Below are 112,385 nucleotides of genomic sequence, written 5' to 3'. Positions count from 1 at the left end.
GAATATTTTGTGCCGAAATGGAAGATGTGACCGACTTCAATGCCGCGCGCCGAAACCTGATCATCAGCCTTGACCTTGGCCCAATCGGCTTCGTCATGCATTTCGTCGGTTGCCGCGTAGGGCGTTGTCCAGCGATTGACGATATCGGTCAGCTGCGCATCGTTGCGGAAATCCGTATCCGCGCCTGGCACGGCCAGATCGAGATAGGCCTTGTCGCAATAGACCTGGCTTTCGCCGGTTTCAGCCAGAATTATGAATTCGTGAGACAGATCGCCGCCGATCGGGCCGGTGTCGGCGCGCATCGGGATCGCCTGCAGACCGACGCGCGCAAACGTGCGCAGGTAGGAGACGAACATGCGGTAATAGGCCATCTTCGCGCCCTCATAATCGAGGTCGAACGAATAGGCGTCCTTCATCAGAAACTCGCGTGAGCGCATCACGCCGAAACGCGGGCGGACTTCGTCGCGGAATTTCCACTGGATATGATAGAGGTTAAGCGGCAGATCCTTGTAGGAGCGCACATAGGAACGGAAAATATCCGTGACCATCTCTTCATTGGTCGGGCCGAAGAGCATTTCGCGCTCCTGACGGTCCTGAATGCGTAGCATTTCCTTGCCGTAAGCGTCGTAGCGCCCGCTTTCACGCCACAGATCGGCGGACTGGATGGTCGGCATCAGGATTTCGTTGGCGCCAGCGCGGTTCTGCTCTTCACGGATGATATCGCAGACCTTGTTCAGCACCTTCAGCCCAATCGGAAGCCAGGAATAGATGCCTGCCGACTGCTGGCGGATCATGCCCGAACGCAGCATAAGCCTATGAGAGACGATTTCCGCCTCTTTAGGATTTTCCTTCAGAATGGGCAAAAAATACCGCGACAAACGCATCGTAACCACCGATCCAGAGAGAATGCCTGCTTGCTTCAAGAATCAGGCAAAAATTAAGCATATTTGAAGGTTTCTTATCGGGTTATGCTTGCGTTGAAAACCCGCCTGAAAAAGCTTTGCGCGGAGCGGTTTTCACCATCCACAGGCGCGACAGGCAGGTAAAACGCCCAAAGCCACAAAACACCGCCTCCGAATTCACATTCAATTTCAATATATTACAGATATATCATTAGCTTTTAGGAAAATTCACGAAAGAATTATGACGCAGAAGAAGATTTTTCGTGACAAAAGCTGTGCAGTTCGCTATTTTTTTCATCATAAGAGCAACAACGGAATAAAACCGTTGTTTTCACGCGGTCAAAGTCTTGGGAGGATGGATCCAGGCGCGAGCTACGCAGCCGCCAGTAACATGGAAACGGATCGAACGCGTATTTTATTAGCAAGGCGAAAGCCTTGCTTTTTTTTTGCATTTGCATTGATCGCGACCCTCGCCGTCAGCTTCCCGAAAAGCCGCGCAATAACCCATTGAATTTGTGTGATTTATAGACCTGCTTTTGCAGGCGACTATTTGCAATATGTTGCCAAAGTAAAACTAGTTTTATTCTTCGGCGCATATCGCGACCAGAGCGAACGAGGACCGAAGCGTGAAATTCCTTTAGTCCCTTATAATTCAGCACCTTACGATAAGATCATAAGTTTTTGATTCAGAGCGTATTTCCCAGCAGTCTGTTTTGCGCATAAAAGAAAGACTGCCTAAAAATGAGGCAGCCTTGGATTTCTCATTCTGTTTTCGTAAATGCGATTACGTCAAATCCGGGAAAAAATGCGGAATGTCGTCCAGACCAAAACCGCTGATCTGCGTCACATAATAATAGACAGCGAAGATAAGCGTGGCGACAAAAGTGGTACGCAGAAAGGCGCGACCGATGCGCGGTGTTGCCGGAGCGCTGGCCACCGTGCCAAGCGTAACATTATTTTCCTCAGCCTGTGTGCGCAGGCCGACCGGCAGCAGCGCAAAAAGCGACGTCCACCAGATAATGAAATAGATCGCAATGCCGGACATGATGGACATGATTACACTTCCTCCAGCTCAATCAGCGTGCCGTTGAAGTCTTTCGGGTGCAGAAACAGGACCGGCTTGCCATGGGCGCCGGTCTTCGGCTCTCCATCGCCGAGAATACGTGCGCCTTCCGCCTTGAGCTTATCCCGCGCTGCGATAATGTCCTCCACCTCATAGCAGAGATGGTGCACACCACCGGACGGGTTCTTTTCGAGGAAGGCTGCAATGGGTGATCCCTCACCCAAAGGCTCCAGCAGCTCGATTTTCGTGTTGCCGACGTCGATGAAAACCACGGTCACACCGTGTTCCGGCAAGGCCTGCGGTGCGCCGACATTTGCAGCCAGTTTGCCACGATAAAGCGCGGACGCAGCCTCGATATCCGGAACGGCAATCGCGACATGGTTCAAACGTTCGAGCATCAGCACCTCCCTTGCTGCATATTTATAGCGTGACGGTCAGCGTATCCTATTCACGAATACGGTCACCACAGGCTTTTTGCCCCACGTCTGATTTGCCGCAGCGCGCACCGCGCGGCGCGCGGATTCACGCACCAGCTCGACATCCTTGCGGCGGACGCGGGGAATGCTATCGACGGCCTCGACGACCGCATCGAGCAGGATGTCTTCCATCAACTCGCCCTGACCGTCTTCTTCCGGCAGACCAAATGTCACCAGATCGGGTTCGTCGAGAAGCTTGTGGTCGCGGTCCAGCAGGATGGAAACGGCGACATGGCCGACATAAGCGAGCTTGCGGCGCTCGACCATGCCGATCTCTTCCTCGTCACCGATAAGCTTGCCGTCCTTGTAGATACGGCCAATCGGCGCTTCGTCGATAATTTCGGCCTTGCCGGGGGCAAGACGCAGCACGTCGCCATTGCGGATCTGGGCGACCTGCCCGATCCCTTCCATCGCGCCAAGCGAGCCCTGCGCCACCAGATGCGCAGCTTCGCCATGCACCGGAACGAGAATTTGCGGGCGAACCCAGGAATACATACGCTTTAATTCGCTGCGACGCGGATGGCCGGAGACGTGCACCAATGCATCATCGTCGCCGATGATCTTGATGCCCCGGTCGATCAGGCAGTTCTTGATGTCGAGAATGGCTTTTTCGTTGCCCGGAATGGCGCGCGACGAATAAATGACCGTATCGCCCGGCGACAGGGCCAGACTGCGCATTTCATCGCGGGCCAGCTTGGCAAGTGCTGCACGCGGCTCGCCCTGACTGCCGGTCAGGATCATCACCACGTTTTCACGCGGAATATAGCCGTAATCCTCTTCGCTCAGATATTCCGGCAGGCCTTCCATATAGCCAAGCTCGGTCGCGACAGAAATCGCGCGCTTCATCGAGCGACCGACGACCAGAACCTGACGGCCCGCATCGCGCGCCGCCTCCGTGATGGAGCGTATGCGGCCCACATTGGAAGAAAAGGTGGTGATCGCCACGCGTCCACGCGCATTCTCGATCAGCTCGCGCAGGCTTTCACCGACCTGACGTTCCGACGGGGATTCACCCTCGCGCATGGCATTGGTGGAATCGCAGATCAGCGCCAAAACACCGGCATCGCCAATGGCGCGGAAGCGCGCTTCATCGATGACCGGGCCGAGCGAAGGTTCCGGGTCCATCTTCCAATCGCCGGTGTGAACGACAGTGCCAAGCGGCGTCGTGATCGCCAGCGACACAGGTTCCGGGATCGAGTGCGTGACAGCGACCGCTTCAACCTTAAACGGGCCAACTTCGAACTTTTCACCAGCCTTGTAGACCGTGACCGGAATTTCCGGCGCGCTGATCTCGGACTGGCGCTTGGCTTCCAGCAGACCGGCGGTGAACGGCGTCGCATAGACTGGAACCTTCAGGCGCGGCCACAGATCGAGCAGCGCACCAAAATGGTCTTCATGCGCGTGGGTGATGATGATACCGCGCACATTGTTCTTTTCCGCTTCAAGATAGCGAATATCCGGCAGGATAAGGTCGGCACCCGGCTGTTCCGGCCCGGCAAAGCTCACGCCCATGTCGACGACCAGCCATTCGCGATTATCCGCAGGTCCAAAGCCGTACATAGCGAGATTCATGCCGATTTCGCCCACGCCGCCGAGCGGCAGAAAGACGAGTTCCGGGTTATTGGATCGGGCCATGAAATTTCCTCTGTAATTATACCCTGCTTATAAAGTGGAACCGGATCAGTTTGCACTTCGGGAAGACATGCTTTCGCCGCATCCACTGAACCTAAATGGCTTTAGTTGCAACCCCGGCAAGATAAAAGAAAGCTGTTATTTACGCAGTGTTGCTGCCGTTCCGAAATAAACATCGCCCGCTGTGACCGTAATGCGCGCGCCGTCATTGTCGCGGATCACGAAACGGCAGGCTTCATCGATGGTCTCGAACCGGCCTTCGATGACCTTGCCTTCAACCTGCATCGTGACATTTCCACCAAGACCATGCGCCCGCTCCAGCCAGCGTTTGCGGATCGTATCCAGCCCGCGTCCCTCGTCCCAGACACGATAATTGACCGACCACGCATCGGAAAGAGCGGCAAACAATGTCTCGGCATCGCACTTGCTGCCAAGCGCCTGCAGCGACGTGGCGGCGTATGGCAGATCGTCGGGAAAGGCCACGATGTTGGTGCCGATGCCGATGGCAATCGCAAAGCTATCCTTGGCGAGAATTGATGATTCCAGCAGAATGCCCGACAGTTTCGCACCATCCAGCAGCACATCATTCGGCCATTTCAGGCCGATCTTCGGCGGCACGGCTGGTCCGGTTGCTGCAAAAGCCGCTTCCAGCGCATCGGCCAGCGACAGGCCCGCAACGAAACCGAGCGTTGCCGCCGTTTTCAATTCGTAGGATTCGATCAGGAGAAGTGTGGAGGCCAGATTACCTTCCGAAGTAGACCAGGCGCGACCGCGTCTTCCGCGTCCACTTTCCTGCCTCTTCGAGACAAGCCAGAGCTTGCCCGGATCACCGCCAGCTGCTCGTTCCAGAGCCACCGCGTTTGTGGAGCCTACCGTCTCGAAAACCTCGAGACGGTAGCCAGCATTTTCGGCGACAGGCGAAAGCGCAAAATGCATTCGATCACCTGTCACAGTTTACTTAGAAGAACGTCTTTGCTGCGGCTTCGGCAAATCCGCCGATTGGACCAGCGAGGAAGACGTAGAAGAGCACGAAAGCGCCCGTAACGCCGAGAACGAGGCGCAGCTCGCCCGCGACCGGCACGAAACCACCAACCGGCTCATCGAACCACATGATCTTGATCATGCGCAGATAGTAGAACGCACCCACGACCGAAGCCACGATACCGATGATCGCCAGCGGGTAAAGACCAGCCTGCACAGCAGCAAGGAAGGTGTACCACTTGCCGAAGAAGCCGGCGAGCGGCGGGATCCCGGCGAGCGAGAACAGGAAGATCGTCATGATCGTTGCCAGCACCGGATTGGTGCGCGACAGACCGGCCAGATCGCCGATGTTCTCAACATTGCCGTCTTTGGTGCGCATGGCGAGAATGAAGGCAAAGGTGCCGAGCGTCATCGCAAGATAGATCGCCATGTAGATGGCCACGCCCTTCACACCGATGGCCGTACCAGCAGCCAGACCCACAAGGGCATAGCCCATGTGGCTGATCGACGAATAAGCCATCAGACGCTTGATATTGCGCTGGCCGATAGCGGCGAAGGCACCCAGAACCATCGAAGCGATTGCGATGAAGATCACAACCTGCTGCCAGTCATGGGTGACCGGAGCGAAGGCTTCGGAGACGACGCGGATGATGAGCGCCATGGCGGCCATCTTCGGAGCGGCGGCAAAGAAGGCCGTTACCGGGGTCGGCGCACCTTCATAGACGTCCGGCGTCCACATGTGGAACGGAACGGCGGAAATCTTGAATGCCAGACCGGCCAGAATGAAGACCAGACCGAACACCAGACCAAGCTCACGCTGGCCGCCCGAAACAGCCTGGGCGATTTCGGCGAAACCGATATGGCCGGTATAGCCGTAAACAAGCGAGATACCGTAAAGCAGCATGCCCGAGGACAGCGAGCCGAGAACGAAATACTTCAGACCGGCTTCTGTGGAGCGAACGCTGTCGCGGTTGAACGCAGCCAGCACGTAAAGCGCCAGCGACTGCAGTTCGAGACCGAGATAAAGCGACAGCATGTTGGAGGCCGACACCATCAACAGCATGCCGAGCGTCGAAATGACGATCAGGACCGGGAACTCGAACTTGTCGAACTTTTCCGCCTTGGCGAAACCGACCGACATGACGAGCGTGACGATGGAGCCGATCAGCGTCAGCACCTTCATGAAGCGGCCAAAACCGTCATTGACGATGGCGCCGCCGAAAGCGGAACCATTCGCCGGGAATAGAACAACCAGTGCCAGCGCTGCAATCAGCACTGCGACGGACAGTCCGTTGACGAGCGTGGTTGCACGCTCGCCAGAGAACACGCCGATCATAAGCAGTGCCAAGGCGCCTACAGCCAGGAGAACCTCCGGCGCTGCAAGGGTCAGATGAGCTATCAGATCAGTCTGCATGACCTTACGCCTTTATTTTCTTACTGTGCCAGCATTGCATTGGCGGCTCCGCCAATTGCAGCGTCGTAATGTTGAACCAGAGCGGTCACAGCACTTGCAGTCGCATTGAAGACCGGTGCCGGATACACGCCGAAGAAGATGGTGAGTACCACGAGCGGATAGAGAATGATCTTCTCACGCGGGCTGAGATCGAGGAGCGCCTTGAGGCTTTCCTTGTCGAGCGCACCGAAGATCACCTTGCGGTAAAGCCACAGCGCATAGGCCGCCGAGAGAATGACGCCCGTGGTTGCGAACAGCGCCACCCAGGTATTGACCCGGAACACACCGAACAGCGTCAGGAATTCACCGATGAAGCCCGAAGTACCCGGCAGGCCGACATTCGCCATCGTGAAGATGAGGAAGGCCACCGCATATTTCGGCATGTTGTTCACCAGACCGCCGAACGCCGCGATCTCACGGGTATGCATACGGTCATAGATCACGCCGACGCAAAGGAAGAGAGCACCCGACACGATACCGTGCGACAGCATCTGGAAGATTGCGCCCTGAATGCCCTGCTCATTGGCCGCGAAGATACCCATGGTCACATAGGCCATGTGTGCGACGGACGAGTAAGCAATCAGTTTCTTGATGTCTTCCTGAACCAGAGCCACCAGAGACGTGTAGATGATGGCGATCACCGACAGCGTGAAGACAAGGGGCGCGAAATCAGCAGAAGCCAGCGGGAACATCGGCAACGAGAAGCGCAGGAAGCCGTAGCCACCGAGCTTCAGAAGGATACCGGCCAGAATGACCGAGCCTGCTGTCGGCGCTTCAACGTGGGCATCGGGAAGCCAGGTGTGGACCGGCCACATCGGCATCTTGACCGCAAACGACGCGAAGAAGGCGAGCCATAGCCATGTTTGCATGCCAGCCGGGAAGCTGAACTTCTGCAGTTCGACGATGTTCATCGTGCCAGCCTGCCAATACATGGCCATGATGGCGATGAGCATCAGCACCGAGCCGAGCAACGTGTAGAGGAAGAACTTCAAGCTTGCATAAACGCGACGCTTGCCGCCCCACACGCCGATGATGATGAACATCGGGATAAGGCTTGCTTCGAAGAACACGTAGAACAGGAAGAGGTCGAGCGCGCAGAACACGCCGATCATGAGCGTTTCCAGAATGAGGAACGCGATCATATATTCCTTGACGCGCTTTTCGACAGACACCCAGCTTGCAAGAATGCAGAACGGCATCAGGAAAGCGGACAGCACCACGAACAGGACGGAGATACCGTCCACGCCCATATGGTAGCTGATACCGCCGCCCATCCAGTCGACCTGCTCGACCATCTGGAAGCCAGCGTTCGAATTATCGAACCCGGCCCAGACGACGAGCGACAGGATAAAGACGAACACCGTTGTCAGCAAAGCGACGTTGCGGATGTTGCGACGCGAAGCCTCGCTGTCGTCCTTGATCAGAAGGATCAGTAACGCGCCGACGAGCGGCAGAAACGTGACCGTTGAGAGAATTGGCCAGTCGGTCATCAGAAAGAGCTCCCGAGCATCATCCAGGTGACGAGCGCGGCGACGCCGATCAGCATCGCGAATGCGTAATGATAAAGATATCCGGACTGCATCTTGACGACGCGGTTGGTGACATCAAGCACACGGGCCGAGATACCATCCGGACCGAAGCCGTCAATGAGCCAGCCGTCGCCACCCTTCCAGAAGACACGACCGAGCCACTTGGCCGGACGAACGAAGAGGAAGTCGTAGAGTTCGTCGAAATACCACTTGTTCAGCAGGAACTGGTACAGACCGCGATGGCGTTCTGCCAGTGCCTTCGGCATTTCCGGCGACCGGATGTAGAAGATCCATGCAACGATGAAGCCGATGATCATAGCCGTGAAAGGCGACAGCTTAACCCAGGTCGGAACATGATGGTACTCATCGAGGATCTCGTTGGTCGGCAGCGTGAACAGAGCGCCCTTCCAGAATTCGGCATAGTCATGACCGAAGAAGAATTCCTTGAACACCACACCGGCAAGGATTGCGCCGACAGCAAGAACGAACAACGGCACCAGCATCACGGGCGGCGATTCATGGACGTGATGCATGACTTCCGCCGAAGCGCGCGGCTTGCCGAAGAAGGTCATGAAAATCAGACGCCAGGAATAGAAGCTCGTGAACAGAGCCGAGACGACGAGCAGCGTGAAGGCGTAGCCAGCAGCCGGGCTCTGCGAAGCGAACGTCGATTCAATGATCGCATCCTTCGAGAAAAAGCCTGCCGTACCGATAATCGTGCCCGGAATGCCAAGACCCGTAATAGCAACCGTACCGATGAGCATCATCCAGTAGGTAACCGGGATCAGCTTGCGTAAGCCCCCCATGCGACGCATGTCCTGCTCTTCCGACACGGAATGGATGACCGAACCGGCGCAAAGGAACAGGAGAGCCTTGAAGAAGGCGTGCGTGAACAGGTGGAACACCGCAGCGCCGTAAGCGCCGACGCCGAGAGCCACGAACATATAGCCCAGCTGCGAACAGGTCGAATAAGCGATAACGCGCTTGATATCGTTCTGCACCAGGGCAACCGTTGCCGCAAAGAATGCGGTGGTGGCGCCGATGATGGTGACGACCAGAAGAGCTGTATGCGACAGTTCGAAGATCGGCGACATGCGCGCGACCATGAACACCCCCGCGGTCACCATGGTTGCGGCGTGAATGAGAGCCGAAACAGGTGTCGGGCCTTCCATAGCGTCCGGAAGCCAGGTGTGCAGCAGGAACTGCGCCGACTTACCCATCGCGCCCATGAACAGAAGCAGGCAAACAACGGTCAGTGCCGTTTCCTTGTGCAGTTCATAGCCGAGGAAGTTCAGCACGACCTGACCTGCATCCGCAGCGCCTTCTGCCGGCAGATAATTGGCGGCAGCAGCGAAGATCGTGTTGTAATCAACCGACTGGAACAGAGCGAACAGGCCGAAGATGCCAAGCAGGAAGCCGAAGTCACCAACGCGGTTGACGACGAAGGCCTTCATGGCGGCGGCATTGGCCGAAGGCTTCTTGAACCAGAAACCGATCAGAAGATAGGACGCCAGACCCACGCCTTCCCAGCCGAAGAACATCTGAACCAGATTGTCCGACGTAACCAGCATGAGCATCGCGAAGGTGAACAGCGACAGATAGGCGAAGAAGCGCGGACGATGCGGATCGTGGTGCATATATCCAATCGAATAGATATGCACGAGAGCCGAAACCGAGTTCACGACAACGAGCATGACGCCGGTCAGCGTATCGACACGCAGCGCCCAATCGAAGGACAGCGAACCGGACGTGACCCAATGCAGCACCGGAATGCGCACAGTTTCACCGTCGCCCATTGGAATCTGGAAGAACACGATCCACGAGCAGATCGCGACGATAACCATAAGGCCGGAAGTGATGTATTCACTCGCTTTTGCGCCGATCTTATTGCCGAACAAGCCAGCAATAAGAAAGCCGATAAGCGGAAGGAAGACGATCGCGTAGTAGAGCATTTGCCCGTCAACCTTTCATAACATTGACGTCTTCCACCGCGATGGAACCGCGATTACGGAAGAAAACAACGAGAATTGCCAGACCGATGGCCGCTTCAGCAGCCGCAACAGTCAGAACGAAAAGGGCGAAGACCTGCCCGACCATGTCGCCGAGCTGGCTGGAGAACGCCACGAAGTTGAGATTGACCGAAAGCAGGATCAATTCGATCGACATCAGGATAACGATGACGTTCTTGCGGTTCAAAAAGATGCCGAAGACGCCAAGCGTGAACAGGATGGCCGAAACGGTCAGATAATGAGCGATACCGATTTCCATATGCTTATCCTTAGATGCCTTTGCCCGTTTCGACCTTCTTGATCTCAATCGCCGTTTCGGGCGTGCGAGCAACCTGGGCCGAGATGGACTGGCGCTTGACATTCGGCTTGTGCCGCAGCGTCAGAACGATGGCGCCGATCATCGCGACCAGAAGGACGAGACCAGCAACCTGGAAGTAGAAGACGAAGTCGGTGTAGAGAATGTCGCCCAGAGCAGCGGTATTGGACCGCTCGGCGATATTCGGGATCGGCACAGCGCCCTGCCCCAGCTTCGGTGCAAACATGTTGCTCGCGAAGACGAAGATCAGTTCGCCCAGCAGGATCAACCCGACCAGAGCGCCGACCGGCGCATATTGCAGCGCACCGCGCTTCAGTTCCGAGAAATCCACATCCAACATCATGACGACGAAGAGGAAGAGAACCGCCACAGCGCCGACGTAAACGACGAGCAGGATCATGGCGAGGAACTCGGCCCCGGTCAGCAGGAACAGAGCTGCCGCATTGAAGAATGTGAGGATCAGAAACAGCACCGAATGCACGGGGTTGCGTGCCGCAATCACCATGAACGCGCTTGCGATCATGATGAAAGCGAACAGATAGAAAAACGCTGCCGCAATACCTGTCAGCATGGGGATCCCCCAACACCTTTCCGTGAGCAAAGCCCTATTGCTTTGCCCGCTTTATTCATAAACTCTTGTCCGAGCATCGGACTGACCGAAAATTCGATCTGACACTCGAACTGATCAGGAACCCGATCAGCGATAAGGCGCATCCATCGCGATATTGCGCGCGATTTCGCGTTCCCAACGGTCACCGTTGGCGAGGAGCTTGTCCTTGTCGTAGTAAAGCTCTTCGCGCGTCTCGGTCGCGAACTCGAAGTTCGGGCCTTCGACGATGGCATCCACCGGACATGCTTCCTGGCAGAAGCCGCAATAAATGCACTTCACCATGTCGATGTCGTAACGCACCGTACGGCGGGTGCCGTCGTTGCGACGCGGACCGGCCTCAATGGTGATGGCCTGTGCCGGGCAGATTGCTTCGCAAAGCTTGCAGGCGATGCAGCGTTCTTCACCGTTGGGATAACGGCGCAGCGCATGTTCGCCGCGGAAGCGCGGTGAAACCGGACCCTTTTCATGCGGGTAGTTCAACGTCGCCTTCGGCGCGAAGAACTGACGCATGGAAAGAAAGAACGCGCCGACGAATTCCTTGAGAAGGAGCGATTTGGCTGCTTGAGCGATTGAAGCCATTGTTATTACTCCTTACGCCAGACCGAAGACTTTGAGGAAGGTCGCGGTGGCGACAACCATGAAGAGCGAGATCGGCAGGAAAACCTTCCAACCCAGACGCATCAGTTGGTCATAGCGGTAACGCGGTACGAAAGCCTTCACCATGGCGAACATGAAGAAGCAGAGGCAGAGCTTGAGCATGAACCAGATGATGCCCGGAACCCAGTTGAGGAACCAAACGTCAACCGGAGGCAGCCAGCCGCCGAGGAAGAGCGTGGTCATCAGGGCGCACATCAGCGTGATCGCCACATACTCGCCGAGGAAGAACAGAAGGAACGGCGTGGACGAGTATTCGATCATATGACCGGCCACGAGTTCGGATTCAGCTTCGACGAGATCGAAAGGCGGACGGTTCGTTTCAGCAAGCGCCGAAATGAAGAAGATCACGAACATCGGGAACAGACAGAGCCAGTTCCAGTCGAGGAACGATGCAGGCAGGCCGAGCATGGTGCCGAGGCCGGTGTTCTGCGACAGCACGATATCGGTCAGGTTGAGCGAGCCGACAGTCAAGAGAACGGTGACAATCACAAAGCCGATGGAAACTTCGTAGGAAACCATCTGCGCCGCCGAACGAAGCGCGCCGAGGAACGGGTACTTCGAGTTGGAGGCCCAGCCGCCCATGATCACGCCGTAAACTTCAAGCGAAGAAATGGCGAATATATAGAGAATGCCGACATTGATGTTGGCGATAGCCCAGCCTTCATTGACCGGGATAACGGCCCAGGTTGCCATTGCGAGAACGGCAGAGACGAAGGGCGCAAGGAGGAAGACACCCTTGTTTGCGCCCGACGGAATGATCGGTTCCTTGAAGACGAACTTCAACAAGTCGGCGAAAGCCTGGAACAAACCCCAGGGGCCGACAACGTTAGGGCCGCGACGAAGCTGCACCGCTGCCCAGATCTTGCGATCCGCATAAAGCAGGTAAGCGACGACGATCAGCAATACGACGAGCAGAACGACCGACTTCAGCGCCATGATCAGCGCGGGTAAGACGTAAGCTGCAAAAATTCCTTCCATTGTTCCGTCTCTCTCTCGCTTACTCGGCAGCTTGGCTGAAGCCGCCAGCCGCGAGCGCCGAGCATTCGGCCATGACGGCGGAAGCGCGCGCAATTGGGTTCGTCAGGTAGAAGTCCTTGACCGGGGAAACGAACGCAGCGCCGCCGCCCAGGTTGGAAGCCTTAGCTGCCAGCGCGACGAGATCGTCGGCGGAAGCAGGCGTGATGGTGTCGATGGCCAGCATGTGCGGGTAGTCTGCATAGAGCTTGGCGCGAAGCTGCTGCAAGCTATCGAACGGCAGGCGCTTGCCAAGGCTGTCCGACAGAGCGCGCAGGATTGCCCAGTCTTCCTTCGCTTCGCCCGGTGCGAAACCGGCGCGGCTGCCAAGCTGTACGCGACCTTCGGTGTTGAGCCAGGTGCCCGACTTTTCCGTATAGGCTGCGCCCGGCAGGATCACGTCGGCTGCATGCGCACCGGCATCGCCGTGCGTGCCGATGTAAACAACGAAGCTCGGGCCCTTACGGGTCATGTCGAGTTCGTCTGCACCGAGCAGGAACACGACATCCACATTGCCCAGCATGTCGCCAGCTGCCTTGCCGCCCTCACCCGGCACAAAGCCGAGGTCCAGAGCGCCAACACGTGAAGCGGCAGTGTGCAGAACGGAGAAGCCGTTCCACTCATCCTTGATCGCGCCAACGTCCTGAGCAAGCTTGGCGGCCGTCGCCAGAACCCCACGACCGTTTTCGCCGGTGAGCGCGCCCTGACCGATGATGATCAGCGGACGTTCAGCCTTGGCCAACACATCGCGGAAAGCGTTGTTGCCAGCAGCGACGGATGCCAGCGTGTCGGCACCTGCGCCTAGATATTCGTAATTGTAACGCAGTTCAGCCTGTTCGCCGATCAGAGCGACCGGGAAATGGCCCATGCGCTGACGCTTGCGAATACGTGCGTTCAGAACGGCGGCTTCAACGCGTGGATTGGAACCGATGATGAGCAGAGCATCAGCGTTTTCAATGCCTTCGATGGTCGCGTTGAAGAGATAGCTTGCACGACCGAGAGCCGGATCAACAGCTGCGCCATCCTGACGGCTGTCGATATTGGCAGAGCCGAGCGAAGCCATCAGGCCCTTCAGCGCATAGATTTCCTCGACCGAAGCCAGATCGCCTGCAACAGCGCCGATCTTATCAGCCGACGTTGCCGAAACCTTGGCTGCAATGGCAGCGAAAGCTTCCGGCCAGCTTGCGGCGACCAGACGGCCATCCTTGCGGACATAAGGGCGGTCGAGGCGCTGGGTGCGCAGGCCGTCCCAGATGAAGCGGGTCTTGTCGGAAATCCACTCTTCGTTCACCGCTTCGTTGACGCGCGGCATGATGCGCATCACTTCGCGGCCACGCGTATCGACGCGGATGTTCGAACCGACCGCGTCCATCACATCGATGGTTTCAGTCTTGTTCAATTCCCACGGACGCGCCTGAAACGCGTAAGGACGCGAGGTCAGAGCGCCAACCGGGCACAGGTCGATCACGTTGCCCTGCAATTCCGAGGTCATGGCGCGTTCGAGATAGGTGGTGATCTCGGCGTCTTCACCACGGCCGATGAGGCCGAGTTCGGAAATGCCAGCCACTTCCGTCGTGAAACGGACGCAGCGCGTGCAGTGAATGCAGCGCGTCATCACCGTCTTGACGAGCGGGCCGATATATTTGTTTTCGACCGCGCGCTTGTTTTCGCGATAGCGCGAACCGTCGGTGCCGAAAGCCATTGCTTGATCCTGCAGATCGCACTCGCCGCCCTGATCGCAGATCGGGCAATCCAGCGGGTGGTTGATCAGCAGGAATTCCATCACGCCTTCGCGGGCCTTCTTGACCATCGGCGTGTTGGTGAAGATTTCAGGCGCTTCGCCGTTCGGGCCGGGACGCAGATCGCGCACGCCCATGGCGCAGGATGCCGCCGGCTTCGGCGGTCCGCCCTTTACTTCAACCAGACACATACGGCAGTTTCCAGCGATGGAAAGCCGTTCGTGGAAACAGAACCGCGGCACTTCAGCGCCCGCGGCTTCGGCAGCCTGAAGGAGCGTATAGTGATCGGGTACTTCGATCTCTGTGCCGTCAACCTTGATCTTTGCCATCGTTTATCCAAACCTGCGGCTTAAGCCGCATTTTCCAGATCTCAAACTCTTGCGCCCGCCCTTGTATTGGCATGGCCTTTTCCGAAAACCGCCAGGCACTTTTCGGGGCCATGCCCTGCCGGGCAGGCTCACACAAACCGTTCAGCCTTATTCCGCTGCTTCCAGACGGATATTGCGGCTCTGCACGGCGTTGCGTGTATAATCATCAATGCGCTTTTCAATCTCCGGACGGAAATTGCGGATCAGACCCTGGATCGGCCATGCAGCCGCGTCGCCAAGCGCGCAGATCGTGTGACCTTCAATCTGCTTGGTCACGTCGAACAGCATGTCGATTTCGCGCTTCTGCGCGTTGCCCTTGACCATGCGTTCCATCACGCGCCACATCCAGCCGGTGCCTTCGCGGCACGGCGTGCACTGGCCGCAGCTTTCATGCTTGAAGAACGCCGACAGACGGGCAATCGCCTTGATGATGTCGGTGGACTTGTCCATGACGATCAGGCCGCCGGTGCCGAACGACGATTTCTTGTCGCGCATGCCGTCGAAATCCATGATGGCGTCCATCATGTCTTCGCCTTTGATGACCGGGCAGGATGCGCCACCGGGAATAACCGCCAACAGATTGTCCCAGCCGCCGCGAATGCCGCCAGCGTGCTTTTCGATCAGTTCGCGGAACGAAATGCCAAGGCCCTCTTCCACGACGCAAGGCGTGTTCACATGACCAGAAATCTGGAACAGCTTGGTGCCGACATTGTTCGGACGACCGATGGACGAGAACCATGCACCGCCGCGACGCAGGATCGTCGGCGCAACCGCAATCGATTCCACGTTGTTCACGGTCGTCGGGCAGCCATAGAGACCCATATTGGCTGGGAATGGCGGCTTCAGGCGCGGCTGGCCCTTCTTGCCTTCAAGGCTTTCGAGCAGCGCGGTTTCTTCGCCGCAGATATAAGCGCCAGCGCCATGGGAGACAAAAATGTCCATATCCCAGCCGCACTTGTTGTCTTTGCCAAGCAGACCGGCTTCGTAGCATTCGTCGATTGCCGCCTGCAGGGCTTCACGCTCACGCATGAATTCGCCGCGAATATAGATATAAGCGGTGTGTGCGCCCATGGCGCAACCGGCGATCACGCAACCTTCGATCAGCGTATGCGGATCGTGGCGCAGAATTTCGCGGTCCTTACAGGTGCCCGGTTCGGATTCGTCGGCATTGACGACCAGATAATGCGGACGACCATCGCTCTGCTTGGGCATGAATGACCATTTGAGCCCCGTCGGGAAGCCAGCGCCGCCACGGCCACGCAGTCCCGATGCCTTCATCTCGTCGATGATCCAGTCACGGCCCTTTTCGATGAAACCCTTGGTGTTGTCCCAATGGCCGCGCGCCATGGCACCCTTGAGGGAGCGATCCTTGAAGCCGTAAATATTGGTGAAGATGCGATCTTTATCAGCCAGCATGTCTCACCTGTTTCCGTTCGTGTTTGCGAATATCGAAGTCATCATACCGGCTTCTTTCCGAATACCTTGATGTATTCCTCGACGCCGCCCTTGGCCAAAGCCTTGGCTTGCTTCACCCAGTCTTCACGCTCGATACGACCGTGGAAGCTGAGATAACCATCAACCCATTCGCGCTCGGCCTTCTTCCAGGCAGAAACCTGCTTGAAGGTGAAGATGCCAAGCTCATGCAGGGTTCCTTCAATCTTCGGACCAACACCGGAGATCAGCTTCAGATCGTCAACTACTTCCGGGCGCTCCATGGCAACCGGACGATTGGCATCGTCAAGCTTGAAGGACTGCTTCGTATCGACCGATGCGGCCTTCTCGGCAGTCTTCGGCACCTTGACGTCCGAAGGCGTCTTCAGGGCCGGATCGGTTTCGGGCGCATTGGTGACCGGCTTTGCAGCGTTCGACGGAGCGACGTTCTTCGCTTCTTCGGCGGCCTTGGCTTCGGCTTCCGCCTTGGCCTTTGCTTCCGCTTCGGCCTTCGCCTTGGCGGTCGCGGCGTCCGATGCCTTGCGGGTTTCGAGACCGATCTTCTTGTAATCCAGATCTTCGGTCAGCGACGTCAGACCGTCGACCGGATTGGACGTTTCACGGCCAATCTGCGGGCCCGGCTTGACGGTGTCGCCCTTGCCAGCTTCGAAAGCGTCGATGATTTCGGCAAGGCGTTCCGGCGTCAGATCTTCATAGGCGTCCTTGAAGATCATGACCATCGGTGCATTGGCGCAAGCGCCCTGGCATTCGACTTCTTCCCACGACAGCGTACCGTCGGCATTAAGCTCGAAGGGATCGTGGTTGATCTTGTGACGGCAGACATCCATCAGCGCTTCCGAGCCACGCAACATGCACGGGGTCGTACCGCAAACCTGAATGTGAGCGCGCGTGCCGACAGGCTTGAGCTGGAACTGCGTATAGAAAGTAGCGACTTCCAGAACGCGGATCAGCGGCATGTCGAGCATGGCTGCCACATGTTCGATGGCAGCTTTCGTGACCCAGCCGTCCTGCTCCTGCGCACGCATGAGCAACGGAATGACAGCCGACTGCTGACGGCCATCGGGGAATTTTGCAATCGTCTTGTGCGCCCAGTCCTGATTTTCCGCGTTGAACGCGAAAGCGGCTGGCTGGACGGCATCATCTGCGAGACGGCGAACGGACATCAGCGGTCAACCTCACCAAACACGATATCGAGCGAGCCAAGAATTGCCGACACGTCAGCCAGCATATGGCCGCGGCACAGGAAATCCATGGCCTGAAGATGGGCAAAGCCCGGAGCGCGCAGCTTGCAGCGATAAGGTTTGTTGGAGCCGTCCGAAACGAGGAAGACGCCAAATTCGCCCTTCGGCGCTTCAACTGCTGCGTAAACTTCACCGGCAGGCACATGGTAGCCTTCCGTGTAAAGCTTGAAGTGGTGGATGAGCGCTTCCATCGAACGCTTCATCTCGCCGCGCTTCGGCGGCACGATCTTGTTGTCGGTATTGGAAACCGGGCCGACGCGTTCCTTGCCGAGCAGCAGGTCAACGCACTGGCGCATGATGCGCGCCGACTGGCGCATTTCTTCCATGCGGATCAGGTAGCGGTCGTAGCAGTCGCCATTCTTGCCGATCGGAATATCGAATTCCATCTCGTTGTAGCACTCATAAGGCTGCGACTTGCGCAGATCCCATGCAGCGCCCGAACCGCGTACCATGACGCCCGAGAAGCCCCATGCCCATGCATCTTCCAGCGACACCACGCCGATATCGACGTTACGCTGCTTGAAAATACGGTTCGGCGTGATGAGGTCATCAAGGTTGTTGAGCGTCTGGAAGAACGGATCGATCCATTTGCCGATGTCTTCAACAAGCTGATCCGGCAGGTCCTGATGGACGCCACCCGGACGGAAATAGGCAGCGTGCATACGAGCGCCACAGGCGCGTTCGTAGAACACCATCAGCTTTTCGCGCTCTTCGAAGCCCCAAAGTGGCGGCGTCAGCGCGCCAACGTCCATGGCCTGCGTGGTCACGTTCAGAAGGTGGTTCAGGATACGGCCGATTTCCGAATAGAGAACGCGGATCAGCTGACCGCGCTTCGGCACTTCGATGCCCATAAGGCGTTCAACGGCAAGCGCATAGGCATGTTCCTGGTTCATCGGCGCCACGTAGTCGAGGCGGTCGAGATAAGGCACAGCCTGAAGATAGGTTTTGGCTTCCATCAGCTTCTCGGTGCCGCGATGCAGCAGACCGATATGCGGATCGACGCGGTCGACGACTTCGCCGTCGAGTTCAAGCACCAGTCGCAGCACACCGTGCGCGGCGGGATGCTGCGGACCAAAGTTGATATTGAAATTGCGGACCTGAGTCTCAGCCATGTTCAGCTTCCCGTCGCTCAGTTCGTCTTTGCCTTCTCATCGCCCGGCAGGACGTATTCCGTCCCTTCCCATGGCGAGAGAAAATCGAAATTGCGGAATTCCTGACGCAGTTCGACAGGCTCGTAGATGACGCGCTTCAGCTCGTCGCTGTAACGCACTTCCACAAAGCCGGTCAGCGGGAAATCCTTGCGCAGCGGATGGCCTTCAAAACCATAGTCGGTCAGGAGGCGACGCAGATCCGGGTGGCCGGAGAACAACACGCCATACATGTCGTAGGTTTCGCGTTCATACCATTCGGCACCAACGAAAACCGAAACCGCCGATGGAACCAGCGTGTCTTCGTCTGCCTGAACCTTGACGCGGATGCGCTGGTTCTGACGCGGCGACATCAGCTGATAGACCACATCGAAGCGATTGGCGCGCTGCGGGTAGTCAACGCCAGAAATATCCGTCAGATTGACGAACTGGCATTGAACATCGTCACGCAGGAAGGTCAGAACGCTGATAAGGCTCGTCACCGGTACAGAAAGCGTCAGCTCGCCATAGGCCAGCTTCGCCTCTTCGATTGCATCGCCGAGGCGTTCCTTGATGTAGCCGGAAAGTTCACCGAGAGCTTCTTCGCTCATTTCCCTAACTTCCTTATTTAGAACTCACACTGCACTTGCCCTGGGAGACTTTTGGGAGAAATCCCACGCGGCGGTGTCAGTCGAACCCTAACAAAACCTGTATGGCGCAAACCGGTCCAGGGACCGGATTAACGCTCGATCGTACCCGTGCGGCGGATCTTCTTTTGCAGCATAAGAATGCCGTAAAGCAGCGCTTCCGCAGTGGGCGGGCAGCCCGGCACGTAGATATCGACCGGAACCACGCGGTCACAGCCACGAACCACCGAATAGGAATAGTGGTAGTAGCCGCCGCCATTGGCGCAGGAACCCATCGAGATCACATAGCGCGGCTCAGGCATCTGGTCGTAGACCTTGCGCAGAGCGGGCGCCATCTTGTTGGTCAGCGTCCCTGCAACGATCATCACATCGGACTGACGCGGAGACGCGCGCGGTGCGATACCAAAGCGTTCGGCGTCGTAGCGCGGCATGGAAATGTGCATCATTTCCACAGCGCAGCAGGCGAGACCGAAGGTCATCCACATCAGCGAACCAGTGCGCGCCCAGGTGATCAGAGCGTCAGCAGATGTGACGATGAAGCCCTTATCGGACAGTTCGCTGTTCAGATCGTTGAAGAAAGCATCGTCGGAACCGACAGGCTTGCCCGTGCGCGGGTCAAGAATGCCTTTCGGCTGCGGAGCCACGAGTGTGGTGTTGGCTGTGGTCAATCCCATTCCAGCGCTCCCTTCTTCCATTCATAGATGAAGCCGATGGTCAGGACGCCAAGGAACAGCATCATCGATGCAAAGCCGAACCAGCCGATGGAACCGAAGGACACAGCCCACGGAAACAGAAAGGCGACTTCAAGATCGAAGATGATGAAGAGAATCGACACGAGATAGAAACGGATGTCGAATTTCATACGGGCGTCATCGAAGGCATTGAAGCCGCACTCGTAAGCTGAAAGCTTTTCCGGGTCTGGCTGTCTATATGCGACGAGGAACGGCGCAACCAGAAGGGCTACACCGATTACCATTGCGATGCCGAGAAAGATGACAATCGGCAAATAGGAACTCAAAAGCTCGTTCATGATCCTTTATCCGGCTTGAATACGAGGCTGCGCCGCCTGTCATAAGCTTTTTGAAGCCCACGACCATGCGACACATTGCATCTATTGCATCCTCGTCGCCCCAAGCAGCTTCAAAAGGCATGCCGTGCGAACTAAGCGCTTTCGCGGGGACGGTTAGCGCAGCCCGCGTTGAAGCGCAACCCCTCCAGCGCCTTCAGGTGGGCATAGTCGGGTCGAGATGCTTAATAAGGCATGACCTCGGGCCCGAATAACCCGGCTGAAACTCGTTCTGCCCCCGTCCTGGCACAGTAAGATCATAATTTTGTGAGGCACTGTCTCATGATGCCTTCCCGCTGACAACAGCAAAGAGAATCAACGGCATTATTAATAAAGTACGTTTGCGAACCATTTCGAACGCTTCGTCAGGCGGGAGAAATGCGAGCGCGCCCATGCGATCCATCCCGCTCCCCGCCTCCCGCGAATACACCCGCGCTCTGCTGCACGCAAATTTCTTTCGCGCAAGCCGCAATATGGAGAATGGAACCAGCTCCGCACTGTCTCAGCACGCCAAGCCATGCCTTCAGATCGGCAGAGCAGACTTTATCATAAGGACATTGCTTGGAATCGGAACGAAGGGAGGTCACACATGCAAGATTTTCTGCTCGCTGGCGGCGACCTTCTCGTGATCGGCGTGATCGTTCTCTCGGTCGCCTATCTCTCCTGGAAGCAATTCTCCCGATAAAAGAGACTGGCTCGCACAAACCGGCGGACGAACAAATTCGTCTAAACAGTTTTGGCGATCATTTATAAGGAAAGTTCGAGAAATGGCGTGGAGCGCCACTTTCAGTTCAACAGTGCATCTGATTGTGTTGAAGGAAAGTGGCGCGAGTGACGGGGCTCGAACCCGCGACCTCCGGCGTGACAGGCCGGCACTCTAACCAACTGAGCTACACCCGCGCATTTTTCTAAAGCCCGTAGGCTTCGGTCACCACCGGCGTTTCCGTCGGTGTGAGCGGTCGTTTAAGGGGTTCGCGAACAAGTGTCAAGCGCATGTTTGGAGAAGAATTGCGATATTCTGCAATTCATTCACAAGCTTTGCAAAACACCCCGAAAACAGGCCCACGGCGCAGCAGCACACAAATGCTTGCACGACATGAAATACAAAAAAAGGGAAACAAATGAGGAGGCGTGGAGCGCCACTTTCAGTTCAACAGTGCATTTGATTGTGTTGAAGGAAAGTGGCGCGAGTGACGGGGCTCGAACCCGCGACCTCCGGCGTGACAGGCCGGCACTCTAACCAACTGAGCTACACCCGCGCATTTTTCTAAAGCCCGTAGGCTTCGGTCACCACCGGCGTTTCCGTCGGTGTGAGCGGTCGTTTAAGGGGTTCGCGAACAAGTGTCAAGCAAGTGCTGGGAAGAAAGCAAAAGAATTTTTGCCTTTCTGTGAAAAGGCTGGTTTTCCCGGCTTTTTCAAAGACATCCTGTTATCCACACCACACTGACCGCCGCAACAATGACGGCGACCAGCGCGATGAATCACCTGCTGCTTCGGATATTCGCCCTCTCACCCGAACTTGTGATTCAAAATCCCGCATAGCGGGACATTACGAAGAATGTAACTGTGGTGTTACGCGACAATTCTCTCTATTCCATGTATCCATGCCTCCCCGATCCTTTTAGCCGCCAAGGCGTGCAGAAAACGGATCGGTATAATATGAAGATCGCGCCGCGATAGACTGACTTGCTGCAAGAGCAGATGGAAAGGAATTGAGATGAGCTGGACACCCCATGGACAACACCTGATAGCTGGCGAGTGGGTTGCGGGGGAGACGACTTTTGCCTCGACACCGGCGACGGGTCCATCACATGAATTCGCAGTCGGTACGCCCGATCTGGTGGCGCGCGCCTGCGAAGCGGCAGAAGATGCTTTCTGGACTTATGGTTATACAAGCCGCGAAGAACGCGCCCTGTTCCTCGAAGCCATTGCCGACGAAATCGAAGCGCGCGCTGCCGCCATTACTGAAATCGGCACGCAGGAAACCGGCCTGCCGGCGGGTCGCCTTGAGGGCGAGCGTGGACGCACCACCGGCCAGCTGCGCCTTTTCGCCAGCCATATTCGCAAGGCTGACTACCTCGACCGTCGCGTGGACGAAGCCCTGCCCGATCGCAAGCCCGCACCCCGTCCGGAAATCCGCCTGATGCAGCGCCCGATCGGCCCAGTTGCCGTTTTCGGCGCATCCAACTTTCCGCTCGCTTTCTCGACCGCTGGCGGCGACACCGCAGCCGCCCTTGCCGCAGGCTGCCCGGTGGTCGTGAAAGGCCACTCCGCGCATCCCGGAACCGGCGAAATCGTCGCTGACGCCATTCAGGCCGCCATCGCCAAGACCGGCGTGCCGAAGGGCGTGTTCAGCCTCATTCAAGGTGGCGACCGCAAGGTCGGCGAAGCGCTGGTCACGCATCCGCTGATCAAGGCCGTCGGCTTTACCGGTTCGTTGGGCGGTGGCCGCGCTTTGTTCAATCTGTGCGCCCAGCGCCCGGAACCGATTCCTTTCTTCGGCGAGCTTGGCTCGGTCAATCCGATGTTCTTGCTGCCGGAAGCCATGAAGACCCGCGCGACGTCGCTCGGCGAAGGTTGGGCTGGCTCGCTGACCATGGGCGCCGGTCAGTTCTGCACCAATCCGGGCATTGCCGTGGTGATCGACGGTTCGGACGCCGACAGCTTCGTGCAGTCAACCCGCAGCGCTCTGGAAAAGGTCGCGCCGCAGGTCATGCTGACGGATGGAATCGCCAAGGCTTATCAGGACGGCAAGGCGCATTTCGACAGCCGCAACTCGGTCAAGCCGGTGCTGACCACCGAAAGCAAGGGCCGCGAAGCTTCGCCCAATCTCTATGAGACCACCGGCGACGCCTTCCTCGGCGATCACACCATCGGTGAAGAAGTGTTCGGCCCGCTCGGCGTTGTCGTTCGCGTCAAGTCGGTCGATGACATGGTGCATCTGGCAAAAGGTTTTGAAGGCCAGCTGACGGCAACCTTGCACATGGACAAGGACGATGCCGCCGCAGCGCGCAAGCTTCTGCCCGTTCTGGAACGCAAGGCCGGACGCGTTCTGGCCAACGGTTTCCCAACCGGCGTGGAAGTGGTCGATTCGATGGTTCATGGTGGCCCCTACCCGGCCAGCACCAATTTCGGTGCAACCAGCGTCGGAACCATGTCCATCCGTCGCTTCCTGCGCCCTGTCAGCTATCAGAACATCCCAGCCGATGTGCTGCCTGCTGACCTTGCGTAAATGAACAGATGAGACGCAGATCAAAGTCTCAAAGAGCTTTGGTCTGCGTCTCATCATTACGGCGTGCAGCGGCGACGGTCTCAAAAGTCCAAGTCAGTTTCCATGGACGGATTCCTCAAGGCGCGCACGTTCGCGCAAGCGAAAGCTGCGGGGCGTTTCGCCTGTGAAATTCTGGAAGAAACGCGAGAAATAGGCCGGGTCCGCAAAGCCCAGCGAATAAGCAATATGCTGGACTGACGACGGCATGGCGATCAGATCGTGCTTGGCCACCTCGATCAGCTTATGCGCAATCATATGTTGTGTCGTCTCGCCGGTGAGCCGCCGCACCAGCCGGTTGAGATGGGTTGGCGACAGGCCGAGCTGATCAGCATAAAACGCCACCGGGCGATGCTCGCGAAAATGCCGTTCGATTAGTTCCAGAAATTTTTCCACGCGCACATCGCTATAGTCAGGGTGTCCGGCCTCATCAAGCGACCCACTCAATCCATGACGTGACACCAGCACAATCATCGTCTTGAGCATGGACTCCAATATGCTGTTTTTATATGGCTTTCTGGAATAGAACTCGACCTGTATCCGATTGACGGTCGCGGCTGCCAGTTCACGATCCTCCAGCGCGGCATCTTCCATCGCCACAAGTCTCGGCTCATTCAACCAGGCTCCGAACGCCCCACCGCGGCGGTCGCCGACAAAGGGCATCTGCGGGCGCAATATCGTGATGATGTGCCCATTGATATCGCGTGAGAACGAAAACCCATGGTTGAATCCGGGCGGCACAAGAATAGCGCATGGCGTGCGAAAACTGTGAATCACGCCGTTGAAACTAGCATTGCCTGCGCCATCCTGAATGTATAGGAATTGAAAGAAATTCTCGTGACGATGCAGCGATATTTCAAACTGATACAGGCTGGATCTGGAATAAAGCGTCTCACAATGTAGCCAGAAATCAGGCTTTTTATCGGTCCCTTCCCCATAGAGTTCATAGGTTGGAACATCGACGCGCATCATTCTCTCCTGCAGATTGTGTTGGATTTGTACAATTAATTGCAGCAAGAATCCATTGCCAGTTTGCAACGATTCCAAAAAATAAGGGGCATCGTTGCGTTGGGAGGAAATCATGCGCACTAAAGTCGCCATTATTGGTTCGGGTCCGTCCGGCTTGTTGCTCGGACAACTCTTGACGCGCGCCGGTATCGACAATGTCATTCTCGACCGCGCCAGCGAAAATTATATTCTGGGCCGCGTACGCGCCGGGGTGCTCGAAGAAGGCACCGTTCGCCTGATGGAAGAAGCCGGCGCCGCCGAGCGCCTGCACCGCGAAGGCCTGCCGCATGACGGCTTTTCGCTTGCTTTCGACGGTCGTGATCACCGCATCGATCTTCACGCCCTCACCGGCAAGCGCGTGACCGTCTATGGTCAGACGGAACTGACGCAAGACTTGATGGATGAGCGGCACAAATCCGGCACTGTCGGCATTTATGAAGCCGCGAATGTTACGCCGCATGATTTTGACGGCGCATCGCCTTACGTCACCTACGAAAAAGATGGCGTCACGCACCGGATCGATTGCGACTTCATCGCCGGTTGTGATGGCTATCACGGCATCAGCCGCAAATCGGTGCCCGAAAAGGCCATCACCAATTTCGAAAAGGTCTATCCTTTCGGATGGCTTGGCGTTCTGGCGGATATTCCGCCGGTCGATCACGAACTTATCTACGCCAATCACGAACGCGGTTTCGCGCTGTGCTCAATGCGGTCGGAAACCCGCAGCCGCTATTATCTGCAGTGCTCGCTGGACGAAAAGATCGAGGATTGGAGCGACGACCGCTTCTATGACGAATTGCGCCGTCGTCTGCCCGTGAACCATGCGGAAGCTCTGGTGACAGGCCCCTCTTTCGAAAAGTCGATAGCGCCGCTTCGCTCCTTCGTTGCCGAGCCGATGCGTTTCGGAAAACTGTTCCTCGTCGGCGATGCCGCCCATATCGTTCCGCCGACCGGCGCGAAGGGCCTCAATCTGGCGGCCAGCGATGTCCACTATCTTTTTGAGGGCTTGCGCGAGTTCTATCTCGAAAATTCTGCAGCGGGCGTGGATGCCTATTCGGCCAAAGCACTGGCGCGCATTTGGAAAGCGGAGCGCTTTTCCTGGTCGATGACGAAAATGCTGCATCGCTTTCCTGACATGGAAGCTTTCGATCAGAAGGTTCAGGAGGCGGAGCTTGACTATATCAGCCATTCTCACGCGGCATCGACCGCGCTGGCGGAAAACTATGTAGGATTGCCGTTCTAAACATAAGCAATCACACATACGGCGCGCTGCTTTGTACTTAAGTGGCGCGCCATCGTGCCGATCGGTGCGCGTCGGGCTTGAATGCGAGGAAATATCGGACTTAAATCCTCGAAAGAAAGTCTGTGCGCAGCGGTGTTGAATCATTTCTTATTTGGACGCAAACATAACCATTGAGTTATGATTTCGACAGACAATATCATTTTACATAAACAGTCAGATCGACATTCTAGAGCGCAACCCGAAAAGTGTGGAGACGGTTTTCGGAAAGATGCGCGTTAGGCAAAAGTTGGGACGCGCCGATCTAATGCAAACAGATCGAAACGCGCTCTAAAATAGGACATTCCATGCGATACTGAGACGGTCAGGCGCAGGAATGTTGGGCAACCGGGAGGAAGTTATGAAGAAAATTGCACTCACCGCGCTGGCGGTATTGTCGCTCACCGCATCCGCGGCTTATGCCGATGTGGTCAAGGTTGGCGTTATCGGTCCGTTTTCGGGACCGTTTGCCATTCAGGGCAAGAATTTCAAGGCCGGTATCGACGCCTATATGGCCGAACACGGCAACAAGGTCGGCGAAGACACGGTGGAAGTCGTTTATCGCGATGTACCGCAGGCCGATCCCGCGCAGTCCAAGGCACTGGCGCAGGAACTCGTCGTCAAGGAAGGCGTGCAATATCTGGCAGGCTTCTATTTCACGCCTGACGCCATGGCCGTCACGCCGATCTTGAAGCAGGGCAATGTGCCGATGGTGGTGATGAATGCCGCCACGTCCGCAATCGTGACCAAGAGCCCCTATGTGGTGCGCACATCGTTCACGACCTGGCAGACCTCAACCCCTATTGCCAAAGTGGCAATCGACAAGGGCGTGAAGAAGGTCATCTCGGTGGTGAGCGATTACGGTCCGGGCGTCGATGCGGAAAATGCTTTCAAAGCCGCTTTTACGGAAGCTGGCGGTGAAGTGGTGGAAGCCATCCGCATGCCGCTTGCCACCAATGATTTCAGCCCGATCATGCAGCGCATCAAGGATTCCGGTGCGCAAGGCGTTTTCGCCTTTCTACCGTCCGGTCCCACCACGCTCGGTTTCATGAAAGCCTATGTCGATAACGGCCTCAAGAAAGACGGCGTACAGCTTTTTGCGCCGGGCGACCTGACGCAGGAATCCGATCTTCCCGCCCTTGGCGAAACGGCGCTTGGCGTGCTGACGACCTTCCATTATGCGATTTCGCACGATTCTCCGGAAAACAAGAAGTTCGTCGAAGAAGCGGGCAAGGCCATCGGCAACCCAGCTGAATTGTCCTTCCCGTCTGTCAGCGCCTATGACGGCATGCATGTCATCTACAAGATGATCGAAGCAACCGGCGGCAAGAAGGATGCGGAAAAGGCTGTGGAAGCCGTCAAGGGCATGGAATGGATCAGCCCGCGCGGCCCGGTTTCCATCGATCCGGAAAGCCGTCACCTGACGCAGAATATCTATCTGCGTGAAGTCGCCAAGGCGGAAGACGGCACCTATTACAACAAGGAAATCCAGACCTTCGAAAAGCAGGGCGATCCGGGCCTCAAGGCCAAGTAATTCACCTGCTTCACGGTTCATCCCGCCTTATATTCCAAGGGATATGAGGCACTTGCGCTCCCGGAACGTTCCGGGAGCGACTTTCTCTCCGCCTCCGGCCAGAGAATCGATCTAGAGCGTTCCGGCTAGAACGGAATCATGGAACCGCTCTATCTCTTTGTTTTACGCATTATCCTACGCAAAACCGCTATGCACTTTTGCCGGAAATGCTCCAATAGGATTACTCAATGCAGACTGTGCTCAGCATTGCTGTCGATGCCCTCGCCTATGGCATGGTGCTTTTCGTCATCTCTATCGGCCTTTCGGTCACCATGGGCCTGATGCGCGTCGTCAATCTGGCGCATGGCGCCTTCGCTATGATCGGCGGCTATTTCGCGTCTTACGCCGCGCATCAGCTTGGCCTCAATTACGGTTTTGCCATCATCATTGCCGTTATCGGCACGATGATTATCGCTGTTCCGGTGGAGCGCCTGCTCTATCGCCGCATCTATGGCGCACCGGAGCTGACGCAGGTTCTCATGACCATCGGCATCACATTCTGCATCATCGGTCTGACAAACTATATTTTCGGCCCGACGCTGAAGACCATCCCACTGCCGGAAATGCTTCGCGGCTCGATTGATCTCGGCTTCCGCGCCATCGCCAAGCATCGCGCCTTCGCCATCGGCTGCGGCCTCGCTGTTGCAGTCGGCCTCTGGTACATCGTTGAACGCACCGCATTCGGCGTCAAACTTCGCGCTGCTGTCGATAATGCGAATATGGCTGCCGCGCTCGGCGTTCGGACCGAAATCGTCTATGCGATCAGCTTTGCGCTCGCCATCGGCCTTGCCGCGTTCGGCGGTGTCGTCGGTGCAGAACTGCTGCCGGTCGAGCCCTACTACGCGCTGCGCTATATGGTGACGTTTCTCGTGGTCGTTTCCGTCGGCGGCGCTGGCTCCATCCCGGGCGCTCTTATCGCCTGCCTGCTGCTCGGCGCTATCGACACGACGGGACGCTATCTCGCGCCAGAATATGGCGAATTCTTCTTCTATCTGGCGGTGATCGTGATCGTTACCCTGTTTCCACGCGGCCTTGCCGGAAGGTTGGCCAAGAAATGACCGACATGTCGCAAACTCTCCCCCAAAACCGCAATTCCTATGCGGGCCTGATTGGCGTCATCGCCATCATCGTGGCCAGCATCGTCGGCTGGTTCCTGTTTCCCGATAATCTGGCGCTTCTGACGCGCATCATCGCGATTGCGCTTCTCGTGCTCTCGCTCGATCTCGTCACTGGCTATTGCGGCATCGCAACGCTCGGCCATGCAGCCTTGTTCGGCGCTGGCGCTTACGGCGCGGGCATTGCCGCAGCGCATTTCGGCGTGACCGACCCGCTGCTCATGACGCTGATCGGCCTCGCCGCCGGTGCCGTCACCGGACTGGTTTCCGGCTTCGTCATCTTGCGTGCCCATGGATTGGCGCAGCTCGTATTGTCGATTGCCGTGGTGCATCTTTTCCATGAAGCGGCCAACAAGGCATCCAACTGGACCGGCGGCAGCGATGGCCTGAGCGGCATTTCGCCCGATCCGATCTTCGGCATGTTCGAATTCGATCTTTATGGACAGACCGCCTATATTTTCGGTGTCATCCTGCTGGTCGCGTCGTTCATTTTCCTGCGCTATGTCGTGCGTTCGCCATTCGGCATGTTGTGCCGGGGCGTGAAGGAAGACCCGATCCGCATTCATGCCATGGGCGCATCGGTTCATTCGGCGCAGCTTCGCATGTATGTCATTTCCGGCGCCATTGCCGGTGTTGGCGGCGCGTTGAACGCCATTTCCACGCAGGTCGTGGGTCTCGACAGCCTCAGCTTCACCATGTCGGCGGAAGCGCTCGTCATGCTGGTTCTGGGCGGCACGGGCACATTGTTCGGCGGCCTCATCGGCACCGTCGTCTTCATGTGGTTCGAAGATCTGGTTTCTGCCGCCAATCCGTTCCATTGGCTTACCATGGTTGGCGCATTGCTGATCCTCGTGGTGCTGTTCGCCCCGCGTGGCCTTTATGGCACCGCTGTCCATTATTTCGAGAAGCGGAAGGCGCGCAACCCATGAGCACCGTGTTTGAAGTATCGAAGCTGCGCAAGAATTTTGGTGGCCTTGCCGTCACGAACGACGTCTCGCTCAGCATGGCAAAGGGCGACCGCGTTGCCCTGATCGGCCCGAATGGCGCAGGCAAGACCACATTCGTCAATCTTGTGACCGGGAACCTTCCCGCCACATCCGGCACGGTGACGCTGGACGGCGAAAATGTCTCGAAGTTCAATGCCATGCAGCGCGTGCGCCGCGGGCTGGTGCGTTCGTTCCAGGTTACTCGCCTCTTCTTCGACATGACGCCGGAAGAACATGTCGCGCTCGCCGTTTTGCAGCGCGAAGGCAAAACGGGCCGCATTCTCGGCGACTACCATAAAATGCCGGCCGTGATGGATGAGGTGCGCGATATTCTCGACACGCTCGGGCTGCTGCCGCTCAGTCAGCTGCGCGTCAGCCAGATCGCTTATGGCCAGCAACGACTGCTGGAGATCGCGCTGGCACTGGCGCTACGTCCAAAGGTGCTGTTGCTGGACGAACCCGCCGCCGGTGTGCCGCAAAGCGATACGGGCCGTATCGAAGAAGCGCTCGACCGCCTCCCCGCCGATCTTGCTGTTCTCATGATCGAGCACGACATGGATCTGGTTTTCCGCTTTGCAAAACGCGTTATCGTTCTGGCCGCTGGAACCGTGATTTTCGACGGACTGCCGCAAGATGTCGTGCAGGATACCCGCGTCCGTGAAGCCTATCTGGGGAGCTATGCGCAATGAGTGCAGCCTCGCTTGAAATCCGCAATCTTTCCTCCGGCTATGGTCCTACGCGGGTCATTGAAGATGTGTCGTTCAAAGCCGAACCCGGCTCTCGGCTGGCCATATTGGGGCGCAACGGCGTCGGCAAGACCAGCCTCTTTGCGACCATCGCCGGACAAACCCGGCGCTATGGCGGCGAAATCCTGCTCGGCGGCCAGAATATCGCGACACTGCCGTCAGCTGCCCGTGCGCTTGCCGGTCTTGGCTATGTGCCGCAGACACGCGATGTGTTCCCCACGCTGACGGTGGAAGAAAACCTGTTCGTCGGCTTGAAAAAACGACCAAAGGACGCGCTCGAAGAAGCCTATGCCATGTTCCCTCGCCTCAAGGAGCGGCGGCGCAATCTGGGTTCGCAGCTTTCCGGCGGGGAGCAGCAGATGCTTTCAACGGCACGCAGCATTCTCGGCAAGCCAACGGTGCTGCTGCTGGACGAGCCGCTTGAAGGCCTCGCGCCGGTCATTTGCGAAGAGCTGATGGCAGCATTCTCGACACTGGCGCAAAAAGGCGACATGACAATCCTGCTCGTCGAACAACGGATCCAGAGCGCGCTAGACTTCGCCGATCACGTCATCATTCTGGAGCGTGGCCGCATTGCATGGTCTGGCACGTCCGAACAATTGGCGTCAGATCATCACGCAGTTGAAGAACACCTGGGCGTCGGTGGCTTGCATTGATCGAGCGCCGCTAGAACCATCACAGTTATAAGAGGTTATGGCGGGCATTGTCCCGCCATAGTCGTTTTAGCGGCGTGGCGCACTAAACGTGACAAACAGACAGCCAGATGAGGCTGTGCTTACAATGCATATATTTTAAAGGAGATAAATGGTGGGCGATGAGAGACTCGAACTCCCGACATCTTCGGTGTAAACGAAGCGCTCTACCAACTGAGCTAATCGCCCGACTGATTTGTCAGTCGCGTGAGAGCCGTTTAGGCAATTCGTGCGACAAGCGCAAGAGCAAATTTTGGCAATTCGCACAGTTTCGACCATTTTTCCAAAATGAACAAATTCGATGCGCCATGAACACCCCAAACTATCGGCAGCTGAGCGGACGGTAGAGTTGTTTTCAAGGGGATCGGGCTGGCGCTGCTAATGCCACGTAAGATAGGGCATTCGATAAAAGCACAGCTGCCGTTGGCTTCTCACGCACAAATATGACGCGGATTTAAAAATCAGAAGAAACTAATTCTATTTTATCACATTTCACTAATTAATCTTTCTTGAATTTTCCCCGTGGGGAAAATCGCATTATCTCACAATGTATTTGGAACATGGAGAAGAATTATAATGCGTAATGTCATTCGCGTTTCTTTGACCGGCCTCTTTCTCGGTGCAAATCTCACAGCAGCCCTCGCGCAGGCGACGCCAGAGCAGATGGAAATGGCCTATAGTGCAGCCCGCAATCAGCTCGGCGTGCTGACCTATTGCAAGGACAAGGGCTATACCGACGATGCAGCCATCGAAATCCAGAACAAAATGCTTGGCTTGATCCCTCCTCCCGCCGATACGTCGAAGGCCGAAGCTGCCGAAGAAACCGGCAAGCAGGGCAAGGTTTCCGTCATGGGTATGGAACAGGATCTGGCCACCAGCGCGAAGGCGCAGAATGTTTCGGAAGAAAAATTGTGCCAGACCATGGCAGACGCTGTGAAGCAGGCCGGTGCGCAGCTCCCAAAGTAAGCGCCGCTGGATAAGCGAAAAGAACCCCGCGCAGGCGGGGTTTTGTTTTTTTGGCCTTGTGCGTCGGAAACGATCGTTCAGCCCCAATGCTTGGGTATATTTCAGCAATTTATTAATCATACAAAGCGCTTATCTTCTGTTTACCATGCAACTTAAGAGCGCAAAAAGAATTGCCCGTGTAATTTGGCCCCAGGTCAAGACGACCAGCTAATAAAAGCAGAGTCTCAGGAGCAACACATGTCCAAGCTTTTCTCGCGTTTTCGCAAAAATGAATCCGGCGCAACCGCTATCGAATACGGCCTCATCGCCGCTCTAATTGCAGTCGTCATCATCGGCGCGACACAGCTACTCGGAACGAGTATTCGTGATCAGTTTGGTGAAATTTCGACCGCCATCACCAACGCAGGCAACTAAACAGCCACGCTGAAAAAATCAAAAAGCCGTCTTTCGGGGCGGCTTTTTGATTCAGTCTATGCAATATTCCTTCATGCAATTCACTCATCGCATGGTCCCATTTCTACAGCTATCACACCGTAATCTTTAGTGATTTTGCCGTTCCACGCCGGTTCTGCATAATCCTGGTTGAAAGAATGTTTGCCAGATGCTGCAACATTCAGCGATGCACAGCGTTTGAGCTTTGAAGGAGCGAAGGCCATGTCATTAAAATCACTTCTGATCGCCGTTGGCATAGGCATATCGGGACTGACGCTCAGCGGATGCGTGTCCGAAGGCTATTACGGAAGCGGTGGCGGCTATTACGACCCTTACTATGTGCAGGGCAGCTATATCGGCACCGGCGTTGTCTATGATAGCGGACGCTATTATCGCAATTACCCGCGTTATTATCGGGATTCTCGCTATCGCGATTACCGTTATCGTGATCGGGATCGTCGCCCGAACTACAACAGACCAGACCGTCCGCGCCCGCCGCAAGGTGAGCGTCCGCGTCCACCGCAGGCCGAGCGGCCATCTCAGCCACGCCCGGAAGCAAGACCTTCGGGCAGCAACCGGCCCCGCGCCTATATCAGGTCGCGAGGCAATGAGCCGCGGTAAGTCGAGAATCAAAAAGGCTGCGAAATTCGCAGCCTTTTCTTTGTCAGAGCTTGATCACATATTCCTTACGGGTGGTTTCCAGCACGTCCCAGCTGCCCTTGAAGCCGGGGCGAATGACAAAACTGTCGCCCGCCTTGACTTCACGGCTCGATCCGCCCTCCTCGCTCACAATCGAGCGACCGGAGAGAATGTGACAGAACTCCCATTCGTCATATTCGATCCGCCATTTTCCGGGCGTGCTTTCCCATATGCCGGCAAAGAGCGTGCCTTCGGCATTTTCTTCCAGATTCCATGTCCGGAATTTTGGATCGCCGGAAAGAACGCGCTCCGGCAGCGGAGCGCCCTCTTCCGGTTCAATGCCGGTCAGGTCGAAGTCGAGAAACCGGCTCATCCGGTCAGACCTTGGCAAGAGCCTGTTCGATATCCGCTATGATATCGTCGGCATCCTCGATGCCGATAGACAGGCGCACGACATCCGGACCAGCGCCGGCCGCCACTTTCTGCTCGTCGCTCAGCTGCCGATGTGTGGTCGAGGCCGGATGAATCACGAGCGAACGCGTGTCGCCGATATTGGCGAGCAGCGAGAACAGCTCCAGGCTATCCACGAATTTCACGCCTGCATCATAGCCGCCCTTGAGACCGAAGGTGAAAACCGAGCCTGCGCCCTTCGGCGAATATTTCTGCTGAAGCGCATGATATTTGTCATGTGGCAGACCAGCATAGTTCACCCACGATACCTTCTCGTGACCATGCAGCCAGGAGGCAACCTTCTGCGCATTGTCGCAATGGCGCTGCATGCGCAACGGCAGAGTTTCCACACCGGTTAGAATCTGGAAGGCGTTGAATGGCGAAATCGCCGGGCCGAAATCGCGGAGACCCAGCACGCGGGCAGCGATGGCAAAGGAGATGTTGCCGAAGGTCTTGTGCAGTTCCAGACCGGCATAATCCGGACGCGGTTCGGTCAGAAGCGGATAATTGCCCGACTTCGCCCAGTCGAAGGTTCCGCCGTCGATGAGGATGCCGCCCATGGAATTACCATGGCCGCCAATGAACTTGGTCAGCGAATGCACGACAATATCTGCGCCGTGTTCGATCGGGCGCACGAGATAGGGCGAAGCAAGCGTATTGTCTACGATCAAAGGCAGGCCATGCTTGTGGGCGATTTCGGCAATCGCTTCGATATCCACGACTATACCGCCCGGATTGGCGAAGCTTTCAATGAAGATTGCGCGCGTCTTGCCATCGATCTGCTTGGCAAAGTCGGTCGGATTGCTGGCATCGGCCCAACGCACCTGCCAGCCGAAGGATTTAAACGACTGGCCGAACTGGTTGATCGAGCCGCCATAAAGCTGGCGCGCAGCGACGAAATTATCGCCCGGCTGCAACAGCGTATGGAAAACGAGCAGCTGCGCAGCATGCCCCGATGCCGTCGCGACAGCTGCGGTGCCGCCTTCAAGCGCTGCGATGCGCTCTTCCAGCACCGCCGTCGTCGGATTGGTAATACGTGTATAAATATTGCCGAACGCCTGTAGCCCGAACAGGGAGGCCGCATGATCCGCATCTTCGAACACGAAGGACGTCGTCTGATAGATTGGCGTTGCACGCGCGCCAGTTGTCGGATCAGGCTTCGCGCCTGCGTGAACGGCCAGTGTTTCTATGCCGGGTGAGCGTTTGGACATCTATTCCTCCTGATAACGAATGCCACTCTTTGAGAGCGGACGTTAGGCTCTGCCAAAAAGAAAGCAAAGGAGGAATTTTTCGACTGATATCAAAGCGCGGAATTTTATTCCCGCTTCATACGCTATCCGATCAAGCGCGGGTATTCTATCGCGGGACAACGATCCATGATGACGGTCAGCCCTGCGTCTTCGGCACGCTTGCCAGCTTCTTCATGAACAACGCCGAGCTGCGTCCACAAAACGGATGGACGCTGCTTCATGGCGAGGATTTCATCCACAATACCCGGCAGCGAATAAGGCTCACGAAACACATCGACCATGTCGACCTGCTCTTCAATATCGGCCAGACGCGCCACGACGCGCTGGCCGTGAATTTCCTTGCCGACCTGCCCCGGATTGACGGGAATGACGCGGTAGCCCTTGGAGAGCAGAAACTCCATCACGCCATTGCTTGGGCGCTCTGGCTTCGGGGAGGCACCAAGAAGCGCAATTGTTTTGACGGATTGGAGAATGTTGCGAATTTGGTCGCCAGACGGATTGTTCATGTTCTTACCTCACCAGTCTCAACTGCGCGACCGTATTTATCGTTCGCCCGACAGGATGCCGCTTGCAACACAAGGGTCCACGCTTCTATTCCTATAAAGATTGGGAGGACTGGATGAATATCAATATGACAAGACACACAAGTCTGGCTCCGGTGATGGATATCGACGAGCTGCGCACTTTCATGAAGCGTGAGTTTCCGCAGCTTGGTACGAGTTTCGAGATTGTTGCGATTGATGAAGGTTCCGCCACGATGCGCCTTCACGCCGACGAGCAACATTTGCGTCCCGGCGGGACGGTTTCCGGCCCTGCGCTATTCGCCCTGGCCGATGTTGCTGCCTATGCGGCTATTCTGGCGCATATCGGCCCGGTCGCGCTTGCGGTGACGACCAATCTCAACATCAATTTCCTGCGCAAGCCCTCACCCGGTGCGGTGGAAGCTGTCGCGCAACTTCTGAAGCTTGGAAAACGCCTCGCCGTCCTCGATATCAGCCTGACCGATGGCGCGACTGGCGAACTGGTTGCTCATGCAACAGCGACTTATTCAATCCCACCGCGTTAAAAGCACCACAAAAACATAGGGTATTATAATACCAAATGAACAAGCCATTGATTTTATTATGCTTTTAAAATCATCGTGCAAATACGGGACTTGACGGCGGGGCAGAGTTTGTGTATCGACCCGCCGGAAGCGCGCGAAACTTAATTTTTGCACGCCCGTTCGGGTTGGATATCACCAACACAAGCAACAAAAAAAGCCCTGATGTTCATATCGGGGATTAGTCTAAGGAAGACTTCAATGGCAACTTTTTCTCAGAAGCCGGCTGAAGTGGTGAAGAAGTGGGTACTGATCGACGCCGAAGGTCTCGTCGTTGGTCGTCTCGCAACTATCGTCGCCAATCGCCTGCGTGGCAAGCACAAAGCAACCTTCACCCCGCATGTTGACGATGGCGACAATGTCATCATCATCAATGCCGACAAGGTTGTTCTGACCGGCAAGAAGTACACCGACAAGGTTTATTACTGGCACACCGGCCATCCGGGCGGCATCAAGGAGCGCACTGCTCGCCAGATTCTCGAAGGCCGTTTCCCGGAACGCGTTCTCGAGAAGGCTATTGAGCGTATGATCCCACGTGGTCCGCTCGGCCGTCGCCAGATGAAGAACCTGCGCGTTTATGCAGGTCCGAACCATCAGCATGAAGCTCAGCAGCCAGAAGTCCTCGACGTCGCAGCGCTGAACCGCAAGAACAAAGGGAATGCATAATCATGGCTGAGCAGCTCAACTCGCTCGAAGAACTCGGCACTGTTGCCAAGACCGAAGCTGCCGCTCCGGTTCACGTCCAGAAGCTGGACGCACAGGGCCGCGCTTATGCCACCGGCAAGCGTAAGGACGCCGTTGCACGCGTTTGGGTCAAGCCGGGTTCCGGCAAGATCACCGTCAACGACAAGGAATTCGAAAAGTATTTCGCACGTCCGGTCCTGCAGATGATCCTCCAGCAGCCGATCATCGCTTCGAACCGCGCTGGCCAGTTCGACATCGTTGCTACCGTTGCCGGTGGCGGCCTGTCCGGTCAGGCTGGTGCCGTTCGTCACGGTATTTCCAAGGCCCTCACCTACTACGAACCGGGCCTGCGCACGGTTCTCAAGAAGGGTGGCTTCCTGACCCGCGACAGCCGCGTCGTCGAACGTAAGAAGTACGGTAAGGCCAAGGCTCGCCGTTCGTTCCAGTTCTCGAAGCGCTAATCCGTTTCAAGGAATATTCCCAAGCGCTCCGGCGCTTGGGACCAAATTTCCAAACGGTGATATTTCCATCGTTCGGATCTACAAAAAAGCGAGCCGCAAGGCTCGCTTTTTTGGTTTCTACCGTCCTCCGACCCCTATTCAAAGGAGGCTAATTTACACTATACTTATGTTATTTTATATTTTTCTATTATTTTTATTTTATAATTTTTTAACAGGATAATTAATTTGACCTATATTCCTTTTGGGAAATTCAATATTCTATTGACTGCACTCACCTCTGTTCAATTTTTACTTTCTTCTGCAGCTTACTCCCAGAGCATAACCGACAATGTCGAGAAAGCTTATTTCGACAGGGCCATCATCTTCGGCGACAGCTTGAGCGATAACGGCGCATTCAGTGAGTTTTTCATAGAAAAACTTAAAAAAATGTACACCACCGACGGACGCTTCAGCAATGGACGCGTCTGGAACGAGTACCTTTTCCGAGACCAGGAAAGGGGCACGAAATTTCGACCAACTCGTCAGCCCACTGGTGATTTCGGCAGCAACACCCCGAACGGTGGCACCAGTGTGAACTACGCCATAGGCGGCACAAAGTATGAGAACCACAAAATACCGGGGATGATCCCCTCTATTGCTGAGGAGGTGACCGAGTTCATTCGTGGGACGAATACCGTTTATCCTCAGACCATCTCTCCTCACACCATCGTGTCTCTATGGGCGGGTGGCAATGATGCTTTGGATGCAATCAAGCACCATGAATCCACGCGAGTGAAAGCTGCATTTAGCGGAAATGAATTATTCACTTCACTGGAACGCCTTTATCAGGTGGGAGCGCGGCAGTTTCTGGTGCCCGATATGCCTGATTTTTCGAAAGTTCCGCGCTATGCAAATGCGCCCGGCGTCATTGCTCGAGAAGCAACCGATGATTTCAACAAGGCCATCGCCACCAGCATCGCTGCCTTTAAGGAAAAGCATCCGGATGCTGTGGTCTACGCCCCAGACGTAGCCGGCATCCTTCACATGGTGGTGAAGCACCCCGGCGTTTTCGGCTTCTCGAATGCGACAGGAAATTGTGTCGATACGCCCTCATGTCTCGACCAGCCGCGCGGTTCCGCAATCCAGAATGAATATGTTTTCTGGGATGATATTCATCCGACGACCCGCACACACAATTACATTGCCAACTACATGCGGGAATATTGGTCAAACCCCGACTTAGCTGGTTTCTACGCCCGGTCTCCCAATGGCCTGTTCAAGACCGAGCGCAACTTCTTCTTTCCGACATCCGATAAGATCGTATCGGGCTATCTGGATGGAAACAGATCACTGTACAAGATGAACGCCGGAAAGCTGACGCTGACGGGAGAAAACAAATACACCGGCAACAGCTTCGTGGCGGAAGGCGGATTAGAGCTAGGTAATGGCGGCGTAACCGGCTCAGTCATCGGCGATGTCGATCTGATGCAGAAAGACGTCTTTCTGTCATTCAATCGCAGCAACCTGCTCGAATTCGACGGTAAGATTACCGGCGATGGTCGCGTACAGCAGGTTGGAGACGGCACGACCGTCCTTAACGGGCAGAACAGCCACAAAGGGGTGACCGACATTTACGCCGGCGCACTGATGGTCAACGGGTCGATCACCTCGCCGGTTCTGGTCCACTCCGGCGGTACACTGAGCGGCACCGGTTTTACCGGCAGCATAGTGGCTGGAGACGGCGCTCATGTTTCCCCCGGCGACTACCGTTCGCCCCGCATGAAACCATTGAACGTGAATGGCGATATCGATCTGAAATCTGGCAGTGTTCTCGACGTGAAGGTCGATGCCAACGGCAACACTTCAGGGATTTATGCTAGCAACAAGGCTATGCTCGCCGGGAGCGTTAAATTCGGCGGCCATCCAAAGTTGACCGTTGACGAAATCAACGCCCGGGTAGGCAAAACAAGCGTGTTCGTGAAGGCCGACAACGGGGTCAATGGCCGCTTCAGCGACGTTCTTCCCACCTATAACTTCATCACCGAAAAACTTGAATACAGACCGAATGAAGTCGAAGTCACCTTCGCAACGGCGGGCAAGTCATTTGCAGAATCTGCGGTAAGCAACCAGCAACGAAGGGTTGCCAACGCATTGCAAGCGCTCGGCCACGATCAAAAGCTCTACAAGAATGTGCTTACATCGCGGATAGAAGACGTATTGTCAGAGACCTATACCGAGCTGTCTGGCGATATTTACGCATCCACCTTAACCTCGCTTCTGTATGACAACCAGCTGCCACGCGAAGCCGTGACGCAGCGCATAAATGATCTGTCCGACAGCCGTTTTCATCATTCGGCGCTGAATGCTCCGCTCAAAAGCGGCGTATGGGGACAAGCCTATAATTCCAGAGCGCATTTCCAGAGCATTGGAGAAGCGCAAGCCATGAGCCGTAGCGCGACGGGCTTTATCACCGGCATTGACGGCCAACTGTCGGATAATTGGCAATTGGGTCTCTTCGCCGGTTATCTGCAATCCTCGCTCAATAGCGGCCTGTCATCGGCGGAGATCGATAGCTATCAGATCGGCGCCTATGGCGGCTATGCATGGAAGAACTTCAACCTAACTTTTGGTGGCAATGCCAATCTGCACGACATCGACAGCAAGCGCACAATCCGCTTCAAGGAAGTCTCAAACGATAATCGCGCAAGTTACAAAGGCAATAGCTTCCAGGGTTTTGCGGAACTCGGCTACAATATCGACACCAGTCTGGCGCTGCTGGAGCCATTTGCGGGCATTTCCTACGCCTATGCGAAAACCAATGGTTTTACGGAAAATGCGGCTGTCACCGCCCTCTCCGGCTCTGGCGCAACCAGCGATCTTTTAACCAACTATCTCGGCGTGCGTCTTTCGAACAAATATGCGCTCTCCGAAAACACCAGCGTCAATACGAAGCTGGCGCTCGGCTGGCAGCATAATAGCGCCGACCAGCCGGAAACAATGCTGCGTTTCAGCGACGGTCCCGGCTTCATGGTTGAAGGTCTGCCGCTCGACAAAAACATGTTCTACGCACAGGCCGGGCTGGACCTCAATCTAGCGCATAACACGTCTCTCGGATTGCACTACCGGGGACAATTCGCGACCAAGGCGCAGGATCACGCCATTAAAGTGAACCTCGCGGTCAACTTCTGACGATCAAACAACGGAAAGCGGGCCTTCGGGTCCGCTTTTTGCTATGAATTTCAGGAATCAGCCAGCAGGGAGCCAGCATGATGTCGTCCAGCCGCTTTGCCGTCACACCGGAGCCACCTTATTACGTCGTGAGTTTTGCCTCGCAACGCATTGGCGACGACGATGGCTATGGCGATATGGCCGTTCGCATGGCCGAACTCGCGGCGCAACAACCCGGATATCTTGGCGTCGAGAGCGCCCGAGACGCGGAAGGTTTTGGCATAACGAATTCGTTCTGGGCGGACGAAGACAGCATTCGCGCATGGAAGCGCGAAGTGGACCACCTTGTGGCGCAAAAGCTTGGTCGCCAGCAGTGGTATGAGACCTATCGCGTGCGCATTGGCCGTGTCGAACGCGCTTACGGTTTTGATAGAGACTAAAACCTCTTCCCAATTTCTGGCGTGACCGGTTATAGAAGTCTGAGCTTCATCGGGGAACGGCCATGCCATCCAAGACCATTGATCACGCTTTTACCGCACGCAGCCTGACGAGCGCTGCGACCGACCCGACCCATGCGGGCGTGCTGTCTTTCATGCGGCGCGTCTACACCAAATCGCTGAAGGGCGCGGAAGCCGTTGTCTGGGGCATTCCGTTCGACGCGGCTGTGTCCAACCGGCCCGGTGCGCGTTTCGGCCCGCAGGCGATCCGGCGCGCATCGGCGATCTTCGACAATGATCCGCAATATCCGTTCCAGCGCGACCTGTTCGAAAACCTCGCTGTGATCGATTACGGTGACTGCCTGCTCGACTACGGCAACCATTACAAGACGCCAGCCACGATCGAGCGTGAAGCGGCGAAGATCCTCAAATCCGATGCATTTTTGCTGACGCTTGGCGGCGATCACTTCGTGACATGGCCGCTTCTGAAAGCCCATGCCGCGAAATATGGCCCGCTGGCGCTGGTGCAGTTCGATGCGCATCAGGACACGTGGTTCGACGACGGCAAGCGGATCGACCACGGTTCCTTCGTTGCCCGCGCCGTGCGTGATGGCATCATCGATCCCGACCATTCCATTCAGGTCGGCATTCGCACCCATGCGCCGGAAGATTGCGGCATCAAAATCATTTATGGTCACGAAGTCGAAGACATGACGGCGGCAGAGATTGCCGACACCATTTTGAAACGCACTGCGGACAAGAAGACCTATCTGACCTTCGATATTGATTGCCTTGATCCGGCCTTTGCGCCCGGCACGGGCACGCCGGTGGCGGGCGGTCCTTCGTCCGCCAAGATGCTGTCGATCCTGCGCAAGCTCACGGCGCTTGACTTCGTCGGTGCGGATGTGGTCGAGGTTGCACCAGCCTATGATCATGCCGATATTACGGCTATCGCTGGAGCGACAATCGCAATGTATTATCTGGGTCTGCTGGCAGAGCAGAAAGAACGACGATGACGGTGCCGCGTTTATGCGGTTGAGAAACTGATTCAAGCGGTTGAAAGACCGATTCCGGATATTGTCGTAACTTTATGAAATCAAAAGGCAAAAGCATGAAACCGAAAATCTTCATCGATGGCGAACACGGCACCACCGGCCTGCAAATCCGCAGCCGTCTGGCCGAGCGCGACGATCTTGAAGTGATTTCAATCCCGGAAGCCGAGCGGCGCAACAAGGATTTGCGCGCCGACTATCTGCGCTCTGCCGACATTGCCATTCTGTGCCTGCCCGACGACGCTTCGAAAGAGGCCGTCTCCCTGCTGCGAGATCACAATTCGACCCGCATCATCGACACTTCGACCGCCCACCGCGTGCATCCGGAATGGGCCTATGGTTTTGCCGAACTGGCCAAAGGCCAGCGCGAACGCATCGCCGAAACGAGACTCGTCGCCAATCCGGGCTGCTATCCAACCGGCGCGATCGCGCTTGTTCGCCCACTACGCGACGCAGGGCTGTTGCCGTCTGACTATCCGGTCAGCGTCAATGCCGTCTCCGGCTATACCGGCGGCGGCAAGCAGCTGATTGCGCAGATGGAAGACAAGAACAATCCGGACTATCTGGCCGCTAACAACTTCCTTTATGGCCTGCCGTTGCATCACAAGCATGTGCCGGAATTGCAGCTGCATGGACGCCTCGACCGTCGCCCGATCTTCAGCCCGAGCGTCGGACGTTTCCCGCAGGGCATGATCGTGCAGGTTCCGCTGTTCCTGAACGAGCTTGAAGGCAGGCCGTCGCTGACAAAGATTCACGCAGCCCTGAGCGAGCATTATGCCGGTCAAGACATTGTCGAAGTCGTGCCTCTGGAAGAAAGCACCAAGCTGCCGCGCGTCGATGCGGAAGAACTTGCCGGCAAGGACGGCATGAAGCTCTTTGTCTTCGGCACCGAAGGCGACGATCAGGTCAATCTGGTCGCCCTACTCGACAATCTCGGCAAAGGTGCTTCGGGTGCCGCTGTCCAGAACATGAACCTCATGCTTGGCAAAGCCTGATGACGATTGAACCGGTATTCCCCGGAAAATGGAATGTCGGTTCATTCGAACCACTGGCGGATACGCATTCAAGCCTCGTCTGGAAGGTCGAACGCATCGATCATCCGGGCGAGGTTTTTGTTATCAAGCAGCTGAAACCCACCGGAATGGAGGAAATGCGCGGTGCGCATTATCTGCGCTGGCGGGATGGGCACGGCGCGGCGCGCCTGTACGATCTTGAAGATACGTCGATGCTGCTCGAATATGCGGGCAACTATCATCTCGACGAACACCTCAAAAGCGGGCTTGACGCAGATTGTCTGGTGATCTTCGGGCAGGTTCTGGAAGCATTGCACACACCCTCGCCTGCGCCGGTGCCGTCAGACCTGCAACCGCTCGACAGGCACTTCTCCGGCCTTTTCGCAGTCGCAGATCAGACGCCGATCTATGCGGAAGCCGCAGCGCTTGCAAAAGAGCTGCTGGCGACGCCGCACAAGCCCATTCCGCTGCATGGCGACATCCACCACGAAAACATCCTGCGGGGACAGCGCGGCTGGCTTGCCATCGATCCGCACGGGCTGATCGGCGATGCGGCCTTCGATGCCGCCAATATCTTTTACAATCCGCTGGATCGTGACGATCTCTGCCTCGACCTTGATCGCGCAAAGCGCATGGCCGAGCATTTCGCGCCAATCATCGGTCGCTCGCCGTCCTATATTCTTGATTATGCCTTTGCCTATGGCTGTCTTTCAGCCGCGTGGCACCGCGAGGATGGCAATGATGCCGACGAGGCGCGGGAACTGAAGATTGCCACCGCGCTGAGATATTTGCGCCAGACGGCTTATCCAGCGTAAGCGCCCTTGGTGCCGCGCCAGTGCGCGACTGCGAAAGCCAGTACGATCAATGCGACGAACTGATGTGTCAGGCCCATATGCAGCGGCACGCTCATCAGCAACGTTCCGATGCCGATGACCGCCTGCACCAGAACCAGGCCGAGCAGAACAATCGTGCGGCGCGCATGGGTGGTGCCCGGCGCGTCTTTCCACACCTGAACGGCATGGAGAACAGTGAGAACTAGCACCGCATAGGCGAACATGCGATGCACGAACTGTACGGTTTTCGGGTTTTCAAACAAATTGCGCCACCATGGCGACTGGATGAAGAGGTCGGACGGAATGATCGCGCCGTCCATCAAAGGCCAGGTGTTGTAGGTGAGACCGGCATGAAGCCCGGCCACCAGACCACCAAGATAGATCTGCACCAGAACGGCAAAGACCAGCCACCCGGCAAAGCGCTGCACGGATCGCTCCGCCGGACGCTCGGTATAGGTGACAAGTCCTCTGGCAATGTAGAAGACCGCGGTAATGATCACGCAGGCCGTGGTGAGATGGATTGCAAGCCGGTACTGGCTGACACTGGTAAGCTCGCTTAGGCCGGATGCAACCATCCACCAGCCAATGGCGCCCTGAAAGCCGCCCAGCGCCAGAAGCCCCAGCATACGGTATTTCAGCCCGCCCTTCAGACGCCCCGTCGCCCAGAAGAAAGCAAGCGGCACCGCAACCAGAAAGCCGACGAAGCGCGCCAGCAGGCGATGCGCCCACTCCCACCAGAAAATATACTGAAACTCTTCAAGGGACATGCCCTTGTTGATCTGCTGATATTGCGGGATCTGGCGATATTTATCGAACTCTTCCACCCATTCAGCATGGTCGAGCGGGGGAATGACGCCATGGATAGGCTTCCATTCGGTGATGGAAAGGCCAGAGCCGGTCATGCGGGTGGCCCCGCCCACCATCACGATGGCGATTAGCACGACAAAAACCGCATAAAGCCAATAGCGCACAAGGCGCCGGTCGCGTTCGTCCTTCGACGTTCTCGAACTCCGCTCTCCGCGCTGCGCCATCGATGCTGCCGTCATGCCGTTCTTCCTTCAAACCATCTGGAGCGATACATGCCGCATCGACCCGTCAGTTACAAGGCAAGTCCACGCGACATGCCGCCGCGTTTTTTGCCCTTTCGCAGATCAGGCACAGCGGTTAGTGATGGTGCGGGGAAAAGGAGAGACGCAATCATGCCCGTTAGGCTGAAGAAACTGATCGGCACATTTCTGCTGGTAACGCTGGTCATCGTCTATGCGATTCTGGCCACGATCATCGCCGTCGCGCATCTTGGCAATTCTCCGGCATGGGTGCATCTCATCTATTTCATAGCGTCGGGCCTGCTCTGGGTTCTGCCTGCCATGGCTATCATCTGGTGGATGGCGCAACCGCCGCGTAAAAAGCAGCTCTGAGCATATTCAAGGGGCGCAATACAGCATGACTGAGCGGGGCAACATGGCGGGATCGGCCACGCTTACGGAACGCATTATCAGCGATTTCTCCGAAATCGAGCGTCTCTGGGCGACAGGACCAGCCTTGCATGGCGCACCACAGTCCTTTGACTGGATTGATTGCTGGCATCGTTGCGTCAACACTGATTGTTTCGTCGCCGGAATTTTCGATGCTGAACGCGCGGTTTTTCTCCTGCCGTTGGAAGTCATCCGCCAGAAGGGCATGACGATCGCGCGCTATCCCGGCGGCAGCCATGCCAACGGTAATTTCCCATGGTTGGCCGCAGCACGGTCATCCGCAGTCAACCGCAAAGCTCTGGACCGGCTCATTGCCGCCATATGCAAGGCGCGACCGGATATCGACGCTTTGGCGCTGACGCGCCAGCTTGACGCCGTTGATGATATCGACAATCCGCTTTTTACCCTTGGGCAGAAACGAAACCCGAATCCGGTCCTGATGGTCTCGCTTGATGGTGGTTTTGACGCGGTGCTTGATCGCACCAACCGTCGCCGCAGATTGAAGAAGCACCGCCAGCATGAGCGCCGCTATCAGGAAGCCGGCGGCTGGCGCATTGTGCAACCGCAGACACAGGACGAATCCGACCGCGTTCTCGACCTTTACTTCGCCATGAAAGCCGGACGTTTCCGGCAGATGGGCATAAGCGACCCGTTTGCCGACAAAGCCGTACAGGCTTTTTTCAAGGCACTCTACGGGCAGGCTCTCACGGCACCAGCGCCGATCTGCGAATTGCGGTTTTTGGAAGTGGCCGGCATTATCCGCTCGATCATCGGCAAAAACCTCACCGCCACTGGACCGACAGCCGAATTTGCCGCCATCGCCGATGACGATATGGTCCATGCCAGCCCCGGCGAATTTCTGTTCTTCGAAGACATAAAGCGCTGTTGCGATGCCGGTTATGCGGTCTACAGTTTTGGTGTAGGCGATGAACCCTACAAGCGCGACTGGTGCGATATCGAGCTTGAAATCTTCGATACCGTTCTGCCACTCTCGGCCAAAGGCAGGCTTTTTGGGGCGTTGCAGTCCTTGCGCAGCGCCGTCGCCAGCACAATCAAGCGCAATCCCCGGCTCTGGCGGCTCGCCAAGCGCATCCGAGCAAGGCTTGCCCGGAGGTAAATAGCGATTTTGATGCAGCTTTCCGCTTTAAGACGCTGTTTTTGAATCGAATTATGCGCGTGGCTGCGGGGTCTTGTCGTCCATCAGAATGACGACATCTTCATAGCCACCCTGATCAAGATCGAGTGCGGCAAGCGCTACATCATTGTTCTCGGGATCGACTATGCTCATCACAACCGTCGCGTCATTATCAGCAACACGGCGAATCTGTGCAGAGGAAGATGGGCCGCATTCCACGATCACGAAGTCATAAACGGTTTCGAGCGCATCGAGAATGAGCGGCAGACGATCGACGGCGCGCATGGCTTCAACCGGGTCTGCTGCACCGAGCGGCACGACATGCGCCTGCGAAAAGCGGTCGCTATGAATGACTTCATTGAAGCGTTTCTCGCCAGTTAGAAGCTCGGTGATGCCGGGCAGTTTATGCCCGTCGAGCATTGCGCTCCCCACCGTGCCCTGAGCTGTCATATCCACCAGAAGCGCACGCTTGCCACGGTCGGCCAGATCGCGCAACAGCCGCACAGTCGTTGCCGACGCTTCGTCGCCTTCGGGCGAAACCACAACAATGCGCTTGTCGCGACCGTCGAGCAGACGATTGGCAATGGCTTCCACGCCATTCGGGTTCTTCGGTGCAGACATGGTCGTCTCCTTCGCCGATGGCGCAGGTGTCGTCCGTGCGTCAGAGCCAGACGATCTCGTGATAAAAGGCACTGTCCAGGACCGGCGCGGAGCATCAACCGGCACTTCCTGCTCGGAAAGGGTCGGCGGAACGGCAGCCGCTTGGGCGGCAGCGGTAATCACCGGCATTTCGATTTCCTCGACAGCCTCGACGCGTCGGCCATCGGCGGTCACGAAGGCCCGCCCGCTGAACAGTTCACGCAGCAACACGAAGATCGAGAGTAACAGCAGCCCCGCCACAAAGGTTGCAGCAACAGTCGGCAAAACCATTGGGAAATAGGGAAGCGCTGGTGCGTCGCCCGACAGAATGCGTGCATCGACAGGCACATAATTGCGATCAATACGGGAAGCTGCCTCACGATAACGGGTCAGATAGGTTTCCAGAAGCTCGCGCTGCGCTGCCGCCTCGCGTTCGAGTGCGCGCAACTCGACTTCCTGATCGCCTGCCTGCGCGGCTTGCGACTGCACGCGGTTGAGTTCGCGGGTCAGCTCGTCTTCACGCAGCTTTGCCGTCGTGACATCGTTTTCAAGACTGGCAAGCAGCTTGCGCCCTTCCGCCTTGGTCTGGCGATCAAGGTCGGCCAATTGCGAGCGCAGCGCCTTGATGCGCGGATGGCCATCAAGAAGTGTCGTCGACAAATCGGCAATCTGGGCGTTGAGTTCGATGCGGCGCTCGGCGAGCCGCTGGATCATGCCGGAAGCAACAACTTCGGGCAGCGTATCGACCGGTGTGCCTGCAGAAAGCGCCTTGCGAACACTTGCCGCCCTCGCTTCCGCCGTGGCGCGATCAGAGCGCACACGCGTCAGGTCCGTCGAAACTTCGGAAAGCTGCTGCGATGCAATCGTATTGTTGGTCTGCCCGGTCAATAATCCACGCGAGGCGCGGTAATCGGCGACTTTTTTCTCGGCATCGCGTACACGTGTGCGTAAGTCTTCGATTTCCGGCGCAAGCCAGTTAGTCGCATCGTCATTCGATTGCAGCTTCGCCGCGCTCTGTAGCGCGATATATTCTTCCGCGACTGTATTGGCGATTTGTGCAGCCAACTGAGGATTAGCAGAGGTGTACTGCACTGCGATAACGCGCGAGCCCGTGATATTATATACTTGCAGGTGCTTACGCAGTCGCTGCAGAACCCGCTCATCGGGAGAGAGTTTCTCCGGATCGGCTATCATGCCGAGAAGAATCAGAATCCGGCTGTAAGGCCTTACTTCAATTGAAGTAAAAGCCTCATTGTTCGGCAAATCCAACTTGTCGGAAACACGTCTCATGAGATCGTTAGACGTCAGAATCTCTATCTGGCTCTTCACGCCTTCCGGGTCCAGCACCGGGCGCTCGGCAGGATTATCTCCATTGGGCCGCGTGAAGACGGACTCGCGGGTTTCGATAATGATGCGGGTTTCTGCGCGGTAATCCGGCGTCAAAAGCAGACAAATGATCCACGCCAGCGCCGCCATGAGAAGAGCGCCACCAACAATCAAAAGCCAGTTACGGCGCAAGCTTCCAAAAAGCGCGCCTATATCGATGTCTGCGTCTTTCAACGACGAATCGACTTCCGCCATTTCGTTACTCCGCGGGCGCCCGCCGATCATTGACAATCGTCATTCCATCCAGGCCGCATACCCATTTCCGGCCGGAAAAGTAAACGCTTAAGGTAACCATAGAGTTAAGCACTCGACTTTCTGCGTTCTTCATGGGGCATCGCTGACAAAACCACGCAGGATCGTTTTCTATATATTTCAAAGTGCTTAAATGCTCTCGTTACTCTTTCGCCCTCTTCTGGAAAGTTTTTTGACCATCGCCGCACATCTTTACCAGCCATTAACCCTAATCAATCGATAACGCAGTAACAGGAATTCATCTGATCGCGCTTCGGCACCGGTCAGTTTCCATAAATGCGGGTGATGCTTTTCGGGGATACCGAGGCGAGACATGATGGCGAAGACAATTCACAACAAGCGCACAGGCCGTGCTTTGCTCACGGCGCTCGGTCTTGCGGCGATGACGCTGTCATCCGCCTGCACGAGCTACCGCCCTGCACCGCCGGCTTTTCACGAAGCGCTGAACCAGCCCTATATGCTGGATGCGGGCGACCGCGTGCGCATCACCGTTTTCGAACAGGCAAGCCTGACCAACACCTATAGCGTGGATCAGGCAGGCTACGTGGCTTTCCCGCTTGTCGGCAGCATTCCAGCGCGCGGCAAGACCGCAAAGCAGCTTGAAGGCCTGATCGCATCGAAACTGCGCGGCGGTTATCTGCGCGACCCGGATGTCAGCGTGGAAATCGACCGCTATCGCCCGATCTTCGTCATGGGCGAAGTGGGCGCGGCCGGGCAATATTCCTATGTGCCGGGCATGACGGTGCAAAAAGCCATTGCAGCCGCAGGCGGTTTCAGCCCGCGCGCCAATCAGGAGAATGCCGATATCACCCGCCAGTTCAATGGCAAGGTGCTGACAGGCCGGGTTCTGATCTCCGATCCGATCCTGCCCGGCGATACGATTTATGTCCGCGAACGTCTGTTCTGATGGCGATTGATGGCTGATGACAACACCGTTTCCCCTCTGCGTATTGTCCACTGCTTTCGCGAGCCCACTGGCGGATTATTCCGCCATGTCCGCGATCTGGTCGGCGTACAGGCGGAAAAAGGTCACCTTGTCGGGCTCGTCTGCGACGCAACAACAGGCGGTCCTAGAGAGGACGCGCTTCTAGAAGAATTGCGGCCCAAGCTTGCGCTGGGCCTGCATCGAATTGCCATGCAACGCCATATTGGTATCGGCGATGCAGCGGCAGCGTTCAAAGCATACCGCGTTGTCAAGAAATTGCGGCCGGACATTTTGCATGGGCATGGCGCCAAAGGCGGCGTCTATGCCCGGTTGTTCGGCTCTGTTCTACGGGTTTTTAGGTCTCGCGTAGCCCGTATCTATTCACCGCATGGCGGAAGCCTGCATTTCGACCAGAAGACACGCCGCGGCGGCGCTGTCTTTCTGGTCGAGCGACTTCTCGCCCCGATGACCGATGCGGTCATGTTCGTTTCCAACTTCGAGAAACGAACCTATGAGGAAAAGGTCGGACGGCCTTATGGCCTCCATGCGGTGGTCTATAACGGCCTGGCCGATGACGAATTCATTCCCGTTCCCGACGCGCCCGATGCCAGCGACCTTCTGTTCGTCGGCACGATGCGCGACCTGAAAGGCCCGGATACCCTGATCCGCGCCATCGTGGAGCTGCGTGATCAGCACGGCCTGCCGCTCAGCGCCACCATGGTCGGCGATGGCGCTGAAAAGCCGACCTTTACGGCGCTTGCAAGCGAACTTGCCCTTGGCGCACAAATTCGGTTTCTGCCCGGCATGGCGGCGCGCGATGCATTTGCCCTTGGTCGCCTGATGGTGGTTCCTTCCCGTGCGGAGGCTTTTCCCTATATCGTGCTGGAAGCGCTCGCTGCCGGAAAAACCGTCATCGCCAGCCGCGTCGGCGGTATTCCAGAGATATTCGGCCCCGCATCTCCCGCCCTGTTCGAGCCGACCGTGGAAGCGCTGGTCGCCAAAATCCTTGAACTCAGAGCCGACAACGGCGATTTCGATGCGCAAATGCCCGAAAATTCACGACTTCGTGAACGTTTCAGCGTGCAGTCCATGGCTCATTCTATAGAATTGATTTACCGTGAAACACATTCTTGAGTATTCAGCAGGTCCGATACCTGCGTGTTTCAGAGATTTCTTAGGAATCTGACGGTACACATCCTCCTGTAAACTGATAAGCGAGACATTATCGTGCGGGACAATGATGCTTTTTCTCCATTCGGACGCAAGGCGATTGAAGCCAGCGCCAAGCAGGATTCGAAGCCGCAAGAACCGGTGGAACTCAGCCCTCTGGCGCGCAGCATAGCCGCGCAATATCAGCGGGACACGTTTTCGCCGCTCATGCTCAGCGGCGTCGTGCGTCTGGTTGAGTTCGGCCTCATCTTCCTGATGGGCATATTAAGCCTTGGCTATTATGTCGGGCTTCAAAGCGATTATCTGCTCTATTACCCGCTGATCGTCATCGCTGGCGGCGTGCTTTATGTCGCTCTGATGGAAATCAATGACGGCTATCAGGTCAACATCCTCAGAAGTCCCACCCACCATTTGCGGCGGCTGATCATCAGTTGGGCGGCAACGCTCGGCACGCTTGCACTGGTTGGCTTTCTCTTCAAGGTCTCGGCACATTTCTCGCGCGGCTGGTTCCTCATCTGGGCCGTCAGCACCATCGCCGTCATTCTGATATCCCGCCTTTTCATTGCCTGGAAAATCCGCCGCTGGGCACGCAATGGCACTATGGAACGCCGCGCCGTGATCGTTGGCGGCGGCCCCAATGCCGAAGCGCTGATCCGCTCTCTTGAGCAGCAGCCCGATAACGATATCCGTATTTGCGGTATTTTCGACGACCGCGACGACAAGCGCTCGCCGCCCGTGGTCGCCGGTTATCCCAAGCTCGGCAATATCAACGAACTGATCGAATTTGCGCGCATCGCGCATATCGATCTGCTGATCGTGTCGCTGCCGATCAGCGCGGAAGCGCGTGTCCTCGCCCTTCTCAAGAAGCTCTGGGTGCTGCCCGTCGATATTCGTCTGTCCGCGCTTAACAATCACCTGCGCTTCCGTCCGCGCTCCTATTCCTATGTCGGCTCAGTGCCGATGCTGGATATTTTCGACAAGCCGATCAACGACTGGGATTCGGTCGCCAAGCGTATTTTCGACATCGCCTTCAGTCTCGTTGGCATTGTGGTGCTGTCGCCGATCATGATTGGCGCTGCTATCGCCATCAAGCTCGACAGCAAGGGGCCGGTTTTCTTCAAGCAGAAGCGCCATGGCTTCAACAATGAAGTCATCAACGTCTGGAAGTTCCGCTCGATGTATACCGAGCAGTGTGACCCGACGGCGCGCAATGCGGTGACGAAGAACGATCCGCGCGTTACCCGCGTGGGACGCTTCATCCGTAAGACGTCCATCGACGAACTGCCGCAGTTCTTCAACGTCGTCGCCGGATCGCTATCGCTGGTCGGTCCGCGCCCCCATGCCGTGGCAGCGCATTCCAACAATCTTCTCTATAATGAAGTGGTCGATGGCTATTTCGCACGCCACCGCGTCAAGCCGGGCGTGACCGGCTGGGCCCAGATCAATGGCTGGCGCGGCGAGATCGACAATGAAGAGAAGATCATGATGCGCACCGAATACGACCTTTATTACATCGAAAACTGGTCGCTCTGGTTCGATCTCAAGATTCTTTTCCTGACACCCATTCGCCTTCTCAACACGGAAAACGCTTATTGAGCCAGGCAGCGTCCATAGTTGCGCCGATGCGCAATTCAGCGCCCCCCCGGGGCGCGACGGTGCATCAACGCCGGGCGCTGAACCGCCTGATCGTCAACTTCGCAGTTGGGTTGGGCGTGTTTCTGCTGGGTTTCGTGCTGAGCGAACCTGCGCCTTATGAAGTTTATATGGCGGGGCTGATTGCTATTGCGCTGCTGTTCGGACTTCGCCTGAGCCGAACCAACCTCGTTCTGCTGGCTATCCTCGCGGTCTTCAACTTTGGCGGGGTCCTTTCGACCTTACAGATGGCCGACCTCAAAAACGCGCCGCTTTATATCGCCGTTTCGCTGTTCCTCGCCTTCACTTCGGTTTTCTTTGCCGCAATGATCGAGATGGATTACCGGCGGCTGCAAACGATCTTCAAGGCCTATCTGTGTGTCGGCCTGATCGCCGCCTTTCTCGGTATTGCGGGCTATCTCAGTCTATTCCCCGGTGCCGATCTCTTCACGCGCTACGGGCGAGCCAAAGGCGCATTTCAGGACCCGAACGTGTTCGGCCCGTTTCTTATTCTGCCGTTGAGCTGGACGGTCTACCGCATCCTCACCGGACGTGCGCGCGACATGCTGGTCTATCTGCCTGCTGCCGCCATCCTGACGCTCGGCGTGCTGTTCTCGTTTTCGCGCGCAGCCTGGGCGATGGTGCCCCTCGCCTGCATGGTAATCCTGCTTACCCTGTTCCTACAAACCAACAATAACCGCTTTCGCCTGCGCCTCATCGTGCTGTCCTTGCTGGCGGTTGCCGCTGTGGTGATCGGGCTGCTGATCCTCATCGAAATCCCCGGTATCGGTGACTTCCTTTTGCAGCGCGCCCAACTCGAACAAAGCTATGACGCCGATCGTATGGGGCGCTTTGCCCGCCACTGGTATGGCATGGTGCTTGCCACCCAGCATCCGCTCGGCATCGGCCCGCTGGAGTTCGGTCCGATGTTCGGCGAAGACACGCATAACAACTGGCTCAAAGCCGCGCTCGATTATGGCTGGGTCGGCTTTGTGGCCTTCGTCACGCTGACATTCATGACGCTTGGCATCGGCTTTCGCCAGCTTTTCCGCAACAGGCCGTGGCAGCCTTATCTGCTCTGCGCTTATGCGACCTATCTGGGGCATGTGCTGATCGGCAATGTTATCGACACCGATCATTGGCGGCATTTCTATCTGCTGTTCGGGATCATCTGGGGTTGCGCCGGGCTTGAATATAAATACCGGCGTCAAAATTCCCGGCCCGTCGTCCGCCAGCCAGCACAAGCATAGGAGCCCGCTTGCAGTTCATCATCTATGCCGCCGCCGCAATCTGCGAAATCGCCGGTTGTTTTGCTTTCTGGGCGTGGCTGAAACTCGATAAATCGCCGCTCTGGCTCATTCCCGGCATGGGATCGCTGGCGCTCTTCGCCTACTGCCTGACACTGATTGAGAGCGATACGGCGGGCCGTGCCTATGCGGCCTATGGCGGCATCTACATTGTCGCCTCCATTTTATGGATATGGATTGCCGAAGGCGCAAAGCCGGACCGTTGGGATATGACCGGCGCATGCGTGGCTCTGGCAGGCACCTGCATCATCCTGTTCGCCCCGCGAACATAAGCGATACTGGTAGTTTTCCAGATATCAATTGTGCGCATTTTGCCTTTTTGCCACTTTTAGGGCTTGCGGAAAATACCTTTGCATTCTAAGGCTTTCCCCGGCTCGGAGCGTAGCGCAGCCCGGTAGCGCACTTGACTGGGGGTCAAGGGGTCGTGGGTTCGAATCCCGCCGCTCCGACCATTTTTTCCCCATATTGTTTTTTTCTGCACAATCTCCGCTTTGCGGAGAGCGACAAACTGGTTTAACTCCACCACAAATCATGCGGAGGAGTTCGAGCTTGAAAAACGTCCTGATCACCGGCGGTAGCCGTGGCATTGGCAGAGCAACGGCATTGCGTTGCGCTGCGGACGGTTGGTCCATCGCCCTCAATTACGCCGGAAACGCCTCGGCAGCAGCGGAAACTACCGACGGTCTGAAACGTGCAGGCGCCAAAGCCATTGCGCTGCAAGGCGATATTTCACGCGAAGAAGACGTTATTTCCATCTATGACCGCGCCGAGCAGGAATTTGGCAAGCTGCAAGGCGTTGTTTTGAATGCCGGTATCGTCGCGCAGACCATGCCGCTCGCCGAGATGAGCGCGGAACGTCTGCGCACCATGTTCGATGTCAATGTCTACGGCACCTATCTCTGCGCACGCGAAGCAGCGCGCCGCGTTCGACCGGGCGGTTCCATCGTCATCGTTTCCTCGATGGCGGCAAAGCTCGGCTCACCGTTCGAATATGTGGATTATGCAGGTGCCAAGGGCGCGCTCGACACATTGACCATCGGCCTGTCGCGGGAGCTCGCACCGAAAGGCATCCGGGTCAATGCGGTTCGTCCCGGTTTGATCGAAACGGAAATCCACGCGAGCGGCGGAAATCCCGATCGGGCGATACAATTGGGGGCCGGAACCCCGATAGGACGAGCCGGAAAAGCGGAGGAAGTCGCGGAAGCAATCTATTGGTTGCTCAACGACGCCCCCGGCTACACGACCGGCTCGTTCATCGAAGTCGCAGGCGGGCGCTGACCGGGATTACATGTCCCGCAGTTGATACGACTCCGGAACATAGCGATAGCCCGCGCCGTCCTTCTCCAGATAAGCCACTGCCGGGAAGGGCATATGATAGCCGATGAAAGGCAGGCGCTCGGTCGCCAGCATGTCGAAGACGCGCTTGCGCGTCGCGACGGCGGCCTCCTTGTCCACATCGAAAGCGACATGCCAATCGGGCCGTTGCAAGGTGATGACAAAATGATTGGCCGTGTCGGAGATCAGCGCTAGTTGCTTGCCGCCGGATTCGACGCGAAATATCAGATGGCCGGGCGTGTGACCGAAAGCTGCCAAGGCGTGAATGCCCGGGACGACTTCGCTATTGTCTTCCAGAAATGTGATCTTCTCGGCCAGCGGTTTCACATTCTTGCCGACAAGCTCGGCACCACCCTTCATCGGACTATCCAGTCGTGCGGGGTCGGTCCAGAAATCGAACTCCTTTTGTCCGGCTGCATAACGGGCATTGGCGAAGGCAGGCTTACCGTCTTCCATAAGGCCGCCAATGTGGTCGCCATGAAAATGGCTGAGCACGACGAGCGAAACGTCAGAGGCCTTATAGCCTGATGCTTCCAGCGCACTGACAAGTTTGCCCTGCCCGTTTGCGCGCGCACCGGCACCCATGCCCGTGTCGAATAGGACGAGGTCCTTGCCAGTGTTGATCAGCACCGGCGTAAAGCTATTCACAAATCGGTCAGCAGGCAGCATGTTCGTTTCAAGCAGCGCAGCGACTTCCTTCGGGTCCTGATTGATCGCATAGGTTTTTTCAGGCGCCTCGCCTGCCCGGCGTCCATCAGACAATGTGGTGATTTCAAATTCACCGAGCTGGAAGTGATGGAAACCCGGATTTTCAACTTGCGACGGTTTTTGCACGTTTGAACTGCCCGTTTCGGCTGCTGCTTGGGCAAGGGCCAACGGCGAAAGCGCCATCCCCGCACCGGCAGCAGATGCTGCAACAATGAAATTACGTCTTGAGATGGTCATTGATCGATCTCCTGGCATAATTGTGAGTAAGAATGACAGGATAAACGAAAACAACAGCCGATCCACGACAGAAGCAATCAAGTTAATGTTGGTAGCAATTTCGTCATGCATCTTGCCAAAGCACCAGCGAGACACTATCTATCTGGCGCGCGGGACGACCCGCGCCACTGTTTGCATAGGGGACGGCCCCATAGGAGCATCCTATGTTACGGCCAATCGAACCAACCAGCATCAAGCACATCGTCAGGTCTAGAAACACTGGCGGCCAATTGGCCAGCCTTGGCGGTTCGCACGTTTTTTTGCTTGGGACACCAACCACACCGGGACTTTGAGAAACTGATTCATCGAAACAGTTTAAGTCTTTGATTTTACCCATTTCCAAAAATGGAGCATACAAATGGCATGGGTCTATCTGGCTATCGCCGGCATTCTTGAGGTCGTCTGGGCATTCTTCATGAAAAAGTCGGAAGGCTTCTCTCTTCTGACACCCAGCATCATCACACTGGTCACGATGATCGGCAGCTTCCTGCTGCTTTCCATCGCCATGCGCAGCCTGCCGCTCGGCACGGCCTATGCGATCTGGACCGGCATCGGCGCAGTTGGCGCTTTCGTAGTCGGCATCTTCATTCTCGGGGAAACCGCAAGTTTCTTCCGCGTTGCAAGCGTTATGCTCATTCTCGCGGGCATCATCGGCCTGAAACTCTCGTCCAGCTGACGATATAAAAAAGGGAGGCCACGGCCTCCCTTTTGTCGATCCTAGCGAACCTGATCCAGCAATCGTTTGCATTCCAGAAGATCGAAAAGCGCTTCCTGCAAGAGCGAGCGGTTGTCCTTCGACGGACGCTTACCGTCCGCGCCAATGGGGCCGTCATCCTCGCCTTTCAGCAAGCCGAACAGCTTGCGTGACGGCTGCGGCGCCTTGATGCCACTCGGCAAGGCCATTTCATTGTCGGCAGCTTCTTCCGCTGCACGCTTGTCAGCCGCAGCCTGCTTCTGGCGCGAGATGACTTCGATGGCCTGCACATCGCCATTGCCCAGAGCAATGATAAACTGCGGATTGTTTTCGCGCAGCAGACGCTGCACGCCCTTGATCGTATAGCCTTGATCGTAGAGCAGATGGCGAATGCCCTTGAGCAGTTCGACATCGATTGGACGATAATAGCGGCGACCGCCGCCACGCTTCATCGGCTTGATCTGTGTAAAGCGCGTTTCCCAGAAACGCAGCACATGCTGGGGAAGATCAAGATCCTCCGCAACCTCACTGATCGTCCTGAATGCATCAGGGCTCTTGTCCATCCACCTGCCCTTTCCAGCAGCAACGGCCCGCTCACCGAGCGATCCGTATAGGCTTTGAAATCCACTTGCGGTCCGCACGATACACGGACAGTGACAATAAGGCGGAATGCCACCAGTTTTCAAAAACCGTGGCCTACTTATACTGTCCGAACGCCGATTGAAACCCGAGGCGTTTCACGCTGAAACTCTTTCCGAAAAGCCTGTGCGCTCCCGGATTCGAATATTAGCGAAATGATTCGTTCCACTATATCCATTATATAATATCAGAGCTTTATGCGCATCCCTTCACATGGATGACGCTCAACAGCCAGCTTTTGACAGAGGAACAGCGGGGGCACATGGGGCGAAATGGCACCGCCTTCCGGCGAAGCAGCCCCCTGTTCCGCGATGTGAGATGGATCACGACGGCAGCGCAAAAGCCATCATCGCGCTGCGCCAGAACGCGCAAGCCGCCGCTTTTGCCACCTGATCGGGAAAAACAAATGCCGCCCGAAGGAACTGGGGCGGCATCGATTTGGATTATTTGCTCTTGGTTTCGCGCTTCTGATGTTCCTGCAGAATGCGCTGCTTGAGAACATTGGAAGCCTTGAAGGTCATCACGCGTCGCGGAAGAATTGGTACTTCTTCACCGGTCTTCGGATTGCGACCGATACGTTCGTTCTTGTCGCGGACCTGAAAAGTGGCAAATGACGACAGCTTCACTGTTTCGCCATTGACGATTGCGTCACAGACCTCATCGAGAATCATCTCGACCAAAGCCGCCGACTCCGTTCTGGAAAGACCGACCTTCCGGTAAACAGCCTCTGCCAGATCAGCCCGCGTGACCGTTTTACCTCCCATAACCGAACCCACCTGGTTAGCGTTTGAACAGATAATATCCTTACGTGACAGGACGTTACACAAATAAAAGCGGCTCGGTCAAGCCGCGAGTTCCCTCGCGGTGGATCAATTTTGTTGCTTTTCTTTTCCGATCCGATTCCGAACGTGACCCGACGCGCCTGTTTTGCGGCGATTGGCTTACCAGCGCAGCAAAACCGCACCCCAGGTAAATCCGCCGCCCATGGCTTCGAGAAGAACCAGATCGCCCTTCTTGATACGACCGTCGGCAACGGCTGTGGCCAGCGCCAGCGGCACCGATGCAGCCGAGGTGTTGCCGTGGCGGTCAACGGTGATGACGACCTTGCTCTCGGCGATATTCAGCTTCTTGGCCGACGCGTCGATGATGCGCTTATTGGCCTGATGCGGCACAAACCAGTCGATATCGTCTGCCGTAAGGCCCGTTTCCGCGAAGGAAGCTTCGATAACGTCGGTGATCATGCCGACAGCGTGCTTGAAGACCTCGCGGCCTTCCATACGCAGGTGGCCGACGGTCTGCGTCGTCGAAGGACCACCATCCACATAGAGCTTCTCCTTGTGGTTGCCGTCCGAGCGCAGATTTGCAGCCAGAACGCCACGGTCCGAGGTCAGGCCCTTGCCTTCCGCAGCTTCCAGCACCACAGCGCCAGCGCCATCGCCAAACAGAACGCAGGTCGTGCGGTCAGTCCAGTCGAGAATGCGCGAGAAGGTTTCCGCACCAATGACCAAAACGCGCTCGGCCATGCCGCCGCGAATATAAAGGTCGGCGGTGGTGATCGCATAGATGAAGCCGCTGCAAACGGCCTGCATATCGAAAGCGAAACCGGAGGTAATGCCAAGCTCACGCTGGATTTCTACCGCACTCGCCGGGAACGTGTTGTTCGGCGTCGATGTGGCGACCAGCACAAGGTCGATATCGGATGGCTGCAGGCCTGCATTTTCGATGGCCGCGCGCGCGGCGGCTGCACCCAGCGAAACCGTGGTTTCGCCCTCACCCGCGATATGGCGTTGGCGAATGCCCGTGCGCTGCACGATCCATTCGTCCGAGGTCTCTATGACACCCTCAAAATCGGTGTTCTTCATGACCCGCTTCGGCAATGCCGAACCGATACCCCGCACGACAGATCGTATCATTTTTTATTCCTGTCCTCATAAGCGAACGGAACGGGGCTATTGCCCGCACCGTCGAAATCCGCGCCCGTTCAGGGCAAATAATTACCTGGCCGCTTCGCCGCCTTCACTGGACGAAACATGCGGGTGACTGTGGTGAAAATGCGCCAGATCGGCTTCAATTTTCTGCAAAAGACGATTGCGCACCATGTCGTAGCCCACTTCGACTGCCGAGCAGAAGCCTTCGGCGCTCGCGCCGCCATGGCTCTTGATGACAATGCCGCTCAAGCCGAGGAACACGCCGCCATTGACCTTGTTCGGGTCCATCTTTTCGCGAAGGCGATCAAAAGCGCCCTTGGCAAAGACATAGCCGATCTTGGCCAGCAAAGTGCGGCTCATGGCCTGACGGAGCAATGTCGCCATCTGACGCGCCGTGCCTTCAGCGGCCTTCAGAGCGATATTGCCGGTGAAGCCTTCGGTCACCACGACATCGACGCTACCTTTGCCAATGTCGTTGCCTTCCACGAAGCCGGAATATTGCAGACCATCCAGCGGCGTATCGCGCAGGATCTGCCCGGCTTCCTTGATTTCATCGAGGCCCTTGACCTCTTCCGTGCCCACATTCAGCAGGCCGACCGTCGGCTTGCGCACTTCAAACAGCGCCCGCGCCATGCCAGCGCCCATGACGGCGTAATCGACCAGCTGACGCGCATCGGCCCCAATCGTCGCGCCAACGTCCAGCACGATGCTTTCACCGCGCAGCGTCGGCCAGATGCCCGCAAGCGCCGGACGTTCGACATCCGACATCATGCGCAGGCAGAATTTCGACATGGCCATGAGTGCACCGGTATTGCCCGCGGAAACGCAGGCATCGGCTTCACCCGTCTTCACCGCTTCAATGGCCTTCCACATCGTGGACTTGCCGCGCCCGTTGCGCAGCGCCTGGCTTGGCTTGTCGTCCATACCGATGGCGACTTCGCAGGCACGAAACTCGGATGCGGCCTGCAACTTCGGAAAGCGCGCCAGCACCGGTTCAACCTGTCCGGCCAGACCGAAAAAGATAAAACGCATGTCGGGGTGGCGCTCAAGCGCCTTTGCCGCGCCGGGGACGACCACTTCAGGACCGAAATCACCGCCCATCGCGTCAATCGATATTTTTACCACTCTTGATTATTCCTGTTCGATCCCTGCTCGCCCCCTGCTCCCGGGCCGCGCTCGGGGCGCGACAGGGCTTTCGGCGAAAATAGTGGTTTTGCGTTACCGTACAACAATATTCTGTCAAACGCGGCGCAAATCACCGTCAATTACGACTTGTCGCGCCATTCCGACAGCTTTGCAAAGGGCGAAACAGGCTTGTCACCTTCATCACCGGCATCGCCAAAGACCTGAGGTTCTGCTTCGTCAGGCAAACCGGGTTTGCGCGGATAAGGATCGATAGCCAGTTCGAAGAACTCTTCGGCAACCGCGCCCACATCGATCCGGTCGCCGACAAAGGTTTCCGGGCTATCGGCACCGTCTGCATCCAGCATCATTTCACCGCTTTCGTCGAGTTGAACCCGGGCCAGACGCGAATTTTCCGGCACGAAGATCGTATCGACTTCTTCCGCAATCACATTGGTCAGCGGCTCCAGCGTGGTGACACAAGCCTGCACGATTTCCGCATCGATGCGACCGCGCACACGAATGCCGTCTTTTTTCCACGGCGTCAGCAGAAATTCAGCCGAGAACGCGTTCACCGCCTCAAGCGCATGGCTGGCGGCAAGCGCGGCGCGTTCTTTCTCATCGGTGCCGATTGTCACTGTCACGCCCTTCTGGGGCAGGTGCAGAACCGGAACGGGATAGGTCAGCGCCGGCTTGTCAGTCATTTTGTTTTGCCTCTTCAGTATTATCATGCGTCAGCGCGAGCGCTGGATCTTCGGCATCCATAAAGGAAATCTCGCCAGCCACCAGAGTGCTGTCGTCGATTGCGCGCAGCCGGTCGCGACAACGCAGAACATATTCGCCTAAATGGCGAGCTTGTGGCCAAAATTCCAGATCAGGCCGAATATTTCGCGTCAGCGCGGCTGCTAGCGCTTCCGCATCGTCGGTGTCTAGCGCCGCGCCGTAGGTGGCGACCCGGCCATAAAACATGCGGGCAAGTTTTTTCATGCGTTTTGGAACACCCTGATCGCCGATTCCCAACTCGCGCAGCGAGTGGTCGACATCCTTGAAAAACTCGTCGGCCACCTCCTGGGCAAGCGCCATCAGAGCCGGATTGTCGCCGCGCATCCGGTGCAGTGTCAGGAAAATATGCACCGACAACATCTCATACCGGCCAAGTGGCGTATCCGGCACATGAAATTGTGCATAAAACCGTTTTTGCCGCGCCGCTGCCACGATCGCCTCGTAAACGCGAAGCACGATAGCCTCATTGGCCTTCGATTTGCGGCGGAAAAGTTGGAGAATCATCCCTGTACGACCGTTCCAGTTGCATATAGAAGCAAGGTGGTTTACCGAAGTTCTCCCGACGGCGAAAGTGCCGCGCTGATAATAGAATTATGGAGAGGTCTTTGTTGCAGCGGATTTTCTCAACTGTGCGTTCCGGCGCATCAACAGGCGCACGCAAGCAGCGTGCTCTTCTGGCTGGTACGGCAATTCTGTTTTCGGCCGCCCTCGCCGGATGCAACACCGCGTCCACGCTGAACCCGTCCGAGACGCTGACGGAAGGCTATGTGCTGGATCAGCAGGCGCTTGATTCGGTGCCGGTCGGCTCCAGCCGCGAGCAGGTGCTGCTGGCGCTTGGCACGCCGTCGACCACCGCGACCTTCGACAACGAAGTGTTCTATTACATTTCGCAGAAGCGCCATCGCATGGCTCAGTTCATGAAGCCGAAGCTGGTTGATCGCCAGATTCTTGCAATCTATTTCGACAAGGACGGCAAGGTTCAGAATATCGCCAATTACGGCATGCAGGACGGCAAGCTGTTCGATTTCGTATCGCGCACCACGCCAACCGGCGGCAAGGACCAGACCTTCTTGGGCCAGGTTATCCAGGGCGTTTCCAAAGCTCCGACCTCCGTGCCCGGAGCGGGCGCAGGCGGACCGGGCGGCAGCTGATCGCCGCAACATCTTATCCAAAGGAAAACCCGCCTCTCGGCGGGTTTTCTGTTTTCGGGATTTGAAAACGGATCAAGCCATATGCGCCAGCACTGCAAGCAGCAGAAGCGCCACGATATTGGTGATCTTGATCGCCGGATTGACCGCGGGACCGGCAGTATCCTTGTACGGATCGCCAACCGTATCGCCCGTCACCGACGCTTTATGCGCTTCCGAACCCTTGAGGTGCTTCACGCCATCGGCGTCGGTAAAGCCGTCTTCGAAGCTCTTCTTGGCATTGTCCCATGCACCCCCACCGGAGGTCATGGAAATGGCCACGAACAGCCCATTGACGATGACGCCGAGCAGCGACGCGCCAAGCGCTGCGAAGGCCGCCGCCTTGGAGCCCGAAATCATCAGCACGCCGAAATAGACGACGAGCGGCGCCAGCACCGGCAGAAGCGACGGAATGATCATTTCGCGGATTGCCGCTTTGGTCAGAAGATCGACCGCGCGGGCATAATCCGGGCGTTCCTTGCCGGTCATAATGCCCGGCTTTTCCTTGAACTGGCGACGAACCTCCTGCACCACGGCCCCGCCTGCGCGACCCACAGCCGTCATGGCCATACCGCCGAACAGATAAGGGATAAGGCCGCCGAAGATCAGACCTGCCACCACATAGGGGTTTGACAGATCGAACGAAACCGGCCCCATATCCGCAAAGTACGGATAGGTCTGGCCGTTGGCAGCGAAGTAAGCAAGATCGTTGGAATAGGCTGCGAACAGCACCAGAGCGCCCAAGCCCGCCGAGCCGATGGCATAGCCCTTGGTCACAGCCTTGGTCGTGTTGCCGACCGCATCCAGCGCATCAGTGGACTTGCGCACTTCCGGGTCGAGACCGGCCATTTCCGCAATACCACCAGCGTTGTCAGTCACCGGTCCGAAGGCATCGAGCGCCACGATCATCCCGGCAATGCCCAGCATGGCCGTGACCGCAATAGCCGTGCCGAAGAGACCGGCAAGCTGATAGGTGCTGATGATGCCGCCAACAATCACGATGGCAGGCAAGGCGGTTGATTCCAGCGAAACGGCAAGGCCCTGTATGACATTGGTGCCATGCCCCGTCACCGAAGCCTGCGCGATCGAATTGACGGGACGCTTGTTGGTGCCTGTATAATATTCGGTAATCACCACGATCAGACCCGTCACGATGAGACCGATCAGCCCGCAGATGAACAGATTGGTGCCGGTGATGCTCTTTCCGGTCACAGTGCCGATTTCGCCCCAGCCAATCGTCAGCGTGTTGGCCACCCCAAGCCCGATGATGGACAAGAGGCCCGTCACGATCAGGCCTTTATAGAGCGCGCCCATGATGGAGCCGTTGACGCCAAGCTTGACGAAGAACGTGCCTGCTATCGAGGTGATCACGCAGGCTCCGCAGATCATCAGCGGATAGAGCATGACGCTCGACAACACGTCCGAACCATTGAAGAAGATCGCGCCCAGAACCATGGTGGCGACCACGGTAACGGCGTAGGTCTCGAACAGATCGGCCGCCATACCGGCGCAATCGCCGACATTATCGCCGACATTATCGGCGATGGTTGCCGGATTGCGCGGATCATCTTCCGGAATACCGGCTTCCACCTTGCCGACGAGATCGCCGCCGACATCCGCACCCTTGGTGAAGATACCGCCGCCCAGACGCGCGAAGATCGAAATCAGCGACGCGCCAAAGCCGAGCGCCACCAGTGCATCGATAACCGTGCGGTCGGCAGGTGCATAGCCCAGCCAGACAGTTAGAATGAAATAATAAACGGAGACACCAAGCAGAGCGAGACCAGCCACCAGAAGGCCGGTAACGGCACCGGACTTGAAAGCCATTTCAAGCCCGCCTGCCAGACTCAAGGAAGCGGCCTGCGCTGTGCGCACATTGGCGCGCACTGAAACATGCATCCCGATAAAGCCTGTGACGCCGGACAGGATTGCGCCGATCAGAAAGCCGATGGCGGCGCTCAGCGACAGCAAATACCATGCGGCGAGGAACACGACGATTCCGACAATCGCAATCGTGGAATATTGTCGTGTGAGATAGGCCGACGCACCCTCGCGGATGGCGCCAGCGATTTCCTGCATACGCGGTGTTCCCTGATCGGCCGCCAGGATCGAACGGATCGACCAGAAGGCGAAAAGAACGGAAACCACGCCGCAGGCAATAACGAGAAGTAAGACTGCCACTCCCATTTGCATAAAGGCCAACTCCTATCGAGTTTGCGCCGGCTACCGTCAGCTTGACCTCAGATAACATCCGTTTACTCGGCAATTAACGGCAGGCATATGCGCATGAAGGCCCGAAAACCCCTCCCCGGGCCGATTAGAGCGGCATGGAAAGTGCTTGAAGCCACCACTTCGTACCGGGCTTCAACGGTATAGTTTCATCAGGAACTTAACGCCTTGAAATCAAATAATTACAAAGTTCCCTTGTAGTCGAGCATTCTCAATGCCGCATGACCAACATGCGAAACGGTTTAACAAACGTCAAGACGTTCTTTGCCAGCATACAATGAAAGAAGGGCTGTGATTTCTCACAGCCCTTCTTGCTTTTATCAATCTCTAAAACCGCTCTTAGTGGCGCGGCTTGGTCCCGCGGCTTTCACCGCGAATGACGAAGGCAAGGCGGTCGAGCACGGCATTGACGAGCTTCGGCTCGTCTTCGGTGTAGAAAGCCTTGGCGATATCGACATATTCCGAGACAATGACGGCGGTCGGCACATCGTTGCGCGAGGTCAGCTCCCATGCACCGGCGCGCAAGATCGCGCGCAGCGTGGAATCGAGACGCGACAGCGGCCAGTCCTCGGTCAATGCCTGATGGATCATCGGATCAAGCTTGAGCTGGCTGTCGACAACACCGGCGACGATGGCGCGGAACCATTGCGGATCGGCATCGAGATATTGCGTACCATCCACTTCCTTGCCGAGGCGGAAGGCTTCGTATTCTGCGACCACTTCCATCACGCCCGTACCGGCAACGTCCATCTGGTAGAGCGCCTGCACGGCTGCAAGCCGGGCAACGCCACGCTTGTTCGCCGTACGCGGCAGGTTTGGTGTCGGGCGACCTTCTGCGGAAGAACTCATAATATTCACGCTCCGAACTTCTTGCGCAGATCAATCATGGTCAGTGCGGCGCGGGCAGCAAAACCGCCCTTGTCCTTGTCTTCACGACGCGCGCGCACCCATGCCTGTTCGTCATTCTCGACGGTCAGAATGCCGTTGCCGATGGCAAGGCTTTCTTCAACGGCCAAATCGGTCAGCGCACGGCAGGATTCGTTTGCAACGATGTCGAAATGATAGGTCTCACCACGGATCACCGTGCCCAGCGCGACATAACCGTCATATTCGGTGCCGTCATTGTCGGCGCCATCGAGGGCAAAGGAAATGGTGGCCGGAATTTCCAGCGCGCCCGGTACGGTCACGACGTCATAGGTGGCGCCCGCATCGTCCAGAGCCGCCTTTGCGCCATCAAGAAGTGCATCGGCAAGATCGTCGTAGAAACGTGCTTCAACAATAAGCAAATGCGGCGCGCGCGCCTCGTGATCGGACATGAGAAACTCCATGACAAATTTTGCGGACCGCAAGACCTGCGGTCAACGCTTAAATCGGGATATGCTTTTACAGCCTGGAATTTTAGGCTGTAAGCCTATTTCCGATATTGCGCAAGCCTTGCCGCATAGCGTGCGAGCTGGTCGATCTCGATATTCACCTTGTCACCCGCTTTTCGCTGACCCCAGGTTGTCACTTCCAGCGAATGGCGGATGAGCAAAACGTCAAATTCATTACCGTTCACACCGTTGACCGTCAGCGACGTGCCATCGAGCGCGACCGAACCCTTCTGGGCGATGAATGGCGCAAGTTCTTCCGGCGCACGCAGGGTGAAGCGCACCGCGTCGCCCTCATCCTTGCGTGCAACGATTTCCGCCTGTCCATCGACATGGCCGGAAACCAGATGCCCGCCCATTTCGTCGCCAAGCTTCAGCGAGCGTTCCAGATTGATATTGGTTCCATTTTCCCACGTGGAGATGGTGGTCAGGCGCAGGGCTTCTTCCCATGCTTCCACTTCAAACCAGCGGGCATTGGTGCCCTTTTCCGGCAGCGCAACGACGGTCAGGCAAACACCGGAACACGCAATCGATGCGCCAAGCTCGATAGTTTCGGGATCGTAGACGGTCTCGATACGCAGCAACACGCCTTCATTCAGCGGCTTGATCCGGTCAACCTTGCCGATATCGGTAATAATGCCTGTAAACATCAAGACTTCCTTACATATTCCGCATAAGCATCGTCACCGAAACGCGCCTGCCTGAGAATTTTGAATTCTTCTGCGATATGGGTTTCAAGACCGGGGACGGCAACCCCATCGGCAGCACCAATTTCAATCGGTGAGCGGAAGGTAATCAGGCGGTCAACCAGCTTTTCTTCCAGAAAGCTCTTGGCCACACCCGCGCCGCCTTCCACGAGAACGGAACCAATACCCTGCGCGGCAAGGTCGTCCATCAATTCCGGCAAGGCAATCCGGCAATCATGCGCCTCGGTCGCCAGAATGCGGCACCCCGCCGCCTTCAGTTCGTACCGCCGTTCCGGCGATGCATCGTCTGTACAGGCAATCCAAAGCGGCTGCGCATCCGCCGACTGAACCAGCTTCGAAGCCAATGGCAACCGCAAACCACCGTCGAGCACGACGCGGATGGGCGAGCGCTGTTCAAGCCCCGGCAGGCGGCAGTTCAAAACCGGATCGTCTGCAAGCGCCGTTTCGATACCAATAAGGATAACATCAGTTTGCGACCGTAAGATGTGGGATTGGGCGCGCGACACCTGGCCGGTAATCGGCACCTGCCCCTCGCCCTTTTTTCCGATCATGCCATCTGCGGAAAGTGCAAGTTTCAGAATCACTTCCGGGCGTTTCCTGGAAGAACGATTCAGGTAGCCAGCGAGATCGTCGGCTGCCTTTTCGGCGAGGATGCCCGGCTCCACTTCAATGCCCGCTTCGCGCAGGATGGCAAAACCCTTGCCGCTGACCCGATCATCCGGATCGGTGGCCGCGACGACAACGCGGACCACGCCGGCACGCACCAGCGCTTCAGCGCAAGGCGGCGTGCGACCATGATGGGCGCATGGTTCCAGCGTCACATAGGCCGTTGCGCCTCGCGCCGCCTCGCCTGCATCGGCAAGCGCCTGCGGCTCGGAATGCGGCCTGCCGCCCAGTGCGGTCACGCCGCGTCCGACGATGACGCCATCCTTGACGATCAGTGTGCCGACGGATGGATTGGTGCCCGTCAGCCCCTTGTGACGACGGGCATAACGGATTGTCGCTTCCATGAAGCGGATATCGTCCGAAGTTACGTCGGAATGCGGAAATTCCAGTGCAGTCATGCCTATCTATCCAGATCGTCCTCGGTATCGGGAGCTGCCAGTTCATCGATCACATTATGGAAATCGACGGCCTTGCTGAAATTGCGATAGACCGATGCAAACCGGATATAGGCAATATCATCCACACCCTTCAGCGCATCCATCGCCAGACGACCGATCTCGTCGGATGTCACCTCCGCCTCCCCCGAGCTTTCAAGCTGGCGAACAATTCCGGAAATCGCACGTTCGATACGCTCGCTGTCGACTTCGCGCTTGCGCAGCGCCACTTCGATGGAGCGGGTCAGCTTGTCACGATCGAAAGGCACACGGCGTCCGCTTTTCTTCACGACCATCAGGTCGCGAAGCTGGACACGTTCGAATGTGGTGAAGCGCCCGCCGCAAACCGAGCAGACACGACGCCGGCGAATGACCGCACCATCCTCCGCAGGACGGGAATCCTTCACTTGCGTATCTTCAGATTGGCAATAGGGACAACGCATGGAACTCTTTCACTCACTCTTCGAAGACTGATTCCTACAGATCATAGCTGATCTGCGCCAATCAACCTACCGAATGCGACACACCGGGTATGACGGGCAAAAAAGCCCCGCTCAACAGGGTTGAACGGGGCTTTTGAAATTCAGGCGATCAGGTTTACCCCTGATAGCCATACATCGGGAAACGGTCGGTCAAAGCAACGACCTTATCCTTCACAGCCTGTTCGACGGCGGCATTGCCTTCATCGGAATTAGCGACCTTCAAACCGTCGAGAACTTCGGCAATCAGCGAGCCGATTTCCTTGAATTCGGTTACGCCGAAACCGCGCGTGGTGCCGGCTGGTGTGCCGAGACGAACGCCGGAGGTGACAAACGGCTTTTCAGGGTCGAACGGAATACCGTTCTTGTTGCAGGTGATGTTGGCGCGACCGAGAGCGGCTTCCGCACGCTTGCCGGTTGCGTTCTTAGGACGCAGATCAACCAGCATCAGATGGTTATCGGTGCCGCCGGAAACGATATCGAGGCCATGCGACTTCAGTTCTTCCGAAAGTGCGCGCGCATTGTCGACGACGTTTTTGGCATAGAGCTTGAATTCTGGCTTCAGCGCTTCACCGAATGCAACAGCCTTACCGGCGATAACATGCATAAGCGGACCACCCTGAAGACCGGGGAACACAGCCGAGTTGATCTTCTTGGCAATGTCCGCATCGTTGGTCAGAATCATGCCGCCACGCGGGCCGCGCAGAGACTTGTGCGTCGTCGTCGTGCAGACATGGGCATGCGGGATCGGCGACGGATGCTGGCCACCGGCAACCAGACCGGCAATATGCGCCATATCGACCATGAGATAAGCGCCAACTTCATCGGCGATCTCGCGGAAACGCTTCCAGTCCCAGATGCGCGAATAAGCGGTGCCGCCAGCGAGAATCAACTTCGGCTTGTTTTCGCGGGCAAGGCGAGCCACTTCGTCCATGTCGAGCAGATGGTCGTCCTGACGGACGCCATAGGACACGACATTGAACCACTTGCCAGACATGTTGACCGGCGAACCATGCGTCAGGTGACCACCCGAATTGAGATCGAGACCCATGAAGGTGTCGCCCGGCTGCAGCAGAGCCAAGAACACGGCCTGATTCATCTGGCTACCGGAATTCGGCTGAACATTGGCGAATTCGCAGCCGAAGAGCTTCTTGGCGCGTTCGATTGCCAGTTCTTCCACCACGTCCACATACTGGCAGCCACCATAATAGCGCTTGCCCGGATATCCTTCGGCATATTTGTTGGTGAGGATGGAGCCCTGCGCTTCGAGAACAGCCCGCGAAACGATGTTTTCCGAGGCGATCAGCTCGATTTCATGGCGCTGACGACCGAGTTCGTTGCGAATTGCACCGAAAATTTCGGAATCGATGTCCTCGAGGCTTGCATTGAAGAAAGCGTCGGAAAACGCATTCTTGGCGGCGGCGTTGGCTTGAGACATTTTCACACCCTCCGGGTCAGCCGGTAAAAGCTATTGGATGAGGCGCATTATCACACTTGAATGCCCAAGGCCAATGGCCGCAAAGCGAAAAGCATGTTCCAAAATGCGGCAAACCGATTTGATATCGGTTTAACAACTAAAAAAGCCGCTCCGAATATTCGAGGCGGCTCTTTTTCAGTCGGAAATATCGAAAAATCAGGTGTCTGTACCAAGCGCCAGCGAGGCTGCGCCGTCCATCTTGTAAATGTCGTCGCGGAACTGCACGACACCATCACCCGTCGACCAGGCCGAAATGTACACGAAGTGCAGCGGCACGGGATCAGCAACCTGAATAGGCGTGTTGTTGCCCGTACGGATCGTTTCTTCGATGTTCTGGCGATCCCAGCCAGCGGTGTTTTTCAACAGCCAGACGTCCAGATCGCGAACATTCTGCACGCGCACGCAGCCCGACGAGTCGAAACGCATGAGCTTGTTGAAATAGCTCTTCTGCGGCGTGTCGTGCATGTAGACGGCATACTGGTTGTGGAAGTTGATCTTGGTCGAGGACATGGCGTTGATCTTGCCCGGGTCCTGACGGAACATCAGCTTCACGGCGTCGTCCGTGTTCCAGTCGATGCTTTCCGGCGGAACTTCCTGACCTGCCTGATTGTAGAGCCGGATCTTGTTCTTCGCCAGATATTGCGGGTCCTTCCGCATCAGCGGAATGATGTCCTTCTGGATGATGGACTTCGGCGCCGTCCAGTAAGGATTGAGAATGACTTCATGAATCTTCGAATTGAGGATTGGCGTCTGGCGGTCGATCTTGCCCACAACGGCGGTGTGGCGCTGCATGACGCTGCCATTTTCAACGGCTTCAATCCGCGCAGCCGGGATATTCACCATCACGAAACGCTGTTCCTGCATACCGGCGCTGACCAGCGGCGAAAGACGCTGCAAGTTGGTCTGGAGCTGGCCGAGGCGCGTATTCACGTCTACATTCATCGCGGCATAGGTGAACTGGCCCATCACGCCGTCTGCCGGCAGACCATGACGCGACTGGAAGCGCTTCACTGCGGCATCAACATAGGTGTCGAAGGCGTTGGAAAGACCAGCGCCCTGCGGCAGATCGCCAGAGACCATGAGGCGCTTGCGCAGATACTGGACCGACTGGTCATTCACGCCAAGCTGAAGCTTTGCATTGCCCGGAACGGTCGGCCAACCGCCGCGACCGGCAATATCGCTATATTGTGCAATGGCATTTTGAAGATTGCCGACAGTCTGCTGGCTCAGAACTGGCTGGTTGGTCGCAACCTTCTGGCCGCCTGTCGCGCGCGCATCGAACTGGTCATCCCAGTTACCGCGCCGCGGCGACGCGAGCACATCGTTAAAAGCCTGCTGTGCAAAGGACGACGTCGCAAAAGCCGAGGCTGCCACGGAAAGGCCAGCTGTTGCAGCACCGCGCAGGAAGCGGCGGCGGTCCACTTTGAAAGCTTCGGCATTCTTGTCAGTTTTGGTCATTTGCTTGGTCCCAAAAAGGCGCGCCGCTCATAGGTCAATGTCGGCGGCAGTCGTCCGAGAATATCAGCAACAGTGTTTCAAGGCGATAGCCGACCCGCAACCATATGCGCGCCCGCTTATATCTCCCGACCTGTTGGAAGATGGCACATTCTTGCCCGTACAGTCTTGAGAACTGCTTATGTCGGTTTTTATGGCTTAATCATGTCGCGCGGCCCAGTTTGCAAGCCACGCGCGTCAAGATCGAAGCATAATTGCTCATCCGCCTCAGCAAATGCAGGTCTGTTGTGTCCGTTCTGCAACAAACGCGCCCAAAGGCCGGTCCATTTATCAGAGACGGTAAGCGATGCTGTCGTTCCAGAAGCGGTCGAGACGCTGCAAGGACTTGTTCATCGCCATGAATTCTTCAACCTGAATTCCGCCGACCTGTTCGATGGACAGGACGTGACGTTCGTAAAGTGCTGCAACCTGATTGGCGATCTCATTGCCCTTGTCGGTCAGGCTGACGCGCACCGAACGGCGGTCGACACGCGAGCGCTGGTGATGAATGAAGCCCATTTCGACGAGCTTCTTGAGGTTGTAGGAAACATTCGAGCCGAGATAGTAACCGCGTGAGCGCAGTTCACCGGCGGTCAGTTCCGAATTACCAATGTTGAAAAGCAGCAGCGCCTGAGTTGCGTTGATGTCGAGCTGACCGTTGCGGTCGAACTCATCCTTCACAACATCGAGCAGACGGCGGTGCAGACGCTCCACTAGTTGAAGGGCTTCCAGATACAGGCTGCGGAGTGCGGCTTCCGGAGCATAGAGCGGAGCGTCGATTTTGCGCTGAGCATTCATCATTGTCTTTGCCTCTCTGTCGGAGCCGCATTCGGGAAATCCACGATGCCGCTCTCTTCCTGTTTTATGCAGCGATGTTTCTCGCTGTTCTGAGAGGACTTTAGGCGAGATGCATAAAATTCGACTTAAAAGTCAGACTTAACAGTAGCTTACCAAGGGGAATGCAAATTCAGGCTTAATGTTTACTTACCTGCGCCCGCAATCAGACCGGAATGCTGGCCTTTGCCTGCCGCCGTTTTTCCAGCACCAGCAACACGCGGAACACGATATAAACAAGGATGCAGACGGCGTTGAACGTGACCGTCAACGGCCTGCTTTCAAAGTTCCGTTCAAAGACCGAATAGATGCTGATCTCGCCGATTGCGGCCACGAACCAAAGCACCGGCCCCCAGGTTGCCCGCATCCAGAGACCCGTTGCGGCAACCGGCATTAATACCGCCAGCGCGACCACGGCGGTCTGCCACATCCATGGCATCAGATCGAACCGCCAGAGCAATCCCGGATGAATGCCGATGAGCCGCACCCAATAGAAAACGCCGCTTGCAAGCGCAGTCAGCGCCAGCAATCGAATGAACCATGTAAATGTCCATTCCAGGCCGCTCGGTTGCGTGTGCTGGCGCAACTCATCCATATGCATCAGCAATTCCTCATGAGAACGTCAGTTCCTTTTCGCCAAGATTGACGAAATAGGCGTTCACCTGTTCCGGTTTCACGTCCTCGATGGAAGCCGGTTGCCAGGATGGCGCGCCATCCTTGTCGATCAGAAGTGCCCGCACGCCTTCATAAAAGTCGTGCGCTTCCAGCATGCGGCTGGCAATGCGATATTCCATGCGCATGCAATCATCGAGATCGAGCGGGCGACCATCGGCGATCTGCCGGAAGGTCACCGCCACGCTGGTCGGCGACCGCGTTGCGATCACGTTCAGAATATCCGTCGCCGGTTTGCTGCCCGAAGCTGCGGCCTTGTCCAGCAGGTTCATGCAATCGGCAAGCGTCGCGCCGGAAAAGCATTCTTTGATCACATTCCGCGCTTCTGCCGGGGTTTCGAAATCGGGATACTGGCTGCGGGTCAATGCAGCGTCGATATCGGCCGTCGCGATGAGATCCTCGCGCACGTCGTTTAGATCGCTGGCTGCAACCGCATGGGTGGCAATTCCGCTCTGGAGGCAATCACCCCAGCGAATACGATTGCCCGTCAAGGCGAGATAATAGCCGAAATTGTCGTGGAGATGCGGCAGGAATGCGCTTCCTCCAACATCGGGAAAGAAACCGATTCCGGTTTCCGGCATGGCGAACATGGTGTTTTCGGTCACGATGCGATGCGAGCCGTGCACTGAAATGCCAGCGCCGCCGCCCATGATGATGCCGTTGATCAGCGAGATATAAGGCTTGGGGAAACGGCCAATGCGGGCATTGAGCCGATATTCATCGCGGAAAAATTCGTAAGCGGGCGTTCCCTCGCGGCCAGACTTGTAGGCAGCCACGACATCTCCACCGGCGCAGAATGCCCGGCCCTCGCCTTCCAGAATCACGCAGGCGACTTCGGGATCGTTTTCCCAGGCCTGCAATGCCCGATCGAGCGCCAGAATCATCTTGTGCGTCAGCGCGTTGAGCGCTGCGGTCCGCGTCAGCCTTACGAGACCGGCTTTTCCCTTGCGTTCGAAGCCGATTTCGTCGCCACCGCCAAAGTCAATCTGCATATCTTGTCTCCCGTTCCCCCAAATGGGTAGAAAGTGAGACGCCCCGCGTCAATCCCACACAGGCGAGAGTGGGCCAATCTTCTTGGTTTCACCACTTTTCCCGTGATAAACGGTGCGCATCCGAAGTCAGCCCTTTGATTGCATTTGCATCGCGGCTTCCATTCTCGGGAATAGTTCAATGAGCGACCGTCAATCCAAATATCTCCCCCCTCATATCGGCAGGCATGTCGATGACGTAACCGGCAGCCGCCGTTTGCGCCGTATGCGCAAGGCCGACTGGTCGCGCAGGCTGGTGCAGGAAACGCAGCTGACGGTGGACGATCTGATTCTGCCATTCTTCCTCACCTATGGAAACGGCGTTTCCGAACCTGTGGAAGCCATGCCGGGTGTGGAGCGCTATTCGGTTGATATGGCGGTGCGCATGGCGGAGAAAGCCGCTAAGCTCGGCATTCCAGCCATTGCCCCCTTCCCGCGCGAAAAGGCCGAAGTGAAGACGGATGACGGCGCCTTTGTCGCCAGCCCCGACAACCTGATCAATCGTGCAGTGCGGGCAATCAAGAAGGAAGTGCCGGAAATCGGCATCATTACCGACGCCGCGCTCGATCCGTTCACCACACATGGCCATGACGGCATTTTGCGCGATGGCGAAATCGTCAACGACGAATCCGTCGCGATGGTTGTTCGCGGCGCGCTTTCGCAGGCCGAGGCCGGTGCCGACATCATCGCCCCGTCCGATATGATGGATGGCCGTATCGGCGCGATACGTCAGGCGCTGGACGAGAACGGCTTTCATCATATTCCGATCATGTCCTATGCGACGAAATTCGCCTCGGCTTTCTACGGCCCTTATCGCGAGGCCATCGGCACGCAGGGCCTGCTGAAAGGCGACAAGAAGACCTATTATATCGACCCGGCCAATCCGGAAGAAGCCGTGCGCGAAGCCGAACAGGATATTGCCGAAGGCGCGGACATGCTGATGGTCAAGCCTGGCCTGCCCTATCTCGACATCATCCATCGCCTGAAAAGCGAATTCCGCCTACCGACCTATGCCTATCAGGTGTCGGGCGAGTATGCGATGATCAAGGCCGCCGGTATCAATGGCTGGATCGACGAAGAAAAAGTGATGATGGAAAGCCTGCTCGCTTTCAAGCGCGCCGGTTGCGACGGCATCCTCACCTATTTCGCGATTGAGGTCGCCGAAAAGCTGAAACAGCAGGGCTAATCTGACAGCGTTCCTTGAAACGGCCCATTTCATTTACCATGTTGGTATCGTTCCGCCCGGAAGGCGGAGCGACGCCGGACATTGTCTGTCTCCGGTTGTCTTTTTAAACGACTGGAAGGAAAAATGTCCGACCATATCCTGCACGGCGAGATCATGGCTCCGCGTTACGACAGCCGAGCTTTCTTCGAAGGCGTGCGTACGCGCCGGATGATGGCTTTTCTCATCGACTATCTCATTGTCTTTCTGCTGTGTATCCCGGCAGCAATCGTGATCGCGCTTTTCGGTATATTGACGCTCGGTATCGGCTGGATGCTCTATGGCATCATGTTCCCCATCGTCGCGCTGATCTATGTGTCGCGCACCATGGGCGGCCCGCAGCAGGCGACCAAGGGCATGCAGATGATGAATCTCAAGCTGGTTCGGCTTGAAGGCGGCACGGTGGACCCGATGCTCGCCATCGTCCATTCGGTGCTGTTCTGGGGCCTGAATGTCGTGCTGACGCCGCTGATCCTGCTGGCTACGCTGGTTCTCGACCGCAAACGCACGGTGCACGATCTCCTGCTCGGCACAGCGGTCATCCGCTCGGATCGTTAAGATCGGGGCCTATCAGGCTTAAGTTCAAAAAAATTCAGAGCCGGCTGCGCAAAATGCCACTTGACGTTTTGCGCCGTCGGTTCGATCCTTGTCCAATATCGTGATGGTTTCGGTATTGCCATTTCGTGGATATTGAATGACCCATCAACCGCAACAGTCTCCGCAGTTTTTCTTGACGGCACCCTCGCCCTGTCCGTATCTCGACGGTCAGATGGAGCGCAAAGTGTTTACGCATCTCGTGGGCGACAAGGCCAACGAGATCAACGATCTCCTGACCCAAGGCGGGTTTCGCCGATCCCAGAACATCGCCTATCGTCCGGCCTGCGAGCTTTGCCGCGCCTGCGTTTCCGTGCGCATTCTGGCGGGAGAGTTCGAGATGACGCGCAATATGCGCCGCGTCTGGAGCCAGAACCGCGATCTGGTCGGTCGCGTCCACAAGGCGCAACCCAGCACCGAGCAATATGCGCTGTTTCGCGATTATCTCGACGCGCGCCACCGTTCAGGCGGCATGTCGGACATGACCGTGCTTGATTATGCGATGATGGTTGAAGATACCCATGTCAACACGCAGATCATCGAGTATCGCCGTCGCGGCCCCGACAGTTTTATCGATCCGAAAGGCGATGGCGAGCTGATCGCCGTGGCACTGACCGATGTGATGGCCGACGGCCTTTCCATGGTCTATTCGTTCTTCTCACCGCATATGCATGACCGCTCGCTCGGCACCTATATGATTCTCGATCATATAGAGCGGGCGCGCGCGGCAGGCCTGCCGCATGTCTATCTCGGCTATTGGGTCGAGGGCTCGCGCAAGATGCAGTACAAAATTCGCTTCACACCGCAGGAACATCTCGGCCCTCGCGGTTGGCAGCGGTTTGAGGGGTAACGTCGCGTTTCCCCGAGCTTGTCGAAGGATCGACGCGCTGAGGGAAAACGCACAAGGTATACCCCTATCCCCTCACCCTTCGAGACGGTTCCCTTCGCTTCGCTCAGGGCACCTCCTCAGAATGAGGGGTGGTGCTATACCTGTCAGAACTTACCCGAACGTGGAAACCCCTTCGGAACAACGCGGCCGGCGGAAGCGCGTGCACCGATCCATTCGATGAGTTCTTCCTTGCTGCGCGTAAAGGTGCGTTCCGCCGAATCCTGCCATGACAGCCCTTCGGCAATTGCAAAAGTGCGGATATCGGACACGCCGCCATCCTTGTATTTTTGCAGGCGCACGCCCTTGCCGCGCGTCATTTCCGGGATTTCCGTCAGCGGGAAAACGACCATCTTGCGGTTTTCGCCGACGACGGCAATGTGATCGCCGGAAACGCGGGCGCAAATCTTCGCCTCGTCCGGAGCCTTTACATTCATCACCTGCTTGCCCTTGCGGGTGTTGGCGACGGCTTCGTTTTCCGGAACGATGAAACCATTGCCTTCATGCGAAACGAGCAGCAGCTTTGCCGACGGATCGTGCACGAAGGCCGTCAGGATATCCTGATCGTTTTCCATATCGACCAGAATGCGGATCGGCTCGCCATGGCCGCGACCGCCCGGAAGCGTATTCGCACCGATGGTGAAGAACTTGCCGCCTGTCGTGAAGAACAGAAGCTTGTCGGTGGTTTCCGCGTGGAAAGCCAGTTTGAGCTTGTCGCCCTCCTTGAAGGAAAGCGTCGAGAAATCGGCCATATGGCCCTTCATCGCGCGCAGCCAGCCCTTTTCCGATACGACGATTGTGACAGGCTCGCGCTCGATCATGGCATTGTGGATGTCTTCAAGATCGTGGGTCGGGGCTTCCGCGAAATTCGTGCGGCGCTTGCCGAGCTTGGTAGCAGGGCCGAATTTCTCGCGCACCGCCTTGATTTCGGTGCTGATCTTCTTCCACTGGCGCGTGCCGGAAGCGAGCAGTCCTTCCAAATCGGTCTTCTCGACGGTCAGAGCGTCGAACTCTTTGCGGATCTCGAATTCCTCGAGCTTGCGCAACGAACGCAGGCGCATATTGAGGATGGACTCGGCCTGAACATCGGTCAGTTCGAAGGCCCGCATCAATTCCTGCTTCGGCTCGTCTTCCTCGCGGATGATGCGGATAACCTCATCCAGATTGAGATAGGCGATCAGAAAGCCGCCGAGGATCTCCAGACGCCGCTCAATCTCGGCCAGACGATATTGCGAGCGGCGAACGAGAACTTCCTTGCGGTGTTCCAGCCATTCGCGCAACACGCCGCCCAGCGACAGCACATTCGGCACCTTGCCGTGCGACAGCACATTCATGTTGAGCGAAACGCGATTTTCAAGCTCGGTCAGCTTGAACAGCGATTCCATCAGCAGTTCAGGATCGACCGTGCGGTTCTTCGGCTCCAGAACGATGCGGATATCTTCCGCAGATTCATCGCGAATATCGTCAAGCAGCGGCAGCTTCTTGGCCAGCAGCAATTCGGCAATCTTCTCGATCAGGCGCGACTTCTGTACCTGATAGGGAATTTCGGTGACAACGATCACCCAGGTGCCGCGATTGCCCTCTTCTTTTTCCCACCGCGCGCGAACGCGGAAAGCACCGCGACCGGTGCGATAGGCTTCGACAATATTGCCGTGTTCTTCAACCAGAACACCGCCCGTCGGGAAATCCGGGCCGCGCACCTTGGCTTTCAAAAGTGCAGACGGATCCGTTTTCGCTTCCTGCTCGATTTCCGCATATTGCTCCGGCGAGGTGATGAGTTCTTCCACGCCCGCATCGGGATGGTTGATCAGATAAAGCGCCGAGGAGCACAGCTCCGCCACATTATGCGGCGGAATATTCGTGGCCATGCCAACCGCGATACCCGCCGAGCCATTGGCCAGCAGGTTTGGGAATGCGCCCGGCAGAACGATGGGCTCCTCGTCTTCCTCATTATAGGTCGGACGGAAATCGATGGCGTCCTCGGTGATGCCTTCGAGCAGCAGCGTCGCCACTTCGGTCATGCGCGCTTCGGTGTAACGCATGGCGGCGGCATTATCGCCGTCGATATTGCCGAAATTGCCCTGCCCGTCGACCAGCGGATAACGCACCGCGAAATCCTGCGCCAGTCGCACCAGCGCATCGTAAATCGACGCGTCGCCATGCGGATGGAACTTACCCATCACATCGCCCACGATACGCGCGCATTTCGCATAGGCCTGATCGGGATTGAGACGCAGCAAGCGCATGGCATGCATGATGCGGCGATGCACCGGCTTGAGACCGTCGCGCACGTCCGGCAGCGCACGATGCATGATCGTGGACAGCGCATAAGCGAGGTAACGTTCCTCGAGGGCCGATTTAAGATCGACCTTTTCGATGTGTTCTTCGCCGTCGCCCGGCGGAATCAGACTTTTTCCCATGCTTCTCAGTACCAAGTGCGCGATTCGTCAGCAAGCGTTCAGGAGAACTAAACCAGTACATTACAGTGCGGTTGCGCCAAATAGGACACGCAAAGCGCAAGGCTGCGCTTGAAATCCACTGCATAGTTGCACAAATCCAGATTGGAGTGTGCAACAGAGCGTCAGTCGCAAATCCGCCGCCATTTACACACTATAGAGCAACCGGAAACTAGTTTTCTCGTGCTGCAACCACAGGATTAGCAAATCTGGTTGTTAAATTAGAACATTTGCGCCTATGAATGCCGCACCCAAATCAAGAGATGAGCCAGGAGCTTCGAATGCAGGTTTTCGTCAACATCAAGCCAGCGGCGCGCATTTTTGCTGCAAGCACAGCGCTTTCGCTGATTTTCGGCAGCGCCGCCATGGCTGCGGATGCCAATGCCGTCGCCGAGCGTCTCAAGGCCCTCTACGAAAAGCAGGGCGGTGAACTGAGCTTTGCCAATGTAAAGGCCGACGGTTCGAATATCGTCCTCGAAGGCACCAAGGTCAAACTTGCCACGCTGTCTCCGAAAGACGTGGAAGTCGGCGATGTGACGCTTGAAGATGTTCAGGACGCACAGGATGGCGGCTTCACCATCGGACAGGTTGTCGTTCCCGACCTCACGCTCGACAGCACCGACGGCAAGAACGATCAGGCCTCCATCAAGGGCATGTCGATGCAGAACCTGCAGATTCCAGCCGAATCCGCCAAGGGTCCGCTCGACAGCATGGTTCTTTACGACAAGATGAAGATTGATGAACTCGCCTTCGGCAAGCCGGGCACGGATGGCGCCACGGTGAAGGGCATCGATGTCTCGCTCGACACGTCGAACAAGGCGGAAAAGATCGGTTACAGCGCCACTGTCGCCAGCATTGACGCCACCTTCGGCAAGGACGGCCAGAACCCGCTTGAGCCGCTGGGCATGAAGAGCCTTCAGGCCGCCGTCAACATGAAAGGTCAGTGGTCGCCGAAGTCGGGCGATGCCACCCTCGACCAGATGGAAGTTGATGCGCAGGACCTCGGCAAGATCAACATTACCGGCAGCCTTGGCGGTTACGATCTGGCCTTTGTCGAAGCCGTGCAGAAGACGCAGGAAGCAATGACCAAGTCGGACGCCGACAAGGACGCCGCCGGTCTTGCCATTCTCGGCCTCGCAGAACAGCTGAACCTCAAGAACCTGACGATCCGCTTTGACGATGCATCGCTGACCGAAAAGCTGCTGACCTATTATGCCAAGCAGCAGGGTTCGGACGCCAAGGCGCTTGGCGAACAGCTGAAGATGATGGTTCCGCTGATGGCCACGCAGCTGAAAAACCCGGATTTCGCCCAGCAGCTGAAAGCGGCATCGGACAAGTATTTCTCCGATCCGAAGTCTCTGACGCTGAGCGCCTCGCCTGACCAGCCGGTCACCTTCGCATCGATCGTTGCAACCGCCTCGCTCGATCCAACGAAGATCATCCAGCTGTTGAAGGTCGGCATCGACGCCAACAACTAAAATCGAAGAAGCCCGGTGAATGCACCGGGCTTTTTTCCGAGATTTGATCCAAAATAAAAAACCCGGCTCAAAGGCCGGGTTTTTTGTTCTCTGAAAAAGAGCTTAGCTCTTCTGAGCCTGGGGAGCCAAACGGATATGAAGATCGCGCAGCTGGGCTGGCGTCACTTCCGAAGGCGCGTTCATCAGAAGATCGAGCGCCTGCTGGTTCATCGGGAACAGCGAGATTTCACGCAGGTTCTTTGCACCGACCAGCAGCATGATGACGCGGTCGATACCGGCAGCCATGCCGCCATGCGGAGGCGCGCCGTACTGGAACGCACGGTAGAGACCGCCGAAACGATCTTCCACATCCTGCTGGCTGAGGCCGACCTTTTCGAAGGCCTTGACCATGACGTCCGGCAGCTGGTTACGGATCGAGCCCGAGGCGATTTCGAAGCCGTTGCAGACGAGATCGTACTGATAGGCCTTGATGGCGAGCGGGTCCTGATTTTCCAGCGCATCCAGACCGCCCTGCGGCATGGAGAACGGGTTGTGCGCGAAGTCGAGCTTCTTGTTGTCTTCGTCCCATTCGTAGAACGGGAAGTCGATGATCCAGGCCAGTTCGAAACGCTCGCGGTCAACGAGGTTCAGTTCTTCGCCTGCACGGGTGCGCGCATCGCCAGCGAACTTGTAGAACTTCGACGGTTGGCCAGCCACGAAGAAGCAGGCGTCGCCATCGTCGAGGCCCATCTGCACACGGATTGCTTCGGTGCGTTCTTCGCCGATGTTCTTGGCGATTGGGCCAGCGCCTTCAAGCTTGTCGCCTTCCTTGCGCCAGAAGATATAGCCAAGACCCGGCTGACCTTCGCTCTGCGCCCAGGAATTCATGCGGTCGCAGAATGCTCTGGAGCCGCCGGTCTTGGCCGGAATGGCCCAGACTTCGACCTTGGGATCATTAGCGATCATGTTCGCGAAGACCTTGAAACCGGAACCCGCGAAATGATCGGTCACAGCCTGCATTTCGATCGGGTTGCGCAGATCCGGCTTGTCGGAACCATAGGTGCGGATCGCGTCGTCATAGGCGATACGGCGGAACTTCTGCGTCACCGGCTTGCCTTCGGCAAATTCTTCGAAAATGCCGCGCATGACCGGTTCCATCGTTTCCCAGATTTCTTCCTGGGTCACGAAGCTCATTTCAAGGTCGAGCTGGTAGAATTCGCCCGGCAAGCGGTCAGCGCGCGGGTCTTCGTCGCGGAAGCAAGGCGCAATCTGGAAGTAGCGGTCGAAACCGGCAACCATCAGAAGCTGCTTGTACTGCTGCGGCGCCTGCGGCAGCGCGTAGAACTTGCCTTCGTGAATACGACTTGGCACGAGGAAGTCGCGTGCGCCTTCCGGCGACGAGGCCGTCAGGATCGGCGTGGTGAACTCGTTGAAGCCGATTTCGGTCATGCGGCGACGCATCGCGGCAATGATCTTGGTGCGGCTCATAATGTTCTTGTGCAGCGTTTCGCGGCGCAGATCGAGGAAGCGATACTTCAGGCGGATATCTTCCGGATAATCCGGCTCGCCGAAGACAGGCAGCGGCAGTTCCTTGGCTGCGGCCAGAACTTCGATCTCGGTCGCGAAGATTTCGACTTCGCCGGTCGGCAGGTTCGCATTGACCGCATCACCTGCGCGGGCCTTCACTTCACCATCGACGCGGATGACCCACTCGCCGCGAACCGTTTCGGCAACCTTGAAAGCGGGCGAATCGGGATCGGCCACAATCTGGGTAATGCCGTAATGATCGCGAAGATCGATGAAGAGAATGCCGCCATGGTCACGGACGCGGTGAACCCAGCCGGACAGACGAACGTTCGAACCGACGTCCGTTTTGCGAAGGGCTGCGCAGGTATGGCTGCGGTAACGATGCATGATTTCTGCCTTTTGGAATAAGATAAGTAAGTGCTTACTTATGATAGGAAGCGCTATAATTTCTGGCGGAAAAGCGCATTTTGACCGGGTTTTGTCAAGCCTGCACTGTCTGCGAGGGGCCAGCTTCTGGCCGCTTGACGCAACGTATCGACAAAAAACACGATTTGCACTTGTTATGCTATCGCTTTTGCGCATTCTTTCGGGACAATCAATGTCGCTTTGTCTAAAAGAAACTTATGCAACTCATCACGACCACAGAGGCCCTTGAAGAGGCCGTATCCGCCCTATCCAAGTCAGATTTCGTCACTGTCGACACGGAGTTCATCCGCGAAACGACGTTCTGGCCGGAATTGTGCCTTATCCAGATGGCTTCGCCGGATCACACCGCGCTGGTGGATGCGCTTGCGCCCGGTCTCGACCTTGCACCCTTCTTCCGCCTGATGGCGGACGAGAAAATCGTCAAGGTTTTCCATGCTGCGCGGCAGGATATCGAAATCGTGTTTCATCTTGGCGATCTCATCCCGTCTCCTGTCTTCGACAGTCAAGTCGCGGCGATGGTCTGCGGTTTCGGCGATGCGATTTCCTACGACCAGTTGGTCCAGAAAGTCACCGGCAAGCATCTCGACAAGTCGTCACGCTTCACCGACTGGCGGCGGCGTCCGCTTTCGGACAAGCAACTCGACTATGCGCTGGCCGATGTCACCTATCTGCGCGATATCTATCTCTATCTGAAGGAAGAACTTCAGAAGGAAGGTCGCAGCGAATGGGTGAACGAGGAAATGGCGGTTCTGACCGCCCGCGAAACCTATGATCTGCATCCGGACGACGCATGGCGGCGTGTGAAGGCCCGCGTGCGCAAGCCGATCGAACTAGCCATCATGCAATCCGTTGCTGCATGGCGCGAGCGGGAAGCGCGCGAACGCAACGTGCCGCGTGGCCGTATCATCAAGGACGACACGATTGCCGAAATCGCGCAGCAGCAGCCGCGTGATGCCGAAGCGCTTGGTCGTCTGCGTTCGATCCCGAAGGGTTGGGAACGCTCTGCACAGGCCGCCGGTCTGGTCGCCGCAATTCAGTCAGCGCTCGCTATTCCGAAGGAAGACCTGCCGAAGCTGCCGAAGCCGTCGCATTCGCCGGAAGGCAGCGCCGCCGCAGCCGATCTTCTGAAGGTTCTGCTGAAGCTGGTGACAGAAGAACACGGCGTTGCCGCCAAGATCGTCGCCAGTTCGGATGATATCGACAAGATTGCAGCCGAAGGCGATGAAGCGAAAGTGCAGGCCTTGCAAGGCTGGCGTCGCGAAGTGTTCGGTCAAAAGGCACTGGACCTGATCGACGGCAAGATCGGCATCAAGTTCGAGAACCGCCGTATTCGGGCGGTGGAATTAGGGGAGTAAGGGAATAAGGCAGTAGGGGAATAGGTGAAAAGGGCTGTATAAACATACTCCCCTATTCCCTTACTCCCTTATTCCCCTCCCTTGTCGCCAATCGCAAAATACAGGTTCTTGCCCGTCAATTTGGCAAGCTGCTGCAGGCGACCTTCCGGGCGGTCCGAGACAAGATCGGCAAGATCGCCCGGCACGACCAGCGCAATGCCGTTTTCTTCCTCACGCCAATAGAGGCGTGGAATGACACCCGGCATCGATGCCGACAAAAGATAGACGACGCGTAGCAATGCACCGAGCAGTTTGGCCCTTTCGCGCAGGCGCGGTGTGGCAAGCTGCACGATTTCCGGCGCAATCTCGTCTTCGATCAGCCCTTCATGACGATAGTAATTGGCCAGCGCCATATAGGAACGGCCCGGATGGTCGATGCCGCCGAACGAGCCGTGAGCAATGATGTTCAGCGCCTGCGAACCGCGATAATCGGGATGCGCGCGCCAGCTTATATCCGCCACAAGACATGCGGCTTCGCGATAACGCGCCTCATCCTCGGTTTCATCAAAGCCCAGTTGCGGCAATGAAAGCGTCGTCCAGACGGCAAGTTCACGCGCATGGCGTGGCGAACGCGACCGCAGGATCGCCAGTTCTTCCGCAGAAGCCAGCAATGGGTCGAGTTTCTGCTCATTCTTCGGCAACAGCGAATAGAGATATCCTTCGCGCACGCCCAATGCCGAGAAAACGATCTTAGATGGCTTCATGCGGCGGATGGTTTCCAGCATCACGGTCGCGCCGTAAGACAGAAGCTGGCGACGGTTCTTCGATACCGCTTCAATACCGCGCATCGTGTCGATATTGCCCTTGGCGACGCGCTTGAGGAAACTCTGCGCCTCAACCGGGTCCATCTCGTAGCCATGCATGACCAGCAGCGGATAATGCTTCGCGGTCATATGCAGCTTGGCAAGGTTACGCCACGTGCCGCCGACCGCATAGAAAACCTGCCCCTGATGCATTTCAAGCAGCGTCGCCTTTGCAAGCTCCGTGCGTGTGATCTTCGCAGCTTCCGTCAGCTTTTCGTCGGACATGTCCTGAAGGCGCAAGCCGCCGAGCGGCAGGGTGATGCCCTCGCCGATATCGTGATCGTTGACGGCCACCAGCTCAAGGCTGCCGCCACCGAGATCGCCCGCTACGCCCTGGGGCTTGTGGAAGCCGGAAATGATCCCCAGCGCCGAATAATAGGCTTCTTCCTTGCCGGACAGAACTTCAATGTGCCGTCCAAGAATGGCCTCGGCCTGCGCGATGAAATCAGGTCCGTTCTTCGCTTCGCGCGCGGCAGCTGTCGCCAGCGCGTGCACGGAAACGGCGCCAGCCTGTTCGGCCAGCGCACGGAAGCGCCGCAAGGCGCGCAGCGCAATATCGACGGACTTGTCGTTGAGCCGACCTGTCTTGGCCAGCCCCTTGCCGAGACCGCAAAGGAGTTTTTCGTTGAAAAGCACCGTCGGTGAACGGACGATACCTTCGTAAATGACGAGACGGATCGAATTCGAGCCGATGTCAATGACCCCGATGGGCTTGAGACCCTTCAGACGGCCTTGTGCTATAGCTGGGCTCATGCAGTCGTTTTTCTTTCCGCCTGCGCACGCTTGCGATGTGCGATGAGGCGGGGGGCCGAAGACTTCAGCGACTTTCCGCGACCCGAAAGGCTAGGATTGGTCATGAAATATTCCTGCGCGTTGAAAGCTTCCTCTCCTTCTTCTTTTTCTATCCGGCGAGAGGTGCCATCCGCAAGTAGCTGATAGCTCTGTTGGTTATCAATTATGTTGGCAAACATGATTTGTGATAAAATTTGTTGATGAACTGTTGCGTTGGTGATGGGTACTAAAGTCTCCACACGGCGGTCGAGATTGCGCGGCATCATATCGGCGGAACCAATATAGACAATCGCCTTGTCGGACGGCAGATCATGCCCGTTTCCAAAGCAGAAAACGCGGCTATGCTCGAGAAAACGCCCCACAATCGACTTGGCGCGAATATTGTCGGACAGGCCGGGAACACCCGGCCGCAGGCAGCAAATGCCACGCACCACCAGATCAATATGAACGCCCGCCTGGCTTGCCTTGTAGAGCGCATCAATAATCTGTGGATCGACCAGCGAATTCATCTTCATCCAGATCGCCGCCGGTCGCCCGGCCTTCGCATGCACCACTTCATCCTCAATGTGCTTGATGATACGCGCGCGCAAGGTGAAGGGCGAAATGGCGATTTTCATTTCCTCGGCGGGCTGGGCATAGCCGGTGATGAAATTGAAGATATGCGCCACATCGCGGGCAATATCCGCATCCGAGGTGAAGAAGGATAGATCCGTATAAATGCGCGCGGTGATCGGGTGATAATTGCCGGTGCCCAGATGCACATAGGAGCGCAATTTCTGATCTTCGCGCCGCACGACAAGCGACATTTTTGCGTGCGTCTTCAATTCGATAAAGCCGAACACCACCTGCACGCCCGCGCGTTCGAGATCGCGCGCCCAGCGAATATTGGCTTCTTCATCGAAGCGCGCCTTCAGCTCGACCAGCGCCGTCACCGACTTTCCCGCTTCCGCCGCATCGACCAGCGCACGCACAATCGGGCTGTCGTTGGAGGTGCGGTAGAGCGTCTGCTTGATGGCCAGCACATCCGGGTCCGCCGCCGCCTGACGCAGGAACTGCACCACAACGTCGAAGGATTCATAAGGGTGGTGAACCACGATATCCTTTTCGCGAATCGCGGCAAAGCAATCGCCGCCATGTTCGCGGATACGTTCTGGGAAACGCGGATTGTAGGACACGAATTTCAGGTCATCGCGCGGGATCGAAACGATTTCCGAGATCATGTTGAGCGCCAGAAGTCCTTCATGCACGCTGACACGATTTTCGGAGACGCCAAGTTCGGTCGCCACAAAGACGCGCAGGGCTTCCGGCATTTCGCCATCGAATTCGATACGGATCACCTGACCGCGACGGCGGCGCTTCAGCGCCGTTTCGAAGAGACGCACGAGGTCTTCGGCTTCTTCTTCAACTTCAATATCGCTGTCGCGAATAATGCGGAATGTGCCTGCGCCGCGCACCTCATAACCAGGGAACAGCCGCCCGATAAACAGGCTCACCGCATCTTCAATGGTGATGACACGATAGACGTTTTGTTGGTCTGTCGGCAGCTGGATGAAACGCTTCAGAGCCACCGGAATGCGCAGCAGCGCAGTCATCGGGTGATTGTCGGCGCGACGCGCCAGCTGCAAGGCAATTGAGAAGCCCAGATTCGGAATGAACGGGAAAGGATGAGCCGGATCGATGGAGAGCGGCGTCAAAACCGGGAAGATCGTTTCAAGAAAATGGCTTTCCAGCCATTCCTTTTCCGAATCCGACAAGCCCGACGGGCGAACGATGTCGATATTTTCCTGCACCAGTTCATCACGCAAAATGCGGAAACGACCCTGTTGCTCGGCCTGCAAACGGCTCACTTCATCCAGAACGAAATCGAGCTGCTCCTGTGGCGTACGACCATCGGCACTGCGCAGCGCTACACCGGCCCGCACCTGTCCGGCAAGACCGGCAATGCGCACCATGAAAAATTCATCGAGATTGGTGGCCGAAATAGACAGAAAACGCAGGCGCTCCAGTAAGGGCTGGCGCATATTGGCCGCCTCGTCCAGAACGCGACGGTTGAACTGGAGCCAGGAAAACTCACGATTAACGAAGCGATCCGCGCTGTTCATCAGCTCCGCGATCTTATCTTCATTCAAAGCTTTGTGAGCATCGGGAGCGTTTTGCATGTCCGAACCGATATCGGAGGTGCGGGCTGGTTCAGCTGTCATCTCATGAGCCCCGTTCTGGGTTTCGCTTGCCAACGCACTGTTTTCGTTCATTTTTCCTAATCCGGCATCTGCCGGAACGAACCGGCGCATCGCAAAGCCTATGGCTGTCACATGACAGTTTGATAGCAAATCACTTAAATATCCCTAGAATTGATGAAAACGCTTCCGGAAACAAGCGTTTCGCGGTAAACGCAAGCAGAGTTTTGAGCGCGCTGGTCTGAGGCGTGCTATATACCGCGAACGACAGCCCGGAGCGTATTATGTCCGATCACATCATTCCTCATTTCCAGAACGACGCCGGCCATAATGCCATTGAAATCGGCGTAAAGGAATTCATGTGCGTCGGCGCAAACCCGCCTTTCGACCATCCGCATGTCTTCCTCGACATGGGCGATGAAAGCGAAGTGGTCTGCCCGTATTGCTCGACCCTTTATCGCTACAATGCCAAGCTGCATGCCGACGAAACCGTCCCGTCAGGCTGCACCTACGACGCCCCAGCCGACAAAGCGGCCTGATCGGCGTCTGTTAAAGCCCATCTCGTCACAGCATTGGGCAAGAAGACCGATATGGGCAAAGGCCACATATTGATAGCAGGAGCCGGTGTCGCGGGATTGAGCTCGGCGCTGGAACTTGCAGCACGGGGCTGGACCATCCGGCTCATCGAGAAAGCCTCAGCTCTTTCTGAAGTCGGTGCGGGCCTGCAGCTGGCCCCCAACGCCATGCGTCACCTCGAACGCCTCGGTATCGCCGACAGCTTGGCTTCCCACGCCGTAACACCTGAAAAGCTCTACCTCGTTGACGGGCGCAAGGCGCGTCCCTTGCTTGCGATGGAGCTGGGCGACAGGGCTTTTAAGCGCTGGCATCATGCCTATGTGGTCTGCCATCGTGCCGATTTGCAATCGGCCCTGTTGCAAGCTTGCGCGGAAAACCCGGCGATCCAGATCAGTCTCGGCAGCGAAATCCTCGATCATAGCGCTCGCGACAAGGGCATCGTGGCGACTGTCAAAAGTGAAAGCGGAACGGAGACCATCGAGGCCGATTATCTGATCGCCTGCGATGGAGTCTGGTCTGTCGAGCGCGCACTTGCCAGTTATGACAAGGCGCGGTTCAGCGGCCATATTGCGTGGCGCGCAACATTGGCAACCAATGCCCTGCCCGCCTCTTTTCTGAGCGCTCTTCCCGTACGCAAGGCCGTATCGGCCTGGCTCGGCCCGAGGATTCATTTCATCGCCTATCCCGTCAAAGCCGGGACATTCTTCAATTTCGTTGCCATAACGGCAGGTGAAAATGCGGGCGAAAACTGGTCCAGAACAGGCGACCGCGCAAAGCTGCAAGCCGCCTATCGGGATTGGGCCAAGCCGGTTCGCGATGTTCTGGCAACTGCCGAAGATTGGACCTATTGGCCGCTTTTCGAAATGTCGGAACCGCAGTTTCTGGGGCCGAACCGCACCATATTTCTGGGCGATGCGTCTCACGCCGTCACGCCCTTTGCCGCGCAAGGTGCGGCAATGGCGATCGAAGACGCCGCCGCCATTGCCGAAGCGCTTGATGCCGCCGATCAATCGGTGGGACTGCACCGCTTCGAAACCGTCCGCAAGGAACGGATCGCGGCGGTCGCCAAACGCGGCCAGCTTAACCGCTTTGCCTATCACGCCACCGGACCAATGGCGCTTGGCCGCAACATGCTGTTTGCCTTGCGCCGCCCGGATACTTTCCTGAAGGATCTGGACTGGCTCTATGGCTATGATGCGGTTGCGGCCATTCGCGGATAGTCGGTTGAAACTCAGCCTGCGTCGCGCGCGGCTTCCAGTGTCGCAACATCGATCTTGACCATTTTCATCATGGCGTCCGCTACGCGCTGACGGACATCGGGCGCACCGTTTTCGAGAATATCGAGCAACATGTCGGGCACGATTTGCCATGCGAAACCGTATTTGTCGGTCAGCCAACTGCATTCCATCGGCGAACCGCCTTCCAGAAGTTTTTCCCAGAAGGCATCTACCTCTGCCTGATCCTTGCAGCGAACGATCAACGAAGCCGCTGGCGTAAACTTGAACGACGGACCGCCGTTGAGGCCGCATATTTTTTGTCCGTCGAGCGTGAAGTTTGCGGTGACCGCCTGTTCTTCATTCTGCTGATGGCCATGCTTGAAGCGGATGAAGCCATCAATTGAAGCCGGTCGCCCGCAGGCGCGAAAAATCGAGACGTAATGATTGGCGGCTTCCTCCGCCTGCCCATCGAACCACAGGCAAATGGTGAGACCAGACATGGTCAATTCCTCCCTGTCTATCCGGTTTGATGTCAGCCCATGACTTTGGCTGCTTCTTCCATATCCATCCACATCAGCTCCCAGATATGGCCGTCCGGGTCCTCGAAGCTGCGCCCATACATGAAACCGTAATCCTGTTTGGCCGCTGGATCGGCACGACCGCCAGCCTTCGCGGCCTTTTCGACCGTATCATCCACCTCGGCCTTGCTGTCGGCGGAAAGGCAGACCAGTACTTCGCTGACCGCGGTGGCATCGGCAATTTTCTTCGGCGTGAACTGGCTGAACTTGTCATGATCAAGGATCATGGCGTGGATCGTATCGGAGAAAACCATGCAGGACGCGGTTTCGTCCGAGAACATCGGGTTCTTCTGCGCGCCAATGGCTTCATAAAAGCTGGTCGAGCGCGCAACGTCTTTCACAGGCAGATTCACGAAAATCATTTTCGGCATGTCATTTCCTCCATTGGCAGGGTGCAGCCCTGTCTCCATTGCTAACGTTAATCGCCGCTGGGCCAGACATTTTCTGCCTCTAACGGCCATGTCTGGATTAAGTTTGCTTGAACATAATGACAGATAAGTTATATTAGGCAACCATGAAGTTAGAAAAAATAACTAAAAGCGAAAAACAAACCGCCAAGCGCAGCTATGACGATGCGTGCGCCGCAGCGCATGGCCTTGATTTAATTGGAGAGCGCTGGGCGCTGCTGGTCATGCGAGAGCTGATGCTGGGCCCAAAGCGCTTCAGCGATTTGCGCGCCGATCTGCCGGGCGTCAGCGCCAATGTGCTGACCCAGAGGCTGGAAGGGCTGGAACTGGCGGGCATTCTCCACAAGACCAAATTGCCGCCGCCCGCCTCGGTGCAGGTCTATGAACTCACCGAATGGGGCTATGAAAGCGAGCCTATCCTGCAAGCACTCGGTCGTTGGGCCGCGCGTTCGCCAATGCACGATCCGAACCTGCCGATATCAACGGTGTCGTTCTTGCTATCCCTGCGCACTATGTTGGATAGCGAAAGCGCGCATGGGATGAATGCGACCATCCACCTGCAGCTGGATGGAGAAGATTTCACCGCCCACCTGCATGATGAGGCGCTGGATATCGCCCGTGGTAAGCCAGAACGATGCGATCTTTCGCTGCAAGGCGCACCGCGCATGGTCGCCGCAACGATCTATGGCGGGCAGCCGTTATCAGTGCTTGAGGAGGCCGGTCTGCTGATCGTCGAAGGAGATCGCGCCTTGGCAGAAAAGCTTCGCACGCTGTTCCCCTTGCCCGACAAAGCACCCTCCCCGGAATAAATATGCAACTTTTTGGTTGCTTATTTTTCCTGCACCTGTAAATTAGCAACCATTGAGTTGCCAATTACGGAGGATTTACACCATGACCCTTGCAAGCACGACAGATCGTATTGAGAAAACCGTTGATATTCGCGCAGGCATTGACCGCGTTTGGCGCGCCCTGACCGACCATGACGAGTTTGGAAGCTGGTTTCGCGTCAAGATCGATGGCCCGTTCGTCGTCGGCACCGCTTCGACCGGCCACATCACCTATCCGGGCTTTGAGCATGTGCGCTGGGAATCCTTCGTCAAGGATATGAATGCGCCGAACTATTTTGCCTTCACCTGGCATCCTTATGCAGTCGAGCCCGATGTCGATTATTCCAAGGAGCCGCCGACGCTGGTGGAATTCAAGCTAGAACCGATCGAGAGCGGCACCCGCCTGACGGTTGTTGAAAGCGGTTTCGATGCCCTGCCCGCCGAGCGCCAGCCATTGGCACTGCGCATGAACGATGGCGGCTGGCAGGAGCAGGTCGGCAACATCAAGGCCCATGTCGAAAAATGAATGAAAGCCCGGCCAGTCACGCCATGAAAATATCCGCTATTTTCGGGGCGCTTGCCGACCCGACCCGACTTGCGCTCATCGAAACATTGAGTGACGGTGAGAGCCGCTCCATCGTAGTGCTGTCGCAGAATGGCAGCATCACACGGCAAGCCGTGACCAAGCACCTGTCCGTTCTCGAACAGGTCGGGCTTGTGCAACGGGAAAAGATCGGGCGGGAAAGTCATTTCCGCCTGCATCCGGCTCCACTTGTCGATGCCCGCGCCTATCTGGCGGCCGTTTCGACGCAGTGGGACGATGCCTTGCAGCGCCTTCGCCATTTCGTGGAGGATTGAAAATCATACAGTTGACACAACATAGATAATACGAAAACACCCGCCAGCGACACTGGCGGGTGTTTTTCAATGCAAGGCAATCGGCCTGATCAGTGCAGGATCTGGCTGAGGAACAGCTTGGTGCGTTCGTGCTGCGGATTGTCGAAGAACTCGTTCGGCGAGTTCTGTTCGACAATCTGGCCCTGATCCATGAAGATCACGCGATTGGCGACCTGACGGGCAAAGCCCATTTCGTGCGTCACGCAGATCATGGTCATGCCTTCGGCGGCAAGGCTCACCATCGTATCAAGCACTTCCTTGACCATTTCCGGATCGAGCGCCGAAGTCGGTTCGTCGAACAGCATGACTTTCGGATTCATGCACAGCGCACGGGCAATTGCCACGCGCTGCTGCTGGCCGCCGGAGAGCTGGCCCGGATATTTATTAGCCTGCTCCGGAATTTTCACGCGCGCCAGATAATGCATGGCGATTTCTTCCGCCTTTTTCTTCGGCATCTTGCGCACCCAGATCGGGGCCAGCGTGCAGTTTTCCAGAATGGTCAGATGCGGAAAAAGGTTGAAGTGCTGGAAAACCATGCCGACTTCGCGGCGCACTTCATCGATCTTCTTCAGATCGTTGGTGAGTTCGATACCGTCAACGACGATCTTGCCCTTCTGATGCTCCTCCAGACGGTTGATGCAGCGGATCATCGTCGATTTGCCGGAACCAGACGGACCAGCCACGACGATACGTTCACCGCGCATAACCTTCAGGTTGATGTCGCGCAGAACGTGAAACTCACCATACCACTTATGCATATTGGTGATTTCGATGGCGACATCGGTTTTGGAAACCTGCATCTTGGAGCGGTCGACATCGACACCGAGCTCGGATTGCGGGAGGGCGCTTTGTGCACTCATTCCATTATTCCCTTTTGTTCTTTTTATCGTTTGTGACCCGTGTCGAGCCGTCGTTCCATGAATATAGAGTATCGCGACATAGCGAAACAGAAAATCCAGAAAACGAAGCCCGCAAAGATAAGGCCGGTAGCAGGCGTCTGTGGAGAAGCCCAATTGGCATCGGAGAAATTCTGGCGAACAATACCCAGAAGATCGAACATGCCGATGATGTAGACGAGGCTCGTATCCTTGAAGAGCCCGATGAAGGTGTTCACGATGCCGGGAATCACCAGTTTCAGCGCCTGCGGCAGGATGATGAGACCCGTCTTCTGCCAGTAGCTGAGGCCGAGCGCATCCGCGCCTTCATATTGCCCGCGCGAAATGGCCTGTAGTCCGCCGCGCACCACTTCCGCCATATAGGCCGAGGCGAACAATGCCACGCCGATCAACGCACGCAGCAGTTTGTCGAAGGTGACACCCGGCGGCAGGAACAGTGGCAGCATGACGCTCGCCATGAACAACACTGTGACCAGCGGAACACCGCGCACCATCTCGATGAAAATGATGCTGAATGTCTTGATGACAGGCAGATGCGACCGGCGACCGAGCGCCAGCAAAATGCCGAGCGGCAGTGAGACGGCAATGCCCACGAAGGACAGAACCAGCGTCACCAGAAGGCCGCCCCAAAGCGGCGTTTCCACGAAGGACAGGCCAAACCAGCCACCAACGAGCAGGAAGAAAGCGACGAACGGAAACACGAAGAAGAACAGAATGGCGTTGAGCGCCTTCTGCGGCACCTTCGGGATCAGCAGCGGTACCAAAAGCACGACGAAGATCAGCGCCGTGAGATTGACCCGCCACCGCTCATCGATCGGATAGCGCCCATAGATGAACTGCTCATACTTGGCCTGAACAAAAGCCCAGCACGCGCCGGACCAGCCATCCGGCTGTGCGCCGCCCTGCGCAACGGTCAGACAGGCGGTGCGGTCGGTTCCGCTCCACACCGCATTGATGAAGAGCCACTGAATCGCCGAAGGCAGAAACCAGACCAGCAGAAACAGAGCGAAGATCGTCAGGGCCGCATCGGTTGGAGAAGCGAAGAGATTGACGCGCAGCCAGTGCGAAAAGCCCTGTACGGAACGCGGCGGCTTTTCGCTATCGACCATTTGCGTGCGGATATATTGGAGATCGGCATTTTCCATGGTCATCTCTCCACCAGCGCCATTTTGGCATTGAACCAGTTCATGAGGGCGGATGTAACCAGACTGATGCCCAGATAGATCATCATCCAGATCGCCACGACTTCAACCGACTGGCCCGTCTGATTGAGGATCGTGCCGCCGACGGCGACCAGATCCGGATAGCCGATGGCGATTGCCAGCGAGGAATTCTTGATAAGGTTCAGATACTGGCTCGACAGTGGCGGAATGATGATGCGCAGCGCCTGCGGCACGATGATCAGCCGCATCGTCGGGCCGGGCCGCATGCCCACAGCATAAGCGGCTTCAGTCTGCCCTTTGTTGACGCCAAGAATGCCTGCGCGCACCGTTTCGGCAATGAACGACGCCGTATAGAAAGACAGAGCCAGAAACAGCGCCAAAAATTCCGGTTTGACCTGCGCGCCACCCGTCAGATTGAACGTCCCGAGTTTCGGGACATCGAAGGATACCGGAAAACCGGTCGCGATGAAGGCAAGTAGCGGCAGACCAATGATCAAAGCGATCGCGACACGGATTGTATGGAAGGGCTGCCCCGTCGCCATCTGCCGGCGCTTGGCCCAGCGCGCCACCACGAAAGAGCCGACAATGCCCAATGCGAGCGCCGCCAGTATCAGCCACGCCCCCTCACCCCAGACTGGCGCGGGCATGAAGAAACCGCGCGTATTGATATAGGTGTGCAGCGGTCCGCTGATGCTCTCGCGCACATTCGGCAAGGTGGCCAAAATGCCGAAATACCAGAAGAAAATGACCAGCAGCGGTGGGATGTTGCGAAACACCTCGACATAGACCGTGCAGATCTTGCGGATCAGCCAGTTGCGCGACAGACGACCGATACCGACAAGAAAGCCGATGATCGAGGCCGTGATAACGCCCAAGCCCGCCACATAGAGTGTGTTGACCAGACCGACCAGAATGGCCCGGCCATAGGTGGAATCGCTGTTATAGGAAATCAGTGTCTGGCTGACATCGAAACCCGCGCGACCGTTCAGAAAGCCGAAGCCGGAGGCGATATTCGCGCGCTGAAGATTGGTGATCGTGTTTCCGACGATCCAGTAGATCGAGCCTACGACCGCGACGAACACAATCACCTGATAGAAGATGCCGCGAACGCGCGGATCGTAGAGAAGTGAGGTTCCACCGCCATCATGGCGTTCGGTTGCAGAATAGGAAGCCATATGTTTCCCGTATCTTGGGGCTCAGGCGCAAATTTTTCGGAACGGAAACGGCGCTCCCAAACGGAAGCGTAATTCTCGAAACGTCAATGCAGCCGAACCATACTTTTTTGCGACGGGCCGGTTCAAATGTCTGGCCAGCGAAATGCTATGCGCTCTTGTGGGCAAACGCCCATTTCAAATGCCTGCTACGAAACAGGTCCGATCCCGAGGGAAACCTGTTCTCAGGGAAATAAAGAGCTGACAAATCCGGCATGAGGCGGGTGCAAATGCCCCCACCCCATGTCAGATGTAAAAGCCGTCGTCCTTAGCGGATCGGCATGCCGTATTGCAGGCCACCCTTCGTCCACTGGGCATTGAGGCCGCGCGCGATCTTGAGTGGACTGCCGCTGCCGAGATTGCGTTCGAACAATTCGCCGTAATTGCCGACGCCCTTGATGATCTTGACGACCCAGTCATTGTCGAGGCCAAGATCGGTGCCGATCTTGGTATCGGCTTCCGTGCCAAGCAAGCGCTTGATTTCCGGGTTGTCGGAGTTCTTCATCTCGTCGACATTGGCCTTGGTGATGCCGAATTCTTCGGCGTTCAACAGGGCATAATGGGTCCAGCGGATAACGTCTGCCCACTTGGAATCGCCCTGACGGACAGCTGGTCCAAGCGGCTCCTTGGAAATGATTTCCGGCAGGATGACGTGATCGTCCGGATTGGCGAGCGTCAGGCGGATCGCATAAAGGCCGGACTGGTCGGTGGTATAAGCGTCGCAACGACCGGAATCGTAAGCCGCATTGGCTTCATCGACCTTTTCGAAGACGACCGGATTATATTCCATTTTGTTGGAGCGGAAATAATCGGCCATGTTCAGTTCGGTCGTGGTGCCAGCCTGAACGCAGATCGAAGCGCCGGAAAGCTGAAGCGCCGAATTGATGCCGGAAAGCTTCTTCGAATTGATCATGAAGCCCTGGCCGTCGAAATAGTTCACGCCCGCGAAATCAAGACCGAGCGAGGTATCGCGGCTGATGGTCCAGGTGGTGTTGCGGATCAGAACATCCACTTCACCAGACTGCAATGCCGTGAAGCGTTCCTTGGCATTGAGCGGCGTAAACTTCACCTTGGTCGGATCGCCAAAGATCGCGGACGCGACCGCGCGGCAATAATCCACGTCGAAGCCCGACCATTCGCCCTTGTCGTCCGGCGAAGCAAAACCGAGAAGACCGGTGTTGACGCCACATTGCAGGAAGCCCTTTGCCTTCACATCCGAAAGCGTGTCGGCAGATGCCCCTGAAGCCGCGCCGAACAGCGCTGCCGCACCCAATAACCCCATTACGATTGTATTTTTCATCTGGCCTGCAACCTTTTTGTTCCCTGGAAACGTCGGTCAAACTGCCCGTGCGTCTCTCTCGTTGTTGTTGCATAGGTTTTTCCGGAAAAAGCGTTGCGCTCCTCCTCACCCCACGCTGCATAGCAGACCGCCTCTCGCCCTGACCGGTTTATCCGGCCTCTTGATTATTTTCGAGCACAGCGGCGCCTGTCGCCTTCACCGCCTTATCGAAGGCGATATTTGGGCATTGGTCAAGTTAATAACGGCGGCAAAATCCGCGTTTCGTGGAAAAGCCCGAAACAGCGGTTCAATTTTTTACACGGTTTCCCAATTTCTGGGTAGCGCGGCTAACAAAGTGTGAGGTTCGACACTTGCTGGAATCTCGAAAGTGAAAATAGAGTAATAACAGTTATTTAAATGAACATAGCCCAAGCGCGGCCGTCGAAAACAGCCGCGGTCAGGGCCAGAATCACACAGTGGGGAGCGTGTGCTTATCATCCAGTGAAAAAATAATATTTCGCGTCGCCATGTAGCGCGCCACCCACCAGGTTGCGAGCAATCCAATCGTACAACCTGCCACAATGTCGGTCGGGAAATGCGCTCCGGCAGCAAGCCTGCTGATGCAGAACAACAGACCGACAACGATAATCGGAAAGCGCCAGCGCGGCAGAAAAATGCTCAGCGACATCATCATGATACCCGCCATCATCGAATGGCCCGACGGGAAACTCTCATAGAGAAACTCACCCTTGAACGGCGAGAAATAGGCTGCACCATATTGATCGAGCAGAAACGGGCGCGCGCGACCGATGGCAAGCTTGCCGATTTCCGTTGGAATACTGCCCGCGACGATGGATGCCAATACCAGCGTGGCCCAACCGTGCCAGCGCATGAGAATGGGGCGCATCTGCCCCCGATAACCGGGCGACAAGATGAAAGCCGTCACGAGCCAGACGATCAGCGCCACCGCCAGCCACACCAGCGTGCGGATCGCGTCGGTCACGGTTCGCAGGATTTCCATGACGATATTGGTGCTTCCAGCCGCCGCACGAACGATATCGGCGTCCCATAGGTGCAGGATCAGGATGATGAAGGGCAGCAGCACGACGATTGCTGTCATCTGCATCGTCCAGGAATAGGGAGCTCCCTTATAAGCAGGACGCAGAAAGGAGCGGATAAGTTCAATGGCCGCATATACCGGATTGAGAAGCGTGTTTTTCATATCCGGTGATGACATTCCATTATTCCCTTTTCGCATCGCATCTTGCACTTCGAGCACTGACCACAGGGTTGCATCCAGCCCAGACGCGGCTTATCGAATGAACTTCAAAACATTCCGTTATCGGCGGAATCATTGATCTTTCTGCCAACCGCATCTGGCCGCATCCGGTAGACGGTACGACCATGCAGAGCTCTCTAAAAGAGAACCGGCGGAACGCATGCAACACGGTCTGGAGGCAATTTCGTGGCTAAGCAGCAAGTCAACACGGCGAAACTGGGGATAAACACTCGACTGGCGCATGATGGCTATCAGCCACGCGACTATCACGGCTTCGTCAATCCACCGGTTGTCCGCGCCTCGACCGTGCTTTTCCCGGATGCCGAGACCATGGCGACCGGCAACCAGAAATATACCTATGGCACGCGCGGAACGCCCACCAGCGATGCGCTTTGCGATGCGATCAATGCACTGGAAGGCTCTGCCGGAACCGTCTGCGTTCCGTCCGGTCTGGCGGCTGTGACCGTGCCACTGCTGGCCTTCCTGTCTTCCGGCGATCATGCTTTGCTGGTGGATTCGATCTACAATCCGACCCGTCATTTTGCCGATACGATCCTCAAGCGCATGGGCGTGGATGTCGAATATTACGACCCGGAAATCGGCGCGGGCATCGCCGCTCTGATGAAGCCCAATACCAAGGTGGTCTTTACGGAATCGCCGGGCTCCAACACTTTCGAGATGCAGGACATTCCGGCCATCGTTGAAGCTGCCCACAAAGGCGACGCCATCGTGATGATGGACAACACCTGGGCAACCGCAATCTATTTCAAAGCACTCGACTTTGGCGTGGATGTTACGATTCACGCCTCGACCAAATATCCATCCGGCCATTCCGACATTCTGTTCGGCACCATTTCCGCCAACGAGAAATGCTGGCCGCAGCTTCTCGAAACCCACGGCACGCTTGGGCTTTGCGCCAACCCCGACGATACCTATCAAGTCCTGCGCGGCATGCGCACCATGGGCATCCGGCTGGAGCATCACCGCAAGAGCGCACTGGAAGTTGCCCATTGGCTCGAAAGCCATCCCGCAGTCGCACAGGTTCTGCACCCGGCCCTTGAAAGCCATCCCGGCCATGAAATCTGGAAGCGCGATTTCACCGGCTCGTCGGGCATCTTTTCGTTCGTTCTGAAGGAAGGCGGACAGGCGGAAGCCCATGCTTTCCTCAACGCGCTGGAAATCTTCGGCCTGGGCTATTCCTGGGGCGGCTACGAAAGCCTAGCGCTGCAGGTGCGCGTTGCCGACCGCCTAATTGCCAAAGGCAATTATCCAGGACCGGTCATCCGGCTCCAGATTGGTCTGGAAGATGTTGCCGATATCATCGCAGATCTTGAAAAAGGCTTTGCCGCGATCTGACGGGCATAATCGAGTGCGAGCGCATGCCCGGCACCTTGCAGCAGCCGGAATGCGCTCTATACTTTTCGCAAAGTGCTTTCAGTGGCACCATATGCGCGGTGGTTTGACGGAAAACCATCAGCGCTAAAGGACGATATCATGGTGAATGCGGTTTTCATTATTCAGGGTTTCATCGCCATAGGTCTGGCCGTCCTGGCGATTGCGGTCATTCTGCGCTATCGCCGCTAACCACTGTTTTCGCTGCAAATTCTCCTTTATTTTCGAGCAACCGATTTCAAGGCGAATCGTTCTTATTGCATCACTGCACTTACGGAGGACACAGAAATGCGGAAAGTAGCACTTGGACTGGTGGCGCTGATGGCAATTTCAGGCTGCACCACCACTGAAAAAGATATTTCCATCGGTACGGGTGCAGGCGCGATTATCGGCGGCATCGCCGGCGGCGGGCGTGGTGCTCTGATCGGTGCAGGCGCAGGCGCGCTTGGTGGTCTGCTCGTGCGCGAACTGCGCAATGGCAATTGCGAATACCGCAACCGTCATGGCAAAATCTACGTGGCGCGCTGCAAACGCTAAGCCCGGACCCACCAAGCAAACGTATACAAAAGCGCCGGATATCCCGGCGCTTTTTCTTTGTCCCGTATATTGCTTTTCTCACCGATTGCCCTGACGTCCGACTGTTTACCAAGTTCCAAAGAGGAACTTTCGCCCGACAGTCTCGTTTCATAAAAGATTGTCGTCATTCATCGTGTTCATTCAGGGAGATGTTCGATGAAACTCGCTTTGAAAGCTGCCATTGTGGCGTTGGGAGTCTTGTCGGCTGGCGCGGCACAGGCCGCAAACGCCATCTCCACCGCCAATCTCAATATCCGCACCGGCCCCAGCACCAGCTATCCTTCCATGGGCGCCATCCCGGGCGGTGCGCCGGTGACAGTACACGGCTGCACCTCGGGTTATGGCTGGTGTCAGGTGAGCTATGGCGGAACCCATGGCTGGTCGTCGTCACGCTATATCGCGTTTCAGGAAGGAACGGTCGGCAGCGGCTATTCCAATGATTTCGGACGTAACGCAGCCCTCATCGGCATTCCGCTGATCGCCGGTGTGGCCATCGGCTCCGCGCTCAATGATCGCGATGATTACTATTATCGTCGCGGTTATTGGGGACGCCCGGACTATCGCTATCGTAACCGGAACTGGGATCGTCCCGGCTGGCACGGCGGACGCCCTGGCGGTCATGGCCCGCGTGCCTATATCCGTCCACGCGGCAACGAGCCGCGCTAAGCCGGCCACGAGATCATAAAAATGGCGGGGTATTGCCCCGCCATTTTTCAATCATTCGGACACCGTCTGCGGATTGAGGTTCAGCATCGGGATCGAGCTGTTCGGCAACATGGTCGATGGTAACTGGCCGTTCCATCTTTCCGCCTGCGTCAGCGATACGAGACCCGGATTATCCCGCAGCGCGTCACCACGCGCCTTGATGGCGGTTGCTTCCGCCTCGCCCCTCAGACGAATAGCTTCCGATTCCGCTTCGGCTTGAAGACGCACGGCATCGGCCTGCGCTTCGGCTTCCGCACGGCGCGCATCAGCTTGCGCCTTGGCCTGCGTGACAGTGATTTCCGCCTGCACCTTTTCGCGCTCGGCATTCTGGCGCAAACGCTGCACTTCGACTTCCGCCAGCATGCGCTGCTCGATGGATTGTTCATAGGCATCGGAGAAGTCGATATTCTCAATCTGGACGCTGTCGACAACCACCGGCCCACGCACGCTGCTCTGGATGGCTTCTGCGATCTCCTGATTGAGACGGCTGCGCTCCTGAATGGCCGTCACGGCATTGAACTTGCCGAACACCGTCTTGCTCTCCTCGAAAACGCGACGCTCGACCAGACGCGACAGCAGGCCGTCCTCGCCGCCGTAATTGGCGTAGACTTCCTCGACGCGATCCGGCGGGATGCGATAATTGACCGACAGATTCATGGTCGCCGGTTGCTGGTCGCGGCTATAGGCTTCCATCTGGTTATAGATCGCCGCCTTCGACTGTACCGAAACGCGAACGATGGAATCAATCAAGGGAATCTTGAAACCCAGTCCCGGCTGCGCGACCCCGGCGACCGCGCCATATCGCAGAACGACACCGCGTTCGCCTTCGTCGATCGTGTACCATGAGCCCAGAATAACGCTGAGCAAAACCAGACCGATGAACCCGGCCACCGCCGTTGGAATATAACGCATGCCCTCTCCTCTTCACTTATTAAAGCTTTGCTGAAATACACGCGAAAGCTGTAAACAAGAAAGACAATCGGGCTCTATCCACCGGATATCGACAGTTTTACTGACAATGACAGGGATCAAACCGGCTTATGATCTGCCGGTATAGGGGAAGCAGATCATAGAATTGGGTTTGTCCTTGTTGGGGCAGCATTTCTGCGGGGGTGCGACGATACAACCATCCGCTTGTCCGTCGGACGCCGCATAGGCAATCGGAGTGAGAAAAACAATAGCAAACGATACTGCGAGAAACACGAGCTTCATAACAACCTTTCCGACGAGAAGACCGGCGCCTTTAAGCGCGATTCTCACCGTCGCGGTATTCCAAGTCCTCAGGACCAAGAACCGGCGTGCAAATCCATGCGCGCAACATTTCCCACGGGATGAACGCATGGAGGCAGAACGGAACGGAAATTTGGGAAAGGTGGCGATCCCGGCAGGATTCGAACCTGCGACCTACGGCTTAGAAGGCTGGTATTTTTCCATAATAATCAACGACAGTTCCAACAAACTATTTGCCGCAACCAATAGAACAAAATAAGAAAATTGGAACACTTGAGGCTGGTCAAAGACATGACCAAACCTTCAGCTTGGGAGGGGAAATTGGATTACGCAATCGGCTCAGGATCTTACTTGTCCCGCGCAAAAGCTCGCATACTGGACAATAGCCGTGAGTCTCTTTTTTATGCCGCGTACGAGTTGCGATGCTGCATTGAAGCCCGCCAGGAGGAATATCTACAAGCTCAACGTGACTACGCGAAGAGCATACCTAAATCTTGGAATATTGGGAAACAACACGCTGCGCTAGAATCGATATTCTCAAGCGAGCGCATTCAAAGTATTGCAATTAATTTTACCGATCATGCAAAAATAGAGGCCCTGCACATTCCGGTCTCAACAACCCTTCGGCAACAGGCAGAGCGATTGGGCGATCTACTTCATGCACAGACTACTTATCGCGCTGAGAGCGATGTTTGGTGGAGCGAACTAAGGAACCGGCTAGTGGCTATTTATCGATCTGCTTGGACATGCAACCAAAGCAAAGTACTTTGCCCTGTCATGCTGGTCGGAGAAAAATCTATTGGAAAAATGGTGTTCTCGCTGGAGCCGGGAGAAGCTCGGATTGTGCAACGCCTCGCATCCGAAAAAAGATCCGTCGTAATGCAAGTGACCTACCTAACTTCCCCTCCTGTCGATTGGATATGCGATCTCTAGTTGAAGTCCCGGAGGTTCTACGGATTTCTGGCGTTTTCAATGGCTTGAAAAAAGTCGCAAAGAAAAGCATGCGTTATAAATTAGCTCTCGCTGACAGCGATCAAACGACACGCAATTTCACGCGCTCCCCAACGTAAAGAAAACGCATCTGATACATCAAACCAACCTTCGTTGTTCTCAGAACCCTGGTTTTCTCCCATACATGAGCATTGACATTCATGGCCACGCGCCGACCTACAGGAAGGCGAACAAACTTCATGCTCCCGAAATGGTTGGACGACATAAACTTTACCGTAACGATTCAAACATCAGTCGACAAAATCGTTGAACCAAGCTTGTGGTAACTCCCACTGCTTCCTTTCTTTCAGCCAAACAGGTGATGTTCGCTTGCCTGCTTGGAGCCAATTCCTGTTGTCAGCAGAATATGGAACACGAACATACAGTTTATGCCCCTTTCCAAATCGCAAGGCTACAGGAACTCCTTTTTGGCTAAGCACCCAATCCAGCTTCGCTTTGTTCTTTTCCCACATCCCTTTCGCCCTCCAGAACAGTCTCGGGAACCCCGTCCAACTCCACATTCCAATCTTTTTCTTTAGCGGCTACTATTTCATCTACAAGCAATGAATTGATTTCGGATTCAATTGTCAAATATTCTGGCACTAAAAACGAGAATATTGGACGCGGAAAGCCATCGCGATACCTTGAAAAAGCTCCATCTGCTTTACGTTTTTGTCGAGAGAACAACTCCCGGTAACGGGTAGGAGTTATCCCGAAGAACGGGATAAAGTTTACAGAAGGAAAGCGATCGTAAGAACCTCTAGACATCCCCTCAATTTTAACAGAGTCCGAGTGAAGATCTGAAGTTAAACTCTTCGGATAAGGTTCTAGAAAAACAACTTTTGTCAACCCACTAGCGACGATATGCTTCGAACACATATGACAAGGAAAAGTCGTACAATACAACGTTCCCCCGGCAACAGATATTCCAAGTCTCGCGGCATCCGAAAGAGCGGACATTTCGGCATGGACTATGCGACCATACTCAAGAGCATCCATGAACTGGGATTCGGCAAGGCTTTTTAATTCTTTGTCTGTTAGTTTTGGATCCGCTCCACGAAGAATTTCTATTATTTCTTGCAGAATTTCCTCTTTGCGCGCATCATTGCTATCGCGACTTAGAGTATATTCTCTTGCATCAAACCCCTCATCGCACCAATAAGAGCCACCATTGGCCTTCGGCACTTCGTTCGCGCCTAGTGTTGCAATTTCGCCAGTCGGACGAAATATTGCCGCACCAACCTGACGGGAGAGGTCTAGACTTCGAAGCGCCGCAGAATGTGCCAAATACATTCCATACTCAAGTCTTGTCGGAGAATAACCGTTAAATCCAAATAATAACTCTACAAATCTCTTAATTTGGTTAGAAAGTTTATTCTGCTCATCCGTTCGATCAATATTTAAAACAACATCAGCATATTGGAAAATCTTTCCAACCTTTTGACCAAATTTATCCGGCTCATTCTCATCTTTTGATATAACATGCTCAGCTTTCTCCCGATAGTTAATTCTATCGGCTTTTCTGTCATCATGCGCCATTTCTCTTGAGAGATTATCGACACGGATGTCTCGAGCTGAATAAACAGAAACCTGAAAGAAAGACTTATCATAAATTTGTCGAAGAAGCTTGAGTTCCGCTTCCGTTTTTAACTGGTCGATAATATATACAACACCCTTTTTATCAGTGGACCGACGTCCATATCCCTGCGTTCTAACTTTGTCTCTTTCATCTGTGATCATCGAAATAGCAACACGAGAGAGAATATCGAGATTAATATTCTCTCGAAGCCGGTTTCCGAACTTTATATATGAATTAATCCTCTTGAACTTGCTACTCTCATCCAGACCTTGATATGAAAATTCGGCAGCCAAATCCGGAAATGCTTTGGTAATTTTTATATGGTGTGATTCATAGCCTATCTTTTTAAACCGGGAACGAAGCTCTTCCACGACCGTTTTGATGTCAGTGCCAACTGGCGACACAATGCCGATTATAATGTCCGGATATTTTATCTCTGTACCTTGGGAGGAAACCGTGGCCTTATTGTCAGACATTTGCTAGCACACCGCCATCTGAATTGAGTCGCTCTATTAAGCTAATTAAGGGGTCAAAATGTCGAACAAGCAAGCACAGCGCGAACCCGACACACAGAAACAACCAGTTAGGTTCTCTGCACAGCTCTCAACATTAGCCGAACGATCTAAAGAGGCATATCAAGAAGCCCTTGAGGATTTTAGAAATGCTCAAACCGTTGGCTCCCCCAATTATTTCATGGGAAATGATTAACAAAAAAACCCCGCTTCGGCGGGGTTTTTCATGCTTTATGCAAATATCAGCAAATTTGTCAGACCTTCTTGTCCTGCGCCAACACGGCTAGCACCATCAATTCTCACTCCAGAAGAAGCTCTACGAGTAGCGACGACAAACGACAAAGTACCGACTAGGCAGTAACATATCATCTGCCATAAATAATAGTTCCAACCCAAAGAGCACAGGCTTAGCGGTTCAAACGACGAAAGCTAGAACACTTAGCAAGCTACTGGGTGATTTTATATATTTGTTGATACGGATAAAATTTCTGATAGAGCTATGGCAGTTTCCACATAAAGATGGGGTGTAAAAGTACATGGGGGACAAAGAAGCCTATAAGAACGAACGCCGTATTAAAACACGAGAAGCGGCATTAACCTTATGTGATGACTTGTCATTCTTTAGAAAAATATTGGTGAGCGAATCGATAAATTCTGGTGACCTTCGACGATTGAGCGCTCAGCTGCGACGCATCCTGGTTGAGCAAACCCTTGAACGGATTGCTGGACCAAGGGTGGGAAAAATCCAGATCATCGCTCCAGTGACTGACCCTTGGCTTGGGTCAAATCGACGTGCTCCCATGCCTTTCTTTGGCAGAGGTCCTGCAACAATTTTTGGCATTTCAATTGGCTGCGTGATTTTAGACGATTCAGGACCTCGACCAGAGCTTGACAACGAGGACCCCGACCACTTCCACGCTATGGGATCACAGCAATTCATCTCACAAGGCGTAATGGTGCACAAGGGCACCCCAATTACCCGTAGCCAGATTATTAAGTATATCGCAAACGTTGCAGGTGGTGTTCATTCTGGAGAAAAGATGGATGAAGTCGAGAAAAAAATAAAAGCTGTTCGTAGCACAACCCATCTAAAAGTCATTGACGATGGAAACATTGCACTAACGGTGAATCAGAGCATATTTTTATCCGAAGATTATCCCGCTATACTCGACCGCGATGCAGTAGACTGGCCACTGCTGGAGCTATGGACTACGGCAAATTGTCTGGTCAATTCCCCAGAAATTATAGCTCTTGAAAAGTACATTGCCCAGGAAGGAGAAAACTAATCTACTTTGCCTGGGAGACTAAGAATTACTCATGTTTACTATGGCTAGAAAAATTAGAACAAAAAGCCGTCTGTTATTTTCATTATGCTTTTTATGCGGCCTGCCTCACTCATATGCTGTCAGCAACGCCAGCTTATGCACCGTGTTTCCACAGCCGGAAAACGCGGATTGACTAATCATCAAAATGAGAACATTTTAGGAACATACTCCCACTGAGAGGAATATGTTCCTGAGTACCCCTGTACTCGGGCGCGGTTCCGCGCATTCTGATTTTGGAGCGTGTCTTGCGCCTTCCTGAGACTATTGAGCGTCTGTACCTCGACTTCGACGGCTTTTTCGCGAGCGTCGAACAGCAATGCGACCGCCGCCTACGCGGTCGGCCAATCGGCGTTGTTCCCTTCGAAGGGACAGAGCGCACGGCCGTTATCGCCTGCTCGAAAGAGGCGAAGGATTTCGGCGTAAAAAACGTGATGCCGATCAAGGAAGCGAAGCGGCTATGCCCCGATCTTATCCTGGTCCCCCAGAAACCCGACCTTTACAGGCGCGCTCATAACGCGCTGCTCTGCGAGATCGAGACCGTCATCGCCATCGACACCGCCAAGAGCATCGATGAACTGACGTGCGTGCTGGACGACAGCGGCAAGCGAGATCCGGAGCTATTGGCAACTCGGATCAAGGCCGCGATTTCGGAGAACATCGGCCCCTACATCACCTGCTCGATCGGGTTCGCGGCCAACCGGCAGCTGGCGAAAATCGCCTGCAAAGCAGGGAAGGAAGAGACAAAGCGCCGGGGCGCTTACGGAAACGGCCTCGCCATTTGGTGGCCCGCTATCATGCCGGGCCCGCTGTTGCGCGTCGAGCTGGAGGATATACCCGGCGTTGGATCCAATATGGCGAAGCGGCTTTATCGCAATGGCGTGTTCACAACAACCCAGCTTTACGCCCTGCAGCCGAAACACATGCGCAAGATCTGGAACAGCGTCAACGGTGAGCGACTTTGGTATGCCTTGCACGGCTACGATATCCAGACGCCAGCGCAGCAGCGCGGCATGTTCGGCCATGGTCGCGTTCTGCCACCTGAAGCCCGATCGATGAGTGGCGCTTATGAAATCTCCCGCCTTCTGCTGACCAAAGCCGCCCGCCGCCTTCGCCGTGAAAACTTCTATGCAGCTGGCCTGTGGCTTTGGCTATCGCTGCGCGACGGTTCATGGTTCGGAAAACACTATCTGCCGGTCGTGAATGACGATCAGGCTATTCTGTCGGCGCTGCGCTTGCTCTGGCAGCGCGTGCGAGACGATCATCCTCGAGGCATAACCATATTCCGGGTCGGCGTGACGCTCTATGACCTGTCACCAGCTGGCGAGCGTCAGATGGATATGCTGAATAATGACGATGCAGTGCGCCAAAAATGGGAAAAGGCAAACAACGCCGTCGATACGCTGAATATCAAATATTCCGGCACCATCGTCAGTATGGGCGAGTGGAAGCCGCCAGCTGGCGGGCACGTCGGCGGCAAGATCAGTTACACTCGCATCCCGTCGGCTGAGGATTTCTGGTGATGGGCAATTGGAAATCGACAATCAAGGTCCGCGATTTGGACGATGAGCAGCGGCTTGAACTGACCTGCAAAAAATGCGGACGCGTGACCTACGCAACAAAGCAGCTGCTTTGCGAGGGAACCGATCGTTCACAAAAATATCTGGATGAGATCGAAGCGAAGGTCCGCTGCAAGGCGCGCGGCTGCCACGGGCATATGCGCATGGCAATGGTTCGCCTGCAGGAAATGAGCGGCTTTGTCGGAGGGCTGGCATAAACACCTAAAAGCAAAAGCCCGTCAGTTAACCGTCTGGCGGGGCTCAATGTTCTGCCGCGCCCGCATTACGTAACACTAATTGATAAAATTTTGCTTTTTAGCGGTCGCTAATAAGGTAGAGTTACGTCTTTAGTATAAGGAGGCTGACATGCCGTTTTTCAACGAAGCGAGCCGAATATATACGTCTGTCGAAGTCGATTTCTTGCGCAGCTGCTTCACGAATTCAGCTGTCATCCTCGAAGAAAGCGACCGCAATTATTCGGCCAGTGAACTCGCATCGTGCGTTATGATGCTCTACGAGCACGGCTTGCGCGATCGCAATTATCTCTGCGAACTCGCCGCCCGGCTTGCCCATTAGAAGTTTGTTGTTCGACATGACATGACCGCGATGCATACCAACTCCAACAATGCCGATGGAACCTTTTTCTAAGAATGACGTTCGTAGCCGTTGGTGTCATCTGCCGCTTTAACCAAGCTCGGAAGACTGACGCCTACCCTACCCCGCGTTGCACCGTCGGGCAGGGTATCTATTTTTCGGAGGCAAAAATGTCTTGGGGAAAGCCAGTTGACGTCCAGATTTATGGGATCGGGAAATACCGTATAATCACAAGTACGGCAGGCGCAGCTGAGTGCTTACTTGAAGAGTGGCCACATAAAGCACGTGGAGAAGAATATTGGCGCGCCATCGAAAGTTGCCTGGCTGACCTGGAAGGAAAAACGAGCAACGCTCGAGATAGTTTCATTGCAGCAGCCAACGCAGCTGGATTGACCATTCGGCCGTCCAGTTACCAATAACGCTTCGAAAGGCAGAAAGATTGAAGCCTGACGTCATGTCAGGCTTTACTTTTTTGACCGGACGGGTAAAAATTTTGTGCCCTTGGGAGAGAGGGCTCAGTTGCCTTGCCCCGCGCGGTTTTCGCTGCGGGGTTCTTTTTTGATCATGGCGTAGAGTGACCGGACGCTACAAATGCTGCCCCCACCTCTCTAGCCCAAGTCTGCAGGATCAGGTTTGCCTGCATCGGCGATAGCTTCTTTTCTTGCCCGTTGATAGTGACGAATATGTCCGCCCCTCGCCGCTCTGGATAAAGATCTCGAATCGCAGTGACGGTCATCTGTGAAACCATGCCCACATTTTCACTGCGTTCTCATACAGTGAGACAATGCCAACAACGATTGCAAGAATGCCGAGCACAAGCCAACGCATGAAGCGTCCAATGGTCCGCATCGAGCGGACCAGATCCAGCCCATCTTTCAGGAGGTCGATATCCTCCTCACGCAGCTGAGATAAAAACTCTCTGGTTTCCTCGGGAAGCTCGACGAGCCTATGTGCAATAGCAGCGTCTTGATCCATTGGTGTCACCTTAATTCCCCCTTCAGCCCATCATAAAATCCGGCGCAGCGGTCTGTTCTGGCGTTCTGCCGATCGAGCGCCTCACGCTCGCGTTTTAAGATCGATAGCTTTTCCTGCCCTTCGACAAGCGGCGCGTGCGCTTCCTTGCGCCGGCAATCATCGGGATAGTCCGGCAAGCGGGTTCCGGCATTCACCCGCCCCTCAGTTTCACCCGCTGCGATCAGCTTCCTGTCAACGGCGCAGGAACTCAATATCGTCGTTATCAAGCAGGCAAGCGCGGCCCGCCTCAGCAAGCTTGCGTTCATATTCGGCGATCTCCTGTTCGGTTTTTTCAGTCCGAGCCGCTTCCGCAGTCCAGACATTGCGGATCTGCTCCTGGTATGCGGCGGTCACGAATTCGCTGACCGTAAGCTGACGCTGCAGTTCGTCCCGCTCGGCACGCGCTGCCGCAAGTTCGAACTGCGTCACAAGCCCTTTCTTGGCTTGCCCTTCGAATAGGAAGCCAACTGCCGGCAGATCTTTAAGAACCGGGACACCGTTGTAATAGGCCGAGCCGATGACGATCCCCGCCACCACGCCGAGACCGATCTTGAGATAATCGAGAAGGCCGAACATCACTGTAGCCCCGCGAGGCAAAGCTCCAATTCGCCGATCCGCTGCGCATCGCCGTATTCACGGCGCTTTTTGAGGCCTTCGACAACCTTGCCGCCCGCTCGATTGAATAGCGTCATTGCGCTGCAAGCTGCCTGCCAGTTCCTTTCTCGCATCCGCTTTGCTGCCGAGGATGAACACGCCGCGCCGGTACCAATATTGTACGAAAGGTCGAGCATCGAGGCCTGGACGCTGATCGGTGCACGATCGAAAGTGGCGATGCACTTTTGGAGCGGCTTTCGGAAATCATGCTCCAGACGTGTTTCCAGCATCTTGAGGCATTGCGCGTCGGTGTATGTGTCGCCAGGCTTGACACCCTTGGTTTCGCCCGCACAGACCGTCCAGACGCCACCGAGCCTGTCATAATAAGCTTTCTTCTCAACGCCCTCCCACGGAACTGTGAGGTAGGCTGCCGTCATAGCAACAAGGCCGAGTCCAGACGCCAGCGCGCCCTTTGCACGTTTACTTTTCATCGGAGGAATCCTTTTGGGAAATGATGCGCGCCAGAAACGCCGCGATCGTCACGACGAATATGAGAAAGCGGAACCATCGGTCAGGGATGAGTGATGTGTCGGCCAAATAGGGCAACACGGCTTCGAGGCCGGTCAGAATGCCGGCAACGATTAAAAGGCGGATGCTCCACGCATAGCGAAGCACCCACCTCCAGTCGGAGACGAGTTTCATGGAACAAACTTATGTGGGGTGTTAACTCAGCGCTCAGGCGAACGCGGCGTCGATTTGAGCTTCGCTTGTGATCACGCCAGCTTCGATTGCGGCCAGCACCTGAGCTTCAATGCCATAGCTATTTCGAATATGCAGACGGACGGCTGCGGCAAGATCGTCCATCTGTTCATTTGTCAGTTGGCGGAATTCACCATCAGCGAACTTCCATGGATCACCATCAGCGCGCTCGCCTTTCTCGATAGCCACGGCCTCGGCAATAATCTTGTTATGGCTTTCGCGATCAGAGAGAACCGGCCAGCCATTCCAGACGGTTCCGCCCACTTCCCGCTCCCATCGCTTAGCAGCTGCATATTCTGCGAGCGTCATGCCGGGGTGGTCAGTTTGTGGCGTACCATCTTCGACAGGCACGGTTTTCGTAGGAGGTTCAATGCCAAGGGCCGCATAATGCATAGGAAAGCCCTTTTTCCCCACGCGACTGAGGTCGATGACTGTTTCGGTAGCAGACATTATGCGTCTTCCTTCTCAAATTCCGGCACAAAGCGTCCATCGCTGTCAGTGTTCGATTCCTCATCAGATTTGACGAACGGGTCGTTGCGCTCTGCGATCACAACCCACGACACCAGATCAGTGCAGGCGTCGTCCTCGCAGATAATCTCGAACGAACCGCCATCGATCGCCCCCGGCTTCAGACGCGCAAAGCCGTCCTGATTTTGCAGACTGGTCACAACCGCATTTGTCGTCAGGGCGGTGAACGTTCCGGTACTCATGTTGCTGGCAGCGTCGATATCGACCATGGCGCGACCATTCACAAGCTGAACAGTGCCGCGATAGATCAGGTCATAGCGGGGCGCTTCTACGAAGCCATGACGAAGGTTCTTATTGAACGGATCAAGCGGATGGTCGATTAGGAACGTACCAGACCCTTTCGAAATCGAGCCGCTGACGATAAGATTGTTGTTGAAATTCCAGTTGCCGGCAACATTGTTATAGAAGCCGATGCTGTTACCAAAGCCAGTGTTTACAGAAACGCCAATTTCACCAACATATGCGTTTCCGTTGTTATAAAAATATACTTTACCCTGGCCAATTCCGCCCACATTGGCCACATTTCTAGCAGTAATGCTCCCTGTTGTTAGCACATCACCAGTGAAATTTGCTCCCGTCAGATTGGCTTTCAAATTCAGCGCTGTTTGCGTTGCCGTACTGACCGGCAGCCCGGTCTTGGCCTGCAATGTGCCGTCGCCCTGAACATATTGCGCTGTTGTTCCTATCGCCAGAGCGAGCAAAGCGCGGCCCAGTGTGCCAAGATCAATAGGCGCGACATCGCCATTCGCATCCGTGGCGAGTGCTTTGTTCGCAGCCAACGATATCTGTTTCAGATCGCCCGTAGCATCCGTCTGCAATATCTGGCGCGCCGCCAACGTCAGCGCCGCCAGCTTGTCGAGACTGCCGTTCGGGTCTGTCACGAGGTCCGCCAACTCATACTCACCCGTAGGCCCACCGACCGGAACCTTCCCCTCCTCGACGCCGAGTTCGGCCAAGTTCATCAACACGCCATTGCCAAGCAGTTCGATAATGGTTGCGGCTTGCGTCGAAACCCGCGTGCCGTCGCCAAGCTGTCGCGCACGATATGCGCCGTCAACAATGTCCACTCCCGTCCAAGGTTCGGTAAGCGTCAGCTGGGTGTCGCTATCGACGCTGGCAATGACAGCCGTCAGGTTCTGGATTTGAAGCGTGTCACCTTCGCGAAACCGCGTTACCTCGAACAGCGTGCCGGTTCCCGTAACGGTCACTGACCCATTGGCGAGCGAAATCGTTCCCGACATGTAGTCGGACAAAGTAGCCATAGATTTTTCTCCTGAGATCAGTTCGGCGTTATGCCAAAAATGTAGTACCGGACACCCTGAATACGGGCACCGTAATCAAGTCGCGTCCAGCTGCCAGCCTGACTGAATGCATCAGACCAACCGCTATCCGGCGAACAGAAGAAATCGACATAGGTGTCGTTCACTTCGGCCAGCATGGATATGTTGGAAACATCAACCCCGCGTTCGGCCCGATAGATCGGCGTCGTTACACAGTTCGGGAACACGGTTGAGTATTTTAGGTAAGGCACGAAACCGGCATTATTGAAGTTCAGCCGATAGGTTCTCA

Annotated in this window: 113 protein-coding genes and 4 tRNA genes (1 of these 117 running past the window's edge); 50 read left to right on the top strand and 67 right to left on the bottom strand. The window is 56.2% G+C overall.

Annotated elements, in window-relative coordinates; genetic code table 11:
• Positions 1–884, bottom strand: the 5' portion of a protein-coding gene (proS, locus tag ABWW11_RS05880) for a proline--tRNA ligase (protein ID WP_121535845.1). 445 nt of this gene lie to the left of the window's left edge; the window shows 884 of its 1,329 coding nt (coding positions 1–884); it begins with the start codon at positions 882–884; its stop codon lies off the left edge, out of view.
• A 259-nt stretch (positions 885–1,143) separates the two neighbouring features.
• On the opposite strand from proS, the gene ABWW11_RS05875 reads away from it, so the two are divergent.
• Positions 1,144–1,413: a hypothetical protein gene (locus tag ABWW11_RS05875; protein WP_167836025.1), complete on the top strand. Its 270-nt coding sequence runs from the start codon at positions 1,144–1,146 to the stop codon at positions 1,411–1,413.
• Between the two features lie 273 nt (positions 1,414–1,686).
• Here the strand turns inward: ABWW11_RS05875 and ABWW11_RS05870 are convergent, their stop codons facing one another.
• The 20 genes from ABWW11_RS05870 to ABWW11_RS05775 form a co-directional block, all read right to left on the bottom strand.
• Positions 1,687–1,956 carry a DUF1467 family protein gene (locus tag ABWW11_RS05870; protein ID WP_121535842.1) on the bottom strand — a complete coding sequence of 90 codons (270 nt, stop codon included), beginning with the start codon at positions 1,954–1,956 and terminating at the stop codon, positions 1,687–1,689.
• 2 nt (positions 1,957–1,958) lie between these two features.
• Positions 1,959–2,363 (bottom strand): methylmalonyl-CoA epimerase, encoded by a 405-nt coding sequence (gene mce / locus ABWW11_RS05865; RefSeq protein ID WP_121535839.1) that lies wholly within the window; start codon positions 2,361–2,363, stop codon positions 1,959–1,961.
• 36 nt (positions 2,364–2,399) lie between these two features.
• Positions 2,400–4,076, bottom strand: a complete 1,677-nt coding sequence (locus tag ABWW11_RS05860; RefSeq protein ID WP_121535835.1) for a ribonuclease J — start codon at positions 4,074–4,076, stop codon at positions 2,400–2,402.
• Positions 4,077–4,211: 135 nt separating this feature from the next.
• Entirely contained in the window at positions 4,212–5,009 is a 798-nt protein-coding gene (locus tag ABWW11_RS05855; protein ID WP_121535832.1) for a biotin--[acetyl-CoA-carboxylase] ligase, read from the bottom strand.
• Positions 5,010–5,031: 22 nt separating this feature from the next.
• Positions 5,032–6,468, bottom strand: a complete 1,437-nt coding sequence (gene nuoN / locus ABWW11_RS05850) for an NADH-quinone oxidoreductase subunit NuoN (RefSeq protein ID WP_109368803.1) — start codon at positions 6,466–6,468, stop codon at positions 5,032–5,034.
• A gap of 20 nt (positions 6,469–6,488) precedes the next feature.
• Positions 6,489–7,997: an NADH-quinone oxidoreductase subunit M gene (locus ABWW11_RS05845; protein ID WP_109368802.1), complete on the bottom strand. Its 1,509-nt coding sequence runs from the start codon at positions 7,995–7,997 to the stop codon at positions 6,489–6,491.
• Complete coding sequence (gene nuoL / locus ABWW11_RS05840) at positions 7,997–9,988, bottom strand: NADH-quinone oxidoreductase subunit L (protein ID WP_319080316.1); 1,992 nt, start codon at positions 9,986–9,988, stop codon at positions 7,997–7,999. The genes ABWW11_RS05845 and nuoL overlap by 1 nt, the downstream gene beginning before the upstream one ends.
• Positions 9,989–9,995: 7 nt before the next feature.
• Positions 9,996–10,304: an NADH-quinone oxidoreductase subunit NuoK gene (nuoK, locus tag ABWW11_RS05835; protein ID WP_006466598.1), complete on the bottom strand. Its 309-nt coding sequence runs from the start codon at positions 10,302–10,304 to the stop codon at positions 9,996–9,998.
• Positions 10,305–10,314: 10 nt separating this feature from the next.
• Positions 10,315–10,932 carry an NADH-quinone oxidoreductase subunit J gene (locus tag ABWW11_RS05830; protein WP_109368800.1) on the bottom strand — a complete coding sequence of 206 codons (618 nt, stop codon included), beginning with the start codon at positions 10,930–10,932 and terminating at the stop codon, positions 10,315–10,317.
• Positions 10,933–11,058: 126 nt separating this feature from the next.
• Positions 11,059–11,550 (bottom strand): NADH-quinone oxidoreductase subunit NuoI, encoded by a 492-nt coding sequence (gene nuoI / locus ABWW11_RS05825; RefSeq protein WP_078338429.1) that lies wholly within the window; start codon positions 11,548–11,550, stop codon positions 11,059–11,061.
• A gap of 12 nt (positions 11,551–11,562) precedes the next feature.
• The gene (gene nuoH, locus ABWW11_RS05820; RefSeq protein ID WP_109368799.1) at positions 11,563–12,606 is read right to left on the bottom strand and encodes an NADH-quinone oxidoreductase subunit NuoH; all 1,044 of its coding nucleotides are present in this window, start codon (positions 12,604–12,606) and stop codon (positions 11,563–11,565) included.
• Positions 12,607–12,625: 19 nt separating this feature from the next.
• Entirely contained in the window at positions 12,626–14,710 is a 2,085-nt protein-coding gene (gene nuoG, locus ABWW11_RS05815) for an NADH-quinone oxidoreductase subunit NuoG (protein WP_124915638.1), read from the bottom strand.
• Positions 14,711–14,857: 147 nt separating this feature from the next.
• A complete protein-coding gene (nuoF, locus tag ABWW11_RS05810; protein ID WP_121535820.1) occupies positions 14,858–16,165 on the bottom strand; it encodes an NADH-quinone oxidoreductase subunit NuoF in 1,308 nt (435 codons plus the stop codon).
• Positions 16,166–16,206: 41 nt separating this feature from the next.
• A complete protein-coding gene (locus ABWW11_RS05805) occupies positions 16,207–17,364 on the bottom strand; it encodes an NADH-quinone oxidoreductase subunit E (RefSeq protein WP_121535817.1) in 1,158 nt (385 codons plus the stop codon).
• Positions 17,364–18,554, bottom strand: coding sequence for an NADH-quinone oxidoreductase subunit D (locus tag ABWW11_RS05800; protein WP_319080318.1), 1,191 nt, complete (start codon positions 18,552–18,554; stop codon positions 17,364–17,366). The genes ABWW11_RS05805 and ABWW11_RS05800 overlap by 1 nt, the downstream gene beginning before the upstream one ends.
• A gap of 17 nt (positions 18,555–18,571) precedes the next feature.
• Positions 18,572–19,180 (bottom strand): NADH-quinone oxidoreductase subunit C, encoded by a 609-nt coding sequence (locus tag ABWW11_RS05795; protein ID WP_109368794.1) that lies wholly within the window; start codon positions 19,178–19,180, stop codon positions 18,572–18,574.
• 128 nt (positions 19,181–19,308) lie between these two features.
• Positions 19,309–19,890 carry a NuoB/complex I 20 kDa subunit family protein gene (locus ABWW11_RS05790; protein ID WP_010661172.1) on the bottom strand — a complete coding sequence of 194 codons (582 nt, stop codon included), beginning with the start codon at positions 19,888–19,890 and terminating at the stop codon, positions 19,309–19,311.
• The gene (locus tag ABWW11_RS05785; RefSeq protein WP_078338422.1) at positions 19,881–20,246 is read right to left on the bottom strand and encodes an NADH-quinone oxidoreductase subunit A; all 366 of its coding nucleotides are present in this window, start codon (positions 20,244–20,246) and stop codon (positions 19,881–19,883) included. Before ABWW11_RS05785 ends, ABWW11_RS05790 begins: the two co-directional genes overlap by 10 nt.
• 859 nt (positions 20,247–21,105) lie before the next feature.
• Positions 21,106–21,182 (bottom strand) — tRNA-Asp (locus ABWW11_RS05780).
• Positions 21,183–21,464: 282 nt separating this feature from the next.
• Positions 21,465–21,541: transfer RNA gene (locus tag ABWW11_RS05775), tRNA-Asp, on the bottom strand.
• A gap of 458 nt (positions 21,542–21,999) precedes the next feature.
• Between ABWW11_RS05775 and ABWW11_RS05770 the strand changes: the two genes are divergently transcribed.
• Entirely contained in the window at positions 22,000–23,514 is a 1,515-nt protein-coding gene (locus tag ABWW11_RS05770) for an aldehyde dehydrogenase (NADP(+)) (protein ID WP_171317787.1), read from the top strand.
• Positions 23,515–23,607: 93 nt separating this feature from the next.
• Here ABWW11_RS05770 and ABWW11_RS05765 read toward each other — a convergent pair whose 3' ends face one another.
• Positions 23,608–24,519: a helix-turn-helix domain-containing protein gene (locus ABWW11_RS05765; RefSeq protein ID WP_319080478.1), complete on the bottom strand. Its 912-nt coding sequence runs from the start codon at positions 24,517–24,519 to the stop codon at positions 23,608–23,610.
• 112 nt (positions 24,520–24,631) lie between these two features.
• Here ABWW11_RS05765 and pobA point away from each other — a divergent pair, with 112 nt between their 5' ends.
• From pobA to ABWW11_RS05735, 6 genes are all read left to right on the top strand, one after another.
• Positions 24,632–25,801: a 4-hydroxybenzoate 3-monooxygenase gene (pobA, locus tag ABWW11_RS05760; RefSeq protein WP_124915633.1), complete on the top strand. Its 1,170-nt coding sequence runs from the start codon at positions 24,632–24,634 to the stop codon at positions 25,799–25,801.
• A 397-nt stretch (positions 25,802–26,198) separates the two neighbouring features.
• Positions 26,199–27,371, top strand: coding sequence for an ABC transporter substrate-binding protein (locus ABWW11_RS05755; RefSeq protein WP_124915632.1), 1,173 nt, complete (start codon positions 26,199–26,201; stop codon positions 27,369–27,371).
• Positions 27,372–27,598: 227 nt separating this feature from the next.
• The gene (locus tag ABWW11_RS05750) at positions 27,599–28,468 is read left to right on the top strand and encodes a branched-chain amino acid ABC transporter permease (RefSeq protein WP_319080447.1); all 870 of its coding nucleotides are present in this window, start codon (positions 27,599–27,601) and stop codon (positions 28,466–28,468) included.
• Positions 28,465–29,454 carry a branched-chain amino acid ABC transporter permease gene (locus ABWW11_RS05745; RefSeq protein ID WP_319080448.1) on the top strand — a complete coding sequence of 330 codons (990 nt, stop codon included), beginning with the start codon at positions 28,465–28,467 and terminating at the stop codon, positions 29,452–29,454. Before ABWW11_RS05750 ends, ABWW11_RS05745 begins: the two co-directional genes overlap by 4 nt.
• Entirely contained in the window at positions 29,451–30,200 is a 750-nt protein-coding gene (locus ABWW11_RS05740; RefSeq protein WP_171317782.1) for an ABC transporter ATP-binding protein, read from the top strand. The genes ABWW11_RS05745 and ABWW11_RS05740 overlap by 4 nt, the downstream gene beginning before the upstream one ends.
• Complete coding sequence (locus tag ABWW11_RS05735; protein ID WP_121535793.1) at positions 30,197–30,913, top strand: ABC transporter ATP-binding protein; 717 nt, start codon at positions 30,197–30,199, stop codon at positions 30,911–30,913. The genes ABWW11_RS05740 and ABWW11_RS05735 overlap by 4 nt, the downstream gene beginning before the upstream one ends.
• A gap of 149 nt (positions 30,914–31,062) precedes the next feature.
• Here the strand turns inward: ABWW11_RS05735 and ABWW11_RS05730 are convergent.
• Positions 31,063–31,138 (bottom strand) — tRNA-Val (locus tag ABWW11_RS05730).
• A gap of 387 nt (positions 31,139–31,525) precedes the next feature.
• Here ABWW11_RS05730 and ABWW11_RS05725 point away from each other — a divergent pair.
• The 3 genes from ABWW11_RS05725 to ABWW11_RS05715 all read left to right on the top strand — a co-directional run bounded on the left by ABWW11_RS05725 (position 31,526) and on the right by ABWW11_RS05715 (position 32,968).
• Positions 31,526–31,915 carry a pore-forming ESAT-6 family protein gene (locus ABWW11_RS05725; RefSeq protein ID WP_140024779.1) on the top strand — a complete coding sequence of 130 codons (390 nt, stop codon included), beginning with the start codon at positions 31,526–31,528 and terminating at the stop codon, positions 31,913–31,915.
• 237 nt (positions 31,916–32,152) lie between these two features.
• On the top strand, positions 32,153–32,329 hold the full coding sequence (locus ABWW11_RS05720) for a Flp family type IVb pilin (protein WP_171317780.1): 177 nt from the start codon (positions 32,153–32,155) through the stop codon (positions 32,327–32,329).
• A gap of 240 nt (positions 32,330–32,569) precedes the next feature.
• Positions 32,570–32,968, top strand: a complete 399-nt coding sequence (locus tag ABWW11_RS05715) for a hypothetical protein (protein ID WP_171317779.1) — start codon at positions 32,570–32,572, stop codon at positions 32,966–32,968.
• 43 nt (positions 32,969–33,011) lie between these two features.
• On the opposite strand, the gene ABWW11_RS05710 is transcribed toward ABWW11_RS05715, so the two are convergent.
• From ABWW11_RS05710 to ABWW11_RS05700, 3 genes are all read right to left on the bottom strand, one after another.
• Positions 33,012–33,359, bottom strand: coding sequence for a cupin domain-containing protein (locus ABWW11_RS05710; RefSeq protein ID WP_319080449.1), 348 nt, complete (start codon positions 33,357–33,359; stop codon positions 33,012–33,014).
• 4 nt (positions 33,360–33,363) lie between these two features.
• A complete protein-coding gene (locus ABWW11_RS05705; RefSeq protein WP_319080450.1) occupies positions 33,364–34,647 on the bottom strand; it encodes an O-acetylhomoserine aminocarboxypropyltransferase in 1,284 nt (427 codons plus the stop codon).
• A 122-nt stretch (positions 34,648–34,769) separates the two neighbouring features.
• Entirely contained in the window at positions 34,770–35,192 is a 423-nt protein-coding gene (locus ABWW11_RS05700) for a CoA-binding protein (protein WP_319080451.1), read from the bottom strand.
• Between the two features lie 113 nt (positions 35,193–35,305).
• Between ABWW11_RS05700 and ABWW11_RS05695 the strand changes: the two genes are divergently transcribed.
• The 8 genes from ABWW11_RS05695 to ABWW11_RS05660 all read left to right on the top strand — a co-directional run bounded on the left by ABWW11_RS05695 (position 35,306) and on the right by ABWW11_RS05660 (position 43,397).
• Entirely contained in the window at positions 35,306–35,752 is a 447-nt protein-coding gene (locus tag ABWW11_RS05695) for a PaaI family thioesterase (protein WP_109368752.1), read from the top strand.
• A gap of 237 nt (positions 35,753–35,989) precedes the next feature.
• On the top strand, positions 35,990–36,454 hold the full coding sequence (gene rplM / locus ABWW11_RS05690) for a 50S ribosomal protein L13 (RefSeq protein WP_078340528.1): 465 nt from the start codon (positions 35,990–35,992) through the stop codon (positions 36,452–36,454).
• A 2-nt stretch (positions 36,455–36,456) separates the two neighbouring features.
• Complete coding sequence (gene rpsI / locus ABWW11_RS05685) at positions 36,457–36,933, top strand: 30S ribosomal protein S9 (protein ID WP_078340527.1); 477 nt, start codon at positions 36,457–36,459, stop codon at positions 36,931–36,933.
• A 225-nt stretch (positions 36,934–37,158) separates the two neighbouring features.
• Positions 37,159–40,101, top strand: a complete 2,943-nt coding sequence (locus tag ABWW11_RS05680; RefSeq protein WP_319080453.1) for an autotransporter domain-containing protein — start codon at positions 37,159–37,161, stop codon at positions 40,099–40,101.
• A gap of 80 nt (positions 40,102–40,181) precedes the next feature.
• A complete protein-coding gene (locus ABWW11_RS05675; protein ID WP_319080479.1) occupies positions 40,182–40,520 on the top strand; it encodes an antibiotic biosynthesis monooxygenase family protein in 339 nt (112 codons plus the stop codon).
• 62 nt (positions 40,521–40,582) lie between these two features.
• Positions 40,583–41,533, top strand: a complete 951-nt coding sequence (gene speB / locus ABWW11_RS05670; RefSeq protein WP_319080454.1) for an agmatinase — start codon at positions 40,583–40,585, stop codon at positions 41,531–41,533.
• A gap of 95 nt (positions 41,534–41,628) precedes the next feature.
• On the top strand, positions 41,629–42,564 hold the full coding sequence (argC, locus tag ABWW11_RS05665) for an N-acetyl-gamma-glutamyl-phosphate reductase (RefSeq protein WP_319080455.1): 936 nt from the start codon (positions 41,629–41,631) through the stop codon (positions 42,562–42,564).
• Complete coding sequence (locus ABWW11_RS05660) at positions 42,564–43,397, top strand: aminoglycoside phosphotransferase family protein (protein WP_319080456.1); 834 nt, start codon at positions 42,564–42,566, stop codon at positions 43,395–43,397. Before argC ends, ABWW11_RS05660 begins: the two co-directional genes overlap by 1 nt.
• Here ABWW11_RS05660 and ABWW11_RS05655 read toward each other — a convergent pair.
• Entirely contained in the window at positions 43,385–44,461 is a 1,077-nt protein-coding gene (locus tag ABWW11_RS05655; protein WP_319080457.1) for a COX15/CtaA family protein, read from the bottom strand. The genes ABWW11_RS05660 and ABWW11_RS05655 overlap by 13 nt on opposite strands.
• A gap of 153 nt (positions 44,462–44,614) precedes the next feature.
• Between ABWW11_RS05655 and ABWW11_RS05650 the strand changes: the two genes are divergently transcribed.
• Together ABWW11_RS05650 and ABWW11_RS05645 are read left to right on the top strand one after the other, a co-directional pair.
• A complete protein-coding gene (locus ABWW11_RS05650) occupies positions 44,615–44,833 on the top strand; it encodes a DUF2842 domain-containing protein (RefSeq protein WP_280991941.1) in 219 nt (72 codons plus the stop codon).
• A gap of 25 nt (positions 44,834–44,858) precedes the next feature.
• Positions 44,859–46,007, top strand: a complete 1,149-nt coding sequence (locus ABWW11_RS05645; protein WP_319080458.1) for a GNAT family N-acetyltransferase — start codon at positions 44,859–44,861, stop codon at positions 46,005–46,007.
• A 51-nt stretch (positions 46,008–46,058) separates the two neighbouring features.
• On the opposite strand, the gene ABWW11_RS05640 is transcribed toward ABWW11_RS05645, so the two are convergent.
• Positions 46,059–48,245 (bottom strand): GumC family protein, encoded by a 2,187-nt coding sequence (locus ABWW11_RS05640; RefSeq protein WP_319080459.1) that lies wholly within the window; start codon positions 48,243–48,245, stop codon positions 46,059–46,061.
• Between the two features lie 373 nt (positions 48,246–48,618).
• Between ABWW11_RS05640 and ABWW11_RS05635 the strand changes: the two genes are divergently transcribed.
• The 7 genes from ABWW11_RS05635 (at position 48,619) to ABWW11_RS05605 (ending at position 54,614) form a co-directional block, all read left to right on the top strand.
• The gene (locus ABWW11_RS05635) at positions 48,619–49,209 is read left to right on the top strand and encodes a polysaccharide biosynthesis/export family protein (protein WP_371830778.1); all 591 of its coding nucleotides are present in this window, start codon (positions 48,619–48,621) and stop codon (positions 49,207–49,209) included.
• Positions 49,210–49,218: 9 nt separating this feature from the next.
• Positions 49,219–50,361 (top strand): glycosyltransferase, encoded by a 1,143-nt coding sequence (locus ABWW11_RS05630; RefSeq protein WP_319080460.1) that lies wholly within the window; start codon positions 49,219–49,221, stop codon positions 50,359–50,361.
• 93 nt (positions 50,362–50,454) lie between these two features.
• Positions 50,455–51,993, top strand: coding sequence for an undecaprenyl-phosphate glucose phosphotransferase (locus ABWW11_RS05625; RefSeq protein WP_140024791.1), 1,539 nt, complete (start codon positions 50,455–50,457; stop codon positions 51,991–51,993).
• Between the two features lie 26 nt (positions 51,994–52,019).
• Positions 52,020–53,279: an O-antigen ligase family protein gene (locus ABWW11_RS05620; protein WP_319080480.1), complete on the top strand. Its 1,260-nt coding sequence runs from the start codon at positions 52,020–52,022 to the stop codon at positions 53,277–53,279.
• Positions 53,280–53,287: 8 nt separating this feature from the next.
• Positions 53,288–53,608, top strand: coding sequence for a YnfA family protein (locus ABWW11_RS05615; RefSeq protein WP_319080461.1), 321 nt, complete (start codon positions 53,288–53,290; stop codon positions 53,606–53,608).
• Between the two features lie 103 nt (positions 53,609–53,711).
• Positions 53,712–53,788 (top strand) — tRNA-Pro (locus ABWW11_RS05610).
• Between the two features lie 97 nt (positions 53,789–53,885).
• Positions 53,886–54,614 carry an SDR family oxidoreductase gene (locus ABWW11_RS05605; protein WP_319080462.1) on the top strand — a complete coding sequence of 243 codons (729 nt, stop codon included), beginning with the start codon at positions 53,886–53,888 and terminating at the stop codon, positions 54,612–54,614.
• A gap of 6 nt (positions 54,615–54,620) precedes the next feature.
• On the opposite strand, the gene ABWW11_RS05600 is transcribed toward ABWW11_RS05605, so the two are convergent.
• Complete coding sequence (locus ABWW11_RS05600; protein WP_319080463.1) at positions 54,621–55,616, bottom strand: MBL fold metallo-hydrolase; 996 nt, start codon at positions 55,614–55,616, stop codon at positions 54,621–54,623.
• Positions 55,617–56,013: 397 nt separating this feature from the next.
• Here ABWW11_RS05600 and sugE point away from each other — a divergent pair, with 397 nt between their 5' ends.
• Complete coding sequence (gene sugE, locus ABWW11_RS05595; protein WP_109368740.1) at positions 56,014–56,331, top strand: quaternary ammonium compound efflux SMR transporter SugE; 318 nt, start codon at positions 56,014–56,016, stop codon at positions 56,329–56,331.
• Positions 56,332–56,372: 41 nt separating this feature from the next.
• On the opposite strand, the gene ABWW11_RS05590 is transcribed toward sugE, so the two are convergent.
• From ABWW11_RS05590 to ABWW11_RS05565, 6 genes are all read right to left on the bottom strand, one after another.
• Entirely contained in the window at positions 56,373–56,912 is a 540-nt protein-coding gene (locus ABWW11_RS05590; RefSeq protein WP_109368739.1) for a MerR family transcriptional regulator, read from the bottom strand.
• Positions 56,913–57,431: 519 nt separating this feature from the next.
• Entirely contained in the window at positions 57,432–57,752 is a 321-nt protein-coding gene (locus ABWW11_RS05585; RefSeq protein WP_078340512.1) for an integration host factor subunit alpha, read from the bottom strand.
• Positions 57,753–57,929: 177 nt separating this feature from the next.
• The gene (locus ABWW11_RS05580; protein WP_109368738.1) at positions 57,930–58,901 is read right to left on the bottom strand and encodes a beta-ketoacyl-ACP synthase III; all 972 of its coding nucleotides are present in this window, start codon (positions 58,899–58,901) and stop codon (positions 57,930–57,932) included.
• An 81-nt stretch (positions 58,902–58,982) separates the two neighbouring features.
• Complete coding sequence (gene plsX, locus ABWW11_RS05575) at positions 58,983–60,041, bottom strand: phosphate acyltransferase PlsX (RefSeq protein WP_109368737.1); 1,059 nt, start codon at positions 60,039–60,041, stop codon at positions 58,983–58,985.
• A gap of 140 nt (positions 60,042–60,181) precedes the next feature.
• Positions 60,182–60,742, bottom strand: a complete 561-nt coding sequence (locus ABWW11_RS05570) for a YceD family protein (RefSeq protein ID WP_121535733.1) — start codon at positions 60,740–60,742, stop codon at positions 60,182–60,184.
• On the bottom strand, positions 60,735–61,325 hold the full coding sequence (locus ABWW11_RS05565) for a ubiquinol-cytochrome C chaperone family protein (protein ID WP_109368735.1): 591 nt from the start codon (positions 61,323–61,325) through the stop codon (positions 60,735–60,737). Before ABWW11_RS05565 ends, ABWW11_RS05570 begins: the two co-directional genes overlap by 8 nt.
• Before the next feature lie 89 nt (positions 61,326–61,414).
• On the opposite strand from ABWW11_RS05565, the gene ABWW11_RS05560 reads away from it, so the two are divergent.
• Positions 61,415–61,972: an outer membrane protein assembly factor BamE gene (locus tag ABWW11_RS05560; protein WP_109368734.1), complete on the top strand. Its 558-nt coding sequence runs from the start codon at positions 61,415–61,417 to the stop codon at positions 61,970–61,972.
• A 72-nt stretch (positions 61,973–62,044) separates the two neighbouring features.
• On the opposite strand, the gene ABWW11_RS05555 is transcribed toward ABWW11_RS05560, so the two are convergent.
• The 11 genes from ABWW11_RS05555 to ABWW11_RS05505 all read right to left on the bottom strand — a co-directional run bounded on the left by ABWW11_RS05555 (position 62,045) and on the right by ABWW11_RS05505 (position 73,362).
• Positions 62,045–64,201, bottom strand: coding sequence for a sodium-translocating pyrophosphatase (locus tag ABWW11_RS05555; protein WP_319080464.1), 2,157 nt, complete (start codon positions 64,199–64,201; stop codon positions 62,045–62,047).
• A gap of 375 nt (positions 64,202–64,576) precedes the next feature.
• Complete coding sequence (gene nusB, locus ABWW11_RS05550; RefSeq protein ID WP_109368732.1) at positions 64,577–65,086, bottom strand: transcription antitermination factor NusB; 510 nt, start codon at positions 65,084–65,086, stop codon at positions 64,577–64,579.
• Positions 65,087–65,091: 5 nt separating this feature from the next.
• The gene (locus ABWW11_RS05545) at positions 65,092–65,553 is read right to left on the bottom strand and encodes a 6,7-dimethyl-8-ribityllumazine synthase (RefSeq protein ID WP_109370205.1); all 462 of its coding nucleotides are present in this window, start codon (positions 65,551–65,553) and stop codon (positions 65,092–65,094) included.
• Between the two features lie 95 nt (positions 65,554–65,648).
• On the bottom strand, positions 65,649–66,257 hold the full coding sequence (locus ABWW11_RS05540; RefSeq protein ID WP_109368731.1) for a riboflavin synthase: 609 nt from the start codon (positions 66,255–66,257) through the stop codon (positions 65,649–65,651).
• A complete protein-coding gene (ribD, locus tag ABWW11_RS05535; protein ID WP_319080465.1) occupies positions 66,257–67,378 on the bottom strand; it encodes a bifunctional diaminohydroxyphosphoribosylaminopyrimidine deaminase/5-amino-6-(5-phosphoribosylamino)uracil reductase RibD in 1,122 nt (373 codons plus the stop codon). Before ribD ends, ABWW11_RS05540 begins: the two co-directional genes overlap by 1 nt.
• 2 nt (positions 67,379–67,380) lie before the next feature.
• Positions 67,381–67,857: a transcriptional regulator NrdR gene (gene nrdR, locus ABWW11_RS05530; RefSeq protein ID WP_109368729.1), complete on the bottom strand. Its 477-nt coding sequence runs from the start codon at positions 67,855–67,857 to the stop codon at positions 67,381–67,383.
• Between the two features lie 154 nt (positions 67,858–68,011).
• Positions 68,012–69,331, bottom strand: coding sequence for a serine hydroxymethyltransferase (gene glyA / locus ABWW11_RS05525; protein WP_109368728.1), 1,320 nt, complete (start codon positions 69,329–69,331; stop codon positions 68,012–68,014).
• A gap of 195 nt (positions 69,332–69,526) precedes the next feature.
• Positions 69,527–70,828 (bottom strand): L,D-transpeptidase family protein, encoded by a 1,302-nt coding sequence (locus ABWW11_RS05520; RefSeq protein WP_109368727.1) that lies wholly within the window; start codon positions 70,826–70,828, stop codon positions 69,527–69,529.
• A 327-nt stretch (positions 70,829–71,155) separates the two neighbouring features.
• Entirely contained in the window at positions 71,156–71,665 is a 510-nt protein-coding gene (ldtR, locus tag ABWW11_RS05515; RefSeq protein WP_078340499.1) for a transcriptional regulator LdtR, read from the bottom strand.
• Between the two features lie 199 nt (positions 71,666–71,864).
• Positions 71,865–72,299: a DUF6163 family protein gene (locus ABWW11_RS05510; protein WP_171317765.1), complete on the bottom strand. Its 435-nt coding sequence runs from the start codon at positions 72,297–72,299 to the stop codon at positions 71,865–71,867.
• A 10-nt stretch (positions 72,300–72,309) separates the two neighbouring features.
• The gene (locus ABWW11_RS05505) at positions 72,310–73,362 is read right to left on the bottom strand and encodes an enoyl-CoA hydratase/isomerase family protein (protein ID WP_109368725.1); all 1,053 of its coding nucleotides are present in this window, start codon (positions 73,360–73,362) and stop codon (positions 72,310–72,312) included.
• 178 nt (positions 73,363–73,540) lie between these two features.
• On the opposite strand from ABWW11_RS05505, the gene hemB reads away from it, so the two are divergent.
• The 3 genes from hemB (at position 73,541) to ABWW11_RS05490 (ending at position 76,064) form a co-directional block, all read left to right on the top strand.
• Positions 73,541–74,584 (top strand): porphobilinogen synthase, encoded by a 1,044-nt coding sequence (hemB, locus tag ABWW11_RS05500; protein WP_319080466.1) that lies wholly within the window; start codon positions 73,541–73,543, stop codon positions 74,582–74,584.
• Positions 74,585–74,707: 123 nt separating this feature from the next.
• Entirely contained in the window at positions 74,708–75,178 is a 471-nt protein-coding gene (locus ABWW11_RS05495) for an RDD family protein (RefSeq protein WP_124915611.1), read from the top strand.
• Positions 75,179–75,314: 136 nt separating this feature from the next.
• A complete protein-coding gene (locus ABWW11_RS05490; protein WP_109368722.1) occupies positions 75,315–76,064 on the top strand; it encodes an arginyltransferase in 750 nt (249 codons plus the stop codon).
• A 143-nt stretch (positions 76,065–76,207) separates the two neighbouring features.
• Here the strand turns inward: ABWW11_RS05490 and parC are convergent, their stop codons facing one another.
• Positions 76,208–78,520, bottom strand: coding sequence for a DNA topoisomerase IV subunit A (gene parC, locus ABWW11_RS05485; protein WP_319080467.1), 2,313 nt, complete (start codon positions 78,518–78,520; stop codon positions 76,208–76,210).
• Positions 78,521–78,837: 317 nt separating this feature from the next.
• Between parC and ABWW11_RS05480 the strand changes: the two genes are divergently transcribed.
• Positions 78,838–80,034, top strand: coding sequence for an aq_1923 C-terminal domain (locus tag ABWW11_RS05480; RefSeq protein ID WP_121535715.1), 1,197 nt, complete (start codon positions 78,838–78,840; stop codon positions 80,032–80,034).
• A gap of 102 nt (positions 80,035–80,136) precedes the next feature.
• Here the strand turns inward: ABWW11_RS05480 and aspS are convergent, their stop codons facing one another.
• The gene (gene aspS, locus ABWW11_RS05475) at positions 80,137–81,927 is read right to left on the bottom strand and encodes an aspartate--tRNA ligase (protein ID WP_319080468.1); all 1,791 of its coding nucleotides are present in this window, start codon (positions 81,925–81,927) and stop codon (positions 80,137–80,139) included.
• A gap of 236 nt (positions 81,928–82,163) precedes the next feature.
• Between aspS and rnd the strand changes: the two genes are divergently transcribed.
• Entirely contained in the window at positions 82,164–83,321 is a 1,158-nt protein-coding gene (gene rnd / locus ABWW11_RS05470) for a ribonuclease D (RefSeq protein WP_109368718.1), read from the top strand.
• Between the two features lie 68 nt (positions 83,322–83,389).
• Here the strand turns inward: rnd and ppx are convergent, their stop codons facing one another.
• Positions 83,390–84,916 carry an exopolyphosphatase gene (gene ppx / locus ABWW11_RS05465; protein ID WP_109368717.1) on the bottom strand — a complete coding sequence of 509 codons (1,527 nt, stop codon included), beginning with the start codon at positions 84,914–84,916 and terminating at the stop codon, positions 83,390–83,392.
• Positions 84,913–87,156: an RNA degradosome polyphosphate kinase gene (locus tag ABWW11_RS05460; RefSeq protein ID WP_413464688.1), complete on the bottom strand. Its 2,244-nt coding sequence runs from the start codon at positions 87,154–87,156 to the stop codon at positions 84,913–84,915. Before ABWW11_RS05460 ends, ppx begins: the two co-directional genes overlap by 4 nt.
• Before the next feature lie 260 nt (positions 87,157–87,416).
• Between ABWW11_RS05460 and ABWW11_RS05455 the strand changes: the two genes are divergently transcribed.
• A complete protein-coding gene (locus ABWW11_RS05455; protein WP_109368715.1) occupies positions 87,417–87,671 on the top strand; it encodes a zinc-finger domain-containing protein in 255 nt (84 codons plus the stop codon).
• Between the two features lie 51 nt (positions 87,672–87,722).
• Positions 87,723–88,928: an FAD-binding protein gene (locus ABWW11_RS05450; RefSeq protein ID WP_319080469.1), complete on the top strand. Its 1,206-nt coding sequence runs from the start codon at positions 87,723–87,725 to the stop codon at positions 88,926–88,928.
• Between the two features lie 11 nt (positions 88,929–88,939).
• Here ABWW11_RS05450 and ABWW11_RS05445 read toward each other — a convergent pair whose 3' ends face one another.
• Entirely contained in the window at positions 88,940–89,425 is a 486-nt protein-coding gene (locus ABWW11_RS05445; protein WP_121535701.1) for a VOC family protein, read from the bottom strand.
• Between the two features lie 32 nt (positions 89,426–89,457).
• Entirely contained in the window at positions 89,458–89,874 is a 417-nt protein-coding gene (locus ABWW11_RS05440) for a VOC family protein (RefSeq protein WP_109368712.1), read from the bottom strand.
• A 143-nt stretch (positions 89,875–90,017) separates the two neighbouring features.
• Here ABWW11_RS05440 and ABWW11_RS05435 point away from each other — a divergent pair, with 143 nt between their 5' ends.
• From ABWW11_RS05435 to ABWW11_RS05425, 3 genes are all read left to right on the top strand, one after another.
• A complete protein-coding gene (locus ABWW11_RS05435) occupies positions 90,018–90,719 on the top strand; it encodes a winged helix-turn-helix transcriptional regulator (protein ID WP_319080470.1) in 702 nt (233 codons plus the stop codon).
• An 82-nt stretch (positions 90,720–90,801) separates the two neighbouring features.
• A complete protein-coding gene (locus ABWW11_RS05430; RefSeq protein ID WP_319080471.1) occupies positions 90,802–91,263 on the top strand; it encodes an SRPBCC family protein in 462 nt (153 codons plus the stop codon).
• A 23-nt stretch (positions 91,264–91,286) separates the two neighbouring features.
• The gene (locus ABWW11_RS05425) at positions 91,287–91,595 is read left to right on the top strand and encodes an ArsR/SmtB family transcription factor (protein ID WP_319080472.1); all 309 of its coding nucleotides are present in this window, start codon (positions 91,287–91,289) and stop codon (positions 91,593–91,595) included.
• A gap of 89 nt (positions 91,596–91,684) precedes the next feature.
• On the opposite strand, the gene ABWW11_RS05420 is transcribed toward ABWW11_RS05425, so the two are convergent.
• From ABWW11_RS05420 to lpxE, 5 genes are all read right to left on the bottom strand, one after another.
• Entirely contained in the window at positions 91,685–92,494 is an 810-nt protein-coding gene (locus ABWW11_RS05420) for an amino acid ABC transporter ATP-binding protein (RefSeq protein WP_121535689.1), read from the bottom strand.
• Between the two features lie 23 nt (positions 92,495–92,517).
• The gene (locus ABWW11_RS05415; RefSeq protein WP_109368708.1) at positions 92,518–93,675 is read right to left on the bottom strand and encodes an amino acid ABC transporter permease; all 1,158 of its coding nucleotides are present in this window, start codon (positions 93,673–93,675) and stop codon (positions 92,518–92,520) included.
• A gap of 2 nt (positions 93,676–93,677) precedes the next feature.
• Positions 93,678–94,868 (bottom strand): amino acid ABC transporter permease, encoded by a 1,191-nt coding sequence (locus ABWW11_RS05410; RefSeq protein WP_319080473.1) that lies wholly within the window; start codon positions 94,866–94,868, stop codon positions 93,678–93,680.
• 304 nt (positions 94,869–95,172) lie between these two features.
• Positions 95,173–96,204, bottom strand: coding sequence for an amino acid ABC transporter substrate-binding protein (locus ABWW11_RS05405; protein WP_109368706.1), 1,032 nt, complete (start codon positions 96,202–96,204; stop codon positions 95,173–95,175).
• Positions 96,205–96,652: 448 nt separating this feature from the next.
• Entirely contained in the window at positions 96,653–97,420 is a 768-nt protein-coding gene (lpxE, locus tag ABWW11_RS05400; protein ID WP_171317757.1) for a lipid A 1-phosphatase LpxE, read from the bottom strand.
• Between the two features lie 228 nt (positions 97,421–97,648).
• Here lpxE and ABWW11_RS05395 point away from each other — a divergent pair, with 228 nt between their 5' ends.
• From ABWW11_RS05395 to ABWW11_RS05385, 3 genes are all read left to right on the top strand, one after another.
• Entirely contained in the window at positions 97,649–98,818 is a 1,170-nt protein-coding gene (locus ABWW11_RS05395; RefSeq protein WP_319080474.1) for a cystathionine beta-lyase, read from the top strand.
• Between the two features lie 324 nt (positions 98,819–99,142).
• On the top strand, positions 99,143–99,391 hold the full coding sequence (locus tag ABWW11_RS05390; protein ID WP_109368703.1) for a YMGG-like glycine zipper-containing protein: 249 nt from the start codon (positions 99,143–99,145) through the stop codon (positions 99,389–99,391).
• A gap of 195 nt (positions 99,392–99,586) precedes the next feature.
• Entirely contained in the window at positions 99,587–100,096 is a 510-nt protein-coding gene (locus ABWW11_RS05385) for an SH3 domain-containing protein (protein ID WP_121535680.1), read from the top strand.
• A gap of 51 nt (positions 100,097–100,147) precedes the next feature.
• Here the strand turns inward: ABWW11_RS05385 and ABWW11_RS05380 are convergent, their stop codons facing one another.
• Positions 100,148–101,047, bottom strand: a complete 900-nt coding sequence (locus ABWW11_RS05380; RefSeq protein WP_109368701.1) for a prohibitin family protein — start codon at positions 101,045–101,047, stop codon at positions 100,148–100,150.
• A gap of 609 nt (positions 101,048–101,656) precedes the next feature.
• On the opposite strand from ABWW11_RS05380, the gene ABWW11_RS05375 reads away from it, so the two are divergent.
• Entirely contained in the window at positions 101,657–102,298 is a 642-nt protein-coding gene (locus ABWW11_RS05375; protein WP_319080475.1) for a hypothetical protein, read from the top strand.
• 489 nt (positions 102,299–102,787) lie between these two features.
• Here ABWW11_RS05375 and ABWW11_RS05370 read toward each other — a convergent pair whose 3' ends face one another.
• Positions 102,788–104,410 (bottom strand): anti-phage dCTP deaminase, encoded by a 1,623-nt coding sequence (locus tag ABWW11_RS05370; protein WP_319080476.1) that lies wholly within the window; start codon positions 104,408–104,410, stop codon positions 102,788–102,790.
• Positions 104,411–104,468: 58 nt separating this feature from the next.
• Here ABWW11_RS05370 and ABWW11_RS05365 point away from each other — a divergent pair, with 58 nt between their 5' ends.
• The 6 genes from ABWW11_RS05365 (at position 104,469) to ABWW11_RS05340 (ending at position 108,340) form a co-directional block, all read left to right on the top strand.
• Positions 104,469–104,642 (top strand): hypothetical protein, encoded by a 174-nt coding sequence (locus tag ABWW11_RS05365; protein WP_181376036.1) that lies wholly within the window; start codon positions 104,469–104,471, stop codon positions 104,640–104,642.
• Positions 104,643–104,982: 340 nt separating this feature from the next.
• The gene (locus ABWW11_RS05360; protein WP_319080477.1) at positions 104,983–105,732 is read left to right on the top strand and encodes a hypothetical protein; all 750 of its coding nucleotides are present in this window, start codon (positions 104,983–104,985) and stop codon (positions 105,730–105,732) included.
• Between the two features lie 284 nt (positions 105,733–106,016).
• On the top strand, positions 106,017–107,291 hold the full coding sequence (locus tag ABWW11_RS05355) for a Y-family DNA polymerase (protein ID WP_353409336.1): 1,275 nt from the start codon (positions 106,017–106,019) through the stop codon (positions 107,289–107,291).
• The gene (locus tag ABWW11_RS05350; RefSeq protein WP_012092156.1) at positions 107,291–107,545 is read left to right on the top strand and encodes a hypothetical protein; all 255 of its coding nucleotides are present in this window, start codon (positions 107,291–107,293) and stop codon (positions 107,543–107,545) included. The genes ABWW11_RS05355 and ABWW11_RS05350 overlap by 1 nt, the downstream gene beginning before the upstream one ends.
• Before the next feature lie 148 nt (positions 107,546–107,693).
• Positions 107,694–107,903 carry a hypothetical protein gene (locus ABWW11_RS05345; protein ID WP_353409333.1) on the top strand — a complete coding sequence of 70 codons (210 nt, stop codon included), beginning with the start codon at positions 107,694–107,696 and terminating at the stop codon, positions 107,901–107,903.
• A gap of 74 nt (positions 107,904–107,977) precedes the next feature.
• Complete coding sequence (locus ABWW11_RS05340; RefSeq protein WP_353409330.1) at positions 107,978–108,340, top strand: DUF982 domain-containing protein; 363 nt, start codon at positions 107,978–107,980, stop codon at positions 108,338–108,340.
• Positions 108,341–108,653: 313 nt separating this feature from the next.
• On the opposite strand, the gene ABWW11_RS05335 is transcribed toward ABWW11_RS05340, so the two are convergent.
• From ABWW11_RS05335 to ABWW11_RS05300, 8 genes are all read right to left on the bottom strand, one after another.
• Entirely contained in the window at positions 108,654–108,896 is a 243-nt protein-coding gene (locus ABWW11_RS05335) for a hypothetical protein (protein WP_319081275.1), read from the bottom strand.
• 5 nt (positions 108,897–108,901) lie between these two features.
• Positions 108,902–109,072 (bottom strand): hypothetical protein, encoded by a 171-nt coding sequence (locus tag ABWW11_RS05330; protein ID WP_319081276.1) that lies wholly within the window; start codon positions 109,070–109,072, stop codon positions 108,902–108,904.
• A 55-nt stretch (positions 109,073–109,127) separates the two neighbouring features.
• Complete coding sequence (locus ABWW11_RS05325; RefSeq protein WP_319081277.1) at positions 109,128–109,511, bottom strand: hypothetical protein; 384 nt, start codon at positions 109,509–109,511, stop codon at positions 109,128–109,130.
• Positions 109,511–110,020: a lysozyme gene (locus ABWW11_RS05320; protein ID WP_319081278.1), complete on the bottom strand. Its 510-nt coding sequence runs from the start codon at positions 110,018–110,020 to the stop codon at positions 109,511–109,513. Before ABWW11_RS05320 ends, ABWW11_RS05325 begins: the two co-directional genes overlap by 1 nt.
• Positions 110,010–110,231 (bottom strand): DUF7940 domain-containing protein, encoded by a 222-nt coding sequence (locus ABWW11_RS05315; RefSeq protein WP_319081279.1) that lies wholly within the window; start codon positions 110,229–110,231, stop codon positions 110,010–110,012. Before ABWW11_RS05315 ends, ABWW11_RS05320 begins: the two co-directional genes overlap by 11 nt.
• Before the next feature lie 33 nt (positions 110,232–110,264).
• A complete protein-coding gene (locus tag ABWW11_RS05310) occupies positions 110,265–110,738 on the bottom strand; it encodes a DUF4376 domain-containing protein (RefSeq protein WP_319081280.1) in 474 nt (157 codons plus the stop codon).
• Positions 110,738–112,078, bottom strand: coding sequence for a hypothetical protein (locus tag ABWW11_RS05305; protein WP_353409323.1), 1,341 nt, complete (start codon positions 112,076–112,078; stop codon positions 110,738–110,740). Before ABWW11_RS05305 ends, ABWW11_RS05310 begins: the two co-directional genes overlap by 1 nt.
• A 17-nt stretch (positions 112,079–112,095) precedes the next feature.
• Positions 112,096–112,385, bottom strand: a 290-nt coding sequence (locus ABWW11_RS05300) for a hypothetical protein (protein WP_353409320.1), incomplete at its 5' end; no start/stop codon positions are given.

The organism is Brucella sp. NBRC 113783 (genome assembly GCF_040372265.1).
GTDB lineage: Bacteria > Pseudomonadota > Alphaproteobacteria > Rhizobiales > Rhizobiaceae > Brucella > Brucella teleogrylli.
This window is presented reverse-complemented; position numbering and strand designations above follow the sequence as displayed.

Bases quoted from the DNA above. Each gene is read 5' to 3' on its own strand.
- ABWW11_RS05875 (WP_167836025.1), top strand. From the start codon at position 1,144: ATGACGCAGAAGAAGATTTTTCGTGACAAAAGCTGTGCAGTTCGCTAT.
- ABWW11_RS05870 (WP_121535842.1), bottom strand. From the start codon at position 1,956: ATGTCCATCATGTCCGGCATTGCGATCTATTTCATTATCTGGTGGACG.
- mce (WP_121535839.1), bottom strand. From the start codon at position 2,363: ATGCTCGAACGTTTGAACCATGTCGCGATTGCCGTTCCGGATATCGAG.
- ABWW11_RS05860 (WP_121535835.1), bottom strand. From the start codon at position 4,076: ATGGCCCGATCCAATAACCCGGAACTCGTCTTTCTGCCGCTCGGCGGC.
- ABWW11_RS05855 (WP_121535832.1), bottom strand. From the start codon at position 5,009: ATGCATTTTGCGCTTTCGCCTGTCGCCGAAAATGCTGGCTACCGTCTC.
- nuoN (WP_109368803.1), bottom strand. From the start codon at position 6,468: ATGCAGACTGATCTGATAGCTCATCTGACCCTTGCAGCGCCGGAGGTT.
- ABWW11_RS05845 (WP_109368802.1), bottom strand. From the start codon at position 7,997: ATGACCGACTGGCCAATTCTCTCAACGGTCACGTTTCTGCCGCTCGTC.
- nuoL (WP_319080316.1), bottom strand. From the start codon at position 9,988: ATGCTCTACTACGCGATCGTCTTCCTTCCGCTTATCGGCTTTCTTATT.
- nuoK (WP_006466598.1), bottom strand. From the start codon at position 10,304: ATGGAAATCGGTATCGCTCATTATCTGACCGTTTCGGCCATCCTGTTC.
- ABWW11_RS05830 (WP_109368800.1), bottom strand. From the start codon at position 10,932: ATGCTGACAGGTATTGCGGCAGCGTTTTTCTATCTGTTCGCTTTCATC.
- nuoI (WP_078338429.1), bottom strand. From the start codon at position 11,550: ATGGCTTCAATCGCTCAAGCAGCCAAATCGCTCCTTCTCAAGGAATTC.
- nuoH (WP_109368799.1), bottom strand. From the start codon at position 12,606: ATGGAAGGAATTTTTGCAGCTTACGTCTTACCCGCGCTGATCATGGCG.
- nuoG (WP_124915638.1), bottom strand. From the start codon at position 14,710: ATGGCAAAGATCAAGGTTGACGGCACAGAGATCGAAGTACCCGATCAC.
- nuoF (WP_121535820.1), bottom strand. From the start codon at position 16,165: ATGCTGGCTGATAAAGATCGCATCTTCACCAATATTTACGGCTTCAAG.
- ABWW11_RS05805 (WP_121535817.1), bottom strand. From the start codon at position 17,364: ATGTCCGTTCGCCGTCTCGCAGATGATGCCGTCCAGCCAGCCGCTTTC.
- ABWW11_RS05800 (WP_319080318.1), bottom strand. From the start codon at position 18,554: ATGGCTGAGACTCAGGTCCGCAATTTCAATATCAACTTTGGTCCGCAG.
- ABWW11_RS05795 (WP_109368794.1), bottom strand. From the start codon at position 19,180: ATGAGCGAAGAAGCTCTCGGTGAACTTTCCGGCTACATCAAGGAACGC.
- ABWW11_RS05790 (WP_010661172.1), bottom strand. From the start codon at position 19,890: ATGGGATTGACCACAGCCAACACCACACTCGTGGCTCCGCAGCCGAAA.
- ABWW11_RS05785 (WP_078338422.1), bottom strand. From the start codon at position 20,246: ATGAACGAGCTTTTGAGTTCCTATTTGCCGATTGTCATCTTTCTCGGC.
- ABWW11_RS05770 (WP_171317787.1), top strand. From the start codon at position 22,000: ATGAGCTGGACACCCCATGGACAACACCTGATAGCTGGCGAGTGGGTT.
- ABWW11_RS05765 (WP_319080478.1), bottom strand. From the start codon at position 24,519: ATGCGCGTCGATGTTCCAACCTATGAACTCTATGGGGAAGGGACCGAT.
- pobA (WP_124915633.1), top strand. From the start codon at position 24,632: ATGCGCACTAAAGTCGCCATTATTGGTTCGGGTCCGTCCGGCTTGTTG.
- ABWW11_RS05755 (WP_124915632.1), top strand. From the start codon at position 26,199: ATGAAGAAAATTGCACTCACCGCGCTGGCGGTATTGTCGCTCACCGCA.
- ABWW11_RS05750 (WP_319080447.1), top strand. From the start codon at position 27,599: ATGCAGACTGTGCTCAGCATTGCTGTCGATGCCCTCGCCTATGGCATG.
- ABWW11_RS05745 (WP_319080448.1), top strand. From the start codon at position 28,465: ATGACCGACATGTCGCAAACTCTCCCCCAAAACCGCAATTCCTATGCG.
- ABWW11_RS05740 (WP_171317782.1), top strand. From the start codon at position 29,451: ATGAGCACCGTGTTTGAAGTATCGAAGCTGCGCAAGAATTTTGGTGGC.
- ABWW11_RS05735 (WP_121535793.1), top strand. From the start codon at position 30,197: ATGAGTGCAGCCTCGCTTGAAATCCGCAATCTTTCCTCCGGCTATGGT.
- ABWW11_RS05725 (WP_140024779.1), top strand. From the start codon at position 31,526: ATGCGTAATGTCATTCGCGTTTCTTTGACCGGCCTCTTTCTCGGTGCA.
- ABWW11_RS05720 (WP_171317780.1), top strand. From the start codon at position 32,153: ATGTCCAAGCTTTTCTCGCGTTTTCGCAAAAATGAATCCGGCGCAACC.
- ABWW11_RS05715 (WP_171317779.1), top strand. From the start codon at position 32,570: ATGTCATTAAAATCACTTCTGATCGCCGTTGGCATAGGCATATCGGGA.
- ABWW11_RS05710 (WP_319080449.1), bottom strand. From the start codon at position 33,359: ATGAGCCGGTTTCTCGACTTCGACCTGACCGGCATTGAACCGGAAGAG.
- ABWW11_RS05705 (WP_319080450.1), bottom strand. From the start codon at position 34,647: ATGTCCAAACGCTCACCCGGCATAGAAACACTGGCCGTTCACGCAGGC.
- ABWW11_RS05700 (WP_319080451.1), bottom strand. From the start codon at position 35,192: ATGAACAATCCGTCTGGCGACCAAATTCGCAACATTCTCCAATCCGTC.
- ABWW11_RS05695 (WP_109368752.1), top strand. From the start codon at position 35,306: ATGAATATCAATATGACAAGACACACAAGTCTGGCTCCGGTGATGGAT.
- rplM (WP_078340528.1), top strand. From the start codon at position 35,990: ATGGCAACTTTTTCTCAGAAGCCGGCTGAAGTGGTGAAGAAGTGGGTA.
- rpsI (WP_078340527.1), top strand. From the start codon at position 36,457: ATGGCTGAGCAGCTCAACTCGCTCGAAGAACTCGGCACTGTTGCCAAG.
- ABWW11_RS05675 (WP_319080479.1), top strand. From the start codon at position 40,182: ATGTCGTCCAGCCGCTTTGCCGTCACACCGGAGCCACCTTATTACGTC.
- speB (WP_319080454.1), top strand. From the start codon at position 40,583: ATGCCATCCAAGACCATTGATCACGCTTTTACCGCACGCAGCCTGACG.
- argC (WP_319080455.1), top strand. From the start codon at position 41,629: ATGAAACCGAAAATCTTCATCGATGGCGAACACGGCACCACCGGCCTG.
- ABWW11_RS05660 (WP_319080456.1), top strand. From the start codon at position 42,564: ATGACGATTGAACCGGTATTCCCCGGAAAATGGAATGTCGGTTCATTC.
- ABWW11_RS05655 (WP_319080457.1), bottom strand. From the start codon at position 44,461: ATGACGGCAGCATCGATGGCGCAGCGCGGAGAGCGGAGTTCGAGAACG.
- ABWW11_RS05650 (WP_280991941.1), top strand. From the start codon at position 44,615: ATGCCCGTTAGGCTGAAGAAACTGATCGGCACATTTCTGCTGGTAACG.
- ABWW11_RS05645 (WP_319080458.1), top strand. From the start codon at position 44,859: ATGACTGAGCGGGGCAACATGGCGGGATCGGCCACGCTTACGGAACGC.
- ABWW11_RS05640 (WP_319080459.1), bottom strand. From the start codon at position 48,245: ATGGCGGAAGTCGATTCGTCGTTGAAAGACGCAGACATCGATATAGGC.
- ABWW11_RS05635 (WP_371830778.1), top strand. From the start codon at position 48,619: ATGGCGAAGACAATTCACAACAAGCGCACAGGCCGTGCTTTGCTCACG.
- ABWW11_RS05630 (WP_319080460.1), top strand. From the start codon at position 49,219: ATGGCTGATGACAACACCGTTTCCCCTCTGCGTATTGTCCACTGCTTT.
- ABWW11_RS05620 (WP_319080480.1), top strand. From the start codon at position 52,020: ATGCGCAATTCAGCGCCCCCCCGGGGCGCGACGGTGCATCAACGCCGG.
- ABWW11_RS05600 (WP_319080463.1), bottom strand. From the start codon at position 55,616: ATGACCATCTCAAGACGTAATTTCATTGTTGCAGCATCTGCTGCCGGT.
- sugE (WP_109368740.1), top strand. From the start codon at position 56,014: ATGGCATGGGTCTATCTGGCTATCGCCGGCATTCTTGAGGTCGTCTGG.
- ABWW11_RS05590 (WP_109368739.1), bottom strand. From the start codon at position 56,912: ATGGACAAGAGCCCTGATGCATTCAGGACGATCAGTGAGGTTGCGGAG.
- ABWW11_RS05585 (WP_078340512.1), bottom strand. From the start codon at position 57,752: ATGGGAGGTAAAACGGTCACGCGGGCTGATCTGGCAGAGGCTGTTTAC.
- ABWW11_RS05580 (WP_109368738.1), bottom strand. From the start codon at position 58,901: ATGATACGATCTGTCGTGCGGGGTATCGGTTCGGCATTGCCGAAGCGG.
- ABWW11_RS05570 (WP_121535733.1), bottom strand. From the start codon at position 60,742: ATGACTGACAAGCCGGCGCTGACCTATCCCGTTCCGGTTCTGCACCTG.
- ABWW11_RS05565 (WP_109368735.1), bottom strand. From the start codon at position 61,325: ATGATTCTCCAACTTTTCCGCCGCAAATCGAAGGCCAATGAGGCTATC.
- ABWW11_RS05560 (WP_109368734.1), top strand. From the start codon at position 61,415: ATGGAGAGGTCTTTGTTGCAGCGGATTTTCTCAACTGTGCGTTCCGGC.
- ABWW11_RS05555 (WP_319080464.1), bottom strand. From the start codon at position 64,201: ATGCAAATGGGAGTGGCAGTCTTACTTCTCGTTATTGCCTGCGGCGTG.
- nusB (WP_109368732.1), bottom strand. From the start codon at position 65,086: ATGAGTTCTTCCGCAGAAGGTCGCCCGACACCAAACCTGCCGCGTACG.
- ABWW11_RS05545 (WP_109370205.1), bottom strand. From the start codon at position 65,553: ATGTCCGATCACGAGGCGCGCGCGCCGCATTTGCTTATTGTTGAAGCA.
- ABWW11_RS05540 (WP_109368731.1), bottom strand. From the start codon at position 66,257: ATGTTTACAGGCATTATTACCGATATCGGCAAGGTTGACCGGATCAAG.
- ribD (WP_319080465.1), bottom strand. From the start codon at position 67,378: ATGACTGCACTGGAATTTCCGCATTCCGACGTAACTTCGGACGATATC.
- nrdR (WP_109368729.1), bottom strand. From the start codon at position 67,857: ATGCGTTGTCCCTATTGCCAATCTGAAGATACGCAAGTGAAGGATTCC.
- glyA (WP_109368728.1), bottom strand. From the start codon at position 69,331: ATGTCTCAAGCCAACGCCGCCGCCAAGAATGCGTTTTCCGACGCTTTC.
- ABWW11_RS05520 (WP_109368727.1), bottom strand. From the start codon at position 70,828: ATGACCAAAACTGACAAGAATGCCGAAGCTTTCAAAGTGGACCGCCGC.
- ldtR (WP_078340499.1), bottom strand. From the start codon at position 71,665: ATGATGAATGCTCAGCGCAAAATCGACGCTCCGCTCTATGCTCCGGAA.
- ABWW11_RS05510 (WP_171317765.1), bottom strand. From the start codon at position 72,299: ATGCATATGGATGAGTTGCGCCAGCACACGCAACCGAGCGGCCTGGAA.
- ABWW11_RS05505 (WP_109368725.1), bottom strand. From the start codon at position 73,362: ATGCAGATTGACTTTGGCGGTGGCGACGAAATCGGCTTCGAACGCAAG.
- hemB (WP_319080466.1), top strand. From the start codon at position 73,541: ATGAGCGACCGTCAATCCAAATATCTCCCCCCTCATATCGGCAGGCAT.
- ABWW11_RS05495 (WP_124915611.1), top strand. From the start codon at position 74,708: ATGTCCGACCATATCCTGCACGGCGAGATCATGGCTCCGCGTTACGAC.
- ABWW11_RS05490 (WP_109368722.1), top strand. From the start codon at position 75,315: ATGACCCATCAACCGCAACAGTCTCCGCAGTTTTTCTTGACGGCACCC.
- parC (WP_319080467.1), bottom strand. From the start codon at position 78,520: ATGGGAAAAAGTCTGATTCCGCCGGGCGACGGCGAAGAACACATCGAA.
- ABWW11_RS05480 (WP_121535715.1), top strand. From the start codon at position 78,838: ATGCAGGTTTTCGTCAACATCAAGCCAGCGGCGCGCATTTTTGCTGCA.
- aspS (WP_319080468.1), bottom strand. From the start codon at position 81,927: ATGCATCGTTACCGCAGCCATACCTGCGCAGCCCTTCGCAAAACGGAC.
- rnd (WP_109368718.1), top strand. From the start codon at position 82,164: ATGCAACTCATCACGACCACAGAGGCCCTTGAAGAGGCCGTATCCGCC.
- ppx (WP_109368717.1), bottom strand. From the start codon at position 84,916: ATGAGCCCAGCTATAGCACAAGGCCGTCTGAAGGGTCTCAAGCCCATC.
- ABWW11_RS05460 (WP_413464688.1), bottom strand. From the start codon at position 87,156: ATGACAGCTGAACCAGCCCGCACCTCCGATATCGGTTCGGACATGCAA.
- ABWW11_RS05455 (WP_109368715.1), top strand. From the start codon at position 87,417: ATGTCCGATCACATCATTCCTCATTTCCAGAACGACGCCGGCCATAAT.
- ABWW11_RS05450 (WP_319080469.1), top strand. From the start codon at position 87,723: ATGGGCAAAGGCCACATATTGATAGCAGGAGCCGGTGTCGCGGGATTG.
- ABWW11_RS05445 (WP_121535701.1), bottom strand. From the start codon at position 89,425: ATGTCTGGTCTCACCATTTGCCTGTGGTTCGATGGGCAGGCGGAGGAA.
- ABWW11_RS05440 (WP_109368712.1), bottom strand. From the start codon at position 89,874: ATGCCGAAAATGATTTTCGTGAATCTGCCTGTGAAAGACGTTGCGCGC.
- ABWW11_RS05435 (WP_319080470.1), top strand. From the start codon at position 90,018: ATGAAGTTAGAAAAAATAACTAAAAGCGAAAAACAAACCGCCAAGCGC.
- ABWW11_RS05430 (WP_319080471.1), top strand. From the start codon at position 90,802: ATGACCCTTGCAAGCACGACAGATCGTATTGAGAAAACCGTTGATATT.
- ABWW11_RS05425 (WP_319080472.1), top strand. From the start codon at position 91,287: ATGAAAATATCCGCTATTTTCGGGGCGCTTGCCGACCCGACCCGACTT.
- ABWW11_RS05420 (WP_121535689.1), bottom strand. From the start codon at position 92,494: ATGAGTGCACAAAGCGCCCTCCCGCAATCCGAGCTCGGTGTCGATGTC.
- ABWW11_RS05415 (WP_109368708.1), bottom strand. From the start codon at position 93,675: ATGGAAAATGCCGATCTCCAATATATCCGCACGCAAATGGTCGATAGC.
- ABWW11_RS05410 (WP_319080473.1), bottom strand. From the start codon at position 94,868: ATGGCTTCCTATTCTGCAACCGAACGCCATGATGGCGGTGGAACCTCA.
- ABWW11_RS05405 (WP_109368706.1), bottom strand. From the start codon at position 96,204: ATGAAAAATACAATCGTAATGGGGTTATTGGGTGCGGCAGCGCTGTTC.
- lpxE (WP_171317757.1), bottom strand. From the start codon at position 97,420: ATGTCATCACCGGATATGAAAAACACGCTTCTCAATCCGGTATATGCG.
- ABWW11_RS05390 (WP_109368703.1), top strand. From the start codon at position 99,143: ATGCGGAAAGTAGCACTTGGACTGGTGGCGCTGATGGCAATTTCAGGC.
- ABWW11_RS05385 (WP_121535680.1), top strand. From the start codon at position 99,587: ATGAAACTCGCTTTGAAAGCTGCCATTGTGGCGTTGGGAGTCTTGTCG.
- ABWW11_RS05380 (WP_109368701.1), bottom strand. From the start codon at position 101,047: ATGCGTTATATTCCAACGGCGGTGGCCGGGTTCATCGGTCTGGTTTTG.
- ABWW11_RS05375 (WP_319080475.1), top strand. From the start codon at position 101,657: ATGACCAAACCTTCAGCTTGGGAGGGGAAATTGGATTACGCAATCGGC.
- ABWW11_RS05370 (WP_319080476.1), bottom strand. From the start codon at position 104,410: ATGTCTGACAATAAGGCCACGGTTTCCTCCCAAGGTACAGAGATAAAA.
- ABWW11_RS05365 (WP_181376036.1), top strand. From the start codon at position 104,469: ATGTCGAACAAGCAAGCACAGCGCGAACCCGACACACAGAAACAACCA.
- ABWW11_RS05360 (WP_319080477.1), top strand. From the start codon at position 104,983: ATGGGGGACAAAGAAGCCTATAAGAACGAACGCCGTATTAAAACACGA.
- ABWW11_RS05350 (WP_012092156.1), top strand. From the start codon at position 107,291: ATGGGCAATTGGAAATCGACAATCAAGGTCCGCGATTTGGACGATGAG.
- ABWW11_RS05345 (WP_353409333.1), top strand. From the start codon at position 107,694: ATGCCGTTTTTCAACGAAGCGAGCCGAATATATACGTCTGTCGAAGTC.
- ABWW11_RS05340 (WP_353409330.1), top strand. From the start codon at position 107,978: ATGACGTTCGTAGCCGTTGGTGTCATCTGCCGCTTTAACCAAGCTCGG.
- ABWW11_RS05335 (WP_319081275.1), bottom strand. From the start codon at position 108,896: ATGGATCAAGACGCTGCTATTGCACATAGGCTCGTCGAGCTTCCCGAG.
- ABWW11_RS05325 (WP_319081277.1), bottom strand. From the start codon at position 109,511: ATGTTCGGCCTTCTCGATTATCTCAAGATCGGTCTCGGCGTGGTGGCG.
- ABWW11_RS05320 (WP_319081278.1), bottom strand. From the start codon at position 110,020: ATGAAAAGTAAACGTGCAAAGGGCGCGCTGGCGTCTGGACTCGGCCTT.
- ABWW11_RS05315 (WP_319081279.1), bottom strand. From the start codon at position 110,231: ATGAAACTCGTCTCCGACTGGAGGTGGGTGCTTCGCTATGCGTGGAGC.
- ABWW11_RS05310 (WP_319081280.1), bottom strand. From the start codon at position 110,738: ATGTCTGCTACCGAAACAGTCATCGACCTCAGTCGCGTGGGGAAAAAG.
- ABWW11_RS05305 (WP_353409323.1), bottom strand. From the start codon at position 112,078: ATGGCTACTTTGTCCGACTACATGTCGGGAACGATTTCGCTCGCCAAT.